Origin of the sequence: Pseudomonas sp. PDM27 (assembly GCF_019219205.1) — a bacterium.
GTDB classification, from domain to species: Bacteria; Pseudomonadota; Gammaproteobacteria; order Pseudomonadales; family Pseudomonadaceae; genus Aquipseudomonas; species Aquipseudomonas laurylsulfatiphila.
In genome coordinates this window covers 56,854-172,196 of sequence record NZ_JAHUWF010000006.1, presented here as the reverse complement: position 1 = coordinate 172,196, position 115,343 = coordinate 56,854, and the positions used below count along the sequence as shown (strand labels likewise).

Genomic DNA, 115,343 nt, shown 5'->3' with positions numbered 1-115,343 from the left:
CAATCAGCTTGTTCATTCACGTCCTTTTGCCAGAAAGCCCAATGGGCGATCATTAGTCTCAGGCTAAGACTAGCCGCAAATAAGCACTTGATCCGACTAAACAATCAGACATTTTTTCGGCGCCTTTGGTTCACGACTCGAGCAGCCAAAGCTAGGCACGACCCACCAAATTCCAGACAAAAAAAAGGGCGACCGAAGTCGCCCTTTTTTACAGAAAGTCAGAACTTAGTTCTGCTTTTCCATTTGTGCACGCAGCAGGTCACCCAGAGTGGTGGCCACAGGAGCATCAGTAGCTACTGGCTTGTCGCGCAGGCTCTGGATTGCTTCTTTCTCGTCTTCAACGTCTTTCGACTTGATCGAGAGCTGGATTACACGGCTCTTGCGGTCAACGCTGATGATCTTGGCTTCTACTTCTTCGCCTTCTTTCAGAACGTTGCGCGCGTCTTCAACGCGGTCACGGCTGATTTCGGAGGCTTTCAGAGTCGCTTCGATATCGTCGGCCAGAGTGATGATGGCGCCTTTAGCGTCAACTTCCTTCACGATGCCTTTAACGATGGCGCCTTTGTCGTTCTCTTGAACGTACTCGGAGAACGGATCGCTTTCCAGTTGCTTGATACCCAGGGAGATGCGCTCGCGCTCTGGGTCAACCGACAGGATAACGGTGTCCAGCTCGTCGCCCTTCTTGAAGCGGCGTACGGCTTCTTCGCCCACTTCGTTCCAGGAGATGTCGGACAGGTGAACCAGACCGTCGATGCCGCCGTCCAGACCAATGAAGATACCGAAATCGGTGATCGACTTGATGGTGCCGGAGATTTTATCGCCCTTGTTGAACTGGCCAGAGAAATCTTCCCACGGGTTAGATTTGCACTGCTTGATGCCCAGGGAGATACGACGACGCTCTTCGTCGATGTCCAGAACCATGACTTCCACTTCGTCGCCGACTTGTACGACTTTCGAAGGGTGGATGTTCTTGTTGGTCCAGTCCATTTCGGAAACGTGTACCAGACCTTCAACGCCTTCTTCCAGCTCAGCGAAGCAGCCGTAGTCGGTCAGGTTGGTTACACGCGCGGTAACGCGAGTGCTTTCTGGGTAACGGGCTTTGATAGCAACCCATGGATCTTCGCCCAGTTGCTTCAGGCCCAGGGAAACACGATTGCGCTCGCGATCGTACTTCAGAACCTTGACATCGATCTCGTCGCCAACGTTGACGATTTCGGAAGGATGCTTGATACGCTTCCAAGCCATGTCGGTAATGTGCAGCAGGCCATCGACGCCACCCAGATCGACGAATGCGCCGTAATCGGTGAGGTTCTTGACGATACCTTTGACTTGTTGGCCTTCCTGCAGGGATTCCAGCAGAGCTTCGCGCTCGGCGGAGTTCTCGGCTTCCAGGACGCTGCGACGGGAAACGACAACGTTGTTGCGCTTCTGGTCCAGCTTGATGACCTTGAATTCCAGCTCTTTGCCTTCCAGGTGCGTGGTGTCGCGCACTGGACGGACGTCAACCAGAGAACCTGGCAGGAACGCACGGATGCCGTTAACGTCGACAGTGAAGCCGCCTTTAACCTTACCGTTGATAACGCCCTTGACCACTTCTTCGGCTGCGAAGGCTGCTTCCAGAACAATCCAGCATTCAGCGCGCTTGGCTTTTTCACGGGACAGCTTGGTTTCGCCAAAGCCGTCTTCAACCGAGTCCAGAGCAACGTGAACTTCGTCACCGACGTTGATGTTCAGTTCGCCAGCGTCGTTGTAGAACTGCTCAAGCGGGATGAGTGCTTCAGACTTCAGGCCAGCGTGAACGGTTACCCAGCGAGCCTGGTAATCGATATCAACGATAACACCGGTGATGATGGAGCCTGCCTGAAGGTTCAGGGTTTTTAGGCTTTCTTCAAAGAGTTCCGCAAAGCTTTCGCTCATTTTAATTCCTGTTGATGAGGGCGAAGAAAACGCCCATCTCCACACCCCAGACGGTGTGGGTTAGTTTCATTTAAAAGAAGCCACCGCAGGACTATGACTGGTCCCCTGCGGCCCTCTTGGTCACCCGGCGATATCGCGAATGGCGATCTCGCTCATGATGCGTTCCAGCACCTGGTCGATGGACAATTCCGTGGAATCCAGCTGTATGGCGTCAGCCGCCGGTTTGAGCGGGGCTACCGCTCGCTGGGTGTCACGCTCATCGCGTGCACGTATCTCATCTAGCAGACTCGACAGACTAACACCCTCGACTTTGCCCTTCAACTGCAAATATCGACGGCGCGCCCTCTCCTCGGCACTGGCGGTCAGAAAAATCTTCAGCGGCGCATCAGGAAAAACCACCGTTCCCATGTCGCGACCATCCGCCACCAGGCCCGGCGCTTCCTGAAAAGCACGCTGGCGCTGCAGCAGCGCCTCGCGCACAGCGGGCAACGCAGCCACCTGGGACGCGCCGGAACCGACGCTTTCGGTGCGAATGACATCGCTGACTTCATCACCTTCCAGAATGATGCGTTGCAGCTGACCGTCCGTCGCCGCGATGAACTGCACGTCCAGATGAGCAGCAAGTTTCTTCAGCAGCTCTTCGTTGGTCAGGTCGACACCATGGTTATGCGCGGCGAAAGCCAGCAGGCGGTACAACGCACCGGAATCCAGCAGGTTCCAGCCCAGGCGCTTGGCGAGAATCCCGGCTACCGTGCCCTTGCCCGAACCGCTTGGCCCATCGATGGTGATGACCGGTGCAATGTTGTTCACGACTGCGCCTCTTGTGCCACACGAATGCCGACCTGCGCGCACAGCGCCAGGAAGTTCGGGAACGACGTCGCAACGTTGGCGCAATCATGAATGCGGATCGGCGCACTGGCGCGCAGCGAAGCAACGCTGAACGCCATGGCGATACGGTGATCACCATGACCGTGCACTTCACCGCCGCCGATCTGGCCGCCGTCGATGATGATGCCGTCCGGGGTCGGTTCGCATTTGACGCCCAGCGCCAGCAGACCGTCCGCCATGACCTGGATACGATCCGATTCCTTGACCCGCAGCTCTTCGGCGCCGGTCAGCACGGTGCGCCCTTCGGCACAGGCAGCGGCCACGAACAGTACCGGGAATTCGTCGATGGCCAATGGAACCAGCTCTTCAGGAATCTCGATACCTTTGAGTTTAGCTGCCCGTACACGCAGGTCAGCCACGGGCTCGCCGCCGACTTCACGCTGGTTTTCCAGGGTGATGTCCGCACCCATCAGGCGCAGGATGTCGATCACGCCGGTACGGGTCGGATTGATGCCGACATGCTCGAGCACCAGGTCCGAACCTTCGGCGATCGATGCCGCCACCAGGAAGAACGCCGACGACGAAATGTCGCCCGGCACTTCGATATGGGTCGCGGCCAGCTTGCCACCGGACTCAACCGATGCCGTGGCACCGTCAACGCTCACCGGGTAGCCGAAACCGCGCAGCATGCGTTCGGTATGGTCGCGGGTCGGAGCCGGCTCGGTCACGGTGGTCTTGCCCTCGGCATACAGACCGGCCAGCAGCAGGCAGGATTTAACCTGGGCGCTGGCCATCGGCATGGTGTAGGTCAGGCCCTTGAGCTTGTTGCCACCACGGATGGTCATCGGTGGACGACCTTCGGCGGCAGTCTCGATCACCGCGCCCATTTCACGCAGCGGATTGGCCACGCGATTCATCGGGCGCTTGGACAGCGAGGCGTCGCCGGTCAGGGTGCTGTCGAAGTTTTGCGCGGCCAGCAGGCCGGACAGCAGACGCATCGACGTACCGGAGTTGCCCAGGTAGATCGGGCCCGGCGCCGGCTTCAGGCCATGCAGGCCAACGCCGTGAATGGTCACGCGACCGTGGTGCGGGCCTTCGATGACCACGCCCATGTCACGGAACGCCTGCAAGGTCGCCAGGGCATCTTCACCCTCGAGGAAGCCTTCGACTTCGGTGACGCCTTCAGCGAGGGAACCGAGCATGATCGAACGGTGGGAAATCGATTTGTCACCCGGTACGCGAATCCGACCGGACAGGCGGCCACCAGGTTGAGCCAGGAAAATCAGATCGTTGGAATTCATAGCGTCCACATAGGCCCTGCGGGCCAGGATTTTACTGAAATGCTCGCGGGCAACCCGGGCGCGAGTGAAAACGCCCAACAATTGGTGCCCATCCCCTGCATCGACCGCGTCGCGCAAGGCGTCGAGATCGCTGCGAAATGTATCGAGTGTGCGCAGGACAGCTTCGCGGTTGGCGAGGAAGATGTCGTGCCACATGACCGGGTCGCTACCGGCGATTCTTGTGAAATCGCGGAAACCGCCCGCAGCGTAACGGAAGATCTCAAGATTTTCATTGCGCTTGGCCAACGAATCGACCAGGCCGAACGCCAGCAAGTGCGGCAGATGACTGGTCGCAGCCAGTACTTCGTCGTGACGTTCGACCTGCATGTGCTCGACATCGGCACCCAGCGCGCGCCACAAACGGTCGACCACTGCCAAGGCAGCCGGATCGGTCTGATCCAGCGGCGTCAGGATCACCTTGTGCCGACGGAACAGCTCGGCGTTGGAGGCCTCGACCCCACTCTGCTCGGAACCGGCAATCGGATGCCCCGGCACGAAGCATGGCGGCATCTTGCCAAATGCTTCGGTGGCAGCGCGTACAACGTTGCCCTTGGCGCTACCGACATCGGTCAGGATCGCCTGCCCCAGGTCCATGCCAGCCAGACGCGCGAGCACTTTCTCCATGGCCAGGATCGGTACCGCCAACTGAATGACGTCGGCGCCCTGACAAGCAACGCCCAAGTCTTCTTCGCAACGATCCACCACCCCCAACTCGACCGCGAGCTTGCGCGATTGTGGATCGAGATCGACCCCGACCACTTCGCGACACATCCCGCTTTCGCGCAAACCCTTGGCAAACGAACCGCCGATCAACCCCAGACCGACCACCACCAGGCGACCGATCATAGGTTCAGCAGATTGCAGTGCAGTGACATCAACCACGAGCCAGAACCTTGGTCAGCGCTTCCAGGAAGCGGCTGTTCTCTGCCGGCAGACCAATGGTGACGCGCAGGTGGTTCGGCATGCCGTAGTTGGCCACCGGGCGCACGATCACGCCTTCACGCAGCAAGCCCTGGAACACCGGGGCCGCCACCTGACCGAGATCGACACAAATGAAATTGCCCTTGGATGGAATCCAGCTCAGCCCCAGCTCACGGAAACCGGCTTCCAGCTGCTGCATGCCGGACTCGTTCAACTGACGGCTTTGCGCCAGATACTCGTCATCCTTCAACGCCGCGCAGGCCGCGGCCAGGGCCAGGCTGTTGACGTTGAACGGTTGGCGAACACGGTTCAGCACGTCTGCAACTACTGCCGTGGACAAGCCATAACCCACGCGCAACGCCGCCAGGCCATAGGCCTTGGAGAAAGTGCGGGAAACCAGCAGGTTCGGATAGGCCGCGAGGAAGTCCAGGCCATCCGGCAGATCGCTGCCTTCAGCGTATTCGATGTAAGCCTCGTCCAGCACGACCAGCACATGTTCCGGCACATCCTGCAGGAATTCGTCCAGCGCCTCGGCGTCGAACCAGGTCCCGGTCGGGTTGTTCGGGTTGGCGATGAAGACCACGCGGGTATTGGCGTCGATGGCTGCCAGCATTGCCGGCAGGTCATGCCCCCAATCCCTGGCCGGAACCACCTTGGCCTGCGCACCGACCGCCTGAGTGGCAATCGGATAGACAGCGAACGCATGCTCGCTGAACACGGCATTCAGACCCGGTGCCAGATAGGCACGCGCGACCAGTTCCAGGATGTCGTTGGAACCATTGCCCAGCGTAACCTGATCAAGTTCGACCCGGCACTGCTCGGCCAACAGGCTCTTGAGGGCAAACCCGTTGCCGTCCGGATAACGGGTCAGCTCGGCCAGCGCATCGCGGATCGCCGCCAACGCCTTGGGGCCCGCGCCCAGCGGGTTTTCGTTGCTCGCCAGCTTGATGATGCTGGCTGGATCGAGGTCCAGCTCGCGAGCCAGTTCGTCCACGGGTTTGCCCGGAACGTAAGGCGAAAGTTGTTGCACGCCCGGCTGTGCCAGAGCGAGGAAATTGCCACTCATTTGCTACCGCCCTTAGAGAACTGCTTTCGGGTAGGAACCCAGCACTTTGAGTGCCACTGCTTCCTGACTGATTTTTTCCAGCACACCTTTTACCAGCGGATCGCGGTGGTGGCCGACAAAATCGATGAAGAACACGTAGGTCCATTTACCGCTGCGCGACGGACGGGTCTCGATTCGCGTCAGGTCGATGCCGTTGTCGTGGAACGGCACCAGCAACTCATGAAGCGCACCTGGCTTGTTACTCATCGAGACAATGATCGACGTCTTGTCGTCGCCGGTCGGCGGCACTTCCTGGTTGCCGATCATGAGGAAGCGCGTGGAGTTATCCGGGCGGTCCTCGATTTTTTCGGCCAGACGGGTCAAGCCGTAGAGGCCGGCCGCCATGTCACCGGCAATCGCCGCCGAGTTCCACTCACCCTTGACCCGCTTGGCCGCTTCAGCGTTGCTGGACACCGCCACGCGCTCGACATTCGGGTAATGGGCGTCCAGCCACTTGCGGCACTGGGCCAGGGACTGGGCGTGGGAGTAGATGCGGCTGATGCTGTCGGTCTTGGTGTTTTCACCGACCAGCAGGTGATGGTGGATACGCAGCTCGACTTCGCCGCAGATCACCATGTCATGTTCGAGGAAGCTGTCGAGGGTGTGGTTGACCGCGCCTTCGGTGGAGTTTTCCACCGGCACCACGCCAAAGTTCACCGCCCCGGCCGCCACTTCACGGAACACTTCGTCGATTGCCGCCATCGGCTTGCTGATCACCGCGTGACCGAAGTGCTTCATGGCCGCTGCCTGGGTGAAGGTACCCTCAGGGCCGAGATAAGCCACTTTCAACGGCTGCTCGAGTGCCAGGCAGGAAGACATGATTTCGCGGAACAGCCGCGCCATCTCTTCGTTGCCCAGCGGCCCCTGGTTACGCTGCATGACACGCTTGAGCACCTGAGCCTCACGCTCAGGACGATAGAACACCGGCACTTCGCCTTCGGCCAGCGAGGCCATCTTTACTCGCGCGACTTCCTGGGCGCAGCGCGCACGCTCACTGATCAGCTCCAGGACCTTTTCGTCCAGGGCATCAATGCGCAGGCGCAGTGCCTTGAGTTCTTGCTCAGACATTAGCCGTGTTCCTTCTCGAACTCTGCCATGTACGAAACCAGCGCATTGACGGCGTTGATGTCGACGGCGTTATAGATGGAGGCGCGCATGCCGCCCACGGAGCGGTGCCCCTTGAGGTTCAACAGGCCGCGCTCGTCGGCACCGGCCAGGAACGGCTTGTCCAGACGATCGTCAGCCAGGCGGAACGGCACGTTCATCCACGAGCGGTCCGACTTGTTGATCGGGTTGCTGTACAGGCCGCTGGCATCAATGAAGCTGTACAGCGTGCGCTGCTTGACTTCGTTGAGCTTGCCGATGGCCTCGACGCCGCCCTGCTCTTTCAGCCACTCGAACACTAGGCCGGACAAGTACCAGGCCAGGGTCGGCGGGGTGTTGTACATCGAGCCGTTGTCGGCCGCGACCTTGTAGTTGAGCATGGTTGGGCAAATGGAGCGGGCGTTGCCCAGCAGGTCTTCGCGAACGATGTTGACGACGATACCGCTCGGGCCGATGTTTTTCTGGGCACCGGCGTAGATCATGCCGAAACGCGAAACATCCACCGGGCGCGACAGGATGTCAGAGGACATGTCAGCCACCAGCGGAACATCACCGGTTTCCGGAATCCACTGGAACTCCAGGCCACCGATGGTTTCGTTCGGCGCGTAGTGAACGTAGGCCGCGTCTTTCGACAGTTTCCACTCGTTCTGACCGGGAATGGCGAAATAGTCATAGGGCTTGGCGGTGCCGGCAACGTTGACGTGGCCGTAGCGCGAAGCTTCTTCGATGGCTTTCTGCGACCAGATACCGGTGTCGATATAGTCGGCCGAGCCGTTTTCCGGCAGCAGGTTCAGAGGAATCTGCGCGAATTGCTGGCTGGCGCCGCCTTGCAGGAACAGCACTTTATAGTTCGAGGGGATATTCAGCAGATCACGCAGATCCTGCTCGGCCTTGGTGGCGATGGACACGAACTCATCACTGCGATGGCTCATTTCCATGACCGACAGACCCTTGCCGTGCCAGTCGAGGAGTTCACCCTGGGCGCGCTGCAGGACAGCTTCGGGAAGCGCCGCAGGACCGGCACAGAAGTTATAGGCTCTCTTGCTCACATCCAATCTCGCTCTGATTTGGTGGTATCACGCAATAAATCACAACATCAATCCACACTCTGTAGGAGCGAGCTTGCTCGCGAAAAACCTGAGAACGCCGCGGGTTGCCAGGCTTCCCGCGTTATCGTTAACGTCCATCGCGAGCAAGCTCGCTCCTACAGAAGGGACATAATTATTCAAAGGGACAAACAACAAGGGGGCGAATTTTCATCCGCCCCCTGCTTACCCGCTTATTCCTGTGGTTCTTCGTCAGCAGCGGCGTCGAGTTGCTGGTCTTCAACGGCATCGTCGATCACGACTTCACCATCGAACACCGCCCCCTCTTCACCTTCCAGTTCTTCACCTTCGATTTCCGAAGGTTCCTGAACCCGCTCAAGGCCGACCAGGGTTTCATCCTTGGCCAGTTTGATCAGGGTCACGCCCTGGGTGTTACGACCCAGGCTGGACACTTCGTCGACACGGGTACGCACCAGGGTGCCCTGGTCGGAAATCAGCATGATTTCCTCGCCGTCGAGCACCTGGACGGCGCCGACCAGGCGGCCGTTACGCTCGTTGCTGACCATGGCGATAACGCCCTGACCGCCACGCTTGTACTCAGGGAACTCGGTGATCGCGGTGCGCTTGCCAAAACCACGCTCGGAAGCGGTGAGGATCTGGCTGCCTTCTTCCGGGATCAGCATGGAAATCAGCTTCTGGCCTTCCGGCAGACGCATGCCGCGCACACCGCGGGCGGTACGACCCATGGCGCGAACGTCGGACTCCTTGAAGCGGGTAACCTTGCCGCCGTCGGAGAACAACATCACTTCACGCTCGCCATCGGTAATGGCGGCCGAGATCAGCACGTCGCCTTCGTCCAGCTCCAGCGCGATCAGGCCGACGCTGCGCTGACGGCTGAAGGATTCCAGCGGGGTCTTCTTCACGGTGCCGTTGGCGGTGGCCATGAAGATGTAGTGACCTTCGGTGTATTCCTCGACCGGCAGCATGGTGGTGATGTATTCACCGTCATCCAGCGGCAGCAGGTTGACCAGCGGACGACCACGGGCAGCGCGGGATGCTTCAGGGATTTCGTAGGTCTTCAGCCAGTACACCTTGCCCTTGCTCGAGAACAGCAGCAGCGTGGTGTGGCTGTTGGCAACCAGCAGGTGGGCAATGTAGTCCTCATCCTTGACGCCGGTCGCCGACTTGCCTTTACCGCCACGACGCTGGGCCTGGTACGCAGCCAATGGCTGGGTCTTGGCATAGCCACCGTGGGAGATGGTCACGACGCGCTCTTCTTCCGGGATCATGTCACCCAGGGTCAGGTCGAGACGGGCATCGAGAATCTCGGTGCGACGCACGTCGCCGTATTCGGCACGGATCACTTCCAGCTCTTCGCGAATCACTTCCATCAGGCGCGTGGCGCTGTTGAGAATGCGGATCAGCTCGCCGATCTGGTTGAGGATCTCTTGATACTCGGCCAGCAGTTTTTCGTGTTCCAGGCCGGTCAGGCGGTGCAGACGCAGTTCCAGAATGGCTTGCGCCTGTTCCGGCGACAGGAAGTACTTGCCATCGCGCAGACCGTATTGCGGATCGAGGTTTTCCGGACGGCACGAATCGGCGCCGGCACGCTCGACCATCGCTACCACGGCCGAGGACTCCCAAGGGGTGCTGACCAGCGCTTCCTTGGCTTCCGACGGCGTTGGCGACGCCTTGATCAGGGCGATGACCGGGTCGATGTTCGACAGGGCAACAGCTTGACCTTCAAGGATGTGACCACGCTCTCGCGCCTTGCGCAGTTCGAACACGGTACGGCGGGTAACGACTTCGCGACGGTGACGAACGAAGGCTTCCAGCAGGTCCTTGAGGTTCAGGATCCGCGGACGGCCGTCGATCAGCGCGACGATGTTGATGCCGAACACCGCTTGCAGCTGAGTCTGGGCGTAGAGGTTGTTGAGGATCACCTCAGGCACTTCGCCACGACGCAGCTCGATCACAACGCGCATACCGTCCTTGTCGGACTCGTCGCGCAGCTCGGTGATGCCTTCGAGCTTCTTCTCTTTTACCAGCTCGGCGATCTTCTCGATCAGACGCGCCTTGTTCAACTGGTAAGGGAGTTCGGTGATGACGATCTGCTGGCGGCCACCGACCTTGTCGATGTCTTCGATCATCGAGCGGGCGCGCATGTAAATGCGGCCACGGCCAGTGCGGTAGGCTTCGATGATACCGGCGCGACCGTTGATGATCGCCGCGGTCGGGAAGTCCGGACCCGGGATGTATTGCATCAGCTCATCGACAGTCAGCTCGGGATTGTCGATGAGCGCCAGGCAACCGTCGATGACTTCACCGAGGTTGTGTGGCGGAATGTTGGTCGCCATGCCCACGGCGATACCGCTGGAGCCGTTGACCAGCAGGTTGGGAATACGGGTCGGCATGACCGCCGGGATCATTTCGGTGCCGTCGTAGTTCGGCACCCAGTCCACGGTTTCCTTATGCAGGTCGGCCAGCAGCTCGTGCGCCAGCTTGGTCATGCGCACTTCGGTGTATCGCATGGCCGCGGCGTTGTCGCCGTCCACCGAACCGAAGTTGCCCTGGCCGTCTACCAGCAGGTAGCGCAGGGAGAATGGCTGTGCCATCCGAACGATGGTGTCGTACACCGCGGTATCACCGTGCGGGTGATACTTACCGATCACGTCACCGACAACACGGGCAGATTTCTTGTACGGCTTGTTGAAGTCGTTGCCCAGCTCGCTCATCGCGAACAGCACGCGCCGGTGCACGGGCTTCAAGCCATCGCGCGCATCCGGCAGTGCCCGCCCGACAATTACGCTCATCGCGTAGTCGAGGTAGGACTGCTTCAGCTCGTCTTCGATATTGACCGGGAGGATTTCTTTGGCCAGTTCGCCCATGAGAAGCCTGATTCCTTTTTCTGGTGAAACTTCGTCAGGACCAACGAAGCTCGCCGCTGCAGGCTCGGTGCCATGCATTGGCTTACGACAAATCAACGAGTTATGCCATGGATCTGCGCAGTAAAGGTCACCCCGAAGGGTAACCATGGAAACCGCCGGATGTTATCACAAGAGCCGCCACGCACCTATCCCCCAGATGCGCATGGAGAGTAGTTAGTTGACCGGTGACAGGCTTGAAGGGGACGAGAGAGGCTTAGAGCTTCGATCAGCAGGCAATCAAGCGCATTTTTCACTTGCAAACACGGACCTGTAGGAGCTGCCGCAGGCTGCGATCTTTTGATTTTGTTTTTTTAAAATCAAAGTCAATAGATCGCAGCCTTCGGCAGCGCCTACAGGGATTTGCCTTGACCTAGTGAAGTCGCTTGCGGCACATCAACTGCGCCATCTTCGCCGTGTCCGGGCGTTCGACGATGCCTTTTTCGGTGACGATCGCATCGATCAGATCCGCCGGCGTCACGTCGAACACCGGATTGAAGGCATGGACATCGGCCCCGACGCGCTTGCCACCGACTTCCAGCAGCTCGCGACCGTCACGTTCTTCAATCGGAATGTCGTCGCCGCTGGCCAGGTTCATGTCGATGGTCGAACTCGGCGCCACCACCATGAAGCGCACGCCGTGGTGCATGGCGTTGACGGCCAGTTGATAGGTGCCGATCTTGTTGGCCACATCGCCATTGGCGGTGATCCGGTCAGCGCCGACGATGACCCAGGTAGGGCCTTTGGTCTTCATGATATGCGCAGCGGCGGAGTCGACATTGAGGGTCACGGGAATGCCTTCATTGGCCAGTTCCCACGCGGTCAGTCGCGAACCCTGCAGCCATGGGCGGGTTTCGTCGACATAGACCTGCTCGACCATCCCCTCGATGAATGCAGCGCGAATCACGCCCAGCGCCGTGCCAAAGCCGCCCGTGGCCAGTGCACCAGTGTTGCAGTGGGTCAGGATCGCCTGGGCGTTGCCCTGATGCTTGCGGATCAGGTCGACACCCAGTTGCGCCATGGTCAGGTTGGCTTCGCGATCACTTTCGTGAATGGCAATGGCCTCGGCCTCCAGCGCCTCCAGCGGATCGGCATTGCCTTTCAGGCGATCAAGCCGGTCGTGCATGCGACCCAGCGCCCAGAACAGGTTGACCGCGGTAGGACGGGAATCGGCCAGCAGCATGAAATCCTCTTCCAACGCCGCATACCAGTCGCCACCTTCGGCAATCCGGGCACGGGCCGCGAGCACGATGCCATAAGCGGCGCTAATGCCGATGGCCGGCGCGCCACGCACCACCATCGAGCGAATGGCCTCGGCCACACCGGCTGCACTGGTGTAGGCGATCCAGTTTTCCTCGAACGGCAAAATACGCTGATCCAGCAGATGAAGAGCGCCATCACGCCAATCGATGGCCTTTACCTTTTCCGCAGCCAACAGTCGATCGCGCATCCCTCACCCCGCACTCATGAACAAAAGCCGCCGATTATAGCGATCCCCCCGTGAAGACGCTCGGGTATACTTCGCCATCCTTTACAAAAGCACTGGAACCGACCCTCGATGCCGAACACTGCCGCTGCGCTCGACCTGTTATTGCTGCCGACCTGGCTGGTACCCGTCGAACCTGCTGGTGTCGTCCTCAAGGAACATGGTGTGGGCATCCAAGATGGACGCATCGTGTTTATCGGCCCACGTTCCGCCGCACTGAAGCTTAACGCAACCGAAATCCGCGAATTGCCCGACATGCTGCTCAGCCCCGGCCTGATCAATGCCCACGGGCACGCAGCGATGACGCTGTTCCGCGGCCTGGCCGATGACCTGCCCTTGATGACCTGGCTGGAAAACCACATCTGGCCCGCCGAAGCCAAGTGGGTCGACGAGGACTTCGTGCGCGACGGCACCGACCTTGCCATCGCCGAGCAAATCAAAGGCGGCATCACCTGTTTCTCTGACATGTACTTCTTCCCGAAGGTTGCCAGCGAGCGCGTGCACAACAGCGGCATTCGCGCACAGATCGCGATTCCGATCCTCGATTTCCCGATTCCGGGCGCCGCTACGGCGGATGAAGCCATTCGTCAGGGCGTTGAACTGTTTGGCGATCTCAAGCACCACGAGCGCATCAAAATCACCTTCGGCCCCCACGCACCCTACACCGTGGGCGACGAAAACCTGGAAAAAATCCGGGTGATCGCCGAAGAACTTGACGCATCGATCCACATGCACGTGCATGAAACCGCCTTCGAAGTGCAGCAATCGGTCGAACAGCGCGGTGAACGCCCACTGGCCCGCCTGGCGCGCCTGGGCTTGCTCGGGCCGCGTTTCCAGGCGGTTCACATGACCCAGATCAGCGATGAAGACCTGGCACTGCTGGTAGAAAGCAACACCAATGTGATTCATTGCCCGGAGTCCAACCTGAAGCTGGCCAGCGGGTTCTGCCCGGTCGAGCGCTTGTGGGAAGCCGGGGTCAATGTCGCGGTCGGCACCGATGGCGCCGCGAGCAACAATGACCTGGACCTGCTCGGCGAAACCCGCACCGCTGCCCTGCTGGCCAAGGCTGTCGCCGGCTCGGCCACCGCGCTCGATGCCCATCGCGCCTTGCGCATGGCCACCCTCAACGGTGCCCGTGCGCTGGGCATCGAAGCCGAAACCGGCTCGCTGGAAATCGGCAAGGCCGCGGACATGGTGGCTTTCGACCTCTCCGGCCTGGCCCAGCAACCGGTCTACGACCCGGTTTCGCAGCTTATATACGCCACCGGCCGGGACTGCGTGAAACACCTTTGGGTGGCCGGCAAACAACTGCTCGACGACCGTCGCCTGACGCGCCTGGATGAACAACAGCTTGGCGCTGTCGCGAAGGCCTGGGGCCAGCGCATCAGCGGCCGTACCGAATCGTAAGCACCCCGGAACGCAATCCGGGGCAACAGGATTTTTCAAGTTTTAGAGGACTTAAACCATGAGCAACGTCGACTACGCCGAAATCGCCAAATTCGAGGCCCTGGCCCATCGCTGGTGGGACCGCGAAAGCGAATTCAAACCGCTGCACGACATCAACCCGCTGCGGGTCAACTGGATTGACGAGCGGGTCAATCTGGCCGGCAAGAAAGTCCTCGACGTCGGTTGCGGCGGTGGCATCCTCAGCGAAGCCATGGCCCAGCGCGGCGCGACCGTGATGGGTATCGACATGGGCGAAGCGCCGCTGGCGGTTGCCCAGTTGCACCAGCTGGAATCGGGGGTCAACGTCGAATACCGGCAGATCACCGCCGAAGCCCTGGCCGAGGAAATGCCGGAGCAGTTCGACGTGGTCACCTGCCTGGAAATGCTTGAGCACGTGCCGGACCCGTCGTCGGTCATCCGCGCCTGCTTCCGCATGGTCAAGCCCGGCGGCCAGGTGTTCTTCTCCACCATCAACCGCAACCCGAAGGCGTACCTGTTCGCCATCGTCGGCGCCGAATACATCATGAAGCTGCTGCCGCGCGGCACCCACGACTTCAAGAAATTCATCCGCCCTTCCGAACTCGGCGCCTGGAGCCGCATGGCCGGCCTGACCGTCAAGGACATCATCGGCCTGACCTACAATCCGCTGACCAAGCACTACAAGCTGGCCGCCGACGTGGACGTCAACTACATGATCCAGACCCTGCGCGAGGAGTAAGCCGATGCCAATCAGAGCAGTTCTTTTCGACATGGACGGCACCCTGCTCGACACCGCGCCAGACTTCATTGCGATCTGTCAGGCGATGCGTGCCGACCGCGGCTTGCCACCGATGAACGACAAGCACATCCGCGACGAGATTTCCGGTGGCGCCAGGGCGATGGTCGCCGTGACCTTCGCCATGGATCCGGAATCGCCGGGTTTCGAAGCGTTGCGCCTGGAGTTCCTGGAGCGCTACCTCGTCGGTTGTGCGGTGCACAGCAAGCTGTTCGACGGCATGGCCGAGTTGCTCGCCGATATCGAGAAAGCCAACCTGATCTGGGGCGTGGTCACCAACAAGCCACTGCGCTTCGCCGAACCGATCATGCAACAACTGGGGCTGTCCGAGCGTTCGGCGCTGCTGATCTGCCCGGATCACGTGAAGAACAGCAAGCCGGATCCGGAGCCGCTGATCCTGGCCTGCAAGATGCTCGACCTGGACCCGGCCAGCGTGCTGTTCGTCGGCGACGACCTGCGCGACATCGAGTCGGGCCGTGATGCCGGCACCAGGACGGCTGCGGTGACCTTCGGCTACATCCACCCTGACGATAACCCGCGTCACTGGGGTGCGGACGTGGTGGTCGATCATCCGCTGGAGTTGCGCAAGGTTTTGGATAGCGCCCTCTGCGGCTGCTGATTAACGTCAAGAGATCGCAGCCTTCGGCAGCTCCTACAGGATGCACGTCGATCCCCTGTAGGAACTGCCGCAGGCTGCGATCTTTTCAGCTCTATTGATGGATTATGTAGAGGTTTTTTATGTTTGATTATTCCGCCCGCCCCGAACTGCTCAAGGATCGGGTCATCCTGGTCACCGGCGCAGGACGCGGCATCGGCGCCGCAGCGGCAAAGACCTACGCCGCCCACGGCGCAACCGTGTTGCTGCTGGGCAAGACCGAAGCCAACCTGACCCAGGTCTACGACGAAATCGAAGCCGCCGGCCATCCACAACCGGCGGTGATCCCGTTCAACCTCGAAACCGCCCTGCCCCATCAGTACGATGAGCTGGCGGCGATGATCGAAAACGAATTCGGGCATCTCGACGGCCTGCTGCACAATGCCTCGATCATCGGCTCGCGCACGCCGATCGAACAACTTTCCGGCGAAAACTTCATGCGGGTCATGCAAGTCAACGTCAATGCCATGTTCATGCTCACCAGCACATTGCTGCCGCTGCTCAAGCTGTCGCAGGACGCTTCGGTGGTGTTCACTTCCAGCAGCGTCGGCCGCAAGGGACGCGCGTACTGGGGCGCTTACGGCGTCTCCAAATTCGCCACCGAAGGCCTGATGCAAACCCTGGCTGACGAAGTCGATACCGTGGCCCCGGTACGCTCCAACAGCATCAACCCGGGCGCTACCCGCACCAGCATGCGCGCCCAGGCTTATCCGGGTGAAAACCCGCTGAACAACCCGACGCCCGAGGAGATCATGCCGGTCTACCTGTACCTGATGGGTCCGGACAGCACCGGCATCAATGGCCAGGCGTTCAACGCCCAATAACGACCGTACGTCGCTTTTTCGGTGCCGCGCCGGCTTCCCGCCGCGGCACTCGAAGACACCCCAGGCACCTGTCAAACAACCGTCACACGCCACGCCATACCGGTAGTAGATGAAGCACAACCATTTGATTTACTACGAATTTTATTCTGATGAACCGAATGGCACGACTTTCGCTCTAAGTTTGCTCAGACACGCAACGTGAAAGCAGACGGGGTGAAGCGTGAGTGCAGTCGTTACTCATCTTCCAGAAAGCAGATTAAACTTGTACGAAATGTCCTACGGGACTGATGGACCAGTACGACGCGCAGCCCTAAGCCGCTCTCACCCTGCTTGTAAGACAGCCTTACTGCTTAGGGGCGCACGCCTAATGAAACCACCTTCCCAGACCAACGCAATTGACTTCGATAGCGCCAAATTGCAGCGCCTGGGCTTTGGTCAGCAGCCGCCTCTCCTGGAACGGCCCGTCAGCCTTGCGCAAATGCGCCAGCAACTGGGCCTGCAACTGCAAACCAGTCTGGAGCCGCAGCGCATTCTTGGGACTTTCTATCGCGAGATTCAGCGCTTGGTGCCGTTAGACGCCTTGTGTTACCTGCACAAGAGCAGTGATCTGCGCCTGGAGTTCGGCCAGCGTGGCCACCATTCCATCAGTTACAGCCTCAGTCACGATGGCGAACACCTGGGCGAACTGATTTTCCGCCGCAATCAGCGTTTCAGCGAACAGGAACAGGGCAATCTCGAATCACTGCTGGCCGCACTGCTGTTTCCGATGCGCAACGCGCTGCTTTACCGTACCGCCACCCAAAGCGCACTGCGCGACCCGCTGACGGGCACCGGTAACCGCATCGCCATGGACCAGACGTTGCAAAGGGAAATCGAGCTGTCCCGGCGCCATCTGCAACCGTTATCGGTGTTGATGCTGGACATCGATCACTTCAAGCAAGTCAATGACACCCATGGCCACAGCACTGGCGATGACGTGCTCAAGGCGGTCGCCGCCTCGATCAAAAACCAGTTGCGCAACGTCGACATGGTGTTCCGCTATGGCGGTGAAGAGTTCCTGATACTGCTGTCCAATACCAGCCGCGAACCCGCGGCCATGGTGGGTGAACGGCTGCGGTTTGCAGTGCAGACTGAAGAGTACCTGGCCGACGGCCATACGATCGTGCTGACAGTCAGCCTCGGCTGTTCGACCCTGTTGCCCGGCGAGTCCGCCGACAGCCTGTTGCGACGGGCAGACAGTGCACTGTATGTGGCCAAGCGCGAAGGGCGTAACCGGCTGGAGATGGCGGGCTGATATTCAGCCACGACACAAACCAATGTGGGAGCGAGCCTGCTCGCGAATGGGATCTGACCTTCAACAATGATGTTGACTGACAGTCCGCATTCGCGAGCAGGCTCGCTCCCACAGTTTTTTCAAGCAGACTTTGAATCAGCCTTCGGCCAATGCCATTCGCTCACGAACGACCGGCGCCCGCTCTGCGTGCTCCAATTGCATGCAACGCTCGAGAAACAGGTACATATAGTCGTAGCTCTTGCAAACAGCCTGGCGCAATTCCACCTGCAGGGATTTGCTCGGGTTGGTGCCCGCCAATGTGCAGATGATTTCCAGGGCTTCCCACGGATGGGCATCGTCGTACTGGGCATGCATCTTCAGCCACTTCATCGCCCGCTTGCGATCCTCCTCGGGGAACGAGGCGGCGTAGATACCGTTGGAACACACGACCGCCGACCATTCCCCGGTCGCTCCTTCGATGGCGTAGTTGGTGGCGGCAATCCCGACGATCAGCGAGTCGGCTGAACTGGTGTGCCAGCACCAATGGCTCAACGCGTGAAGCTCCGGTGCAACCTGCTGTGCCTGCAGGTCCTCCAGGCTGACACCGTGCGCGCGACTCCAGTGCACCCAGTAATCGGCGTGGTTCAATTCGACGCGGATGTTGCGCATCAGCCAACGACGGGCCATGTCTTCGCCGGGATGACGGGCAAAACGGGTCTTGGTCAGGTTTTGTGCCATATACAACGCGAACTGTTCGACCACCGGCCAGCCACCGATCAGGTATTGGCGCATGGTCTTCGCACTGAGTTTGTTGTCTCGCATGCGTTGGTACAGTTCGTGTTCGACAACCCGGCGCTTGCTCTCGCTGCAATCCTGAATCAGGCGCTGGGCCCAGGCAGGGTAACTTGCAGCTTCCATGAGCGGTCCGGTTCGGTTGAATGTGTCGATCACTGTCGAGCTCCTTTTGATTGTGATTGTAAGACCGGCAGGAATTTCAACGGAACGTGCCCGGGGCCTTGAACAACATCGGTTGGGGCCTGGCAGGACGACTCAACAAGCTATCGCTGGTAAACAGATGCGGGCGTTCAATCACATACCCTTGAGCGTAATCCACCCCGATCTCCAGCAATGCCTGCTCGATCTGGGGTGTTTCGACAAACTCGGCAATCGTGCGCTTACCCATGACATGGCCGATGTGATTGATCACTTCGACCATGGCGCGGTTAATCGGGTCGTCCAGCATATCCTTTACGAAACTCCCGTCGATCTTCAGGAAGTCTACAGGCAAATGTTTCAGGTACGCGAATGAGGACATTCCGGCACAAAAATCGTCCAGTGAAAAATGGCATCCTAAGCCTTTGAGTTCATTAATGAATCTGATAGCGCTGCCAAGATTCGAAATGGCACTGGTCTCAGTAATTTCAAAACAAATCATTTCAGGCGGAATCGAATGCGTCACAAACTGTTCGCGCAAGAAGTCCAGGAACGCCTCATCCCCGATCGTCGTGCCTGACAGATTTATCGCACACATGGCCAGCGGACCGGGGCCTTGCTCGGCCCGGCATTGGGCAATGATCTTGAACACGTTCTGCACCACCCAACGATCAAGCGAGCTCATCAGGCCATAACGCTCGGCAGCCGGAATGAAGCTGTCGGGCAAGATCATCCGCCCCGCTTCATCATGCAATCGCAGCAGAATTTCAATATGCCCGCCATCCTGCTCGACATGGCCCAAGGGGACGATTTCCTGGGCGTACAGGCAGAAGCGGTCTTCCTCCAGCGCCATGTGCAAACGTTGCACCCAGGCCATTTCACCGAAACGCAGGGACAGTTCCGAGTCATCCGGATGATAGACCTGGACGCGGTTGCGACCCTTTTCCTTGGCCATATAGCACGCCATGTCAGCAGCCCGCAGCGAGACTTCGAGCGTGGTCGGATTCTGCGCGACATGCACCAGCCCGATACTGACAGTGGTGACGAAAGGTCGGCCCTTCCAGACAAAATGCAGATTCTGCACAGTCTGGCGCAGGCTCTCGGCAATTTTCTCCGCCGCTTCCGGCGCGCAGTTTTCCAGCAGGATGCCAAACTCGTCGCCGCCAAGGCGCGCCAGGGTATCGCCTTCGCGCAACCCCGATTGCAGCAAGGCGCAGATATGCCGCAACAGTTCGTCGCCCGCCGCATGGCCGCAGGTGTCGTTGACCAGTTTGAACTGATCCAGGTCGAGGAACATCAGGGCGTGGCGCCCCGAGTAGCGGGTCAGGTTGTGCAGCGCCTGTTCCAGGCGATATTCGAATTCACGGCGGTTGGCGAGTCCGGTCAAGGCATCGTGGGTCGCCTGCCATGACAGATTGGCAATGTATTGCCGCTCCTGGGTCATGTCATGCAGCACCAGCACCGTCCCGCTGACTTTGCCGGCATTGCGGATGGGCGCGCCCACCAGTGTGACCGACACCGTGCTGCCGTCCAGGCGTTGAATCAGCCTGGAGTGCTCGCTGCCGCCACTGAGCTGGCCGCTGAGTATATGCTCGATAAGGGTGAAGCCATCGGTCTGGGCCTCTTCGTCCAGCAGGTTGAACAGCGCTGCCAGCGGCAAGCCTGTCGCCTGCTCGGCCTTCCAGTGGGTCAACGCCTCGGCCGCCGGATTCATGTAGGCAATCGCACCGGAAACATCCGTGGTGATCACGCCGTCGCCAATCGATTGCAGGGTGATCTGCGCCCGTTCTTTCTCCAGTTGCAGCGCATCGGCGAAGGCATGACGCTGCTTGAGCAGCTTGCGGGTGCGCATCAGCGCCAGTGCAATCAATCCAAGCGCGGTGGCGAGGTTAGTCAGCAGCAGCAGACGAAGAATGACCCGCGACCCTTCCCCCAGTGCATCACTGAAGGCTTTCGCCGCCGGAGTCACTTCATCATTGATCGCGAAGATCTGCGCCTTCCAGCGCTGGATATCCGCAACAGAGGCAGGGCTGGTATTGATGTGCTGATGCATGTCCCTGGCAACGTCATCGAGCTTGGCCAGATAGGCATCACCCACGGTCCACAGGTCGATGGCTTTTTCGAGGTAACTGAAGTGACGAAAGTTGAGGTACAGCCAGATCAGGCTGGAAACGTCGTCCGGGTGGTTGCCCCCCTTGAGAATCGCCACACGCGCCGCTTCGATGTTCGGCGGATGCTGATCCAGCGCCACACGCAATTCATGCCCGCCCTGAGGCACGGAAATGGCGTTCTGGTACTTTTCAAATATCCCTTCGTCGCCGCTGTCGGCGTAAAGGTTGAGGTAATAGATGGCATCTTTCTGGCCCTTGGACCAAAGGCTTTCGCCGGCAACATAGCCGCGAACGGCCGACAGCACATAAAGGCTAACGCCGCCCAGCAAGGCTTGAAACAACACAACGGCGATAAATGGCCAGACAATGCCCAACAACCGTGGCGTTCCGAGAGTCCGCGTTTGATTCATGAGGTCCCTTGCATTAGCACTGCTTGCTCGTCTTCCGGACGTAATCGCTTTAGCCAGACTAGGGGGCATTCGTGATCCCGGCAAGTAAGAACTGCCGCCCACCGTGAGCAGCGCTCTTGCAGTAACGCCAGCACCGTACCAGCGCTGCCATAGACCTCGAACAGAAATCGACTTCTTCAGAAACGCTGCATTATCTATGTACCGCACAGCCCTTGCCATGAACCGTTGTAATCGGTGGCGAAACGCCAATGCTCGTTCAATCGAGCGCCCACCAACCGACGCAACGAAAAGAGAAGCAGGCTTATGCAAACTCCCACTTCGACTAGCACATCAGCTGAAACTTCAAATTCAGCCCCGACCACTTCGCAGATCTATCAGGGCCAACTGGATGACTATGAATTATTGCTGTCTTTCCTGCGCGCAGAAGTCAGCTCTATGTCTCATTTCGCGCAAACACTGCTCAGACCCTGCACGCGCTCTCCCCTGGATCAAGTAAATGAAGCCGGTCAAACCGCTTTGCAAGACTTGATGAAAGACAGCAAGTACCAAGCACTGTGTAAAAGTAAAAACGTGTCCCCTCATTATTTGATTGTCACTGCAAAAGACAGAACCTACGTCTACGAGACGTCGAATCGCGATGACCAGAACAAGGTAGTTCTGAAATTAACCGGATCTGAAAAATGGTCAGAACCTAAAGCACGGATCGAAAAGGCGACCGAGTTGCTGGGTGGACAGATCCGTTACGACCGCCATATCAGTCTGCCAAGAATGGCCACTTTTTACGGCCTTGCCCCCTGGGATCCGACCAATTCGGCTGAACACCAAGCTGCCATCAATGCCCTTGAGGAAAAAATCGCAAGCTATCGTCTGAAACTGGAAGACGACTTCAACATTGTCGACTTGAAGCGCCCTCCCAGTGAAAAGGATCGCAAATTTTTCAAAGTTGTCAGGGCAGCTTCATCCGATCCCTCCAGTGTCACTATGCAAAAAGTACAAGAGCAGATCATCGGTGCGGAAACGATCGAAACGATAAGAACGTTTGTGCCCGAGGCCGGCATTTCTCCATTCACCCATCTGGCCAATGACATTCTTATGTCGGCTACCGTTGAACAAATCCGCGCCACTCCTACCGTTTTTCTTGAAAAGATCCTGCAAAACCCTAAAGCCGAGAAACTGGCAACCGGCTTGCTGTCGACTTTGAATTGGTATGGAGGAGCACCTGGTGAAGAAACGTCGCCGCACATCCGCATCAAAGTCATAGCCAACGCATTGCAATTCTGGTTTGAGTCACCGAGCCGAAACCCGGAAGAAATTGCCGGTTTCGATTGGCTGGCGCGTTCACACTGGGGCAAAAGTTATCAGGCCATCAGAAGCGAATTCGAGACCCATCTACTCTCGTCAAAACGGGCCGCATCGGAAAAAGAAGCGATTGTTATGGCCCGATTGTTTCTGCACCGGTTTCCGGTCGAGTTCCGTGTCCCCGATATTCCGACCGCGCTTCCATACCGGAGCTCCCTTGTTTGGGTGAATTTCCTGAATGGCGTGAACCTGATAAACGCTACCGACCCCGGAGCGTTGTGCAGAATGACCTTTCAGCAATTGGTTAACCTGGCCCTCGATCGGGCCGAGGGAGCGACAGACGAGCAACTGAAAGAAATCAGTCTGGCAAGGCTGCTGCCGACACTGGACTGGGCAGTGACCCAAGGCATCATCCTGCCTAAGCGTCATGAGGATTACACAGAGCCCGAAATCGAACTGGCGCTATCGGAGCTGGATAAACACACCAATGCGCTCGGCACTGCCATCACCCGAATCAACGAAACCCCGCCAAACCGACTATCAATGGCGAAAACCGTAGCGGAAAAGTTCTTTGGAAAACGCTTTGTCGCGCAGAACAGGAAGCTGGCGAGGAAAGAACGCGAAACCATCCGATGGAATAGCGTTCCGACCCTCCGTGGCAAGGAGTACGATCACTATTCGCTCATCGACATCCTCGCCTCAAATGAATTCGATGAGCAGACACGATGGTATTACACGCAGGCTGATGGCGCCGTCAGTCAATACTATTTCAGGATCGACAGTAACCGAAAGGTAGCGTCGCCCTTTTACTGGGAAGCATCAGGGATACCGGCGGTAATTGGCATCCTGCCAGAAGTCAAATCGATGTTCTATCACGGCTTCCTGGATTATCTTGAACGACAGACAACGGCTTACCAAACGCTGATTCGCAGTCAACTGGCTTCACTCCCATTCGACGATCGTCAGGCCATTGAATGGGGTGAACTCAAAATCCATAGCCTGAGAAAGGAAACCAGCGGTGTAGAAGCCCAAAACGAAACACCTGAAATAATCCTGCCACTACGAGCCCGTAACGGCCTGATTTTGCAGACGACCTACGCCAAGGAAACAAGAACTTACGAACTGCTACCCCGAGCAGGGCTGATACGCCGCGTCGAAAACCCCGAGTCGAAGCAATTCGGGGGTGCCCAAAAAACCGAGACGTGGCGAATGAACAGAGGGACCGTTTCAGTTTCGGTGTTGCGCAACCAGACATTACCCTTTGACTGGGATGCTCATTCGATCGGGCGCGCACCCAACGCGGGAGCGGTCTGTGAGGCAATCATCGAACAGCTAGGTGATACGTTCACCGCACCTTCCAACGATGTGCAAACCGTAAACAGTGCGCCACTGACACTTTCCTCACCCCGTTGCCTGGAAATCAGTCATTTCATTGCCAGCCTGCTACCGTTTGTAGACCCCAAACAGCTCTACAAGGACTGTGCCGGGCAGACTGCGTTTGAGCGCGAAAAAGCCGAGAAAGATGAAGTCCTCGAAGTTATCAAAATCTTCGTGCCATTCTGGAAAAGTATCGAAGATCTGGCCTCAGGCGAAAAGACACGCCTTATCAATGGAGTGTTCGGAGTATTCATCGACCTGTTGTCATTCGCACAACCGATCGGCAAGTTTGCTTCGGGCTCGACAAAACTAGTCAGCAATGCCGGCCAACTGACCTTACGCGCCAGACTTCCAGCATTTAAATTGCTGACCAAGGAGTTTTTGATTTTGAGCTTGCAGGCACTGAACCCGCTTGACGGCATCGGAGCGCTGCTCAAGGCATTGGGATCAAAAGGACTGAAAATCGGCAGATCCGGTATTTTCAGCATCAAGGAATTGGCGGGCAGAGCGGGTCACTATAATTTCTCCCGCAGCCTGCCGCAGGTCACTGGTGCGGGCCGCTGGAAGCCTTTGGTCAACGGCGACCAGTTAGCGTCCCTGAGAGGTCTGGACGATGTACCCGTACGTAATCTGTCGTCCTCAGGCAAGGCGCAGTATTACCTGGTCGATCCATTGTCGTCCAAGCCCTATGGCCCCTTGCTACGCAGCCGTTCGAGTGAGTTCTCATTGGGGCGATCCCACTACAGCCCCCTGGAAAAAACCAAAGACAATGTCATTGTCGAGCTGGCTGACAAAAGCAGCGTGCGCGAAGTGCTTGAAGTCGATGGCCGGACGACGCTCTTCATTGACGACCAACCTTACCGACTGAAGGACGATGTGTTACGCCGCGCCGACTTGATGGACCTGAAGGACAGCTACAAGGCGGCTCCTTGCAGGATCCGTCGCATACCCGGTTCCGCGCCGTGTAAAACCAGCTATGTCCTTCGCTCCCCTGCCCCCACACCCGACATCGGCAGTTTTGATACTGCCAAGGGTTGGGCGCCCTGGTTCGGGGATATGACTTACATCCCCGCGACCAACAGAGCTGCAATGCAAGTGAGCGCGATCCGCACCCACTCAACCCTTCAGGGCACAATGGAATTTCAAAAGGGTATTTATGGGCGGGTCATGGTCAGTGTCCCCGTTCCGGGAGAAGAACTCGCCGATAACTTCCACGTCGGCAGTATCATTGTCGAAGCGGCGGACGGTTCAAAACACTACGTATTCACGCGGTTGAACGCCGGGGACTTTTACTTCGCCGAGCGCGCGCCTGGACATGGCGTGCATGACCTCCTGACGTTCAAGAAAGCCGACACCCTATCCGATGAACTGAAAAACGAGTTATTGGTGGTGTACACCGGCTCTCTGAATGCCAACAACATGGTCAGAATCCATGGCCAGGCGTTGGTAGAGCGAGCACTGAAAGCGATGGATGAGATTGCCATCCCGATCGGTGGCCATACCAATCCGCCTGAAACACTCAAATGGCTCAAGGTTGATACCAGCCCGGGCGAAGCGGCTTTATTCGATCATTCCACACGAATGATCATTCGGTTTTCCACCGACGGTGCCGCAACCTGGTCGCTGTCCAAGGCTGCCCCCGACAGCGCACGTGAAACGACTGCGGAAATTTTCAACAACCTGTTCGAAAGAAACGTCATCACCGTCGCATCGTCGGCGCAGGCGGGGCCCAAGGCATTAAAAATCGATGACACGATGATGCGCCTGCAACGCCTCATCCGCCAGAAAACACGACGCCCCCTGCACACACCCCGGAACATCGCGTTCGCCGAAATCAAGACAAAAGCCGGGGTGCGCGAGGTGTATGTCAGCGTTTCCGGTAACCAGGGTGATACGGGCTTCCTGCCATTGTTTGCCAAAAACAGACAGACGAATGAGGTCAAAGTCGGCAGCACCAGCTACTTCAATATCGATCATGAAGTCCGCTTCCCGAAGACCGCACTTGATGTAACGCCCCAAGGCAAACTGCAGGCGATCCCGCGCACCATCAATGACATTGAAACCTACACGCCTGCGCTCACCTCTCGCCCCACCTCACTGGACACCGAAAGCAAACTAATCAGTGTCATCCGCGGCAAATACCCGAATCCCAAGGATCTGGACTCCATCACGATCGCCACCACGCTGAAGCCATGCGAATCGTGCTCGGTCGTGATCAAGCAGTTCGGCTATGACGGCAGCGCCAATGCACTGGACGTGATCTGGAAGTAATTGCTTGCCGGTCAGTGCCGCTGCAGATGCCCATACAGCTTGGCATACAGGCCACCATCGGCAATCAGCTGCTGGTGGTCGCCGTCTTCGGCAACTTGCCCGCCGTCGAACACCAGCACTCGATCAGCCTGTTTCACCGCCGAAAGGCGGTGGGCAATGATCAACGTGGTGCGGTTGCTCAGAAACCGCGCCAGGGCCTGGTGCAGGTTGTATTCGGTGGCAGCATCCAGTGCAGAGGTGGCTTCGTCGAGGATCACCACCTTGGGCTCGGCCAGCACCATCCGGGCGATGGCCAGGCGTTGGCGCTGTCCGCCGGACAGACGCACGCCGGAGCGCCCGACGACGCTGTCCAGGCCATTGGGCAAATCCCGCACCGTGCCGTGCAATTGGGCGATTTCCAGTGCATGCCAGCAAGCCTCGTCACTGCGCTCACGGCCCATGGTCAGGTTGGCCCGGATGGTGTCGTTGAACAGCGCCGGATGCTGCAGGACCACGGCAACATTTTCCCGCACGGTTTCCAGGCCGATCTCCTGCTGGGTCGAACCGCCGAAGCGAATGGTTCCGGCCAACGGCGTGTACAAGCCCAGCAGCAGTTGCACCAGCGTACTCTTGCCCCCACCACTGGCGCCGACGATCGCGACCTTCTCGCCGGGGGCGATGGACAGGTTCATCTGGTTCAGGACCAGTTCATCGCCGTAGCCGAAGCTCAACCCTTGTACTTCCAGCCCGACCGTCTCGCGCCCGATGAACGGGTCGACGCCGCCCGGGTATTCAGGCTCATCAGCGCGCGACAGCAGCTCGTTGATCCGCGACAGCGCACCGCCGGCAGCGTAGTAGGCATATTGCAGGTTCAGCAGCTGTTCGACCGGACCGATCATGAACCACAGGTAGCTGAACACCGCGAGCATCTGGCCGATGGACAGGTCGGAGAACAACACCGTGAGCATGGCCGCGGCGCGGAAAATATCGATGCCGAACTGGAACAACAAACCGCTGGCCCGGTTCGAAGCATCGGTTTTCCATTGCGAATTCACCGCATAGTCGCGCACGTCACGGGCGCGTTGCCCCAAGCGACCGAGGAAGAACCCCTGACGGTTGCCGGCGCGAACTTCCTGGATGGCATCCAGGGTTTCGGTCAGCGCCTGGGTAAAGCGCGAAGTGCTGTCGTTCTCGAGTTTCTTCAGGTGCTTGACCCGTTTGCCCAACTGCACCGTGGCGTAGATCACCAGCGGGTTGAACAGCAGGATCAGCAAAGCCAGTTTCCAGTGCATCCACATCAGAATGCCCGCCGTACCGACCAGGGTCAGCATGGCCACGAGGAAACGGCTGAGGGTTTCACCGACGAATTTGTCCAGCGTGTCCAGGTCGGTGACCAGATGCGTGGTCACCGTGCCGCTGCCCAGGCTTTCGTATTCACCCAGCGAGATACGCTTGAGCCGTTCGATCAGGCGTATGCGAATGCGGTAGACGATGTCCTTGGCCAACCCGGCGAACAATTTCGCCTGCACCACGTTGAACAGCAACGCCGTACACCTCAGGGTCAAGGTCACCAGCAGCATCAGGCCGATGTAGCCCGCCGCTTTTTGCCAGCCTTCGGGCAGCGCGTGGTTCATGATCTTGAGCGCGGCGTCACCGTGCCCCAGCAACACCTCGTCCACCAGCAACGGCAGGAGCAAGGGAATCGGCACGCTGCACAAGGTCGCCAGCACGGCCACGCCGTTGGCGATCCACAGGGATTTCTTGTGATGCAGGGCCAGGCGACGGATTTCCGCCCAGCTCAGACGGTCGACACGTTTGGCGGTGGCGACGTCATCGGGCAGGTCATGCACAGGCAGCGCGCTCCAGCCAGCGGCCGAGCAGCGGGGACAGCACACTCAGAGGCTGATAGCCGTTGGTCAGCAATGCCAATTGACCATTGCGTTCAGCGAGCAATGTAGGAAAACCGGCGATGCCCAGGTCCTGGACCCAGGTGAAATCGGCGGCGGTGGCGGCGTGCATGTCAGCCCGATCGAAAGCGCCGGCGAACTCGATGCGCGGCAGACCGGCCTGTTCCGCCAACTCGACCAACACGCTGGCCTGGGTGACATCACGGCCTTCGGCATAAAATGCGTGCTGAATCAGCCCGAGCAGTTTCAACGCGCAATCCGGTGCCAGGCTGCGCGCCGTCACCAAGGCCCGGCAGGCAGGCTCGGTATCGTAGACAAAACCGTCGGGCAGCGCGCCTTCAAGCTTGAACGGCTGGCCGGTGGCCTCGGTGACCGCCTGCCAATGCTCAAAAATATAGCGTCGGGTGGTCGGCTCCAGCGCCGCACCGCTACCGGTGCGCAAACCACCCACGATCAGATGCACATCCACACCCGCGGCTTGCGCCTGCTCGACCAGTGCCTTGGCCACCGGGGCAAACCCCCAGCACCAGGAACACATCGGGTCCATCACATAGAGCAGGCGCGCAGACATGGTTCAGGCCTCGGTGGATGCTTGCTTGTAGTTGTAGCCGATCGGGTGAGGCTGGTTACGAGCCTTGGCCAGTTCGATCTGCTTCTGCCGGTCGATGGCGCTGCGACGGGTCTTCTCACTCAGCTTATCCCAGCAATGCGGGCAACTGATGCCGGCCACGTAATGCTCGGACGTGCGGTCTTCGATGCTGACCGGTGTGCGGCAGGCATGACATTGATCGTAGTCACCTTCGCTCAGGTCGTGACGCACGGTCACGCGGTTGTCGAACACGAAGCAGTCGCCCTGCCACTTGGTTTCTTCCTGCGGCACCTCTTCGAGGTACTTCAGGATGCCGCCCTTGAGGTGGTAGACCTCACCGAAGCCCTCGCTGAGCATGTAGCTCGACGCCTTCTCGCAGCGAATGCCACCGGTGCAGAACATCGCGACCTTCTTGTGCACGGCCGGGTCGAAGTTGGCTTTGATGTAGTCTGGAAATTCGCGAAAACTGGTGGTTTTCGGGTCGATGGCGCCTTCGAAGGTGCCAATCGAGACTTCGTAATCGTTACGGGTGTCGATCAACAGCACTTCCGGGTCGCTGATCAGCGCGTTCCAGTCCTGCGGGTCGACGTAGGTACCGACCTTTTTGTTCGGGTCCACGCCTTCCACGCCAAGGGTGACGATTTCTTTCTTGAGTTTGACTTTGGTGCGGTAGAACGGCTGCTCGTCGCAGTACGACTCTTTATGGTCGATGTCGTCCATGCGCGGGTCGTTCTTGAGCCAGGCCATCAACCCGTCGATGCCTTCGCGGCTGCCGGACACGGTGCCGTTGATCCCTTCTTCGGCAATCAGCAGGGTGCCTTTGATGCCGTTATCGACCATCGCTTGCAGCAGGGGCTCGCGCAGGGCGACGTAATCTTCCAGGGTGACGAACTTATACAGTGCCGCCACGACAATCTGTTGTGTCATGGGTAAATCTCCAGGTGGCTACCCTCGTAAGGGGTGAACCGGATGCGAAAAAAAACGCGCCGGGTGAGCGGCGCGTTGGGCATTCTAACAAAAAGACAGCTTCAAGCGGTAAGCTTCAAGCCGCAAGATAAAATCAGATCGTGTCAATCTTGCGGCTTGCAGCTTGCCGCTGTTTTTACTGCTTTTCTCCGCCCGCACAGGTCGGCGAGGCCGGAGCCGCGTCGATCTGCGCCCATTCCTCTGGCGTGTAGGTATGCAGCGCCAACGCATGGAACTCGCCCATCAGTTCGCCGAGCGTGCCGTAGACTTTCTGGTGACGCTTGACCCGGTTCAGGCCTTCGAACTGCGTACTGACCACCACGGCCTTGAAATGGGTTTGCAGCCCACGGCTGTGCATGTGGCTCTCATCCAGCACTTGCAGATGCTCGGGCTGAAGCAGGGCCAGCGTCGATTCGATGCGTTGTTGCATGGTCATACCGAACTCCGCTTAAGGCTTTTTCTTGGCGGGTGCAGCCGCGTCTTTCGGGGTCAGCTCGGCGGTCATGTCGGCCAGCAGCTTGTTGACCACCGGCACCGCGCTTTCCAGCTTGGCCTGGGTCATCTGGGCCGATTGCTGGGTCAGCTGGGGCATTTTTTCCAGGACTTTCTTGCCCAGTGGCGACTGGTAGAACGCAACCAGGTCCTTGAGTTCGGATTCGCTGAAGTTGCTGGTGTACAGCTTGACCATGTCCGGCTTCAGCTTGTTCCAGCCGATGGCCTGGTCCAGAGCGGCGTTAGCCTTGGCCTGGTAGGTTTCCAATACGGCTTTTTTCGATTCAGGGGCTTTGGTCTGTTCGAAACGCTGGGCAAACATCTGCTGTACTTGCATGTACACCGGAGTGCCCAGTTTGTCAGCGTGCGCCATGGTCAGGAAAGCCTCGGCACTGGCGTTATGGCTGGCGGTGTCGGCGAGAACCTGGCCGCTGGCGCAGACCAAAGCAACGGCGGTACAGATGGCACGAAGACGAGTCATCGAGTTTCCTTTTCTAGCTGGCGAGGTAAAACCCCAAGGGCGTCCATTCTGCGCCTAAAAAAGTGTGTCGCTCAACCCCAAGCCTTGTCGCACCTGATTTAGAGGGGTTGAATGGTCAAATTCAGACTGATGGAACCACGGCCGGCGATCACGGCCTAAACTGCGCAATCGGACCTACAGGAGTGAGCAAGATGAGCCGTATCGAAACCGACAGCCTCGGCCAGGTTGAAGTCCCGGATGAAGCCTATTGGGGCGCTCAGACGCAACGCTCGCTGATCAACTTCGCCATCGGCAACGAACGCATGCCGCTGGCGGTGTTGCATGCCCTGGCGCTGATCAAGAAAGCCGCGGCGCGGGTCAATGATCGCAACGGCGACCTGCCCGCCGATATCGCCCGTCTGATCGAACAGGCCGCCGACGAGGTGCTCGCCGGCGACCACGACGACCAGTTTCCGCTGGTGGTCTGGCAAACCGGCAGTGGCACCCAGAGCAACATGAACGTCAACGAAGTGATCGCCGGTCGCGCCAACGAACTGGCCGGCAACCCCCGTGGCGGCAAGTCCCCGGTGCACCCCAACGATCACGTCAATCGCTCCCAGAGCTCCAACGACTGCTTCCCCACCGCCATGCACATCGCGGCCGTCCAGGCGGTGCAACAGCACTTGCTGCCGGCGATCAGCGAGCTGTCCGGCGGCCTGGCCGAGCTGGCTGCTCGCCATATGAAGCTGGTCAAGACCGGTCGTACCCACATGATGGATGCGACACCGATCAGCTTCGGTCAGGAAATCTCGGCCTTCATCGCGCAACTCGATTACGCCGAGCGGGCGATCCGCAGCGCACTGCCCGCCGTCTGCGAGCTGGCCCAGGGCGGCACAGCGGTCGGCACCGGGCTGAATTCGCCCCACGGATTCGGTGAAGCCATCGCCGCCGAGCTGGCCGCCCTCTCCGGTTTGCCGTTCATCACCGCGCCGAACAAATTCGCTGCACTGGCCGGTCATGAGCCCCTGACCACGCTGTCCGGCGCGCTGAAAACCCTCGCCGTGACCCTGATGAAAATCGCCAACGACCTGCGCCTGCTGGGCTCCGGCCCGCGCGCCGGCTTCGCCGAAGTCAGGCTGCCGGCCAATGAACCGGGCAGTTCGATCATGCCGGGCAAGGTCAACCCGACCCAGTGCGAAGCGTTATCGATGCTGGCCTGCCAGGTGCTGGGCAACGACGTCGCCATCGGCTTTGCGGCCAGTCAGGGCCACTTGCAGTTGAACGTGTTCAAACCGGTGATCATCCATAACCTGCTGCAATCGATTCGATTGCTCGGTGATGGCTGCAGTAACTTCCAGCAGCATTGCGTGGCCGGCCTGGAGCCGGATGCGGAAAAAATGGCTGAACACCTGGAACGTGGCCTGATGCTGGTGACGGCGCTGAACCCGCACATTGGCTACGACAAATCGGCGGAGATCGCCAAAAAGGCGTACAGCGAAGGGCTGACCTTGCGTGAGGCGGCGCTGCAGCTGGGGTACCTGACCGATGAGGAGTTCGATGCCTGGGTAAGGCCGGAGAATATGCTGGAGGCTGGGGCCAAGGGCTGAATTCTGTAGCGCCTGATAGTCCGTCATCGCGGGCAAGCCACGCTCCCACAGGTTTCGATTCGTCCATGAACATTGTGGACGACGCAAAACCTGTGGGAGCGTGGCTTGCCTGCGATGAACGATGACGCGGTCTAACTGGCCGCCATCCGCACCTTCCGCGCCTTGAGCCCGGCAATCAACGACGGCCCCAACGCCACCAGCGCCGACCCCAGCACCACCAGCACCGCACCGCCATAACCCAACCCATTGATCGTCTCGGCATGCACATAGTCGGGCCACAGCCATGCCGCCACGGCAACCGCCGCAAAAGTCACCAACGGCGTGATGGCCAGCGTCGCGCTGACCCGGGAAGCTTCCCAGTGGGCCAGGGCCTCGGCAAACGCGCCATAGGCAATCAGGGTGTTGAGGCAGCACGCCAGCAGCAACCACCCCTGCAAGGGGTTCAATTGCAGCGCTTCGAGCGGATGCACCCAGGGCGTCAGCAGCGCCGCGCAAAACAGGTAGATCACCATCATCACCTGCAGCGAGTTCCACACCGTCAGTAGTTGTTTCTGCCCCAGGGCATAGAAGGTCCAGACCGTGGACGCCAGCAGTACCAGCAGCACGCCGGCGGTGTAGTCGGTCAGCGACGTGAGCAATTCACTCAAGCGCTGGTTGAAGAACAGTGCAAAGCCGATCAGCAGCACCAGCAGGCCAATCCCCTGACCCAGGCTGAAGCGTTCCTTGAACACAAACAGACTGGCGATCAGCAGCATGATCGGCCCCATCTGCACCACCAGTTGCGCGGTGCCGGGGCTGAGCAGGTTCAGGCCCATCAAATACAAGACATAGTTGCCCACCAGGCCGAGCACGGCCATCAGCACCAGCCAGCCACCGCGAGGACCGAGCACTTTGCGGCTGGGCAGGCGCCTGGTGGCCGCCAGGTAAATGAACAGGCAACCGCCAGACACCAGCAGGCGAAACCAGGTCACCGTCACCGGGTCCATCACCAGCAACACTTGCTTGAGCTTGATCGGCAGGATTCCCCACAACAACGCGGTCAGCAAGGCCAGGAACAGACCGTAAACCCAGCGACCCGATGAAATGTGCATGTGAACCCCGAAGCCAACTGACAGGAGCCGTCATTCTAGGCGCAGAGCCGTGGCGTACACAGGGACAGTTTCGGTCTGGCCGCGAATGAAACTGTGCGGGTCGTAATCTTCGGGGATGTTTTTTGACCGAGGTGCGCCTATCGCGAGCAAGCTCGCTCCCACAGGTTCTTTGGGCGCCACAAAACCTGTGGGAGCGAGCTTGCTCGCGATGGCTATCTAACTGACGACGAGAATATCGGGGTTTACCTCACCGCCTCAAACAACCCCGTAGCCCCCATCCCGCCACCCACGCACATGGTGACGATGCCGTACCGCAGATTGCGCCGCTGTAACTCACGCACAAGGTGCCCGACCTGACGCGAACCGGTCATGCCGAACGGGTGGCCGATGGAAATCGAGCCGCCGTTGACGTTGTACCGGGCGTTGTCGATTTCCAGGCGATTACGGCTATAGAGGCATTGCGAAGCGAACGCTTCGTTGAGTTCCCACAGATCGATGTCGGCAACTTGCAAGCCCTTGGCCTTGAGCAGTTTCGGTACCGAAAACACCGGGCCGATGCCCATCTCGTCCGGTGCGCAACCGGCCACGGTAAAACCGCGGAAGAACGCTTTCGGCTTGAGCCCCAGTTCCAGTGCCTTTTCCAGGCTCATCACCAGGGTCATGGACGCGCCGTCCGACAGTTGCGAAGAGTTGCCGGCCGTGACCGAGCCATCTTCGGCGAACACCGGTTTCAAGCCGGCCAGGCTTTCCAGGGTGGTGTCGGGGCGGTTGCAGTCATCGCGGTCGACGATGCCGTCGAGGATCTGTGCCTGGCCGGTCGCCTTGTCTTCGACGCGGTACTTCACCGCCATCGGCACGATTTCATCAGTGAACAGCCCGGCGGCCTGAGCCTCGGCGGTACGCTGCTGGCTTTGCAGCGCGTACAGGTCCTGCTCTTCGCGGCTGACGTTGTACCGACGCGCAACGATTTCAGCGGTCTGGCCCATCGGAAAGTAGATGCCCGGCACCTGCTCCTTGAGCAGCGGGTTGATCAGGTTGTCGGTGTTGACGCTTTTCATGGTCAGGCTGATGGACTCGACGCCACCGGCGACGATGATGTCGCTGCAACCCGAAGCGATCTGGTTGGCGGCGATAGCGATCGCCTGCAAGCCCGAGGAACAGAAGCGGTTGAGGGTCATGCCGGCCGTGCCGATGCCCAGGCGCGACAGCACCGCGACATTGCGCCCGATATTGAAACCCTGGGCGCCTTCGTTGGAACCGGCGCCAACGATGCAGTCCTCGACGCTTGCCGGATCGATACCGGTGCGCGCCAACAGGGCATCGACACAGTGTGCCGCCATGTCGTCCGGGCGGGTCATGTTGAATTTGCCGCGAAAGGATTTGGCCAGGCCGGTCCGCACGCTGTCGACGATCACCACTTCACGCATGGCATACCTCATTGTTGTTGTCGGTTGAGAGTGGACCGAGCATAAGTCCAGCCCTTCACCGACCGCGACAATCATTCACCCCGCGTATGCGCAACCATCGCCTCAATCCTTGTCCTTCTGCTTCTTGCGCTCATGCCGGTCGGATTTTTCAAAAGCCTCCTCCAGTGCCCGATTGATGGTGCGCAAGACTTTGACTCGCGCCCAGCGCTTGTCGTTGGCTTCCACCAGGGTCCATGGCGCAATCTCGGTGCTGGTACGGTCGACCATGTCGCCGACCGCTGCGCGATAGTCATCCCATTTTTCACGGTTGCGCCAGTCATCTTCAGTGATCTTGAAGCGCTTGAAGGAAATCTTTTCGCGCTCCTCAAAGCGCTCCAGTTGCGTCTGTTTGTCGATGGACAGCCAGAACTTGACCACGATCACACCGGCGTCGGTGAGTTGTTCTTCGAAGTCGTTGATTTCACCGTAGGCACGCAGCCAGTCTGCCGGGCTGCAAAACCCTTCGATGCGTTCCACCAACACCCGTCCATACCAGGAGCGGTCGAACACGGTGAACTTGCCCCGGGCCGGGAGGTGCCGCCAGAAGCGCCACAGATAGGGTTGCGCCCGCTCCTCTTCGGTGGGCGCGGCAATCGGCACGATGCTGTATTGGCGTGGATCAAGCGCCGCCGCCACCCGGCGAATCGCCCCGCCCTTGCCTGCCGCGTCGTTGCCCTCGAACACCGTCACCAGCGCATGGCGACGCATGCGTTTGTCACGCATCAACCCGGAAAAGCGCGCCTGCTCGGTGATCAGCTGTTCTTCGTAATCCTCCTTGTCCAGGTGCAGGCTCAGGTCCAGGCTGTCGAGCAGGTTCACTTGATCGACACTGGGGAACACTGGCGCGGCGCTGACCTTTTCCGGGTGGATCGTCGGCCGCTGCAATGCGCCCTGCAGGCCCGCCAGCAGAATCCGCCCCACGGCCAGACTGCGATAATGGGCATCCGCCCCGGCGATCACATGCCAGGGTGCATAGTCGCGACTGGTGCGGCGCAGCACCCGCTCGCCATACTTCACGAACCTGTCGTAGGTTTCCGATTGCTGCCAGTCCAGCGGGCTGATGCGCCAGCTGTGCAACGGGTCGTCGGCCAGCGCCTTGAGGCGTGCCTTCATTTGCTTCTTGGAAAGGTGAAACCAGAACTTGAAGATCAGCGCACCTTCATCGCAGAGCATCTTTTCCAGGCGCTCGGCGCCATTGATCGCCTGGTCCAGCCGCGGATCCTTGAACTCGCCATGGACCCGCCCCTGCAACATCTGGCTGTACCAGTTGCCGAAGAAAATCCCCATGCGGCCCTTGGCCGGGAGCATCCGCCAGTACCGCCAGGCCGGTGGCCGCGCCAGTTCTTCGTCGGTTTGCTGATCGAAGGTGCGGACCTCGATCAGACGCGGGTCCATCCACTCGTTGAGCAACTTGATCGTCTCGCCCTTGCCGGCACCTTCGATGCCATTGATCAAAATGATCACCGGAAAGCGGCGTTGCTGCTGCAACTCGAACTGCGCTTCGAGCAACGCTTCGCGCAGGGCCGGTTCTTCGGCGTCGTAGGTTTCTTTGTCGATGGCGTGATCGATTTCCGCAGATTCGAACATGGATGGCTCCCTTCCAGATGTGAGCAAGACTAGCGGAAGTTAATGTCGAGCGATGCGGCCTGGATCAAAAGATCGCAGCCTTCGGCAGCTCCTACAGGATTACGCAGCCCCATGTAGGAGCTGCCGAAGGCTGCGATCCTTTAGCGATCGGCTAGAATGGCGACCTTGCCGTTGCCGAGCCTGCCATGAAACCTGTATTGCCTCACGCCCAACTCGACTGGGACGACCAAGGTCGCCCGTATTCGCGAGTGTTCGATGATGTGTATTTCTCCGACAAATCGGGGCTGGACGAAACCCGCTACGTGTTCATCGAACAGAACCGCTTGGCGGAACGCTTTGCGGCCTTGCCCGAGGGCGGTCGGCTGGTCATCGGTGAAACGGGGTTCGGCACCGGGTTGAATTTCCTGTGCGCCTGGCAGGTGTTCGAGCAACACGCCGTGGCCGGTGCGCGACTGCATTTTGTCAGCGTCGAAAAGTACCCGTTGAGCCCGGCCGACTTGCAACGTGCCCTGGCGCTGTGGCCGGAACTCAAGGTGTTTGCCGATCAACTGCTTGAGCAGTACGTAGCCATCCATCAGGGCTTTCAACGCCTGACGCTGGACCACGGCCGCGTCACCCTGACCCTGCTGATCGGCGACGCGCTGGAACAACTGCCCCAACTCGACGCCCGGATCGACGCCTGGTTCCTCGACGGTTTCGCTCCGGCGAAAAACCCTGACATGTGGACCGCCGAACTGTTTGCCGAACTGGCGCGCCTGGCCGCGCCCGGTGCCTCCATCAGCACTTTCACCAGCACCGGTTGGGTGCGACGCCTGCTCAACGCCGCCGGTTTCAAGATGAAACGCACCCCGGGCATCGGCCACAAATGGGAAATCCTGCGCGGCGAGTTCCTCGGCTGGCCCCACGACGTACCCGCCCCGGCGCCCGACAAGCCCTGGTTTGCCCGACCTGCACCAACGAGCGGCGAGCGCCGGGCACTGGTGATCGGTGCCGGGCTGGCCGGTTGTGCCAGCGCCGCCAGCCTGGCCGCACGGGGCTGGCACGTGACGTTGCTGGAGCGTCACGACGACGTCGCCCGGGAAGCGTCGGGCAATCCGCAGGGCGTGCTCTACCTGAAGTTATCGGCGCATGGCACGGCGCTGTCGCAAATGATCGTCAGCGGATTCGGTTACACCCGGCGACTGCTCGAACACTTGCAACGGGGCCGCGACTGGGACGATTGCGGCGTGTTGCAACTGGCCTTCGATGCCAAGGAAGCCGAACGCCAGGCGCAATTGGCGGCGGCGTTTGCGCCGGACCTGTTGCACCTGCTGGATCAATCCGGGGCCCAGGCCGTGGCCGGGATCGGATTGGCACAGGGTGGCCTGTTCTATCCGCAAGGCGGCTGGGTCCACCCACCGGCGCTGTGCCAGTGGCAGGCCGGCCACCCGCAGGTTCAACTGCTCACGCATTGTGATGCGCTGGAACTGCGCAAGGTCGGGGATCAGTGGCAAGCCTGGAACGGCGAGCAATTGCTGGCCTGCGCACCCGTGGTGGTCCTCGCCGGTGCCGCGGACATCCAGCGTTTCCCCGAGAGTGCCGGGTTGCCGCTCAAACGCATTCGCGGGCAAATCACCCGCCTGGCGCAAACGCCGCAAAGCCAGGTCCTGAGTACGGTGGTGTGCGCCGAAGGCTATGTCGCTCCCGCACGCTTGGGCGAACACACCCTGGGGGCCAGTTTCGATTTCAACAGCGATGACCTGACGCCGACCACGGCTGAACACCTGGGCAACCTGGCCATGCTCAACGAGATTTCCCACGATCTGGTCGAACGCCTGGAAATCGACCGCCTCGACCCCGAGAGCCTCCAGGGGCGCGCCGCGTTTCGCTGTACCAGCCCCGACTACCTGCCAATCGTCGGCCCACTGGCCGACACCCAGGCCTTCGCTCAGGCCTATGCCGCGCTGGGCAAGGACGCCCGGCAGGTGCCGGACGTCGAATGCCCGTGGCTCGACGGTTTGTACGTCAACAGCGGCCACGGCTCGCGCGGCCTGATCACCGCGCCGCTGTCCGGAGAACTGCTGGCCGCCTGGCTGGACAACGAGCCCCTGCCGTTGCCCAGGAGCGTGGCCGAAGCCTGTCATCCCAACCGGTTTGCGTTACGGCGCCTGATCCGGGGCAAATAGCCGATACCGCCGTCGGGAGCGCCCGCACAGCGGCTCTCGGCCCCGGCTTCGCCCGCTTATAACTCATCGATATAAAACTCCCCTTGCCGAGGCGGGTCAGTTTCTGAGTACCCGCCATTTTGGCGCGGTATCGATTGACCCTCCCCAACGGAAAAACCGGTAAGGAATTTATGTGCGGATTAGCTGGCGAGTTACGTTTTGATCATCAACCTGCAGACCTTGCAGCCGTTGAACGAATCACCCATCACCTGGCCCCTCGCGGCCCCGACGCCTGGGGATTTCATAGCCAGGGGCCGGTTGCCCTGGGCCATCGGCGCCTGAAAATCATGGACCTGTCGGACGGCTCGGCGCAGCCGATGATCGACCCGCAATTGGGCCTGTCCCTGGCCTTCAACGGCGCTATCTACAATTTCCCGGAACTGCGCGCCGAGCTTGAAAGCCTGGGTTACACCTTCTATTCCGGTGGCGACACTGAAGTCTTGCTCAAGGGCTATCACGCCTGGGGCGAAGCCTTGCTGCCGAAACTCAACGGCATGTTTGCCTTTGCCGTCTGGGAGCGCGATGCCCAACGCCTGTTCATCGCCCGCGACCGTCTTGGCGTAAAACCCTTGTACCTGTCGCGCACCCGCCAGCGCTTGCGCTTTGCCTCAGCACTGCCGGCCTTGCTCAAGGGCGGCGACATCAATCCGGTCCTCGATCCGGTGGCGCTCAATCACTACCTGAATTTCCACGCCGTGGTCCCGGCACCGCGCACGTTGCTGGCAGGCATCGAAAAACTGCCGCCAGCCACCTGGATGCGAATCGAAGCCGATGGTCGCACCGAGCAAAAAACCTGGTGGACCCTGGCCTACGGCCCCCACGACGACGAGAAAAACCTGACCCTCGAAGACTGGCGCGACCGGGTGCTCGACAGCACCCGCGAAGCCGTCGCGATTCGTCAGCGTGCGGCGGTCGATGTTGGCGTGCTGCTGTCCGGCGGTGTCGACTCGAGTCTGCTGGTGGGCCTGTTGCGGGAAGTCGGCGTGGACAATCTGTCGACCTTCTCCATCGGCTTCCAGGATGCCGGCGGCGAACGCGGTGACGAGTTCCAGTACTCCGACCTCATCGCCCGGCACTACGGCACGCAGCATCACCAATTGCGCATCGATGAAAAAGAGATCATCGAACAACTGCCCGCCGCGTTCCGCGCCATGAGCGAACCGATGGTCAGTCATGACTGCATCGCCTTCTACCTGTTGTCTCGCGAAGTGGCCAAACACTGCAAGGTCGTCCAGAGCGGCCAGGGTGCCGACGAACTGTTCGCCGGCTACCACTGGTATCCGCAAGTGGACGGTGCGAGCGATCCCTATGCCGCGTACCGCGACGCATTTTTCGACCGCAGCTACGACGACTACGCGGCGACCGTGCAGCCAAAATGGCTGACCGCCAATGACGCCGCCGGTGACTTCGTCAAAGCCCATTTCGCCCAACCCGGTGCCGATGCGGCGGTGGACAAGGCCTTGCGCCTGGACAGCACGGTGATGCTGGTGGACGACCCGGTCAAACGCGTCGACAACATGACCATGGCCTGGGGCCTGGAAGCGCGCACGCCGTTTCTCGACTACCGCCTGGTGGAGCTGTCGGCCCGGATTCCGGGGCGTTTCAAACTGCCGGACGGCGGCAAGCAAGTCTTGAAAGAAGCTGCGCGCCAAGTGATTCCCAGTGAAGTGATCGACCGCAAGAAAGGTTACTTCCCGGTGCCGGGCCTCAAGCATTTGCAGGGCGATACGCTGGAGTGGGTGCGTGAGTTGCTGCTCGATCCGAGCCAGGATCGCGGCCTGTTCAACCCGGCAATGCTCGACCGTCTGCTGACCGATCCGCAGGGACAATTGACGCCGTTGCGCGGCTCGAAGCTGTGGCAACTGGCGGCCCTCAACCTGTGGCTCAGCGAACAAGGAATCTGACCGATGAAACCTCACGCCACGGCTTTCAGCCAACGCCTGTTGCGCGGCCAGTCGCCTTCCTACGAACGTTTGCAGGCACGCCTGGCCGAGGATGGCAGTGAACTCGGCGCCGCGCCGATTGCCGTGCATTGCGGTTGGGGCCGCTTGTTGATCGGCCACACCTTTGCCGATGCGGCGAGCCTCGCCGCGGAGTTGCTCAACGAGCAGCCCGGCGAGCGGGACATCGCGCTGTACGTCGCCGCGCCCCAGCAGGTGTTGGGGCTGGAGCCGGCGCAGCTGTTCCTCGACCCGTCCGATACCTTGCGCCTGTGGTTCAGCGACTACCGCCAGGCGACCCGGGTGTTTCGTGGATTTCGCATTCGACGCGCGCAGAGCGACGCCGACTGGCAGGCCATCAACCAGCTGTATCAGGCGCGCGGCATGCTGCCGATCGATGCCACCCTGCTCACTGCGCGCCACCTGGGCGGCCCGGTGTACTGGCTGGCGGAAGACGATGACAGCGGCGCGGTCATCGGCAGCGTCATGGGCCTCAATCATGCAAAGGCCTTCAATGATCCGGAACACGGCAGCAGTCTCTGGTGCCTGGCGGTCGACCCGCATTGTGCGCGGCCGGGTGTCGGCGAGGTGCTGGTGCGGCATCTGATCGAACACTTCATGAGTCGCGGTCTCGCTTACCTCGACCTGTCCGTGCTGCACGACAACCGCCAGGCGAAAAGCCTGTACGCCAAGCTCGGTTTTCGCAACCTGTCGACCTTCGCCATCAAGCGCAAGAACGGCATCAACCAGTCGCTGTTTCTCGGGCCGGGCCCCGAAGCCGCCTTTAATCCGTACGCCCGGATCATCGTCGAGGAAGCACACCGTCGCGGCATCGATGTACAAGTCGATGACGCCGATGCCGGAATGTTCACCCTCAGCCATGGCGGGCGCCGGGTACGCTGCCGGGAATCCCTGAGTGACCTGACCAGCGCCATCAGCATGACCCTGTGCCAGGACAAGAGCCTGACCCACAAGGTGCTCAAGGCTGCCGGGTTGAACCTGCCCGTGCAGCAACTGGCGGGCAACGCCGATGACAATCTGGCGTTCCTTGATGAGCACCGGCGCGTGGTGGTCAAACCGCTGGACGGCGAACAGGGCCAAGGCGTGGCGGTCGACTTGCAGACCATCGAAGAGGTACAGCACGCCATCGAGGCGGCCCGCCAGTTTGATAGCCGCGTACTGCTGGAAAGCTTCCACCAAGGCCTCGACCTGCGAATCCTGGTGATCGGTTTTGAAGTGGTCGCGGCCGCGATTCGCCGGCCGGCCGAAGTGGTCGGCGATGGTCAGCACTCCATCGGCGCGTTGATCGAAGCCCAGAGCCGGCGCCGTCAAGCGGCCACGGGTGGCGAAAGCAAGATCCCGATGGACGCGGAAACCCTTCGCACCTTGCAGGCGGCCGGATACGACTACGGCAGCATTCTGCCGGCCGGCGAGCATCTGTTCGTACGACGTACGGCGAATCTGCATACCGGCGGCATTCTCGAGGACGTCACGGCGATCCTGCATCCGACGCTGCTGGATGCGGCTGTACGGGCCGCCCGGGCGCTGGACATTCCCGTGGTCGGCCTCGACCTGATGGTGTCCGCCGCTGACCAGCCGGACTACGTGTTTATCGAAGCCAACGAACGGGCCGGGCTGGCCAACCACGAACCGCAGCCGACGGCGGAGCGGTTTGTCGATTTGTTGTTTCCCCACAGCCAGCCGGCGGTCTCTTAGCGATGCGTTGCCTGGACTGGCCCCTTCGCGGGCAAGCCCGCTCCCACATTCGACCGCATTTGCATGGAGTAACTCGGTCAACTGTGGGAGCGGGCTTGCTCGCGAAGACGGACTGACAAACAACACAAATCCCTCATCGAAACCATCGATGCGCTCAACTCATCAGGAGTTTCCATGACCAGCAAAATCCCCGAACCGGACCTCGGTTACCTGCAAAAAGTCCTGCTGGAAATGCTCGCCATTCCCAGCCCCACCGGGTTCACCGACACCATCGTGCGCTACGTCGCCGAACGCCTTGAAGAACTCGGCATTCCCTTCGAGCTGACCCGTCGCGGCACCATCCGCGCCACGCTCAAAGGCAAGAAGAACAGCCCCGACCGCGCCGTTTCCGCCCACCTGGACACCATCGGCGCGGCGGTTCGTGCAGTGAAGGATAACGGCCGCCTGACCCTCGCGCCGGTTGGCTGCTGGTCCAGCCGCTTTGCCGAAGGCAGCCGCGTCAGCCTGTTTACCGACAACGGCGTGATCCGTGGCAGCGTCCTGCCGTTGATGGCGTCCGGGCACGCGTTCAATACCGCCGTGGATGAGATGCCGATCAGTTGGGATCACATTGAGTTGCGCCTGGATGCCTATTGCGCCACCCGCGCCGACTGCGAGTCGCTGGGCATCAGCGTCGGCGATTTCGTCGCCTTCGACCCGTTGCCGGAGTTCACCGAAAGCGGCCATATCAGCGCCCGCCACCTCGATGACAAGGCTGGAGTGGCCGCACTGCTGGCGGCCCTCAAAGCCATCGTCGACAGTGGCGAAGAACTGATGATCGACTGCCATCCGCTGTTCACCATCACCGAGGAAACCGGCAGCGGTGCCGCGGCGGCGTTGCCCTGGGATGTCAGTGAATTCGTCGGCATCGACATCGCACCGGTCGCGCCCGGCCAACACTCCAGCGAACATGCAGTAAGCATCGCGATGCAGGACTCCGGCGGACCGTATGACTATCATTTGTCGCGCCACCTCTTGCGCCTGGCCAGTGACAACGAGCTGCCGGCACGCCGCGACCTGTTCCGCTACTACTTCAGCGACGCGCATTCGGCGGTCACCGCCGGCCACGACATACGCACGGCCCTGCTGGCCTTCGGCTGCGACGCCACCCACGGTTACGAACGCACCCACATTGACAGCCTCGCCGCCCTGAGCCGCCTGCTCGGTGCCTACATCCTCAGCCCGCCGGTGTTTGCCAGCGATGCGCAACCGGCCAAGGGCTCACTGGACCGGTTCAGCCATCAGCTCGAACATGACACCCAGATGGAAAGCGATACGCGGGTGCCGTCGGTGGACAGCCTGGTGGGGCAGCGGTCGGAGAGCTGAGGCAGACTCTTCATTGCCTGACAGATCGCCTTCGCGAGCAAGCCCGCTCCCACAGTTGACCGAGTTACTCCAGGAGAATGCGGTCGAATGTGGGAGCGGGCTTGCTCGCGAAGACGCCGGACCAGACAACACATCAGCCCAAGGCTAGCCGCAACAGCCCAATCGCCGTAGCATCGCGCCATTGATCCAACCGAGGTGCCTATGCTGATCCCCCACGACCAACTTGAAGTCGACACCCTCACCCGCCTGATCGAGGATTTCGTGACCCGCGACGGCACCGATAATGGTGACGACACGCCGCTGGAAACCCGCGTACTGCGCGTGCGCCAGGCGCTGACCAAGGGCCAGGCACTGATTGTCTTCGACCCGGAAAGCGAGCAATGCCAACTGATGCTCAAGCATGACGTGCCCAAGCACCTGTTTGACTGAAGCTTCAGCGTTCTTTGGTTTTCGCCAGTTTGTTCTGGATGCGTTCATAGATTTCGGCGCGGTGCACATTGACGTCCTGGGGAGCCTCGACGCCAAAGCGAACGTGGTTTCCGTTGACCGCGAGAACGCGCACGCAAATGTTGTCACCGATGGAAATGGTTTCGCCCACAACGCGACTGAGTACGAGCATAAGGAGTGTCCTTCAGGGGTTATTGGCCCCTGAAGATGCCCGGCCCGCCGTGCGCCTACAATGCTCCGACAGCAAACCGGACCGGACTGACAGCCCCTGAGCCACCCCGCTGACGGAAAAGTCTGACAAGCAGGTTGATTGTAGGGACGAGCTGTCAGGACGCGGAGAATCGCGGACCGAACAGGATGATACTCGCGCCCATCACACACAGCGCCACGCCGAGCCAGTCCGAACCCAGCGGACGAATCCGCTCGACCACGGCCAGCCAACAAATCGAGGCAATGATGTAGATGCCACCGTAGGCAGCGTAGGCGCGGCCGGCGTAGGTGGCCTCGATACGGGTCAGCAGCAGCGCGAACAGGGTCAGGCTGAGGAGCGCCGGCACCACCCACCACATGCTTTTACCCTGGCGCAGCCACATCCAGAAGGCGAAGCAACCGGCAATTTCGAACAGCGCGGCGAGGAAAAACCACAGGTAATTGAGCATGCAAGCGTCTCGCAAGGATGGCCGATGGCGGCCACCCTAACCACAGCGTTGCCTGCGGGCAAGATCAGCTTGCGGATTGCCTGGCCTTGGCGCGCATTTTATCGGCCATGACGGTCATTTCGTTGTAGAGCAATTGCGGGTCCTTCTGCTTGATCGCCCAGGCCATGCGGCCCTGTTCGTGGGGCAGGATCATGAACTCGCCGGCTGCGACCTGTTGGTAGATGTAGTCGGCAATGTCGGCGGCACTGATCGGCGAGCTTTCCAGCAACTTGCCGACCTGGGCTTTCATGGCCGGGGTCGGGCCGCGGAAGGAGTCCAGCAGGTTGGTCTGGAAGAACGACGGGCACACCACATGGACGCCGACTTCCTGATGCGCCAGCTCGATCAGCAGGCTTTCGGACAACGCCACCACGCCGGCCTTGGCAACGTTGTAGTTGCTCATCGCCGGGCCTTGCATCAGCGCGGCCATGGAGGCGATGTTGATGATCTTGCCTTTGCTTTGTTCCAGCAGCGGCAGGAAAGCCTTGCAGCCCTTGACCACACCCATCAGGTTGATCGCGATCTGCCAGTCCCAGTCCTCCAGGGACAGCTCACTGAAGAAGCCGCCAGAGGCTACACCCGCGTTATTGACGATGACATCGATGCCGCCGAGCTTGACCTCACAGGCCTGGGCGAACGCCGTCAGCTGGCTGTAGTCGCGCACGTCGCAGCGCTGGATAAAACCATCGCCACCGGCTTCACGGACCAGCTTCAGGGTTTCCTGCAAACCGGGCTCGCTGACGTCCGACAAGGCCAGTTGCCAACCTTCACGCGCCCAGCGCAGCGCGATTTCGCGACCCAGGCCAGAGCCTGCACCAGTGATCATCATGCGATTTTGCATAGCAAACAGCCTTGTTGTTCTCGGAAGATGCATCGAGTGTAGCGAAGGAAGTTGCCCGACCCACGCTCCATCAGATTGCTGAATGGCCCGAGCAAACCGCGGACGCGTGACAAGCAACTAAGGCAATCACAAAAGAAATAAGGACCTGTCCGAAATACTTCAAAAAAACTTGGAATTTTCCGGCAGGCGCGAGAGTCGGAATTTTTAAGCAGCTCGAATTTACTTCATTCCCGCTGACCTGATTGGCATGGTCATTCCACTGCATTTCGACAAGGAAATAGACATGGGCACAATACTGATCATCATTCTGATCCTGTTACTGATCGGTGGTTTACCGGTCTTCCCACACTCCAGAAGTTGGGGTTACGGCCCGTCCGGAATCATCGGCGTCGTATTGGTGGTGCTGTTGATCCTGCTCTTGCTTGGCCGAATATAAAAACCGCCAGGCAAAAAAAAGAGGCCCTCGAAGGGCCTCTTTTCTATTGCGTCACAACTTAGTCCGGCGTGCCGTCAACGACACCTGCGGTGTTGTCCAGCAGGCTCTTGGTCGCTGTTTGCAGGAACGCTTCGAGCTTGAGTTTCAACTCGGCGGTACGCGGCGCATCGGCAATGACTTTGGCGCCAGGCTTGGCACCCAATTCATACTGATACAACTTCGGCGCCATGTCCTTGTCCTTCGGCAGGACCAGAATCTGGTCGGCGGTGAGGATGGCCGTGGTCTGCTCGCTGCCCGACGGCTTGATCACACCAATACCGGCATCGCCCTCCGGCAGGTCGAGGAGGTCGCGTCCCCAGCACTGATGGCGCACTTCGCCACCGATGCGGCCCATGATGGTCGGCACGATGTCGATCTGGGTGCCCACGGTGTGGTCACGCTGGCCGAATTTTTCCTGGATGCCCGGCGCGATCATCAGCATTGGCACGTTGAAGCGGCCCAGGTCCATCTCGGTGATCTGCTGTTCGTTACCAAAACCGTGGTCACCGACGATGACAAACAGGGTTTCCTTGAAGTACGGCTCCTTGCGGGCCTTTTCAAAGAACTGGCCCAGTGCCCAGTCCGAGTAACGCATGGCGGTCAGGTGTTCGTTCAGGCTGCCACGATCGGTGACGCGCTCGACCGGCAATGGCGTCGGCAAGGCGTAAGGCGTGTGGTTGGACAGGGTTTGCAGCAAGGCATAGAACGGCTTGCCGTTTTCTCGCGCCTTGAGCTCGACCAGGCCACGGTCGAACATGTCCTGGTCGGACACGCCCCAGGTCGGATCAGAGAACACCGGGTTCACAAAATCGTTACGACCGATGAAGTTGGTCATGCCCTGGTTGCTGAAGAAACCCGACTGGTTGTCCCAGGCGAAATCGCCGTTGTAGACATACACGTCGTCGAAGTCACGGGCACTGAGCAACTGCGGCAGACCAGACAGCTTGTGGCTGCCTTCCGGGGTCTGCATCAGGTATTCGAAGCCCGGCAGGTTCGGGAAGCAGGCCATGGTGGCGAACATACCCTGGTGGGTATGGGTGCCGTTGGAGAAGAAGCGGTCGAACAGCAAGCCTTCCTTTGACAGTTTGTCGAGGTATGGCGTGATGTTGCCCGGCCCGCCCAGCGCTCCCACCGAGTGACCGGCCATGCTTTCCATCAGGATCACAACGACGTTCTTGATCGGCAGGGTCTTGTCGGCCGGCGGGGTGTAATCGCGACGTACCGCTGCGGTGTCGGTATCCACCAGTTTGTCGGCCAGTACCACCAGCATGTCACGCACCACTTGCTGGGCTTGAGGCTGAGGCAGGGTCGCCTTCCAGATATTGTCGCGATCCTCGGACATCCGGCTCTTGGCTGCGGCGACCAGAGAAAGCGTACCGTTGAGACCCAACTGGTTGGCGAAGTTGGAATCTGTGGTGTAGACATCACCCCAGCGCATCGGTGGGCCTTGACGCAAGGTGCCACGGGCCGCGACGACGCAGATCAGCAGGCAAACCACGAACACACCAATGCGTGCATACCACGGCGCAACCTGGCGAGTGCCGATGCTGCCGCCACTGAACGGGCCACGAGGGCGGGTCGCACGGTCCGCGCCCTTGAATGCCAGGCTCAGGACCCAGGTGCCCACGGCCCATGCCAGCAGGTAGCGGACCACGGGGAAACCGTACCAGAGCATGCTCATCACGGTTTTCGGATCTTCCTTGACGTACTGGAAGACCAGGCCGTTGAGGCGCTGGTGGAACTCACGATAGAAATCCATCTCCATCAGGCCCAGGAACAGCGCAATGCTGGAGACGACTGTCAGCCAGAGACGGAACAGCCCGCGTGCGGCCATGGCCCGGACACTGAACAATGCCAGGAGCAACGGAATACTGAGATAGACCACCAGACGCAGGTCGAAACGCAGACCGTTGGCGAAGGCCTCGAGGAAGGTCGAAGCCGGTGTATCGAGGATCATCGAGCGGTTGTAGACCAGCAGCGCGACGCGCAGCAGGCTGAACATGACCATCATGACCAGGGCACACAACAGCGTGTAGGCCAGATGCGATTTGACGGTCGGTTGCAGCAGGCGACTAGAAGCTCGCTGCTGATTCAGGGCGTCCGGGATTGCCATGTCGTTTTAGGACCCATTGGAAGTTGAAGTTTCAAAAATACAGCTGCGCCTTGCCCTCTTTTTGGCCAGTACCAGGCCCGGGGGATTGCGCGGTGCGCAAATGTTGCACGATCAACGGCTGTATTGCCATTGATAACTACCCTCATCCCGACTGTTTCATCCTGCATTCAGGAATACGCTGCGGGTTGCGGGAGAGCCGGCGAATTGTCTTGGAGACGTGGTGAAAATTTCGTGCAACGCATATCTGGAAACAAATTAAAGCGCCCTGCCCTGTCAAAAACGCAAACGCCCCGAAACGGTCGGGGCGCTGCGAAGTCACCTTAAATGAACCACACCGTCACTTCTCGGCGCGTTCCTTGAGGGCTTTCAAGGTATTGAACGGGGCATCCACCACGAACTTGTTGGCCACCATCGACGGCACGCTGCCGCCCGGTTCGGTGTGCACCTGATAGGTCACTTCGATCTGGTCGCCCTTGGGTACGAACTTCCAGAAACCGTCGACCTTGGTGACGCGGACGAAGCCTTTTTCTTCAGGAAGGTATTTCGGTACGCCTTCGAGCTTGCGGGTCAGGCTGCCATCGGCACCTTCGGTGGTGGTGATGTGCAGCACCGAATCACGCGGAGTAACCGGCCATGGGGTGTTGAACTGAGTGTAGGTCCAGCTCTGGTCACCTTCGTGCTTGAGCAGCTTCTGGGTTTTGCATTCGTGAATCCAGGCGCAGGCTCCGGACACGTCATCCTGCAACGCACGCAGCTTGGCCATGGTGGTTTTCATCAGCGTGACGCCCTGGTAGGCCTTGTAGTCGGACCCGGCCACTTCACTCAGGGAGATCTTGATGCCGTCTTCGTCTTTTTTGACTTTCCAGTCTTCGGCCTGGGCCGTCGAGGTAGCCAGCACAACCGTCAAACCACACAGCACAGCCATACGATGCAGCGAACCCATAGTCTTATTCCTTATTGTTGAAGTTCCGTTCGTTGGAACACATCACGCCGCCGTCATTTGCTCCCACCAGCCAATCAGCCGGATGGCTTCTTCGCTGCTGCTTCCGCACACCTCGGGGTCGGCCTCGAAGGCAGAACACACCGCCGGCCGTTCCGGCTGGCCGAAAATATTGCACAGGTTATCGGCGGAAAGTTGCAGGCAACGCTGCCCCGCGGCCTTGCCGTCAGGCATACCGGGTATCGGTGAACTGATGGAAGGGGCAATGCAACAAGCGCCACAACCCTCACGGCATTTCATGACGACAAGCTCCTCGCGACGAGTGATGTGTAAAAGGACGGGGCACAGAGTACCCGCTAAAACAGTTGTTTTAAATTACCTGCGAGCGGGTTTTTCCACGCAAACGGGCATGACCGAGCAGTCTCCGACAAAGCGTCTGTTCTGCGGCTCGCGGATCTTGTTGGCGTTACTGCTTGAACTCGAAATCCAGTGCCGCGCCTTCAACCTCGCGGCGCTCTTCATTGCGCAGTTGCAGCTGCATTTCATTGCTGAGCAGGCGGCCGTTGAGCTGGAACGGGCTGCTGCCGCTTTTGTCACCGAACATCTGGGGTAACAGCGGTTCGCGCTTGGACAACGGCACTGTTCCGACCGGTTTGAGTTCCTGAACCATATCCTTGGGCAAGCTCAGGTCCAGCTTGGCGGATGGAAGCTCGGTCCTTACCACTTCGCTGGCCGGTTTCGATTTGGAAGCAATGGGTGGGCGTTTTTTCGCGGGCGTCGCCGGTTTCTTGGCCGGCGAGGCTTTTTTTGCGGGTGCGGTTTCTATCGGTGCTACGTGGAAACTGCCGGTGGTCTGCTGGTCCTGCTCGGTGGCGGCAACGACGGATACCGGCTGAATACTCGCAATCAGGCAGAGCAAAAGCCAGGCAGCAGGAAAAATCGGTTTCATGTATCCAACGGTGGGTGCAAACGGCAGAGGTACATATGCTCGCCTGTTGCAGCCCACAAGACAAGCGCAGTAGCAGACTATTACAAACCGCCAGCCATCTCCTGGCAGAGTTGGGTGGCCAGCATGCCCAGGGTCATCAACGCGCGCTCGGCTTCACGATTCCAGGGCGTGCCGCAATTGAGGCGAATGCAGTGATTGAATTGCTCGGTATTACTGAATATCAGCCCGGGCGCAATACTGATGCCCTGCTGCAATGCCCGCACGTGCAACTCCTGGGTGTTGACCCGCCCCGGCAGACTGACCCACAGAATGAAGCCACCGGTAGGCCGGGTCATCTGCGTGCCTTCCGGGAAATACTGCTGCACGGCCAGCTGGAAGGCACTGAGGTTCTTGCGGTACTCCTGACGGATGAAGCGCAAATGCCGGTCGTACCCGCCGTTTTCAAGGTAAGCGGCAATGCCCATCTGGGTCACGCTGCACGCTGAATGCGTGCTGAAGGTCTGCAAGCGCTGGATTTCCTGCTGAAACTTGCCGGCAATCATCCAGCCGATCCGCACCCCGGGCGACAGGGTTTTCGAGAAGCTCGAGCAATAGATCACCCGGTCCAGCCGATCATAGGCCTTGAGGGATTTGGTGCGTCCCTGCTCGAACATCAGCTCACCGTAGATATCGTCTTCGACAATCTGGATATCGAAGTCCGACGCCAGGCGCAGCAGTTGTTTCTGTCGTTCTTCAGGCATGGTGCCGCCCAACGGGTTACTCAGCCGGGTGGTCAGCACCAACGCCTTGATCGACCATTGGTTGGCTGCCAGTTGCAGGGCTTCCAGGCTCATGCCCGTGGCCGGATCGCTAGGGATCTCGATGACCTTGAGGCCCAACAGATCGGCCAGTTGCAGCAACCCGTAATAGGTCGGCGACTCGGCTGCAATCAGATCGCCCGGGCGGGTCAGCACGCGCAAGGACATCTGCAGCGCATCGACGCAGCCGTGGGTGATCACCACTTCCGACGGATCGACCACAACGCCGGCATCGCGCATGCGGATCGCCACCTGCCGGCGCAACGGCTCGAAACCGGGACTGAACATGTAACTGAAGGCGCGCGGGCTATGGAAACGAGTGACTTTGGCCAATTGCTGATGCAGCGCCCGCACCGGCAAATAGTCGACACTCGGCACCGCAGCGCCCAGCGGGAAGACACCTTCACGACGGGATTCGACCAACACTTGTTGAATGATGCTGCTACGGGTGACCAGGCCGGGGCGCTCGACCCGGGCGATGTCCGGCGTCGGCGCCGTGAGTGCCGGTGTCTGGTGCACGTAGTAACCCGACTGCGGCCGGGCGCGGATCAGCCCCTGATCTTCGAGATTGGCATACGCCTGCAACACCGTCGCATGACTGACATTGAGCTGCGAACTCATCTTGCGCACCGAAGGCACGCGCTCTCCCGGCTGATAGACCCCACGGCGGATGTCTTCGGCCAGTTGTTGAGCAATACGTTGATAGAGCAAAAGATTGGTCATGACGCAGCACTCGATTTCACGGGCATTTTATTCTTGTGTAAAACAATACCGGAACAGTTTAGAAGTGTACGGGGACAGTTACCACAATAGTCGACCGTACAGTGCAGTGTCAGCAAAATCTGTACTGTTTTGTGCGGTAATCGGCAGGCATAAAAAAACCCGGCGCCGCATGGCAGACCGGGTCGTAAGGCTGTAGGAGCTTGTAGGAGCTGTCGAGTGAAACGAGGCTGCGATCTTTTCAGCCCCACTTGAGCATCAAGAGCAAGATCAACAGATCGCAGCCTCGTTTCACTCGACAGCTCCTACAGGGTGCATAGCGTCACCCTGGAGCAGATTTAGCGGGCGGCGCCGAGCTGGCCGTTTTCGTCGGAAAACACGATTTCCACCCGACGGTTCTGCGCACGGCCCCGTTCCGACGCATTCGCGTCCACGGGATACTCGTCGCCATAACCTTCGACCTGGATGCGCTTGTCGTCGATGCCCAGGTCTATCAGCACGTCAGCCACCGACTGTGCGCGGTCGCGAGACAGCTTGAGGTTTTCCTGCTTGCCCCCGGTACTGTCCGTGTAACCTTCGATGCGCACCACACGCTTGGGGTTGAGTTGCAGGAACTGCACGATCTTCAACACCACGCGGTTGGCCGAAGGTTTCAATTCCGCTTCGCCGGTGTCGAACAGCATGTCGCCCAACGTCATCACCAGACCGCGGTCGGTCTGGGAGGTGGTCAATGCCAGGATCTGCTCTTCGAGCCATTTGCCTTGCTGCTGCACACTGAACAGTTTGGACTCACGCAATGCCAGTTGCAGACGCTGGCGTTCCAGTTCGAGTTTTGCCGCTTGCTCTTCGTTGAGCGCCTGATTGGTGTGTTCCCGGGCAATGGCGCTATAGCGCTGGCTCAGGTAGGCGTAATGCACCACGTCCGAACCACTGCCCCAATAGCTGGACAGGCGGTCGGCACGGGCCAGGGACTCACCGGCGCGGATCACGTCCTTGGGGGCGATTCGCAGCACATTGGAGTCTTCCTTGACCTTCTGAAAGTCGGTTCCGGCCTGCTGCAACGCGTTCTCACTGTGCTGGCTGACGCAACCGGTCAGGCTGGCGGCCAGGATCAAACCGCCAAGGGTTTTGCGCTTGAGGCTCATTGAGCATCTCCCAGTTGCTTTTGCAGACGGGCGATGCGGGTGTTAAGCACGTTCAACTGTTCCTCGCTCTTGGCCGTCAACACCTTGGCCTCAGCCAGGCGCGCATCCAGCTCGGCCTGTTCGGCCCGCATGCGCGCGTTCTTGAACGATTGATCAGTCATGTTGCCCTTGGCACGGTTGTACTTGTCCTCGGCCAGTTTCATTTCCGGCACATCGTCGGCGGTGGCACCCACGGCCTTGGCCTGTTCGAGTGCCTGTTCGGTCAGGCGCATTTGTTCATTCGGCGCCGGATCGGTTGCACAACCCGCCAGGGCGACAATGGCCACGGCAGCGAAAAGAGGTCGAATACTCACTAAATATCCCTACTGTTTTGGGGTACTGACGGGTTGTTGCGAGGGTTGCTGCGGTTGTGAGCGCTGTGCCTTCCAGCGCTCGATATTGCGCATCAGCACGGCTTCCGTCAGTCCGGACGCGGGCAATTCTGTCATCTTTTTGGCCAACTGTCCGCGCAACCACGGATCGTTGCAGGCCGAGTTGTGGGAAATCGCCAGGAACAGGCCAGGCTTGTCGACCGGTTGCGAACGCGCGCTCAGATCACTGGCCATGCCCAGTGCCTGTGCAGTCGCCATGCCCGAGTAACGTCCGGCCAGGACAAATTCGACTTCACCCAACAACAGTTTCTGAAAGGCCAGGGTCAGGTTGGACGTGCGCGCAAGGGTTAATTGCTGTGCGGCAAAGGTGCCGAATTCCGGGGTCAATCGAGCCTTTTCCGACACGGCACCCGGATGGCCGTGCAGATCTGGCGCTTCGTTGTAGACCAGCGTCGAGTCCTTGCGCGTCCAGACCAGGTAGTCGTTTTCCAGCAAGGGTGGATGGATGTAATCCAGGGTTTCCAACTCACTGACGGTCAACGTCGCGTCCGCCAGCATGTCCATGCGTCCGCTACGCACTTCGTCCAGGGCCTGGGCGCGTTTGCCGGCATACAGCAGTTCGACCTTGAGCCCCAACTCCCCCGCCACTTGCTGCAGCAAATCGGCACTGGCACCGATCAGGTGTTTGGGATTCTGCGGGTCTTGCCACAGGTACGGCGGCGCGTCGGGGCTGCCGGTAACCACCAGGCGTTCGCATTTGCTTGCGGCGAAAGACAGCGCCGGCAACAGCGTCAATCCCAGCAAGCTCCACACACAGCGCAGATCCATGGCTTCACACTCCACTCAAACCCGGTTATGCCTCCCCTGTAGGAGCGAGCTTGCTCGCGATGGACGTTAACGATGACGCGTTCATTCTGGAAAAACGCGGCGCATTGAAGTCCATCGCGAGCAGGCTCGCTCCTACAGAGAGCAAAAAAAAGCCCGACCAAAAGGCCGGGCTCTTTATAAGTGAAGCAGCCGGTTTAGACCAGCTTCTCCAGCTCAGGGATGGCTTCGAACAGGTCCGCCACCAGGCCGTAATCGGCCACCTGGAAGATCGGCGCTTCTTCGTCCTTGTTGATCGCAACGATCACTTTGGAGTCTTTCATGCCGGCCAGGTGCTGGATCGCGCCGGAGATACCGACGGCGATGTACAGCTGTGGAGCAACGATCTTGCCGGTCTGACCGACCTGCATGTCGTTCGGAACAAAACCTGCGTCGACCGCGGCGCGCGAAGCACCCACGGCAGCGCCCAGCTTGTCGGCCAGGGCGTACAGGTGTTTGAAGTTGTCGCCGTTCTGCATGCCGCGCCCGCCGGAAACGACGATCTTGGCAGCGGTCAGTTCCGGACGATCGGACTTGGCCAGTTCTTCGCCGACGAAGCTGGAGATGCCAGCGTCGTGGGCAGCAGCAACCGCTTCAACAGCAGCCGAACCACCTTCAGCGGCAACCGGGTCGAAACCGGTGGCACGCACGGTGATCACTTTCACTGCAGCGTTCGATTGAACGGTAGCGATGGCGTTACCGGCGTAGATCGGGCGCTTGAAGGTGTCAGCGCTTTCTACCGAGATGATCTCGGAGATCTGGTCAACGTCCAGTGCAGCGGCAACGCGCGGCAGGATGTTTTTACCGTTGGAAGTAGCGGCAGCCAGGATGTGGCTGTAGCCCTTGCCGAGTTCGGCAACCAGCGGCGCAACGTTTTCCGGCAGTTGGTGAGCGTAGGCAGCGTTATCAGCTACCAGCACTTTAGCCACGCCAGCGACTTTCGCAGCGGCTTCAGCCACGGCGCCAGCGCCCTGGCCTGCAACCAGAACGTGGATGTCACCACCGATTTTGGCGGCGGCAGCAACGGTGTTCAGCGTGGCCGGGGCCAGCACTTTGTTGTCGTGTTCAGCAATAACCAAGATAGTCATTTAGATTACCTTCGCTTCGTTTTTCAGTTTCTCGACCAGTTCAGCCACCGACTTGACCTTGATACCCGCGCTGCGTGCAGCCGGCGCTTCGACTTTCAGGGTCTTGTTGGTGGAGGCGGTGGAAACGCCCAAAGCGTCCGGAGTCAGCACTTCGAGAGGCTTCTTCTTGGCTTTCATGATGTTTGGCAGAGACGCGTAGCGCGGCTCGTTCAAACGCAGGTCGGTGGTGACGATGGCCGGCAGTTTCAGGGAAACTGTCTGCGCGCCGCCGTCGATTTCGCGAGTCACGGCAACGCTGTCGCCGCTGATTTCGACTTTCGAAGCGAACGTGCCCTGACCGTAGCCGCTCAATGCAGCGAGCATCTGGCCAGTCTGGTTGTTGTCGCTGTCGATGGCTTGTTTGCCAAGGATCACCAGCTGAGGCTGTTCCTTGTCGACAACGGCCTTCAGCAGCTTGGCAACGGCCAGGGAAGTCAGGTCTTCGGCGGACTCGACGAGGATGGCGCGGTCGGCACCCAGAGCCAGCGCGGTGCGCAGTTGCTCTTGAGCGGTGGACGGGCCGACGGAGACGACGACGATTTCAGTCGCAACACCTTTTTCTTTCAGGCGTACGGCTTCTTCCACGGCGATCTCGCAGAACGGGTTCATCGACATCTTGACGTTGGCAAGATCGACGCCGGAATTGTCCGCCTTGACGCGAACCTTGACGTTGTAATCCACAACGCGTTTGACAGCTACAAGAACCTTCATGGATTCCTCGTTACTCTCCGGTGAAAAGAAAGTCGCCTAGGCGAACCTGGCGGTTGATGCTCATCGGGCGCAAGGGCACCTCCAAAAACGCCGGCAAAGGTGTCAAGTGACCAGCGCTCATGATCTGCATGACCGTTCGTCAGTGGTGACTGACGAGTCATTCAACATCGCGGCGTGTAAACTGCGCATCAAACCCGCGCAGCGCATCACTCTCTACTGCCATCGCCCTGTCTTTAGAGGTGCTCTTGAAACCAACTGCCAGCCTACGGCGAGCGCAAAACCGCCCGTATCTTGACCGGAACGCCTATTCCGGTCAATACGCCAAAATGGCCGTTCATAAGGCGCGTGACTTTGATTTCTCTGGCTTTGAGCCAATTCAAACAAACGTTTGTATTGGACGCTGAGAGTGGTGTAGATATAATGCGCCACCCAAAGAGAAAGGTGGTCAATCGATTGTCCGCTTTCGGCGTTGCGCCGGAATTCATGGATGCGACACCCAACCTCCAAATTAGAAAAAAAACTGTTGAGCCTTGAGTAGGAGATAACCTGTGGAACGCGAATACATGGAATTCGACGTCGTCATCGTCGGTGCCGGCCCCGCTGGTCTTTCCGCCGCCTGCCGCTTGAAGCAGAAGGCCGCCGAAGCCGGTAAGGAAATCAGCGTCTGCGTGGTCGAAAAAGGCTCCGAAGTCGGTGCTCACATTCTGTCCGGTGCCGTGTTCGAACCACGCGCCCTGAACGAACTGTTCCCGGACTGGAAAGAACTCGGCGCGCCGCTGAACACCCCCGTCACCCGTGACGACATCTTCGTGCTGAAGAACGCTGAAAGCGCGCAGAAAGTTCCAGACTTCTTTGTGCCCAAGACCATGCACAACGAAGGCAACTACATCATCTCCCTGGGCAACCTGTGCCGCTGGCTGGCCCAGCAGGCCGAGAACCTGGGCGTGGAAATCTACCCGGGCTTCGCCGCTCAGGAAGCGCTGATCGACGAGAACGGCGTAGTTCGCGGGATCATCACCGGCGACCTGGGCGTTGACCGCGAAGGCAACCCGAAAGAAGGCCTGTACACCCCGGGCATGGAACTGCGTGGCAAGTACACGCTGTTCGCCGAAGGTTGCCGTGGCCACATCGGCAAGCAGCTGATCAAGCGCTTCAACCTCGACAGCGATGCCGATGCCCAGCACTACGGCATCGGCCTGAAGGAAATCTGGGAAGTCGACCCGGCCAAACACCAGCCAGGCCTGGTGGTGCACACCGCCGGTTGGCCGATGGACATCATGGGCACCGAGAACACCGGTGGCTCGTTCCTCTATCACCTGGAAAACAACCAGGTCGTCGTCGGCCTGATCGTCGACCTGTCCTACAGCAACACCTACCTGTCGCCATTCGACGAGTTCCAGCGCCTCAAGCATCACCCGGTGCTCAAGCAATACCTGGAAGGCGGCAAGCGTATCAGCTACGGCGCTCGCGCCATCTGCAAAGGCGGCCTGAACTCGCTGCCGAAGATGGTCTTCAAGGGCGGCGCGCTGATCGGTTGCGACCTCGGCACCCTGAACTTCGCCAAGATCAAGGGCAGCCACACCGCGATGAAGTCCGGCATGCTCGCCGCTGAATCCGTGGCCGAAGCACTGTTCGCTGAAAAGGACGGCAGCGAAGAGCTGACCACTTACGTCGACGCGTTCAAGAAGAGCTGGCTCTACGACGAACTGTTCGCCAGCCGCAACTTCGGCCCGGCGATCCACAAGTTCGGCGCCATTGTCGGTGGCGGTTTCAACTGGCTGGACCAGAACATCTTCGGCGGCAAACTGCCTTTCACCCTGCACGACACCAAGCCGGACTACGCTTGCCTGAAACTGGCGGCCGACTGCAAGAAGATCGACTACCCGAAACCGGACGGCAAGATCAGCTTCGATAAACTGAGCTCGGTGTTCATCTCCGGTACCAACCACGAAGAAGAGCAGCCGTGCCACCTGAAGCTGGCCGATCCGAGCATCCCGATCAGCAAGAACCTGCCGCTGTACGATGAGCCGGCACAGCGTTACTGCCCGGCCGGCGTGTATGAAGTGATCACCAAGGAAGACGGCGAGAAGCGCTTCCAGATCAACGCCCAGAACTGCGTTCACTGCAAGACCTGCGACATCAAGGACCCTGCACAGAACATCACCTGGGTAACGCCGGAAGGCGCTGGTGGCCCGACTTACCCGAACATGTAAGCCGACCGCTGAACATCAAGGCTCCCGGATGGGGGCCTTTTTGTTGCCTGGCATTTATGCAACAACACAAACCCCTTGTGGGAGCGGGCTTGCTCGCGAAAGCGGTCATTCATTCAACATTGATGTCGACTGATACACCGCTTTCGCGAGCAAGCCCGCTCCCACAAAGGGGTCGAATCAGACCTTGAGACCCAGCTCCGCCGAGAGCCGCGCCGTAACACCCTTGATCAGTGGAATCAGCTCGGCCATTTTCTCCAGCGGCATATACGGCACGGTGCTCGCAATGCTGATACCGGCGACGATGCGCTTGCTGGCATCGCGCACCGGCGCCGCCACGCAACGGATCGACGGCTCGTTATCTTCCAGATCGAAGGCGTAGCCGCCGGCCACGTACTCGACCATGCGCTGCTGAAACTGCTCCCAGGACTGCTCCGGGTGCTGCGGCCAGAACTGGTTTTTCCCACCCACCGGCAGGCTGACTTCGTACAGGCGCTGCCACTCTTGCGGCGAATCATCGAGCATCAGCGCCTTGCCGATCCCCGTGCGCGCCAGCGGCATGCGATGGCCGACCCGCGAACGCATTTCCGGGCCATTGCGTCCCGGGTTCTTGTGCAGGTACAGCACTTCGTCGCCTTCACGGATCGCCAGATGAACGGTGTCGCCGGTCAACGCCGACAACTCATCCAGATACGGCCCGGCCAGGGTCACCAACGGCAACTCTTCACGGGCCTGAAAGCCCAACTCGATCAACTTCGGCCCCAGCAAATAACCGACTTGCGGCACCACCCGCAGGTAACGCTCGTCCACCAGGCAACTGGCCAGGCGATGGGTGGTGCTACGCGTGGTACCGATCAGCCGGGCGATTTCCTTGAGATCGCGGGCGCCGCTGGCCACGGCATGAACAACACCCAAACCGCGAAGCAGGGTCTGGGTGCCGGTCGGTGCGGCGTCCTTGGCGATTTTTGGGGCGTCTTCCTGCATATCCAGCCTTTACCGTTGAGCGAGTGAACGGGCGGCATTATGGTCGCCCGCGTGCCACGACTACAACTTGATACGCTCGACCTTGCCCACCAGCAAGATGTAGGACAGTGCACCGATCAATGCCAGCACCGAGATGTAGGTGATCGCCGGGGCAAAGGAATCACCCGTCGCGAGAAAGCCGATCACGATAGGCGTGGCAATCGCCGACAGGTTGCCGATGAAGTTGAACACCCCGCCGGTCAGCCCGAGCAAACGCGCCGGGGCGAGCGTCGACACCAATGACCAGGTGATCGAAGCCAGGCCGTTGCCGAAAAATGCCAGCGCGAGGAAGGCAATCACCAGCGGCGTCGACTCAACGAAGTTGGCGCCGATGATCGAGGTGGAAATCAGCAAGCCGCTGATGATCGGCAACTTGCGGGCGAAACCCACCGTGTAACCGCGACGGATCAAAAAGTCCGAGAAAAAACCGGAACACAGTACGCCGACAAAGGCCGCGAGAAACGGCAGCGACGCCAGCAGGCCGGACTTGATGAAGTCCATGCCGCGGTATTTCACCAGGTAGGTCGGGAACCACGTCAGGAAAAACCACAGGGTCGAGTTGAGGCAGAACTGCCCGAGGTAGATACCCCAGAGCTTGCGTTTGGTCAGGACAATCCCCAGGTCAGTCCAGCTGAATTTGGTTTTGACCTTGGCCTGTTCGGCCTGGATATCCACCAGCCCACCGCCCTCGCGGATCAAGTCGATCTCCGCCTGATTGGCGCCTTTGAAATCCCGTGGCTCGCGATACACCGCGTACCAGATCACGGCCCACAGAATGCCTACCGCGCCGGTGGTGACGAACACCATGTGCCAGCCGAATTCGTGCTGCAGCCAGGCCAGCACCGGTGTCAGGAAGGCCAGGCCGACGAATTGTCCGGAGGTGTAGAAACCGATGGCCGTGGCACGCTCCCGCTCGGGGAACCAGGTGGTGACCACGCGGCTGTTGATCGGATAGGCCGGCGCTTCCAGGGCCCCGACCGCCATGCGCAGCACGAACAGCGCGATGAAGCTGCCGGCGAAGCCGAGCATCACGGTGGCAATCGACCACAGCAACAGCGCTGCCGTGTAAAGAATGCGTGGCGGGACCCGGTCTACCAGCCAGCCGCCGGGGATCTGCATGGCCGCGTAGGTCCAGCCGAAGGCAGAGAAGATCAGGCCGACGTGGATCGGGTCGATGCCCAGGTCACTGGTCAATGCCGGGGCGGCAATCGACAGGTTGCTGCGGTCCAGGTAGTTGATCACCACGGTGATGAACAACAGCACCATTATGAAAAAACGCTTGCGGCTGGGCGCCACCAACGACGCCTGGCCGGTGAGGGTTTGCGGTTGCATGGGGGGGTGCCTCTTCTTATGGTTATTGAGGTCGAGAACCGGGTTAACGCAGATCTCACTGTGCAAGGAGATCAAACTGTGGGAGCGAGCCTGCTCGCGAATGCGGTGTGTCAGGCAACATCCATGTTGAATGCACCATCGTCTTCGCGAGCAGGCTCGCTCCCACAGGGTTCAGTGGTGTGTCAGTGACTCACCACTCGGCAAAACTGCCATCGGCATGACGCCAGATCGGGTTGCGCCAGCGGTGGCCGATGGCGGCGCGTTCGATCACGTATTCCTCGTTGATCTCGATGCCCAGGCCCGGGCCGTTCGGGATCTTCACGAAGCCCTGGTCGTAATCGAACACCCGTGGGTCTTTCACGTAGTCGAGCAGGTCGTTGCTCTCGTTGTAGTGGATGCCCAGGCTCTGCTCCTGGATGAATGCGTTGTAGCAAGCCGCGTCCAGTTGCAGGCAAGCCGCCAGGGCAATCGGGCCCAGCGGGCAATGCAGCGCCAGCGCCACGTCGTAGGCTTCGGCCATGTTGGCGATCTTGCGGGTTTCGGTGATGCCTCCGGCATGGGACGCATCCGGCTGGATGATGTCGACATAGCCTTCGCTGAGCACGCGTTTGAAATCCCAGCGCGAGAACAGGCGCTCACCGAGGGCAATCGGTGTGCTGGTCAGTGGTGCCAGTTCTTTCAGCGCTTCGTAGTTTTCGCTCAGCACCGGCTCTTCGATGAACATCAGCTTGTACGGATCAAGCTCCTTCATCAGCACCTTGGCCATGGGCTTGTGCACCCGGCCATGGAAGTCCACGCCGATGCCGACGTTCGGGCCGACCGCATCGCGCACGGCAGCGACGTTGGCCAGGGCCTGGTCGACTTTGTCGAAGGTGTCGAGGAATTGCAGTTCTTCGGTGCCGTTCATTTTCACCGCGGTGAAACCGCGTTCGACCGCTTCTTTGGCCGCACGCGCCGTGTCCGCCGGGCGGTCACCGCCGATCCACGAATACACGCGAATCTTGTCCCGCACCTGACCACCCAGCAGGTCGCTGACCGACACCCCCAGCGCCTTGCCCTTGATGTCCCACAACGCCTGGTCGATACCGGCCAGGGCGCTCATGTGGATCGCGCCGCCACGGTAGAAGCCACCGCGATAGAGCACGGTCCAGATGTCTTCGATGTTGCGTGGGTCCTTGCCGATCAGGTAGTCGGACAATTCCTCAACGGCAGCGGCGACGGTATGGGCGCGACCTTCGACCACGGGCTCGCCCCAACCGGTGACGCCCTCGTCGGTTTCGACCTTGAGGAAACACCAGCGTGGCGGAACGATGAAGGTGGTCAGTTTGGTGATTTTCATCTGTTGTCTCTCTTATGGATGCAGCGCTCGCAGCGCCAAAAAGTCTTAGCGAAGGGCTTTCCAGGCAGCGACATAGGCCTTGGCATTGGCCGCCACCTGCGCAGGCGTCATGCCCGGTTTGAACAGACCGGAGCCGAGGCCGAAACCTTTGACGCCCGCGTCGATAAACTCCTGCATGTTGTCCGGGGTGATGCCACCGACCGGCGCCAGGATCGTCCCGGCCGGCAGTACCGCCAGCCAGGCCTTGACGACTGCCGGCCCCATTTGCTCGGCCGGGAACAGCTTGAGGATGTCCGCGCCTTCGGCCAGCGCCGCGAAGGCTTCGGTCGGTGTGGCGACACCGGGCGACAGGTACAGCCCCGCCGCTTTCGCCGCACGCAGGACCTTCGGATCGCTATGGGGCATGACGATCACCTGCCCCCCCGCCGCTTTCACCCGTTCGACCTGTTCCGGGGTCAGCACCGTGCCGGCACCGATCAGGCAATCGGCAGGCAAGGTCCTGCGCAGGATGCGGATACTGTCGTATGGTTCAGGGGAATTGAGCGGCACTTCGATGACGCGAAATCCGGCGGCGTACAGGACTTCGCCGATAGCGGCAGCTTCCTGTGGACGCAGGCCGCGCAGGATCGCGATCAGGCCGTTTTGCGCCAGCGCTTGTTTGAGCATGTCAGACCTCCAGGCAGGTTTAACGGGATGCGGTGGACGTGACCAGACCGGCGGCGAGCGCCAGTTGCCACAAGCCGCGTTCGGTGGCCTGTTCGGCCAGGGTCACCCGGGTAAAACCGCAGGCGTCGAGCGCACGGCGGTAGCGGGCACAGAGTTGGGTATTGCCGATAAGGATGATCGACGGCAGGTGCACGCTGTTGCGCCGACGCCGCTGGACATTGGCCAGGGCCGACAACTCGTGGCCGATCAGCAGGCCGGACAGATAATCGGCCTGGGCGCAGGCACTCAATTCACCCGTCAGGCCCAGGCTGCGGGCACTGAACAGGGTCGACAGCGGACCGGTTTCACCGTCTGCCGATAACGCGACCTGCACGCCACGATCAAACGCGTCGCCATCGAAAGACCCGCCACGCTGCTGGGTGCGTCCGAGAATGCTGTGCTCGCTGAGCACGGCGAAGACTTCGCCGGTCATGAAGGTATCGAAATGCACGATGCAGCCGTCGGCCACTTCCACCCATTTCGAATGACTGCCCGGCAGGCCGATCAGCAGGTCCGCGCTCGCCTCGCCCGACAGGTTTTGCAGCACACCAAGCACCTGGGTTTCTTCGCCGCGCATCACGTTCGGCAGACGTGAACGCTCGATGACGCCGGGCACGATGTGCACATCGACGCCGCGCAGGCTGTGCACGGTTTGCAAGGAAGTGCCGAGCGTGGCGACGTTCGCCGGCGTGTCGCGGTAGGCCGCTTCGCACCAGCCCTGGGCGCTGCCGACCATGCCACAGGCAATTACCGGCAATTGCGGCTGGGCATCGAGCCAGTCACCGCATGCCTCATCGAAAGCCAGTTCAAAACCGTCGGTGCATTCCCGGCCGCCAATGATTCTCGGCGTCTTGGGCAACTGCATGATCCCCGACGCCAGCGAGCGCTGTTCGAGCACCTGCCCGTCTTCAGCCAGTTTGTAAGCACGTAATGAGGTTGTCCCCCAGTCGAGCGCGATCAATTGCGCCTGCATCGCTTCACCTGTTTTGGTTTTTGGCAGTGAGTGAGCGGGACTATAAACCCGGATGCCGGGAAATCTCAATATATAAATATCAATCCCATATTGTGAGACTAAGACAAAAAAAGATCGCAGCCTTCGGCAGCTCCTACAAGGTGAACGTTCGTCCCGGTGTAGGAGCTGCCGAAGGCTGCGATCTTTTAAGGGCGATTAATTACCCGCAGCAAAATCCCTCAAAACGGCCCCATCCATCCGATACCGAACCCACTCCTCCTGCGGCTGCGCACCCAGGGATTTGTAGAAATCGATGGCCGGCGTATTCCACTCCAGCACGCTCCACTCGAAACGGCCGCAGTCGTTGGCGCAGGCGATTTTCGCCAGATGCCGCAGCAGGGTCTTGCCCGCGCCACCGCCGCGTTGTTCCGGCGTGATGTAAAGGTCTTCGAGGTACAGGCAATTGCTGCCCAACCAGGTGGAATAGCTGAAGAAGAACACCGCGAAACCGATGGCAGCACCGTCGCGCAGGCAGATCAGGCCGTGGGCGGTGGCGCCTTCGCTGAACAGGCTGCGCTCGATATCGGCAACGCTGGCGATGACTTCATGGCGGGCACGTTCGTAGTCGGCCAGTTCAGTGATGAACGCGAGGATTTGCGGTGCATCACTGGGGGTCGCCGGGCGGATTTCGATCGTCATGGACGTGCCTTGTCTAAAGTTGAAAACGCCATACTAAGGCGACGCGTGGCCTGTGGCGAGGGAGCTTGCTCCCGCCGGGTTGCGCAGCAGCCCCAAAAAGAACACTTGAGTCTTACAGGTGGAACGCAGTCTTTGAGAAAGGGCCTGCTTCGCAGGCCAGCGGGAGCAAGCTCCCTCGCCACAAAAGCTGGATCGCCACAACAACGCAGAGGTTTCACTCCGGTCACCACTAACCCTGGCATCGATAACCTTGGACCTGACATTCGGGCACTGCGTGGTTAGATAGCGGCGCTGCTCACTTATCCGGTCAAGGAACCGCGTCATGTCTACCGCAACACCCCCAGTCTCAAGCAAGTTGTTCGGCCTGTTTTGCCTCGCCAGTTATCTATTGTCGTTGTCCTACGGCTCGACCTTCCTGCTGTCGCTGTTGATCAGCGCGCGTGGCGGCAACGAACACGATGCCGGCAGTGTGATTTCGGCGGCGATGCTCAGCACCTTTGCGGCGGTGATCGTTTCCGGCCATCTGTCCGACCTGCTCGGTGCCGCCCGGTCAGTGGCACTGTTCGGTGTGTTGCTGGTAGCGGCCAGCCTGGGCTTCGCCCTGACCCCGGGCTTCGGCCCTCTGCTGTTGTTTTTCGGCCTGTTGCTGGGCTTGGGTTGGGGCGTGTTCTACACCCTGGGGCCGATCATCGTGGCAAGCCTGGTAACACCCGCACAGCGCGCCAGATACTTCGCCCTGCTGTCGGGCAGCATGATGACCGGGATCGGCAGTGGCCCGCTGCTCGGCCGCGCGGCGAGTGCCCTCGGTTATCCGGTGAGCGCTGCGTTTTATCTGGCGGCACTGGCCAGCCTGATCGGTGTGCTGCTGTTCTGGCGCCTGCAGCGGACATTGAATCAGGCCTCCCTGCCATCGGGCAGCGTGTCGCGGATTTCGTGGCGTGCCGCAGGCCAGGTGCTGTCGTCCAGGGCTGTCTTCCCGATCATCATGGTCGGTCTTGGCGGCTGCGTGTTCGGCGGGCTGTCGAGCTTTCAAACCAGTTATGCCGCAGCGCGCTCGCTCGACTACTCGCTGTTCTTCCTAGGCTTCATGAGCGCGGCGATCAGTGGCCGAATGCTGGTGGCCGGGTTCGTGGTCAAGCGCGACCCATTGCGTGCCTCGTGCCTGCTTTCGGGGCTGATGCTGGCATCGATCGTCCTGTTCGGTTTTGTCGTCGACAGCAGCTTCAGCTACGTGCTCGCGGCGGTGATGCTCGGGATCGGTTACGGCCTGACCTACTCGGTGATCAACGGCCTGGCCGCCAATGAAGCGCCGACTGGCACCACCGCGCAATCCCTGCTGCTGTTCAGCCTGTCGTACTTCATCGGAGTGTTCGGCTTCCCCTTGCTGGCCGGGAAAATCATCGTCGAGCAAGGGATGGCCACCCTGCTGCTCACCGTGTTGGCGGTTGCTGCGCTCAACTGGTTGATCACCGCAGGCCGATTGATATGGCGAAGGGCAGCAGCGGTCAGGGCATTGACGCAGGCCTGAGCCGTCCGTCGCTGACAACGCACCTATCCCGGTCGAGGACGGACTAATCAGGTAAGGACTCTACCCGTTGGAGACAACACCATGATCCTGTCCAGGTTGACCGCCCTCGCCCTCACCGCCCTGCTGTCTTGTGCCTCGTTCGCCGGGACCCTCGGCTCAAGCACCGGCCCGACCAATCCGGTGGAAAAACCCAGGGCGCCAGCCATCCAGAGTGCCCCCGGCATGAACACCGATGGCACCACGATCGACCACAACCTGCCTCCGTCCACCGGCACCGACCCACGCATCCAGGGCAATGACATGGGGCGTCAGGGCGGGGCGGATTTGCCGGACAAAAAAACGCCCGGCAGCGGTGGTCTCGGCTCAAGCACCACCGAGGACGAGGACAGCAATATGAGGCAATAGTGAAGCCAGGATAAATGTACTGAAGCTGATGGCCCCTTCACGGGCAAACCCGCACACAGAGGAAATGAGTCTCAGCGTTGCTTGAGGCGGTCAATAACCACCGCCAGCAGCAAGATCGAACCGCGAATCACATACTGATAAAACGTATCGATGTTCTTCAGGTTCATCGCATTCTCGATGATCGCCAGAATCAACACCCCGGCAATCACGTGCCGGATCATGCCGATACCGCCACTCAACGATACCCCGCCCAGTACACAGGCCGAGATCACGGTCAGCTCGAAACCCTGGCCGATCATCGGTTGGCCGGAGGTCATGCGCGACGCCAGGATCACCCCGGCCAACGCGCCAATCACGCCATGCACGGCAAAGATGATGATCTTGGTCCGGTCGACATTGACCCCGGCCAGCAACGCCGCCTCCTGATTGCCGCCGATGGCCATGGTGTTGCGCCCATAGGTCGTGTAGTTCAGCAGCCAGCCGAAGAACAGGAAGCAGACGATGGTGATCAGGATCGGTACCGGCACGCCGAACATCTGGCCGTTACCGAACACGAAGAACGACTCCTGGGATACCCCCACCGCTTTGCCGTTGGCGAAGATGTAAGCCAGGCCGCGCACTATCTGCATGGTCGCCAGCGTGGTGATCAGCGCGTTGACCCGCAGCTTGGCGATGACGATGCCGTTGATCAGCCCGACGATCAGGCCCATCACCAGCGCTGCACAGACACCGAGAAACACACTGTTGGTGTCGCGCATCACCACCGCCGCAACCACCCCGGCACAGGCAATCACCGAGCCCACCGACAAGTCGAAATGCCCGGACGCCAGGCAATACAACATGGTGCACGCGGCAATGCCGGTGGTGGAAATCGCCAGGCCCAGGCCACGCATGTTCAGCGGCGACAGGAAGTTGTCGATCATCAGGGTACAGAGCACGAAGATTCCGACGGCCGCCAGCAGCATTACCCAGTCATCTAGAAAGCGCCGCATATCCAGCGGTTTGCGTGTAGTCGGCAGGGTGTTGTTTTGGGTTGTCATCATAGTCACCTCTCAGTTCGCCACGCCGTCGGCGCGTTGGCGCGGCAAAGCCAGTTGCAGCAGGTTGGATTCGTTGGCCTGGTCGCGGCTCAGTTCGCCACGCAGCGCGCCTTCGCACAGCACCAGGATGCGGTCGGAAATGCCCATGACTTCCATCAAGTCGCTGGACACCACAATCACCGCGATCCCTTCGGCCGCCAGGTTATGGATGATCTGGTAGATCTCGGCCTTGGCGCCGATATCGATGCCGCGGGTCGGTTCGTCGAGCAGCAGCACTTTCATCGGCATCGACAGCCAGCGGCCGAGAATGGCCTTCTGTTGATTGCCGCCGGATAGAAACTTGATCGGCTGCCCGGCATGTGGTGTTTTCACCTTGAGCGCTTTGATCTGCTGGTCGGCGTTGCCTTTCTCCCACAAGCCACGCAACAGGCAGCCGAAGGTGGAGTGGGCGCCGCGGGCGCTGATGTTGATGTTCTCGGCGACACTGGCCAGCGGCAGGATGCCTTCCTTCTTGCGGTCCTCGGGGCACAACAGGATCCCGGCGGCAATCGCGTCCCGGGGTGAACGCAGCTTCAGTGCATGGCCACGCAGTTTCAGCTGTCCGGCGCTGTTGCGTGTCAGGCCGCTGAGCAGGCGCAACAGTTCGGTGCGACCGGCGCCCACCAACCCGAACAACCCGAGGATCTCGCCTTTGTGCACCTCGAAACTCACGGGCTCGCGTAACCCCGGCCCGAGCAGACCGTCGACCTTGAGTGCCACCGCGCCGCGCTGGCGCGGGCGGTAATCGTAGATGTCCTGGATGTCGCGCCCGACCATGCAGGTGACCAATTGATCATGGGTCAGCTCGCTCATGTCATCGAACGTGCGCACGTATCGCCCGTCCTTGAACACCGTCACCGCATTGCAGATGCGGAACACTTCTTCCATGCGGTGGGAGACGTAGAGCACCACTTTGCCCTCGTCCCGCAGCCGGCCGATGATCGCCATCAGGCGGTCGATCTCCCGCGCCGAAAGGCTGCTGGTGGGTTCGTCGAAGGCAATCACATGGGCGCCACGGGACAGCGCCTTGGCGATTTCCACCAGTTGCCGTTGCCCCAGGGACAGGCGCCCGACTTTCTCCTGCGGGTCAATCTCATCGGCCAGGCCTTTGAGACAGGCCAGCGCCTGCTGGCGCAGGGTGCCGCGATTGATCAGGCCAAAACTGGCCGGCAGATGCCCGAGAAACAGGTTCTCCGCCACGGTCATTTCCGGCACCAGATGCAGTTCCTGGTGGATCACCGCGACGCCACTGCCGATGCTGTCGGCGGTGGACTTGAAGTCCATCGTCCGCTCGCCGATCTGCAAGGCTCCGCTGCTGGGTATGTAGGCCCCGCCGAGGATTTTCAGCAGCGTCGATTTGCCGGCGCCGTTCTCGCCCATCAAGGCATGAACCTGCCCCGGATGGGCGACGAAGCTGATGTTGTCCAGCGCCTTCACCCCGGGAAAGGTCTTGCCGATCCCGTTGAAGCGCAAGCTGCCGCTGTGTTGTTGTGTATGTGTTTGCGCGTGCATAACCCACCTCTTCAAACCGGACAGGCAGCCCCGTCGCCGCAGCCGCCGCTGAAATCAATGGCCATCAGTTCCACAGGCCGATCTTTTCCAGTTCCTGCTTGAAGTTGTCGCGGGTGATCAGCGTCACGTCATCCATGGCGGTGTACTTCGCCGGTTCCTTGCCGGTGGTGACCCACTCATACATCATGCTTGCGGTGTTGTAGCCCTCGATGTGCGGGCTCGGCAGCATCGAACCATAAAAGCCGCTGTCGGGCTTCTTCAGCTCGCCGATGGCGTCGGTACCATTGATGCCGATGCCGATCACGTTGGCCGCAGCGAACCCGGCACTCTCGGTGGCGCGCACACCGCCGAGTACGGTGTTGTCGTTCATGCCGCCGATGATCAGGTTCTTCGCTGCACTCGGCAGTTTCACCAATGCCGAGTTGGTGGCGTCCATGCTGCCCGGCACGTCGAGGGTCTTGAGGGCCGAGAACAGGATGTGGTCCTTCGGCATGCCGGCGTCTTCCAGGGCTTTCACCGAACCGTCGGTGCGCTTCTTGCCGGTGTCGAGTTCGTTGTAGGTGTTGATTACCGCGTACGTATCTTTCCAGTCCCAGCCGCGTTTCTTCGCCTCGGTGGCCATGGCATGGCCTTGCTTCTGGCCGACTTCGAACGCGGCCATGCCGAGGTACGGCACGTCTTCCATGAACTTGCCGCTGGCATCGACGAAACGGTCATCGACGGCGATCACCTTCAACCCGTTGAGCTTGGCCTTGGCCATGATTGCCGGGCCGAGGGACACGTCCGGCGGGCAGATCACGAAGCCTTTGGCGCCATTGGCCGCGAGGCTGTCGATGGCCGACAGGGTTTTCTCACCGTCCGGCACGGCGATCTTGATCAGGGTGAAGCCCTTCTCTTTCCCGGCCTTTTCGGCAAACGCCCATTCAGTCTGGAACCAGGGTTCTTCCGCCTGCTTGACCAGGAAACCGATTTTCACTTCCTCGGCCGCCAGCAGCGTGCTGCTCAGGCTGACCGCCGAGACCGCCAACGCGGCACAGCACAGGGAACGGATAGCATGACGACGATTCATAAGCTGACTCCTTGTTATTTTTGTTGAGCGTTCTTTGAAAGCGTTCTGTAAAGCCAAGGCGGTAAACCGAACCGCCAATAGTCATATCGTATGATGATTGGATTTCAGACGTACCAGGACGCCTGAAAGCCCGGTCACTCAGTCGTGATACATCACCGAACGCCCACCATCGATGGTGATGCACGAGGCATTGATGAACGGTGCTTCATCACTGGCCAGGAACACCGCGGTCATCGCCACTTCAATCGGCTGGCCGATGCGTTTGGGTGGATGCAGGTCAAACGCACGTTGGCGCTCAGCGTGAGGGTCGGTGAAACCGTTCCAGTAATCGATATTGATCTGAGTTTCGATATAGCCCGGTGCGATGGCGTTGACGCGGATGCCCCTGGACGCATATTCGATGCCCAGCGCGCGGGTCAGGCCGAGCAAGCCGTGCTTGGCCACCGGGTAGGGAAAGCAGCCCGGAATGATGTGGGAGGAATGGGTCGAGGCAATATTGATGATGCTGCCGATGCCCTGCTCGATCATCTGCGGCAGCACCGCCTTGCAGCCATACCACGCGCCATCGAGGTCAATGGCAAAGCAGCGACGCCAGTCTTCCTCGGTCATTTCCAGCGGATCACGGAACACGTTGACCCCGGCGCAGTTGACCAGCACATCGATCCGGCCGTGTCGCTCGACCGCCAGCCTGGCCATCGCCTGCAGGTCCTGCGGCTGTGAAACGTCAGCCTTGATCGCCACCACGTCGGCGCCCTGTCCGCGCCAGTGCGCCGCGACCTTCTCGACCTTCTCGGCCTGGATGTCGCTGATGATCAGCCTGGCCTGCTGGGACGCAAAGGTTGCCACAATGGCCTCGCCAATGCCCTGGGCGGCACCGGTCAGCAGCACGACTTTGTCTTTGAGGCGCTCACCCTTGGGCGGTTCGGGCACCGGGGGCAATGACAGCGGTTCAGCCATGGTTCAAGACTCCTGTTCGAAAACACGACGAAAACCGGACATCAGTCGATGGCCGGTCAAAAGGCGTTGTGGAAGAAAACAGGTAAGCGCGAAAACGTTTCAGCTTGAAAACGCTTTGCGGCATTGTCTCCGCAAGGGAGCACGGGGGAGTTTCGCTGCATCACTTCACCTGTTTTGTTTTTTTGAGTGTGAGTGCATGTAACTGGTGAGGCCGACTATAAACCTGGCCTGCGACAAATCTCAATATATATATTTACATCCCATATTATGGGACTTAATCCGCAAAGCGCGTGCAACGCTTCCCGGGCACCTCCACCGGAATCGACAACACGCCCCCATCCAGGGGATGTCCCAGCGGACTCGCCGCGCTGGTGATGTACAGGGTTTTCAGGTCTGCACCACCGAACACGCAACTGGTGGGACGACTGATCGGCAGTTCGATGGTCCGGTCGATTTTGCCGTCAGGGCTCAACCTGAGCAGACAGTGTCCATCCCAACGGGCATTCCAGATAAAACCTTCGGCATCCATCGCCGAACCGTCCGGGCCGCCGCGCCCATGCGGGCCAAACCAGGCCTGCGGCGCATCGAGGACGCCGTCGCTGCGGATGAAGTGTCGATACAAGGTGCCATCGAGGCTGTCGCCGAAATAAACGCGGGTGCCGTCATCGCTCCACAACAGCGTGTTGGGAATGCCCAGGTTGCGCAGTAACGGCACAACCCGCCCGGTACGATCGATGCGAAACAGTCCACCCGAACGGCGCACGATGGGCAGGTCTTCACCCTGTTCTCCGATATTGTTTTGCATGGTACCCAGCCAGAGCCGGCCCTGGGCGTCGCAGCGGGCTTCGTTGGGGCGGTTGCCCGGTTGCGGATCGGCCACGCAGAACAATGTCAGGCGCGGCGCCAGGCCCGGTGAATCGAGATCGAGCCGATACACGCCACTGCTCAATGTCACCAGCGCGTCGCCGCTTTCACAGGGGATAAAGGCGGACACATGTTCCGGCATCTGCCAGATCTGCACGTTGGCGCCGATCAACCGCAACGCCTGTTTACCCGCGATATCCACCCAATACAGGGCCTGGGTCGGCGCATCCCAGAACGGACCTTCGCCCAGTTTCGCCCGATGCCCGGTAACCGCCGTCAACGTCATGAAACCTCCTGCAGGGTTCTTGTTTTTATGATGGAGCGAGCTTGCTGGCGATGGTGTGTCAGTCGGCCTCGTGGTGCTGATACACCATCGCGAGCAAGCTCGCTCCTACAGCGGTTCGAGTTCTCAGCTGGCCTTTTTGTCGGCCATGACTTGCGGGTAGTAACGCTTGATCGCCAGGGCGGCGTTATCGATCAGGGTCATGCAAGCCCAGACACCCCGAGCGGTATCACGGGCCGCGATAGCCTCGGCCAGGTCCCGGTGAATCGGCAAGGTGCGACGCAGTTCATCCGGATCGGCAGCGGACACTTCAAAGGCCACCGCCAGCAACGCGCCGAGGGCGGGAACCATTTGTTCGATGAATTGATTGTGGCTGGCGGCGAGGATGCACTCGTGGAAGAGCTGGTCGGCACGGTTGTAATCGATGCCGTTGTCCACTGCCCGTTCCAGTGCGTTGCAGGCCAACAGGATCGCGTCCACCTGTTCGCCGGTCGCGCGCTCGCAAGCCCAGCGCACGGCCATCGGTTCGATGGTGCGACGCAAATCGAGCAGATCGTCGACGAAGTTTTCCGGCAAGCCGCTGCGCGACAGCCAGCCGACGACTTGTGGATCGAAGAGGTTCCAGCGCCGCACCGGCAACACCCGCGTGCCGACTTTCGGGCCGACCTCGAGCATGCCTTTGGCAACCAGGGTTTTGATCGCTTCGCGGATGACCGTGCGGCTCACGCCAAGTTGCTCGCCGAGGTCGGCTTCGACCTTGAGTGACTCACCCGGCCTGACCTGCCCCGTGGCCAGCCAGCATCCCAGCCAGTCGACCGTCGTAGCATGAAAGCTGTTGGACATGGGCACCTCGAAGCCGTATGCGATGGAGGACCACGCTAATCATCATACGATTGGGTGTCAATTTGATTTTTTGAAGAAATCAGAAATCTAATGTGGGAGCGGGCTTGCTCGCGAAGACGGAGTCACATCCAACAAAGATGTCGGCTGACCCAGCGCTTTCGCGAGCAAGCCCGCTCCCACAGGGTTTTGCGTCAGGGTTCGAGGCCGATGGGGAAAAACTCGCCGCCACTCCAGACACCGAGCCAGCGCTGGCCGTCGATCTCTCGGCTCACTGCCAGCTCTACCAGCTGATAGAACACATTGCGATGGATCAACGCCTCTAGATTGCTGCGCACATGGACGTAAGGGGCTGGCTCCTGCGTGTCGGGATCGATCACTACGCGCAGCGGATGCTCCGCACCGGCCTCGGTGGTTTCATCGACGTTGGTGGTGAAGCGCAACACCTGCGCCTCACCCTCGCCTTCCACGTCCACCGCAATCGCCACGAACGGCGCATCGTCGACTTTGATGCCGACCTTTTCCACCGGGGTAATCAGGAAATAATCATCGCCGTCGCGGCGAATGATGGTGGAGAACAGCTTGACCATCGGCTTACGCCCGATCGGCGTGCCCAGGTAATACCAGGTGCCGTCCCGGGCGATGCGCATGTCGATGTCGCCGCAGAAATCGGGGTTCCACAGGTGCACCGGCGGCAAGCCTTTGGTCTTGGGGATCTGCCCCAGCAAGTCGTTGGCTTTTTGCGGGCCACTCATGGCGTTCTCCTTGAAGTTACTGGTCGCTGAGCCCCAACAGGCCGCGCGCATATTGCTCCAGCGGCGGGCCCATCAGGTCTTCGGGTTTTTTATCGTGGAACGTCAGTAAACCGCCACGACTCTTGATGGTCGCAGTATCAATCAAATACTGGGTGCTGGTCTCGATCAACATGATCTGAATCATACCGCTGTCGATGCCGAGGCGATCCAGGGCTTCCTGATCCAGCCATTCGTCCGAGTTGCCGATACGGTCGTCCGACTTGGCGAATCGGGTGTAGAGCAGATAGTGCGCACCGGCGGCACGGGCTTCGCCCATGGCCTGGTCGAGGCCTTCCGGCGTGCGGGCACGGCGGACCATCGGGAAGTATTCGACGAAGCCATCGAAGGCGACTTCGGCAATCACGTTGGGCCGCGGGTAAATGGCGCTGCCCGGCGGCATGAAAGCGCCCTGGGCGATGTAGACGAACGAATCCGGTTGAATGCGCAGGTTGTTTACGCGCCGGCTGTCGCTGTGATCGAGCAGCCCCGCATCGCTCATATGGTAACGAGTCCCTTCGGCCATATCGCTGACGTTCATGCAGCCACCAAGCGCCAAAACGGCCAGCAGCAAAACCAGGCTACGCATCCTATCCTCCAGAGGCCGGTGTCGGAAAACCGGCGAATGGCCGTAGGATGCAGCTTTTGCGCCAGCTCATGGGCATTGTTGGCTTATCCATAGCCATCGCGAGCAAGCTCGCTCCCACAAGGGTTTACGCAAACCTGTGGGAGCGTGGCTTGCCCGCGATGAGGCCGGTTCAGCCGCCGATAATCTTCATGACAGTCGCGCCGCCAGAGAACGCCACTTCCTGCTTGTCCCCCAAGGCTTTCACCAGGAGTCTCTGCAAGGCCGGCAGCGCCTGGTGGCGCGGTTTGTCCAGCAGGTCGCCGACGTAATGGCGATTGCTCGACGACAGGCAGCCATGCAGCCACCCGGTGGAAGACAAGCGCAGTCGCGAGCAGGTCCGGCAGAACGGCACACTTTCGTTGGCGATCACGCCGAAGTAACCCTGGCCGGGAATTTCATAACGAACCGCCGTTGCATCGACCGGGGCATCGGCCTGCAGATATTCATAGCGCTCACCGATCAGACTCAGCAATTGCTGGAGGCTGACAAACTGCTGCAAAAACGCATTGGAGTCGTTGGCCAGGTGGCCCATGCGCATCAGCTCGATGAAGCGCAGTTCATAACCGCGCTCCAGGCAGTAGTCGAGCAGCGGCATCACTTGATCAAGGTTCTGTCCGCGCAGCGGCACCATGTTGACCTTGATCTTCATGCCGGCTGCACTGGCCTCGTTCATGCCGTTTAGCACGGTGGCCAAGTCGCCGCCCCGGGCAATGCCGCGGAACGCACTGGCGTCGAGGGTGTCGAGGGAAACGTTGAGGCGCCGAATGCCGGCGCTCACCAGCAGCGGCAGTTTCTTCGCCAGCAGCTGGCCATTGGTGGTCAGGCTGATGTCTTCCAGGCCCATCTGCCCGACCGCCGTCATGAACGCTTCGAGTTTCGGGCTGACCAGCGGCTCGCCGCCAGTAATGCGCAGACGCTCGATCCCTGCCGCCTCAATCAGATAAGCCACACCGCGTGCCATCGCTTCGGCCGACAATTCATCCTGCGCAGCCACCAGCCGCTTGCCGTTGGGCACGCAGTAGGTACAGGCGTAATTGCAGGCAGAGGTCAGACTGATTCGCAAGTTGCGAAAACGCCTGCCTTGACGGTCAACGATCATGGTCACTCCGGCGGAAGAATATCGGGCTGCTAAAACTTGACTCAGAAATCAAGTTTTAGCAAGTCCTCTACCTGAGTATATTCCTGCGCTACTGCGCCAAGTAGCGAAATCATGGCGCAATAAGGCAACTGAATGAATCAGCTGCCGGAAGTGTCGGTGTCGCGCTTGCGTTTGTTGCCCATGCGCACGCCGATGTCCATCAGGAACTGGAAGAAACCTTCCTGATCTTCCAGCACATTGCTCCAGAACGGCGAGTGATACAGCGCGACGGCGCCGTGCACCAGCGCCCAGGACGCGCAGTAGTGGAAGTAAGGTGGCACGTCTTCCAGCTTGCCTTCGCTGATCCGGCCCTTGATCAGCAGGGTCAGGCGTTCGAAGTTCGAGGCACGGATCTTGTGCAGCTCCTCGATCATCTCCGGTACCTGGTTGCCCTTGACCACTTTCTCTTCGAGGCGGTCGAAAAGGCGATAGCGTTGTGGATCGCGCATGCGGAATTCGAAGTAGGCCCGGGACAGGGCTTCCTTGTCCTTGTCGACATCGGCCGAATGCAGCAGTGCGTTCAAATCGCGCTCGTAGTCGAGCATCAGGCGCAGATAGATTTCCGCCTTGGATTTGAAATGCTTGTAGATCGTGCCTTTGCCGATACCGACGGCATCAGCAATCATCTCGACGGTGACACTGTCTTCACCTTGTTCGAGGAACAGCTTTAGCGCGGTATCGAGAATTTCCTGCTCGCGGCGACGAAACTCACGGACCTTACGAGGTTCTTTATGCATAAGAAAAGGTCTGTCGGGGTCAAAATTCGAAGCCGCGTATTATGCCTAACTTACGCAAAAATGCACGGATCATCCGACCATATCTGCACTTTCCGGTCATTCCGCGCACGATTACCGGTTGATGAGAACTCTTCCGAAGCGCACGTATTCCAAATTTGTTTAAAAACCCTGACCAGCAAACTGGACGAGGCGCAATCCTGATCAATACTTGAACTGTCGGCGGGGCATCTCCCCCAAGTGTCACGCCGATATTGGTACCAACGGACCGCGTGCCATTGTTTTACTCCTAATGGTCTTAACCCGGATTCACCCCCCAGAACCCGGGTTTTTTTTGCCTGCGATTTAACCTTTTACATGCGCCAGCGGGAACAGCCGCTTGAAATTGGCCGTGGTCTGCTCGGCAAACCGCTCATAGGGTTCACCACGCAACATTGCCAGAAATTCCGCTACTTCACGCACGTACTGCGGCAGGTTTGGCTTGCCGCGATGGGGAATCGGCGCCAGGTAGGGCGAATCGGTTTCCACCAGCAAGCGGTCGGCCGGCACCTTGCTGGCCACATCGCGCAACGCATCGGCATTGCGAAAAGTGACAATCCCGGACAAGGAAATGTAATAGCCCATGTCCAGTGCAGCCTTCGCCATGTCCCAGTCTTCGGTAAAGCAGTGCAATACGCCCGCCTGGGGCAATGCCGCTTCGCGCAGCAAGTCCAGGGTATCGGTGCGGGCCCCGCGGGTGTGGATGATCACCGGTTTGCCGGTCTGCTGCGCCGCTTGCAGGTGCAGGCGAAAGGATTCCTGCTGCAACTGCGCCGCTTCCGGCTCGTAGTGGTAATCGAGGCCGGTTTCGCCGATGGCGACCACACGCGGGTGATTGAGCTCCTGCAACAGCCAGTCCAGCGCCGGCGCGGCACCCGGTTGTACATCCAGAGGGTGCACGCCCACCGAGCAGTCGACGTCGTCATAACGTTCGGCCAGGGCCTTGACGTCGGCCGCGTTGTCCGCGCTGACACCGATACACAGAAAGTGCCCAACCCCGCGCTGCCGGGCGGCATCCAGGGCAGCATCCAGGGAGCCGTCGTGGGCGGCCAGGTCGAGGCGATCGAGGTGACAATGGGAATCTACGAGCATAAAGGGCTGCAACTTACATCGAATGGGTGGGACGGTCGGGTGTACTGATAGAGTCTAGGCGCAGGCAGTCATCTTTGGGCAGGCAACGACGCCCATTGCACCAGCAAGGCCTCCAGCAGCAAGGCCGGATTGAGGTTGGCCTTGCTCAAGACTTTCTGTCGTTGGGCGAGAATCCAGTCCTGGATATCGAGGACTTTGCCCTGGGCGCTTTTCTGCGCCAGGTATTGCACCACCTTGCGCATGTCGGCCAGGCCAAGGCCGGCTTCGTCCTGGGTCAACTGATAGCGCAGGATCAGGCTCGACCAGTCGCAGAACCAATCGAACAGGCGCAACATCGGAATGTTTTTCCATTCTTCGGCCAGTTGCGTCGGCGACTGCTGTTGCTTGAGGAGTTTCTTCACCCCTTCCACGACTTGCATGCGCTGTTCACGCACGCCCTGGGCCTGGAGATTGACCGCCGCCAGTGGCGAACCGGCGGCCAGCGTCAGCAACTCGACGCGCTCCTCTTCGGAACATTCCGGCAATGCCTGGGCCAGCCACTTCAAGCTCATGGCCTCGCCCGGCAGCGGGCAGGCCTGCTGCACGCAGCGACTCTTGATGGTGGGCAACAAGCGGCTCGGCTGGTGGCTGACCAGCAATAAAACCGTATCGCCGGACGGCTCTTCGAGGCTCTTGAGCAAGGCGTTGGCGGCGTTGATGTTCATCGACTCGACCGGCTCGATCAGCACCACTTTGCGCCCGCCCAACTGCGCGGTCTGCACCACGAAACCGACCAGATCGCGAACCTGATCGACCTTGATCGCCTTGTCGGCTTCCTCCGGTTCCAGGATGTAGTTATCCGGGTGACTGCCAGCCTTGAGCAGCAGGCAGGATTTGCATTCGCCGCAGGCCTCCAGCGCCTTCGGGCGCTGGCATAGCAAGCTGGCCATCAGGCGCTCGGCCAGTGCGCGCTTGCCGATCCCGGCCGGGCCATGCAGCAGGTAGGCGTGCGCATGCTGCGCACGACCCGCCAGGTGCTGCCAGAGGCTTTCCTGCCACGGATAGGCCTCAGCCACGGTTCAACTCCAGCAGGCGCGGCAACAAGGCATCCAGCGATTGCTGAACCTGTGCCAACGGTTGGGCCGCATCGACCAGCACATAACGCGCCGGATCCGCCTTGGCCCGCTTGAGGAACGCATGGCGTACGGCATCGAAAAAGGTCCGGCCTTCGAGTTCGAAGCGATCCAGGCGGCCGCGTGCGCTGGCGCGGGCCAGACCCACCTCGACAGGCAGATCGAAAATCAGTGTCAGGTCCGGGCGCAGATCGCCTTGAACGAAGGTTTCCAGAGCCGCGATGCGCTCAAGCGACAAGCCACGGCCACCGCCCTGGTAGGCGTAAGTCGAATCGGTAAAACGATCACACAAGACCACGGCACCGCGGGCCAGCGCCGGGCGAATCACTTCAGCCAGGTGCTGGGCACGCGCCGCGAACACCAACAGCAACTCGGTATCCGGGTTCATGACTTCGTCGACGGGAGCCAACAACACCTCACGGATGCGCTCGGCCAACGGCGTGCCCCCCGGCTCGCGGGTCAGCACCACCTCGATGCCGGCGGCGCGCAAGCGCTCGGCCAGGTATTCGCGATTGGTGCTCTTGCCGGCGCCTTCCGGGCCTTCCAGAGTAATAAACAAGCCAGTCACAGGCAGTCCTTAGTCAGAGTCATTGCGGGCTTTTCGGTGCGCTTGCATCGGGTTCCGGTGTTTCCGGAGCTGGCGCAGGATCTTGCGCCGGCACTTGCGGCAGTGCCTCGGGAGCCGTGTTCGGTGAAGCGGCCGGGATCGGAGCCAGCTCCTGCGAAGCCTTGGCTTCCTGCGTGCCGTTCTGCTCAGTCTGGGTCGGCGCCGTCTCTGGCGTGGCAGTGGGCGCCGGGCTGGAGCGGTAATCGGTGCGACGCTTGAGCTGGAACTCCTTCACGGCATTGTTGTGGGCATCCAGGTCGTCGGAGAACACGTGAGTGCCATCACCGCGGGCCACGAAGTAAAGGCTGCTGCCCTCCACCGGATTGAGTGCCGCATGAATGGCTTCGCGACCGACCATCGAAATCGGCGTCGGTGGCAGGCCCGCATTCATGTAGGTGTTGTAGGGCGTCGATTCCCTTAGGTGAGCCCGGGTCAGTTTACCGCTGTAGCGGTCGCCGAGGCCGTAGATCACCGTCGGATCGGTCTGCAGCAGCATGCCCATCGCCATGCGTCGCACAAACACACCGGCAATCTGCCCGCGCTCCTGCGGCACGCCGGTTTCCTTTTCCACCAGCGAAGCCATGATCAGCGCCTGGTAGGGCTCGGTGTACGGCACATCGGAAGAGCGCTGCTGCCACTCCTTGGCGAGCACTTCGTCGAGGCGGTCGTAGGCGGTTTTCAGCAGCTCGATATCGGACATGCCGCGCACGTAACGATAGGTGTCAGGGAAGAAGCGCCCTTCCGGAAAAATCCCGGTGTGGCCGAGCTTGTCCATGACCTGGCTGTCGCTCAAACCGTCGAGGCTATGATCGAGCTTCTCTTCCTTGGCCAGCGCTGCGCGAACCTGGCGGAAATTCCAGCCTTCTACCAGGGTCAGGCTGTACTGAACCATTTCCCCGCGTTTCCACAGGTCGATCAGTCTTTCGACGGTCATGCCCGGTTGCATGCGGTATTCACCGCTGTGCAGCGGTTGTTTGCCGAGATTGAAGCGCCAATACACGCGCAGCCAGAAGGCGTCCTTGATGACACAATTGGCTTCGAGTCGGTAGAAGGTGCGGGTCGGTGTGGTGCCCTTGGGCACATCCAGCAATTGTTCCTGGGCAATGTTCAGCGGCTGTACCAGCGCCGAATGAATTTTCCAGGCTGAAGCACCCATCAGCAGCCCTGCCAGAACCACTCCGGTTTCCAGCAGCAGCAAGAGTTTACGTCTCACGTATCAAGCATCCAGTAGCACACGGGCAATGGTTTGGAGTTTACGGGTGAGCGGCCCAACCGGCCAGTGAAGAGCAGCATAGGCACGCACCGGCCAGATACCATACACGCTGTTGCAGACAAAGACTTCGTCAGCCCATTGCAGCTGTTCGAGGGGAATGTCGGTGATTTGCGTGGGGATTCCCAGCGATCTGGCCTGGAACAATAGTTCGGCACGCATCACCCCGGACACGCCGCAGCGCTTGAGGTCAGCCGTGATGAGCACGCCGTCACGCACCAGGAACAGATTGCTGAACACGCCTTCGATCACGCGCCCGGCCTGATCGAGCATCAAGCCTTCGGCATGCTCGGTGTCCTGCCATTCGGCACGGGCGAGGACTTGTTCAAGTCGGTTGAGGTGCTTGAGGCCGGCCAGTAATGGCTGCCTGGACAATCGAGTGGCGCAAGGAAACAGACGAACACCCTGCTCGCCATGCGCGGCAGGGTAAGCCGCAGGTGGATTGCCTTGCAGAATGCGTCGGGCCTGGGCCGAAGGATCGGGCGCGTAACCGCGCAGGCCGTCGCCGCGGGTGAGAATGAGCTTGAGCACCCCGTCACCCAATGCCGCGGCGTAGGCCAGCAGTTCGCTGCGGATCAATTCCTGATCGGCAGCAAGCGCCAGACGCGAACAGCCATCCGCCAGACGCGACAGATGCCGCTCCAGTAACACGGGCTTGCCGTTGCGCACGGCGACGGTCTCGAACAGACCATCGCCGTAAGCCAGGCCGCGATCCTTCAGCGACAAAGCGTCAGCCGGCTGACCGTCGACCCAGCTGTCCATCAGCCTGCGAACCGGCGGAACACCAGCGAGCCGTTGGTGCCGCCAAAACCGAAGGAGTTGGAGACGACCACATCGATATCCATGTTGCGCGCGGTGTGCGGCACGAAATCGAGGTCGCAGCCTTCATCCGGCTCATCGAGGTTGATGGTCGGCGGCGCCACCTGGCTGTTGATGGCCAGCACGCTGAAGATCGCCTCGACCGCGCCCGCCGCACCCAGCAGGTGGCCGGTCATGGATTTGGTCGAACTGACGGCCAGCTTGTAGGCATGCTCACCGAACACCGACTTGATCGCATTGACTTCAGCAAGATCGCCTGCGGGAGTCGACGTGCCGTGGGCGTTGATGTACTGCACTTGATCGCCATTGATCTTCGCATCGCGCAGCGCATTGGTGATGCAACGGGCAGCACCCGCGCCATCGGCAGGTGGCGAAGTCATGTGGTAGGCATCGCCGCTGGTGCCGAAGCCAATGAGTTCGGCGTAGATGGTCGCACCACGGGCCCTGGCGTGTTCCAGCTCTTCCAGAACCAGTGCACCGGCACCATTGGACAGCACGAAGCCGTCACGGCCCTTGTCCCATGGACGGCTGGCGCGGGTCGGCTCATCGTTGCGGGTCGACAGCGCGCGGGAGGCACCGAAGCCGCCCATGCCCAGACCGCAGGCCGCCATCTCGGCGCCGCCGGCAATCATCACGTCGGCTTCGTCGTACATGATGTTGCGGGCTGCCATGCCAATGCAGTGGGTACCGGTGGTACAGGCCGTGGCGATGGCGTAGTTAGGCCCCTGTGCCCCCAGATGGATGGACAGGAAACCGGAAATCATATTGATGATCGAGCCTGGCACGAAGAACGGGGAAATCCGTCGTGGGCCGGTCTCGTGCAGCGTGCGGGCGGTCTCTTCGATATTGGTCAGACCGCCAATACCCGAGCCCATGGCCACGCCGATGCGCTCACGGTTGGCGTCGGTGACTTCCAGACCGGCGTTGCGCACCGCCTGAAAACCTGCGGCCAGACCGTATTGAATGAACAGGTCGAGCTTGCGGGCTTCCTTGACCGACAGGTATTCCTCGACATTGAAGTCCTTTACCGAGCCGCCAAAACGGGTGGAATAGGCAGAAAGGTCGGCGTGTTCGATCAGACCAATGCCACTGCGGCCAGCCAGAATGCCCTGCCAGCTGCTCGGCACATCCGTGCCCAGTGGCGACAACATACCCATACCGGTGACTACGACGCGTCTACGCGACACAGCACTCTCCTTTTTTCAAATGACGACTTTGCATCAGGCCTAAAGAAAAAACCGCACGCCATGATGGCAGTGCGGTTTTTCCATGACAGCGAGCAACGATTACAAACTATTACGCCTGGTGGCTAGTAACGTAGTCGATTGCAGCTTGTACAGTAGTGATCTTCTCGGCTTCTTCGTCAGGGATTTCGGTCTCGAATTCCTCTTCCAGAGCCATCACCAGCTCAACGGTGTCAAGGGAGTCGGCACCCAGGTCTTCAACGAAGGAAGCAGTGTTGACCACTTCTTCTTCTTTAACGCCCAGTTGCTCAGCAACGATTTTCTTGACGCGCTCTTCGATGGTGCTCATACCTTGTTTTCACTCCTAATGGACAAATTCAGGCAGCTGGCCAGTGGGTAAGTGTATAGAAAGGCTTTTCAGCTTTTCAACTGAAAGCTTCACTCCTCGAACCCGGTGACCCTCTGCCTATAAATAGATTGCAGCTTTATAACGGATTTTAGACAGCTCGTATGACATTTTTTTGAAGCAATCCGTCACATTTGAATTACATGTACATCCCGCCGTTCACCGGGATTGTAGCTCCGGTAACGTAAGCCGCACCGTCCGACGCAAGAAAAGCGACCACGGACGCGATCTCTTGAGCCTGCCCCAGACGACCCAGCGGAATCTGCGACTGCAAGGCTTCACGCTGCGCCTCGGGCAGTTCACGGGTCATATCGGTATCGATGAACCCTGGGGCCACCGAGTTTACCGTAATCGCACGGGAACCGACTTCACGCGCCAATGCACGACTGAAACCTTCCAGACCGGCCTTGGCGGCAGCGTAGTTTACTTGGCCTGCGTTGCCCATGGCACCCACAACCGAACCAATACTGATAATTCGGCCCCAACGGGCTTTGGTCATGCCACGCAAAACGCCCTTGGACAGGCGGAACAGACTGTTCAGATTGGTATCGACAACGTCGTGCCACTCGTCGTCTTTCATGCGCATCATCAGGTTATCGCGGGTGATACCGGCATTGTTGACCAGGATCGCCGGCGCACCGAACTGCTCCTGGATGCTCGCCAGGACCGCCGCCACGGACTCGTCACTGGTGACATTGAGTTCCAGGCCGGTGCCTTGAATACCGTTTTCCTTCAGGGTCGCGGCAATACGCTCGGCACCCGACGCGGAAGTCGCGGTACCTACAACGATGGCGCCCTGACGACCCAGTTCCAGGGCGATAGCCTGGCCGATGCCACGGCTTGCACCGGTGACCAGTGCAACTTTACCTTGCAGACTCATGCAAGCTTCTCCTGATTCAGGCCAACGCTGCACGGGCGGCAGCGAAGGCATCTGGGGTATTGAGGTTGGATGTCGATACGCCTTCGGCGCAACGCTTGTTCAGGCCGGCCAGCACTTTGCCCGGGCCGCACTCGACCAGATTGGTCGCGCCCCTGGCAGCCAGCGCCTGTACGGATTCGACCCAGCGTACGGGCTTGTACAGCTGTTCGAGCAGATCACGCTTGAGGGTTTCCAGATCGGCCGGCACTTCAGCGCTGACGTTCTGGACCACCGGAATCTGTGGCGCCTGCCAATTGATCGCGGCGATCGATTCGGCGAAACGCTCAGCAGCCGGACGCATCAGCTCGCAGTGGGACGGCACGCTGACCGGCAGTGGCATGGCGCGCTTGGCACCACGCGCCTTGCAGCCTTCGATGGCGCGTTCGACCGCAGCCTTGGCACCGGCGATGACCACCTGGCCTGGCGAGTTGAAATTGACCGCGCTGACCACTTCGCCTTGCGCCGCTTCGGCACAGGCTGCCAGTACGTCGGCATCGTCCAGACCCAGGATGGCAGCCATGCCGCCCTGCCCGGCCGGAACGGCTTCCTGCATCAGTTGGCCACGACGCTCGACGAGTTTCACCGCGTCGCCCAGGCTCAGGCTGCCCGCTGCCACCAGCGCGCTGTATTCACCCAGGCTGTGCCCGGCGACGTAGGCCGGACGCGCACCACCTTCGGCCAGCCACAGACGCCACAGGGCGATCGAGGCGGTCAGAATGGCCGGTTGGGTTTTATCGGTTTGATTGAGTTGCTCTTCCGGCCCTTGTTGGGTCAGTGCCCACAGGTCGTAACCCAGTGCATCGGAAGCTTCTTTGAATGTTTCAAGGACAACCGGATGTTGTGCGCCCAACTCGGCCAGCATGCCGAGGGACTGCGAACCCTGTCCCGGGAAGACGAATGCGAGGGAAGCAGACATGTAACAAGCCCCTAATGATCTTGTCGTCGGAGAAATGGCGCCCCGCTTTGGGGACGCAAGAAACTGACAGTTGGATGGCCCATCGAACCAAGCGGTCACATTTAAGCATTGTCCGACGAAAACGCCTAAAGCAACAAATCCTCCAGACGACCGTGCAGGCGCTCGGGAAGATTCTCCTGAATCTCGATCATGGCGCGCGAAATGGCGCTCTGGAAACCCTGGACCCCGGCAGAGCCGTGGCTCTTCACCACAATCCCCTGCAAGCCGAGAAAGCTCGCACCGTTATGCCGGGCAGGCGCCAGGTCGGCCTGCAGGCGCTTCATCAACGGCAGCGCCAGTGCACCGACCGCACGTGAGGCCAGGCTCTTCTTGAACAAGGCCTCGATGCGCCCGGCAATCATGGTCGCCAGGCCTTCGCTGGATTTGAGCAGGATGTTGCCGACAAAACCGTCACACACCACCACATCCGCTTCGCCACGGTACAAACCGTCGCCCTCGATAAAGCCGATGTAATTGATGCCCCGGGCGCCTTGCAACAAAGTCGCCGCCAGCTTGACCTGCTGATTGCCCTTGATGTCTTCGGTGCCAATGTTCAGCAATGCCACCCGTGGACGGCTGATGCCCAGCGTCTCCGCCGCCACCGAGCCCATGACCGCAAACTGCAACAGATGCTCGGCACTGCAATCGACGTTGGCACCCAGGTCGAGCAATTGGCAGTAGCCCTTTTGTGTCGGGATCGCCGCCACCATGGCCGGACGGTCAATGCCCGGCAGGGTCTTGAGCACGAAGCGCGACAACGCCATCAGCGCACCGGTATTGCCGGCACTGACGCAGGCCTGGACTTTACCGTCGCGCAGCAACTCAAGGGCCACGCGCATCGATGAGTCGGGCTTGCCTCGCAAGGCCTGGGCGGGTTTTTCGTCCATGCCGATGACTTCGCTCGCCGGAGCAATCGACAGGCGCGCGCGATCCACAGCCGAATGGCCAGCGATCAATTCTTCAAGTAGGGAGGGTTGACCGACGAGGGTCAGGTGCAGCGAGGGTGTAGCGGACAGGCAAGCAAGACTGGCCTGGACAATGCTGCGGGGACCGAAGTCCCCGCCCATTGCGTCAATCGCGATGACTTGAGCGGACAAGTGATTACTCGTCAGCGCCCTTGTCGATCACTTTACGGCCACGGTATACGCCTTCTGGCGATACGTGGTGACGCAGGTGAACTTCACCGGTGGTTTTTTCTACAGACAGGGTGCTAGCCTCGAGAGCGTCGTGCGAACGGCGCATGTCACGGGCAGAGCGGGATTTTTTGTTCTGCTGAACAGCCATAATTGATTAACTCCTAAACGTTTGGGTCACGCTTTAACTGCGCCAATACACTGAACGGGTTGGACCGCGTTACCTCGTCCTCGCTCGGTTCGGGCTCATCTGCTCCCGCCGGCTGCTGGCATTCTTCCGGATGATGAGCAGGCACAATGGGCAAGGCGAGCAGAAGCTCCTCCTCGATCAGTGACTGCAGATCCAATGGATCTTCGCCCAGTTCCAGCACGTCATAACCTTTCGGCAACGACTGGGTATTCGCACCCTCCTTCACCACAGCGTAACTGCATTCGCTATGGATCGGCAGGGTGACCAGCTCAAGACAACGCTGGCAAACCATTTTGACTTCAGTGTCGATAAAGCTGTGGATGACCACAGATTTACGTTCATCTCGTTCAAAAACGAATTTAGCCTGCACCGTACCGACATTGTCGGAAAGCGGGTCGCAGAGTCTCTCCAAATCGGCCAGCAGCATTTCACCTTGAAGGGTGGTGCCACGATCAGCCAATTTGCGCGGGTCAACGTGAGGTGGAATCGGGTCATTCAACATAGGCGCAGCATTATAGGGATGCACCCGCCCATGTCAAAGGAAATTCAGCCCTGTCCGTCACTTGGAAGCCTCGCTAGAATTCGCACCTGCCTTATGGAGATGCGCATGCTGCCTTTATTACTCGCTTCCGGCTCGGTCTATCGCCGGGAATTGCTGGCCCGTCTGCAACTGCCATTCACCTGCAGTTCGCCGGATATCGACGAAAGCCATCGCCCCGGCGAATCCGCCATCGCACTGGTCAAGCGCCTCGCCGAAGAGAAAGCGCGCGCCCTGGCCGCCAGCCATGCCGCTCATCTGATAATCGGCTCTGACCAGGTCGCCGTGCTCGGAGAACGGATAATCGGCAAGCCCCACACCTTCGAAAAAGCCCGCGAACAACTGCTGGCCGCCAGCGGCGCCAGCGTGACATTCCTGACCGGCCTGGCCTTGCTCAACAGCCGGACAGGGCACTGCCAGGTCGATTGCGTGCCGTTCACCGTACACATGCGCTCACTCGACGCCACCCGCATCGAGCGCTACCTGCACGCCGAGCAGCCCTACGATTGCGCAGGCAGCTTCAAGGCAGAAGGCCTGGGGGTCAGCCTGTTTCGCAGCACCGAGGGGCCTGATGCGACCAGCCTGATTGGTCTGCCGCTGATTCGCTTGATCGATATGTTGTTGGTCGAAGGGGTGCAAATACCCTGAAAGCAAAAGATCGCAGCCTTCGGCAGCTCCTACAGAGATCACCTGTAGGAGCTGCCGAAGGCTGCGATCTTTTGACCTTAAAGCCGGCTTAACGCAACGACGGACCGTTAAACCCCATCCACATCGCCAAATGCTCAGCCACGCTGGCACCGAGCTTTTTCGAGAAGCGATCGAATGGCGACTCCTGAACGGTAAAGTCCACCAACTCTTTCTCGCCGATCACATCCCGCGCAACCGAACTGGCATTGCCCAGTCCATCGATCAACCCCAGCGGCAGCGCCTGCTCGCCAGACCAGACCAGACCGGAGAACAACTCCGGATGCTCCTTGTCCTTCAGGCGATCGCCCCGCCCTTGCTTGACGCTGTTGATGAACTGCTTGTGGGTCGTATCGAGCACACCCTGCCAGAAAGCGGTTTCTTCCGGCTTCTGCGGCTGGAACGGATCGAGGAACGACTTGTGCTCGCCCGAGGTGTAGGTGCGACGCTCGACGCCCAGCTTCTCCATGGTGCCGACAAAGCCGTAACCGGCTGCCGTCACACCGATGGAGCCGACCAGGCTCGCCTTGTCGGCGTAGATCTGATCCGCCGCGCTGGCGATGTAGTAAGCACCGGAAGCCCCCAGGTCGGAAATGACCGCATACAGCTTGGTGTCCGGATGCAGGCCGCGCAGGCGACGGATCTCGTCATAGACATAACCCGACTGCACCGGACTACCGCCCGGGCTGTTGATGCGCAGGATGACACCCTTGACCTTTTTGTCCTCGAAAGCCGCACGCAGGCTGCCAACGATATTGTCTGCGCTGGCCGGCTCCTTGTCGGCAATCACGCCTGTCACATCGATCAACGCCGTGTAATTGGCACTAAGGGTAGCGGCCTTTTCCATATCCATCAGCGGCGAAAACAGTGCAATAACGCCGAAAAGATACACAAAGGTCAGCAACTTGAAGAATATGCCCCAGCGACGGGAGCGACGCTGCTCCTGCACGCTGGCCAGCAGCGTCTTCTCCAGCAGCTTCCAGCTCTTGTCGTCACCGCTCTCTGCGCTCGCCTTGGCGGGCGCCTTCCATTCGTCGGTCATGCCATCCACCCAAAAAACAACCGGTTAAGCCTGCTGACTCAGCCAGGCGTGCAATTCTGAAAAACGGTCGATGGCCAGTCGCGGCTCATAAAGCTTCAACACATCGATCGATTGAGCGCCATAGCTTACCGCCACCGACTCCATGCCGGCGTTGCGCGCCATCTGCAAATCAAAGGACGAATCACCGACCATCAATGCCTGCTCCGGGCGCACTTCGCAATGCGCGAGGATCTGCTCGAGCATCAGCGGATGGGGCTTGCTGGCGGTCTCGTCGGCGGCACGGGTGATATCGAAGTAATCCTCCCAGCCATGGGCCTTCAACACCCGATCCAGCCCGCGACGGGCCTTGCCGGTCGCCACAGCCAGATGATAACCCTCGGCACGAAATGCCTCGAGCGACTCGACCACGCCCTCGAACAACGGCGAAGGCACGGCCTCCGACGCAATGTAATGTTCAGCATAGTGCTCGCGGAACCCGATCAACTCTGCGTCGCCGATTTCGGGATACAGGGTGCGGATCGCTTCCGGCAAGCCCAGGCCGATGATGCCCTTGACGGCAAAATCGTCGCGCTGTTCAAAACCGGAGCGCCGGGAGGCAACATGCATCGCCTCGACAATCCGGCCAATGGAATCGGCCAGCGTGCCGTCCCAATCGAAGATCAGCAGCTTGTAATCAGATGGGCGCACTCAATCGCTCCACAGTCTTGGCCCACATCTCGTCGACCGGCGCCTGCAACTTCAGCTCGCCGCCATCCGGCAACGGCACGGTCAGCATGTAGGCATGCAGGAACAGGCGCTTGCCGCCCAGATCGCGGATTTCCTTGCTGAAACCTTCTTCGCCGTACTTGGTGTCGCCAGCGATGCAGTGCCCGGCGTGCAAGGTATGCACGCGGATCTGGTGAGTGCGGCCGGTAATCGGCTTGGCTTCGATCAGGGTGGCAAAGTCGCCGAAGCGGCGCAGGACCTTGAACACGGTCACGGACTCCTTGCCCTCCTCCTCGTCGACCTCGACCATGCGCTCGCCGGAGCGCAGATTGCTCTTGCCCAGCGACGCACGGACCTGCTTGATCGAGCTCGCCCAGTTGCCGCGGACCAGCGCCATGTAGCGCTTGTCGACGCCATCACCGCGCAACGCAGTGTGCAAGTGGCGCAACATGCTGCGCTTCTTGGCGATCATCAACAGGCCGGACGTGTCACGGTCGAGACGGTGAACCAGTTCGAGCTCCTTGCAATCGGGGCGCAACTGACGAAAGGCTTCGATCACCCCGAACGTCAGGCCGCTACCGCCGTGAACCGCAATGCCGGCGGGCTTGTTGATCACGATCAGGGCCTTGTCTTCGAAGACAATCGAGGCTTCGAGCCGCTGCAGCAGGCCTTGTGCCAGTGGCACCGGTTCGTCGCGCTCAGGCACGCGAACCGGCGGCACGCGCACGATATCGCCCGCCTGCAGCTTGTACTCGGGCTTGATCCGACCTTTGTTCACGCGCACTTCGCCCTTGCGCAAAATGCGGTAAATCAAGGTCTTGGGCACGCCTTTGAGTCGGGCGAGAAGGAAATTATCAATACGCTGGCCGGCATATTCCGGCGAGACCTCAAGCAGTTGTACGCCTGGAGTCGGGGGGGTAGTCGTCGTCATGCCGCAGATGATAACAATTTTTTATGGAATTGAAGCACTTAATCATTGCTGCTATAGTCGCGAACGCCGCCAAAAGCGGCCTGGACAGCGGACCAACGGTCAAAAACCGGCCCTGACCAACGCAATTCACCAGGACGCGAGGCCGTCCTACGGGGCTTTCGCTACGTAACGGTGGAGTTTGCAGGTGTAACGAGCGCAGGTGACATGAGGCCTGAATCACGCCACAAAGCAGAGTTTTCCACTCGTTTTGCGAGCCATATTCACGGCCAGTTCACAAAGTGCAGTCAGCTGCGAATGACCCCGAGCGAAGGCATCGGAAACAACGCCTAAATTAGCCATGATGCGTGACCTCCCCTTTCGGAGCTCACGGTAAATGCCAACCCGCTGCGGATTCTGCGCGCGGCAGCACCCGAATTATCAGGGATACGTGTAGGGTGGAGATGCACAACCGCCGGACTGTGTAGCAACAGGCTTTCTCAAGACGCTTCATCTCGTCCACAGCCGCTGGTTGATTCCTCCTCCTGACTGAGTGCTTAAGTAGCCACAGCAAGCAGGACGCGTACGTCGCGATGAAGGCCCACATTGGCCGGACTTCGCTGGACACGGGAAATGGCCAACCACTCCCGACGCACCTGACACCGACCGTGAGAAGTCGTGTGTGCCGAACGCCGTTTCCGGCAGCCCGGAAACCGACGGTACTACATGAAAAGAATGCTGATTAACGCAACTCAACCCGAAGAGTTGCGTGTTGCACTGGTAGATGGCCAGCGCCTCTACGACCTGGACATCGAATCCGGTGCACGCGAGCAGAAGAAGGCCAACATCTATAAAGGCCGGATTACTCGCATCGAACCAAGCCTCGAGGCTGCCTTTGTCGATTTCGGCTCTGAGCGCCACGGCTTCCTGCCCCTCAAAGAAATCTCCCGCGAATACTTCAAGAAAGCCCCGGAAGGTCGCGTCAACATCAAGGACGTCCTGAGCGAAGGCCAGGAAGTCATCGTTCAGGTCGAAAAAGAAGAACGTGGCAACAAGGGCGCCGCCCTGACCACCTTCATCAGCCTGGCCGGTCGTTACCTGGTGCTGATGCCGAACAACCCGCGTGCCGGCGGTATCTCCCGTCGCATCGAAGGCGAAGAGCGCAACGAACTGCGTGAAGCCCTGAACGGCCTGGTTGCCCCGGCCGACATGGGCCTGATCGTGCGCACTGCCGGCCTTGGCCGCAGCAGCGAAGAAATGCAGTGGGACCTCGACTACCTGCTGCAACTGTGGACCGCCATCAAGGAAGCCTCGCTGGACCGCGCCGCGCCGTTCCTGATCTACCAGGAAAGTAACGTGATCATCCGCGCGATCCGCGACTACCTGCGCCAGGACATCGGCGAAGTGCTGATCGACAGCGTTGAAGCCCAGGACGAAGCCCTGACCTTCATCCGCCAGGTGATGCCGCAGTACGCCAGCAAGATCAAGCTCTACGAAGACAGCGTTCCGCTGTTCAACCGCTTCCAGATCGAAAGCCAGATCGAAACCGCTTTCCAGCGCGTCGTCGAACTGCCTTCCGGCGGTTCCATCGTGATCGATCCGACCGAAGCCCTGGTGTCCATCGACATCAACTCGGCGCGCGCCACCAAAGGCAGCGACATCGAAGAAACCGCGCTGCAGACCAACCTTGAAGCGGCCGAAGAAATCGCCCGTCAGTTGCGCCTGCGCGACATCGGCGGCCTGATCGTCATCGACTTCATCGACATGACCCCTGCCAAGAACCAGCGCGCCGTGGAAGAGAAAGTCCGCGAATGCCTGGAAGCCGACCGCGCTCGCGTGCAAGTCGGTCGCATCTCGCGCTTCGGCCTGCTGGAAATGTCCCGTCAGCGCCTGCGTCCATCCCTGGGCGAAAGCAGCGGCATCGTCTGCCCGCGTTGCAACGGCACCGGCATCATCCGTGACGTTGAATCGCTGTCCCTGGCGATCCTGCGCCTGATCGAAGAAGAAGCCCTGAAAGACCGTACCGCCGAAGTTCGTGCACAAGTGCCGATCCCGGTGGCTGCGTTCCTGCTCAACGAAAAACGCAACTCGATCACCAAGATCGAACTGCGCACCCGCGCCCGCATCGTCATCCTGCCGAACGATCACCTCGAGACGCCGCACTTCGAAGTGCAACGCCTGCGTGATGACAGCCCGGAAGCGGCGACCAACCAGTCCAGCTACGAAATCGCCGCTGCCGCTGCCGAAGTCGAAGAAGTCCAGCCAGCCGCTGCGACCCGCACCCTGGTTCGCCAGGAAGCCGCGGTCAAGACCGCGCCGGCCCGCGCCAACGCTCCGGTTCCGACCGAAGTTGCCGCTCCGGCCCCGGCTCCGGCCGTCGTGCCTGAGCCAAGCCTGTTCAAAGGCCTGGTGAAGTCGCTGGTGAGCCTGTTCGCCACCAAGGAAGAGCCTGTCGCACCGGTTGTGGTTGAAAAGCCAGCCGCCGAGCGTCCGGCCCGCAACGAAGAGCGTCGCAACGGTCGCCAGCAGAGCCGCAACCGTAACGGTCGCCGCGATGAAGAGCGCAAGCCTCGCGAAGAACGTGCACCGCGTGAAGAGCGCGCTCCGCGTGAAGAGCGTCAGCCACGCGAAGTGCGCGAGCCTCGCGAGAGCCGTGAAGAAACGCCGGCAGTAGCTCGCGAAGAACGCGCACCACGCGCGCCTCGTGAAGAACGTGCACCGCGCGCTCCGCGTGAAGATCGCAAGCCACGTGGCGAGCGTGAAGAGCGCGTGCGTGAATTGCGCGAGCCTCTGGATGCCGCTCCGGCTGCTCCGGCCGCCGCTGCTACCGCAGAAGAGCGTCCGGCTCGCCAGCCACGTGAAGAGCGTGCTCCACGCCCACCGCGTGAAGAGCGTCAGCCTCGTGCCGAACAAGCTGCCGCCGCCGCTGCCGAAGAAGAACTGACCACCAACGAAGAGCAACTGCAGGAAGAGGGTCAGGAAAACGCCGAAGGCGATCGTCCACGCCGCCGTTCCCGTGGCCAGCGTCGTCGCAGCAACCGTCGCGAGCGTCAGCGTGACGCCAACGGCAACGTGATCGAAGGTTCGGAAGAGTCCGAGTCCGGCGAAAACGCCGAAGCGCCAAGCACTGCCGATCTGGCCGCCGGCCTGGCTGTCACCGCAGCCGTTGCCAGCAGCGTGATCAGCGCTCCAGCCGAAGCTGAAGCCAATGTGCAAGCCGAACGCGCCACTGCCGCGACCCTGGAAGCGGCTCAGGTTGAAGCGCCAGCCGTTGAAGCGACCACACCGGTCGAAGTCACCGCCTCGCCGGAAATCGAAGTGGCGCCGGCACCTGAAGCACAGCCAGCCGTTGAAGCGGCTGTCGAGCCGGCTCCAGTGGTTGAAGCTCCTGCCGTAGCTGCAGAAGCTGTCGTCGAGACCGTGACTGAAACCGTTCGCGAAGTGCGTGAAGAGCAAACGGCGTTCAACTGGGTGGCCGAGCCAGCCGTCGCTGAAACACCAGCGCCTGCTGCCGAGACCCAAGTGGCCGAAGCCATGGTTTCCGAGCCGGTGGTTGCCGCCGCGGAACCGGCTCCAGCAGCGGTGGTTGAAGCGCCTGTCGTTGAAGCTGAGGTCGTTGCCCAAGCGCCTGCGCCGGTCGTCGAAGCCGCGCCTGTCAGCGCCCTGACGCCAAGTGGCCGTGCGCCTAACGACCCGCGTGAAGTGCGTCGTCGCAAGCGTGAAGCCGAGCGTCTGCAGAAGGAAGCTGAGCTGGCTGCCGCTGCGGCTCCGGCTGAAGCGGTTGAGGCAGCGCCTGCCCCGGCCGCCGAAGTGGTTGCCGAGCCGGCCGAGTCGGTGATCCACGAAGCGCCGCGTTCCGTTCAGGAAGCGGTAGAGCAACACGAGCAAGCCCTGGAAAAAGAGCACGAGACCAAACCTCTCGCCTGATTCCATCGGCCACTAAAAAGCCCCGCCTGGTGAACCCAGGCGGGGCTTTTTTTATATCCCTGAATATCCCCCAATCCCCTGTGGGAGCGAGCTTGCTCGCGATAGCGGAATGATATTCAACATTGGTGCTAGCTGATCCACCGCTATCGCGAGCAAGCTCGCTCCCACAAGGACCTATGCTGGCCTGAAGGTTAGTGCCTCAGGCACATCCACATCCCACAACACACCTGGATCATCCACGGCCACCTCAAGCACCCGTCCCTGGGCAAACAGCGGTTTCGCGCCACGATCCCCCGATAGCGCCATCAACCCCGCTGCGAAGTCCCGCCCAAACCCGACCGGATGCCCATACTTACCACCCTGTACCGGCACACTGATGCTGTCATTGCCAATACCCGCCACCACTTGCTCGATACTGGACGGCAGGATGAACGGCATATCCCCCAATACCATCAGCCAGCCATCGAGTTGTTTGCAGGCGGCGACCCCGGCGGCAATGCTGTCGCCCATGCCGGTCGATTCGATCAGCACAATCTCGCAGCCATAGGCCTGAGCCATGCGAATCACTTGCGGGCGGTCAGCAGTGGTGACCAATACGCGTTTGCCCAGCGTCGCCGGCAGGTTGACCAATGTGTGCTCGATGACGGACCGCACCACGCCGTCACGCCCGGTGCAATCGGCCACCAACTTATCCTTTTCAGTACCCGCCACCTGGCGAAACCGACTGCCCTGCCCCGCCGCCAGTACGACGACGCCAATGGACTCGCTCATACCTTCTCCCGCCAGACTTTCTTCTGTTTCAGTTCGACGCCATTTTTGACCGCCACGATTTCCGCCATGAGCGACAAGGCAATTTCCGCTGGATTATGACTGCCGATGTGCAAGCCGATCGGACCATGCAAACGGTCAATCGCTGCTTGCGACAATCCCAGTTGAGCCAGGTTCTCCCGGCGCTTCTGGCTGTTGACCCGCGATCCCAGCGCTCCAACGTAAAAGGCTTTGGAATCCAGGGCCGTTAGCAGCGCCATGTCGTCCAGGCGCGGATCATGGGTCAAGGCCACGATGGCCGTGCGTTCATCGGTCTGGATATTCAATACTGCCTCATCCGGCATGCCCGAGACGAATCGTCCGTGCTGCTCTTCCCAGCCATAGACGAACTCGCTGCGTGGATCGCAAATCAGCACTTCGAAATCCAGCAAACGAGCCATTTCCGCGACATAGCGCGACAGCTGCCCCGCGCCGATCAACAGCAAGCGCCAACGCGGCCCATAGATCGCCCGCAAGGTCAGACCGTCGAACGTCAAGACGTCAGCTTTAGTGGCCGGCCGCAGAAGCACTTCGCCGGTGGCCAGGTTCAGTTCACGGGCAACGATTTCATGGGCCTCGCATCGGGACAGCAGTTGCTCGACCCAATCCCCATCGTCGATGCGCTCCTCGGTCAAGCGCAAGGTGCCGCCGCAGGGCAAGCCGAAACGTGCGGCTTCCTCGCGGGTCACACCGTACGTGATCAGCTGCACCGGCGGCCCGTCCAGTGCGAGACGGCCGTCGTGCAGCCGGGCGATCAAGTCATCCTCGACACACCCGCCCGAGACCGAACCAATCACCACGCCGTCTTCACGCAGGGCCAGCATGGCGCCGGGTGCCCGGGGCGCCGTGCCCCAGGTCTCGACCACGCTGTACAACACCACCCGCTGACCGGCGCGCTGCCATTGCAGCACACTGCGCAGGACGTTCAGGTCGGCGCTGTCCATCAGGCTCCGGCCTGCTGCCAGCCCGACAACTGATAACGAACCGGCAGGTTGCGGATGCGTTTGCCGGTGGCTGCAAAGATCGCATTGCACAGGGCCGGCGCAATCGGTGGCACGCCCGGTTCACCGACTCCGCCCAATGGCACATCACCCGGTGGCGTCACCAGATGCACAGCCACTTCTTTCGGTGCCAGGGACATGCGCGCCACTTCGTACATATGGAAGTTATCCTGCTGGACCTTGCCGTCCTTGAAGCTGATTTCCCCGAGCACCGCATTACCCAGGCCCATGACGCAGGCGCCCTCGAACTGCGCGCGAATCCGCTCGGGATTGATCTGCGGTCCGCAATCGACGGCGATGTCGGCCTTGTGCACCACCAGCGTGCCGTCGTCTTTAACCTCCACCTCGATCACCGCCGCCACATAGGTCACGAAGCTGTAATGCACCGCCAGGCCTAGGCCGCGGCCCTTGGGCAGCTCGCGCCCCCATCCGGCGGCTTTGGCGGCGGTCTCCAGTACCGTGCGCAGGCGCGCGGTGTCGATCGGATAGCGCTCGGGGGATTCACCGTAGTTCCACTCTTCGCTCAAGGTGCGCGGATCGATCTGACGGTCCGGGCCGAGCAATCTGATCTGGTACTTCAGAGGATCTTCCCCGGCCTTGTGCGCCAGCTCATCGATAAAACTCTGGATCGCGAAGCCATGGGGAATGTTCGACACCGAGCGATACCAGCCGACGCGGGTATGCACCGTGGCCTCGGGGTTTTCCAGGCGAATGTTGGGGATCGCATAGGCCATGTTGGTGAAGCCCATGCCCAGTTCGAACGCCGCCTCATGGTTCATACCCGGCGCAAACAACGCCGTGATGCTCGGCGCGACCGTACGGTGCAACCAGCCGGACGGCAGGCCGTCCTTGTTCAGGCTGGCCTTGAGGTATTCCGCCGATACGGTGTGGAAGTAGGAACAATGAATGTCGTCTTCGCGGGTCCATTGCACCCGCACCGCTTTGCCGGGGAATTCCTTGGCGAGGACGGCGGCCTCGAGGATGAAGTCAGGCTTGGACTTGCGCCCGAATCCACCGCCCAGCAAGGTCACGTTGAACGTGACCTTTTCGAATGGCAGCCCCAGGCGTTCACCGATCCGTTCCCGGGTGACCTGTGGCGCCTGGCTTGGGCCCCAGGCCTCGCACGCACCGTCCTTGAACCGCGCAATGGCGACCATCGGTTCCATCGGCGACTGTGACAAATGCGGCAAGTAGTAAGAGGCTTCCAGCGTACTGTCGGCGCTGCTCATGGCTTCGTCTATGTTGCCGGTATTGCGCACCACCTTGCCAGGCTTGAGCGAAGCCGCTTCGAGTTCCTTGCGATAGGCGATCGAGTCGTAGCTGGCGTTGGGACCGTCATCCCACTCGATTTTCAGCGCCTCGCGGCCCTTGATCGCCGCCCAGGTATTGCTCGCCACCACGGCGATGCCACCCAGGGGCTGGAATTCCGAAGGCAACGGACGGCTTTCGATCTGCAGCACCTTGACCACGCCGGGGACTTTCATCGCCGCGCTGCCATCGAAACTTTTGACTTTGCCGCCATACACCGCAGGCCGGGCAATGGTCGCGTACAGCATGCCGTCGAAATGCACGTCGGCTCCGTATACCGCACGGCCATTGACGATGTCCTCACCATCGATGGCCTTGGTGCCTTCCTTGCCGATGTAACGGAATTCCGAAGGCTGCTTGAGCCTCAGGCTGTCACGCGCCGGTACGGCCAAAGCGCTGGCAGCGGCGGCGAGCGCACCATAATCCAGTTCGCGGCCCGAGGGTTTATGGATGACTTTATGCAGTTGCGCATGGCACTCGCCGACCGACACTTTCCACTGGTCAGCAGCGGCCTGCTCCAGCATGGCACGTGCAGCAGCCCCGCATCGACGCATCGGTTCGTACCAGTGGCGCATGCTGCGTGAGCCATCGGTGTCCTGGTTGCCGAAGCGGGCTTCGTCGCCCGGGGCCTGTTGTACTTTGACCCGCGCCCAATCGGCTTCCAGCTCATCAGCCACCACCATGGTCAGGCTGGTACGCACGCCCTGCCCCATTTCCGAGCGGTTGCAGATCACGGTTACCGTGCCATCGGCGGCGATGCTCACATAGACTTTCGGATCGTCGACCCAGCCGTGGGGCATGCCGTCGGCACCGAACTTCTTGTCTTTTTCTTCGGCAAAGGCGTCTTGCCAGCCCCAGCTCGCCGCCAATACCAGCGCACTGGTGGCGCCCACGCCTTTGAGAAAGCCACGGCGACTGAGCTGGCTCAGATTGCTCAGGGTGAAATCATTCGGTAACCGGCTCATGCCTTGGCCTCCTTCAGGTGAGTGGAGGCCTGGCGAATGGCGGTCTTGATGCGGTTGTAGGTGCCGCAGCGGCAGATGTTGCCGACCATCGCTTCTTCAATCTGCTCGTCGCTGGGGTTAGGGGTGGTCTTGAGCAGCGCCGTCGCCGACATGATTTGCCCACCCTGGCAGAAACCGCATTGGGCGACCGCCGTGTCGAGCCAGGCTTGCTGGACGACTTTGCCGATCGGGTCGGCGTGCAGGTTGTCGATGGTGCTGACATTCTGACCGACGACGGAACCGATGGGCGTGATGCAACTGCGTGCCGGAGCCCCTTCGATATGAATGGTGCAGGCCCCGCACAGGCCCATGCCGCAGCCGAATTTGGTGCCGTTGTAACCGGCCACGTCGCGGATCGCCCAGAGCAGCGGCATGTCCTCGGTGACGTCGAGTTGATGATCTTGACCATTGAGCTTCAGGGTAATCATGGGCACGCCCGCACGGATCTTGAGTGATGGGGTCGAGCAATCTGCCGCTGGATCTCGGTGGGTCGCACGCAGATCGACTCAGGCTAATCGGCTCTCTTATGCAGACACAAACGGTCTGCACCGGGCCTTTGGTGGAGCAAGAGAGTGCATCGTTAGCTGACTAAGTTAACCGAGCATTAACAAAAAAGCCCTGCACAATAAACATTGTGCAGGGCTTTTTGATCTGTCCTGAAAGCTTAGCTCAATACCGGTTCGGTTCCATTTCCAGGTCGACATGGAATCGTTCTGCAATGTCTTTCTGGATGCGCTGCGCCAGGTTCAGCAATTGCAGGCCCGTTGCGCCGCCATAGTTGACCAGCACCAGCGCCTGCAGCTTGTGAACACCTGCGTCGGCATCGCGAAAACCTTTCCAGCCCGCCCGCTCGATCAACCAGCCAGCGGCCAGTTTCATCTGCCCGTCAGGTTGCGCATAGGCCACCAGGTCCGGGTATTCGCCCTTGAGCCGTGCAGCCAGCGCCGCTGACACCAAAGGGTTCTTGAAGAAACTGCCGGCATTGCCGAGTACGGCCGGGTCCGGGAGTTTCTCGTTGCGGATGCTGCAAATGGCCCGGCTGACATCGCTGGCGGTCGGATGGTCGATACCCTGTTCGGTCAAGCGCTGACGCACCGGGCCGTACTCCAGATGCAAATGCGCGGCACGGTCGAGGGCGAAACGCACACGCAGGATCAACCAGCGCCCCGGTTCCTGCTTGAACAGGCTGTCGCGGTAAGCAAAGTTGCACTCCCCCAGGCTGAAGTCGCGCAGTTCGCCGGTCTGGCGATCGAGGGCGGTCAGGCCGGCGAACACGTCCTTGATCTCGACCCCGTAGGCGCCGATGTTCTGCATCGGTGCAGCACCCACGGTGCCGGGAATCAGGCTGAGGTTTTCCAGGCCGGACAACCCAAGCGCCAGGGTGTGTTGCACAAAGGGATGCCAGGGCTCCCCCGCCTCGGCCTCGATCACCACTTTGCTACCGTCATCGCTCAGCACGCGAATCCCGCGAGTGGCCATGCGCAGCACCAGTGAATCGATATCCGCCGTCAGCAGCAGATTGCTACCACCGCCGATCACCAGTACCGGGACTTTGTGCTCCAGCCCGTAGGCCAGGGCTTCCCGCACATCGGCGTCGCTATGGGCCTCGGCAAACAGCCGGGCCTGGACATCCACGCCAAAGCTGTTGAACGGCTTGAGCGAAACCTGCGATCGAACCTGCAAACTCATAACCGTCCCTTCAATTCAATCACCAGCAAATCACTGGCGCGCTCGATCAAGTCCAACACCTGCTCGAAGCCTTGCTCGCCGTCGTAGTACGGGTCCGGCACTTCATCGACCGGCGACTGGTAACGGCGCAGGAACAGATCCAGCTCGGCCTTGCCCTTGGCGGGCTGCAAGGCCTTGAGGTTGCGCAGGTTGCTGTTGTCCATCGCGAGGATCAGGTCGTAGGTGGCGAAATCGGCGCGGCTGACTTGCCGGGCGCGCTGGGCCGACAAGTCGTAACCGCGCAGCTTCGCCGCGGCCTGACTGCGCTTGTCCGGCGCCTTGCCGACATGCCAGTCACCGGTGCCGGCAGACGCGACCTCAACCTGATCGGCCAGCCCCGCTTCGCGCAGTTTGTGCCGCAGCACGCCTTCGGCCGTGGGAGAACGGCAGATGTTGCCCAGGCACACGAACAAAACGCGCATCACGCCTCCAGCAGGCGACGAACGCGCTCAAGGTCTTCCGCGGTATCGACGCCGGCTGGCGGCGCGATCAATGCGTCGGCCACGTGGATCCGCACGCCGTGCCACAGGGCTCGCAGCTGTTCCAGGCACTCGGTGTTTTCCAGCCAGCATGGACCCCAGTTGACGAAATCCTGCAGGAAACCGGCGCGGTAGGCATAGATGCCGATATGGCGGCGATACGGCACACCTTCCGGCAACTGCCCAGGGTTCACGGCAAACGCATCCCGCGCCCAGGGCAAGGTGGAGCGACTGAACGTCAGCGCCAGGCCATTGAGGTCGCTGACGACCTTGACCACGTTGGGATTGAACAGGGTGTCCGCGTCTTCGATCGGCTCGGCCAGGGTGGCCATGCGCGCTTCAGCGTGGGCCGCCAGATTGGCGGCCACCTGATCGATCACGCTCGGCGGGATCAGCGGCTCGTCGCCCTGGACGTTGACGACGATGGCATCGGGCGCCAGGCCCAGCTTCATCGCGACTTCGGCCAGGCGATCGGTACCGGAATTGTGATCCTCACGGGTCAGCACCACTTCGGCACCGAAGCCATTGCAGGCCTCGACGATGCGCGCGTCGTCAGTGGCAACCACCACCCGCCCGGCGCTGCTTTTGCGCGCCTGTTCCCAGACGTGCTGGATCATCGGCTTGCCGGCGATCAGCAGCAGCGGTTTGCCTGGCAGGCGGGTGGAGGCATAACGCGATGGAATGACGACGGTAAAGGCTGTGGTCATTTATCCAGACGCTCATCGGTGGTCAGGGTGCGCGCTTCCGACTCGAGCATCACCGGGATGCCATCGCGAATCGGGTAGGCCAGGCCGGCGCCCTTGCTGATCAGCTCGGTCTTGTCGGCGCTGAGCTTGAGCGGGCCTTTGCAGACCGGGCAAGCGAGGATGTCGAGCAATTTGGTGTCCATGAGCATTCCCTGGAAAAAACGGAGTTAAGGCAACAAACGATCCGGCAGCAGGCGCATCAACTGTGTGTCGAACCAGGCCACGAAGGCCGGCGACGGCACGGCATCGACCGCCAGGTACCACCAATCGGCGGCGGCAAAGGCACGGCATTTCACCGCGTCTTTTTCCGTCATCACCAACGGCAATGACGGTGTGAAATTCAACGCCTGCACGCTGTATTCGGCGTGGTCGGCAAACGCATGTGGAACAGGCCGCCAGTGTAGCGTTTCGAGGGTCTTGAAGAAACGTTGCGGATTGCCGATACCGGCCACCGCGTGCAGGGCCTGACCAGCAGGAAAATGATCGAGGGGACGGCGTTCGCCACTGCGCAGATTGACCAGCGCGGTGGGTTGCAATTGAAAGGCAAAACCATCGTCGCGGTCGGATGCGGCACCGTTGTAGAGGACCGCGTCGACGCTTTGCAGGCGCTCGACCGGCTCACGCAATGGCCCGGCGGGCAGGCAACGGCGGTTGCCCAGGCCGCGGGCAGCGTCGATCAGCACCAGTTCGAGGTCGCGGGCCAGGCGGTAGTGCTGCATGCCGTCGTCGGACAGGATCAGGTCCAGCGGTTCACTGGCCAGCAAGGCTCTGACGGCGTTGCTGCGATTGGGGTCGATCATCAGCGGCACGCCCGTGCGCTGGACGATCAGCAGCGGCTCGTCACCGGCAACGTCGGCGCTCTGCTCGGCCTCGACCCGCCACGGCGACTGCGGCGGTTTGGCGCCGTAGCCGCGGCTGACCACGCCGACCCGCAGGCCGCTGCGCTGGCAGTGCTCGATCATCCATAGGATCAGCGGCGTCTTGCCGGTGCCTCCCACGGTGATATTGCCGACCACGATCAGCGGCACCGGCGGCTGGTAGATCTCGCCCTCACCCGCCAGAAAGCGCTTGCGCTTGTTCATGACCACGCGCCGGTACAGCCATTCCAGTGGCTGCAACAGTTTCAGGGCCGGATGACCTGCGTACCACGCGGCGAGCAATCGATCGGACATGGCCATCAGGGCGCCGGGGGCGCCGCCTCGATGGTGGTCATGCGCAAGTGACTGAAGCCGAGTTTGCCGGCGGCATCCATGGCCGTCACTACGGACTGATGCTGAGTCTTGCCGTCAGCACTGATGGACAGCGGCCGGTTGGTGTCGCCGTTGGCTTCTTTTTGCAGCGCGTCCATCAGCGAGGCCAGGTCGCTTTTCGGCAGGATCTGGTTGTTCACCGAAAACACGCCGTCGGCGCTGATGGCGATGTCCAGCGGCTTGCTCTGATCGTCGGCCGGCGTACCGCTGACGGCTTCCGGCAGATCGACGCGCAACTGGGTTTCACGGGTGAAGGTGGTGGTCACGACAAAAAACAGCAACAGGATGAACACCACGTCGATCAGCGATGCGAGGTTGATGTCCACCGTTTCCCGTGGTTTGCGGCGGAATTTCACGCTTTGCTCCCGGTCAGGTCCACGTCGCGATCGCCCTGTACCACTTCGACCAGCTTGATCGCTTCCTGCTCCATGCCCACCACCAGCTCATCGATCCGGCGTTGCAGGAAACGGTGGAAAAACACTGCAGGGATACCCACCATCAGGCCCGCGGCGGTGGTGATCAGGGCCTTGGAAATACCACCGGCCAATACCGAAGCGTTGGTGGTCATGCCTGAGCCTGTGAACGCACTGAAAATATCGATCATGCCCAGCACCGTACCCAGCAGGCCCAGCAACGGCGCCATGGCGGCGATGGTGCCGAGGGCGGCGACGTAGCGCTCGAGCTCATGGATGACCCGTTGTGCGGCCTCTTCGATACACTCCTTCATGATCTCGCGACCATGCTTGGAGTTGGCCAGGCCGGCCGCCAGGATTTCGCCCAACGGGGAGTTGGCGCGCAGTTCCTTGAGTTTTTCTTTATTGAGCTGTTTGTCCTTGATCCAGACCCAGACCTGCCCGAGCAAGTGCTCCGGGGTCACGCGGCTGGCCCGCAGGGTCCACAGACGCTCGGCAACGATCGCCATGGCCGCGATGGAGCTCAAAATGATCGGCAGCATCATCCAGCCGCCGGATTTGACCAATTCCCACACAGTGACAGCCCCCTCGAAAAAGTGCGCCACTCTAACATAGGGGGTGCAAGCACCGAAGACCGTGATGTCGCATCCGGTCGGGCTTTGGAAATGCCAGGTTATGGGTGCAAGGGCGGCGGATCGCGCCAGAAACGCCGTTCCTGGCGCATTGACCATGGCGGCTCGAAGCGTCCCAATTGCAGACGAATGGCACCCTGCTCGACGCTGTCGTAGATCGCCATTCCACGTTTTTGATAACGCGCGATGACCGTGGGATGCGGATGACCAAACGAATTGCCCTGGCCGCGGGAGATCAGCACCCCTTTTGGTTGCAGGACATCCAGCAGGGCATTGGACGATGAACTGCGACTGCCGTGGTGTGGCGCCTGCAGCCAATCGGTGGGCACGGCCAACGGACTGTCCAGCAGGGCTCTCTCGGCGGCGGCATCAATGTCGCCACTCAACAGCAACCGCTCGCCATTGGCCTCGATCAACAAGACACAAGAGTTCTGGTTGCTGTCGCCGGCCAATGGCCAGTGCCAAAGCTGGAAATCGACTTCATCCCAAGTCCATTGCCGGCCGCTCTCACAACGCCCGGCCTGCAACTCCACAGGCAAGTCTGACGGTTCACCACTGACTACCTGTTTCACAGGCAAGCCCTTGGCAATTGCCCGGGCACCGCCGGCATGGTCGGCGTGGGCGTGGCTGATCAGCATCAGGTCGAGGCCCTTCACCCCCAGTTTGCGCAATGTCGGCAGTACGACCCGCTCCCCCTGGTCGAGCTCACCGAATCGTGGGCCGGCGTCATACAGCAGAGTGTGATGCCGGGTGCGCACCAGAACAGCCAGCCCCTGCCCCACGTCCAACTGCCAGACTTCAGCGATGCCTTCCGGCAGCAATGACCGGGGTGGGGACACCAGCAACAGCAGCAGAGGCCAACCCAACGGGCGCAGCGGAACGCCACCCGGCAACAGCAGTAGAAAAGCGCCCAGCGCGCCGAGGCTCCATACCCCCAAAGGAATCGCTTCCGGCACCCACGCCGGTAGCACCTCGGCCAACAACGCCAGGACCCTGAACAACCCACCGATCAAACCGCCCGCCAGCCACAACAGGCCCTCACCCACGTAGGGCACCGGCAACAGCAATGTCCCGAGCAACGCCGGTGGCAACACCAGCAGACTGATCCACGGCACCGCCAGCAAATTGGCTGCCGGACCGCTAAGGCTGATCGGCAATCCCAATATCAACAGTAACGGGCACAGTCCGACTGCAATCAGCCACTGGGCGCGGGTCCAGGTTTGCCACCATCGCCAGGGGCCCAACCGGCCGCCGAAGGTCAATATCAAGACGGCCACGGCCGCGAAAGACAGCCAGAAACCAGGCTGAAGACTCGCCAGCGGCTCCAGCAGCAAAATGCCGCAGAGCGCCAGCAACAGCGGCCACCATGCACCGAGATGACGGAACCGCAGACGCCACAACAACACCAGACCCAGCATCAGGCAGGCTCGTCGCACCGGCACCCCGAATCCGGCCAGCATCCCGTAACCGAGTGCAGCGGCGAATGCCAGGCCACACGCCCAAGGCAACCATGGCAGACGGTTCGGCCATAACCCAAGGCGGGCCAGGCCGGCGATCAGCAGATACACGACGCCCGCCAGCAAGCCGATGTGCTGCCCGGAAATCACCAACAGATGCACCGTGCCGGTGTCCTGCAATACCTGCCAGTCTTCGCGACTCAGCCCGGCACCGTCCCCGAGCACCAACGCCGTCAACGCGCCGCCTCGCCCCTGGGCATCCACAGCCTGCAAACGCTGGCGGATGCCATCGCGCCAGGCCCATTGGGCTGGCGCAAGGCGTTCGCCCTGCTTGACCGTCCCGGTCGCCCCGATGTGTTGTGCCAGCAACCAGGCCTGGTAATCGAACGCCTGCGGATTGAGGAGCCCGACCGGGCGCTTCAATTTGACTGCCAGACGCCAGCGCTCACCACTGTTCACCGGCGGCCCGCCGTACCAGGCCAGGCGCATTTGCCGCGGCAGCCGGGTGCGCCGGGACTGGATGTCGGTCAATTCGAAACGCACGACACCGTCGTCATGCCGGGGCAAGCCTGTGACTCGTCCTTCGACCCAGCGGGTTTCTCCGTCCAGCGCCGGCGGCAACCGGTCATCCAGCGCCCACTGCGCATTCGCGCAGGCCCAACTCAGACCGAACAGGTAAAACGCCACCGGATACGTCCTGAACGGCAACAACAGCAAACCCGCCACCGGCATCGCCAGCCACAACCAGACCGGCGGTAAAGCCGGTAAAAAACGCAAAGTCAGCAGACCCAGCGCCAACGCCATCATCCCTGTGCGCATAAGCCCGTCCTTGAGAGTCCCCTCCAAGGCTTAGCCCGCCCGTCGCGCGGGCGCCGTTATCAATTGTCACAAAGTCTGAATGGGCAGTTCATAGAATCCAGACATACTTGCCACCCTGACCGACCGAGAAGCCTTATGCCCCGGCGCTTATTCAAACGTTACATGCCAGACCCGATGAGCATCAGGGAACACAAGTCCTTACGCTTTCTCGGCACGCTGCTGCATGACCCGAACCTGTGGCACCTCAACCGCCACTCCGTGGCCCGTGCCATGGCGGTGGGTTTGTTCGCGGCATTCCTGCCAATCCCGCTGCAGATGCTGCTGGCGGCAACCCTCGCCATTATCGTACGCGGCAACATGCCGATCGCCGTGAGCCTGGTCTGGCTGACCAACCCGATCACCATGCCTGCCGTGTTCTTTTGCACCTACCAGACCGGCGCCTGGCTGATGGACGTCCCCACCCGGCAGTTGCCGGACTCACTGACCTGGGAATGGATCAGGGGCGAAATCTCGACCTTGTGGCAACCGTTTCTGTTGGGTTCGGTGGTGACGGGGCTGGCACTCGGCGCGCTGTCCTACTTCATGGTGATGGCGTATTGGCGCTGGTGGGTGGCCAGGCAATGGAAGCGGCGCAAGAAGAGCCGGATGTGAAAATGCAAAACGGCGCCCCAGGGCGCCGTTTTTTACATCTGCCATCCACCCCTTGTAGGAGCTGCCGCAGGCTGCGATCTTTTCGCCTTTTAACGGACCCGAATCAAGATCAAAAGATCGCAGCCTTCGGCAGCTCCTACAAGGTCAGGTGCGCATCCCGCGTCCGCTGACCAGCAACCGTGCACAACCGATATACAGCACTACGGTCGCCACCAGCATGAAAGCGATGGCCACACTGATGCGGATATCCGATACGCCGAGAATGCCGTAGCGGAATGCGTTGACCATGTGCAGCACCGGGTTGGCCAGCGAGACGGTCTGCCAGAACGGCGGCAGCAAGGTGATCGAGTAGAAGACCCCGCCCAGGTAGGTCAATGGCGTCAGCACGAAAGTCGGAATGATCGAAATATCATCGAAGTTGCGCGCAAACACGGCGTTGATGAAGCCCAGCAGCGAGAAGATGGTCGCCGTCAGCACCACCACCAGAATGGTCACGCCCAGGTGATGCACCTGCAAGTGGGTGAAGAACAGCGACAGCAGGGTCACGATGATCCCCACCATCAACCCGCGCAGCACGCCGCCCAGGGTGTAGCCGATCAGGATGGTGTGCGGCGACAGCGGCGAGACCATCAGCTCTTCGATGGAACGCTGGAATTTGCTGCCGAAGAAACTCGACACCACGTTGCCGTAGGAGTTGGTGATCACCGACATCATGATCAGCCCCGGCACGATGTACTCCATGTAGGTGAAGCCACCCATGTCGCCGATTTGCCGACCGATCAGGTTACCGAAGATCACGAAGTACAGGACCATGGTGATGGCCGGCGGCAGCAGGGTCTGCGGCCAGATCCGGGTGAAACGCCGGACTTCACGGTAAACGATGGTGTTGAGGGCAATGAGGTTGGGGCGCAACTCGGAACTCATACCGCCACCTTCGACAGATTTTTCTCCACCAGGGACACGAACAACTCCTCGAGGCGATTGGTTTTGTTACGCAGGCTCAGCACTTCGATGTTCTGCTGCGCCAGTTGGGTGAACAGCGCGGTGATGCCCATGGACTTTTCCACCTGGACTTCCAGGGTGTGGCTGTCGATCAGCCGGGACGGGTAGCCGAGCAACTGCGGCGCGGCGGGTAGGTCGCCCTTGAGGTCCAGCAGAAAGGTTTCGACATGCAGTTGGCTGAGCAACTGACGCATGCTGGTGTTCTCGACGATGGTGCCGTGGTCGATGATGCCGATGTTGCGGCACAACTGCTCAGCCTCTTCCAGGTAATGGGTGGTGAGGATGATGGTGATGCCTTTCTGGTTCAGCTCGGTGAGGAAGCTCCACATCGAGCGACGCAGTTCGATGTCCACCCCCGCCGTCGGTTCATCGAGGATCAGCAGGCGCGGTTCATGAACCAGCGCGCGGGCGATCATCAGGCGACGCTTCATGCCGCCGGACAGTGAACGCGACGGCACGTCCTTCTTGTCCCACAGGCCCAGCTGGGTCAGGTACTGTTCGGCGCGTTCCTTGGCGATTTTCGCCGGGATGCCGTAGTAGCCGGCCTGGGTCACGACGATGTCGAAGGTCTTTTCGAACTGGTTGAAGTTGAATTCCTGAGGCACCACGCCGATGCAGCGCTTGAGCTGCGCAGGATTGCGGTCCAGGTCGTGACCGAAGATATTCACCGTGCCGCTGGTCTTGTTCACCAGGGTCGAGAGAATGCCGATGGTCGTGGATTTGCCGGCGCCGTTGGGGCCGAGCAAGGCGAAAAAGTCACCTTCGGCGACGTCCAGATCGATACCACTCAGGGCCTGGAAACCGTTGCCGTAGGTTTTGGTTAGCTGCCGGATGGACAGAGCGGAACTCATATCTGATTTACGCACCAAGAAGGGAAGAAAGGGATAAGTATGGGCGGCGGCGAACAATACAACCGCAACAACCTGGCACAATGGTGCTTGTCGCCGCCACACAAGTACAGTCAAGCGTGTCGATAGTGAGTATTAAGTCAACGCGGTCATGACCGCCTTTTGATACGCCGGACGATGTTTCAACCGCGCGTACCAGGCCTGCAGATACGGTTGTGGTGCACGCTCGATCGGCATCTCGAACCAGGCATAAATGAAACTGCCCAGGGGAATATCACCCATGCCGATCTCGTCTCCGGACAGGTAAGGCTTGTTCGCCAATGCCTGGTCGGCCATCGCCAGCAGCGTCTCGCATTCCTTGATCGCCGCCTTGATGGCGGGCCAGTCCTGCTGGTCAGCCGGGGTACGCAGCACACCCCAGAATACGGTACGGAACGGGCCGGCAAAGCTTGAGGTGGTCCAGTCCATCCATTTGTCGGCGCTGGCACGGGCTTGCAGATCTGCGGGGTACCAGGCCGTGTCGGCGGCGTGGCGGGCCACCAGGTAACGCACGATGGCGTTGGATTCCCACAGCACGAAACCGTCGTCTTCAATGACAGGCACGCGACCATTGGGATTCATGGCGCGGTACTCGGGCGTATCGACGACACCAAAGGCGCCACCGGCATCGATCGCCTCGTAGGCCAGGCCCAGTTCTTCGGCGGCCCACAATGGCTTTCTCACATTCGATGAGTTTTTCCGACCCCAGATCTTCAGCATGACCGCCTCTTTTTCGCTAAGTGGGCAGGCAGCATACGCCGGATCAGGTGCGACTCAAATCACTCTGCATGTCACCCAACAGCGGTTGCAGTTGCTCACCGAACAGGTGCGGATAGCATTTTTCCAGGTGTTCGAAAAAGAACGCTTCAGGGACGTCGGCGAACTGGCCGTGATCGACGAGGTACTCCATCAGCTTCGCGCCATCGCGGTTGAAGGGATGAAAAACGCTGTCGTTGATCCCGTCGAATTCCAGCGGCGCCACATTGAACAGCTCGCAAAGTTTGCGGTTGAACGCCGGCGTCGCCTTGATCCAGCGACCCTGCAAATAAAACTCGGTGTAGCCGTGCATGGCGAACATGTCGCTCTTGAGCAATTCAAGCAGCCGAGGCGTCGACAAATGATTGCGCACATCCGCCAGGCCGATACGCGCGGGAATCCCGCAATGCCGCGCTGCACCTGCCAGCAACGTGGCCTTGGGCACGCAGTAACTTTCCCCGGTCGCCAATGCATGACTGCCGCGCAGGGTCTGCGGATCGCGACTGAAGGTATACGGGTTGTAGCGCACCGCTTCGCGCACGGCGTAATAGAGACTGATCGCCTGTTCAAGCGGATCGCGACTGGCACCACGGTGTTTTTCGGCGAACTCCACCACGGACGGATGGTCACTATCGATGAAGCGGCCGGGACTCAGGTACTCGTGCATGAGAATAATCTCCAGGGGAAGCCCCGAGTCTAGCGAGAGCTTCAGCACAGAGATAACGACGTTTCGGCCAAATATGGGCGCTTTGCCGCTCGTTCAATGAAGGTTTTTCCCACGTGTGCGGCCCATCTGGCCCACGAAAATCATCCTGGGTGACCACCCGCCTGTTTTGCGGATGCCGTCTAAGCTCTGAGGGCTGGTTCGCCCTGGTTTCACGGAGGAATAAATATGCTGCTGTTGTGGATACTGGTTCTGCTGGTCGGTATTGCTTATCTGGCCCACCGCCGCATCGCCCCGTTACCCGCCCTGGTCATCGTGGCCGTCTATGTCGTGGCCATGGGCGCTTTCAGCCGCGCACCGGGCTGGTTGCTGCTGGTTTTCTGGGTATTGATCGCTGCCGTCGCCGCGCCCTTGCTGCTGCCCGACCTGCGTCGCAAATTGTTCAGCGCACCGATGTTCAACTGGTTCCAGAAAACCCTGCCGCCGATGTCGCAAACCGAACGCGATGCCATCGACGCCGGTACGGTGTGGTGGGACGGAGAGCTGTTCAGTGGCCGTCCGGACTGGAACAAACTGCTGTCCTATCCCAAAGCGCAATTGAACGAAGAGGAACAGGCGTTCATCGACGGGCCGACCGAAACACTCTGCACCATGGTCAATGAATGGCAGCTCGGCCAAACCATGGATCTGCCGCCCGAAGCCTGGGCGTTCATCAAGGACAACGGCTTTTTCGCCCTGATCATCCCCAAGGAGTTTGGCGGCAAAGGCTTCTCTGCCTATGCCCACTCGCAAGTGGCGATGAAGCTGGCAAGCCACAGCGGCGACCTCGCCTCCACCGTGATGGTCCCCAACTCCCTCGGCCCGGCCGAATTGTTGCTGCACTACGGCACCGACGAACAACGCAATCATTACCTGCCACGCCTGGCACGCGGCGACGACATCCCGTGCTTTGCCCTGACCGGTCCGCTGGCCGGCTCCGACGCTGGCGGCATGCCAGACTCCGGGGTGATCTGCAAAGGTGAATGGGAAGGCCAGGAGGTTCTCGGCCTGCGCCTGAACTGGGAAAAGCGTTACATCACCCTCGGCCCGGTGGCTACCCTCCTCGGCCTGGCCTTCAAGGCCTATGACCCGGATCACCTGTTGGGCGACAAGGAAGACCTGGGCATCAGCCTGGCGCTGATTCCGACCGACATCGCCGGTGTCGAGATCGGCCGCCGGCATCTGCCGTTGGGCGCCGCGTTCATGAATGGCCCGAACTCGGGCAAGGACGTGTTCGTCCCGCTGGAGTTCCTCATTGGCGGCCAGGAAATGCTCGGCAAGGGCTGGATGATGCTGATGAATTGCCTGTCGGTGGGACGTTCGATTTCCCTGCCGGCGGTGGGCACCGGCATGGCCAAGTTCACCAGCCTGGTGACGGGCCAATACGCGCAGATTCGTGAGCAGTTCAATGTACCGATTGCCGCTTTCGAGGGCATCCAGGAAGCCATGGCCCGCATTGGCGGCAACGCCTGGATGATGGACGCCGCCCGCATGCTGACTGCCAATGCGGTCGACCTGGGCGAGAAACCGTCGGTGCTGTCGGCGATTCTCAAGTACCACCTGACCGAGCGCGGCCGCGACTGCATCAGCGATGCCATGGATGTGCACGGTGGCAAGGCGATCATCATGGGGCCGAACAATTACCTGGGCCGCAAATGGAACGGCGCGCCGATTTTTATCACGGTGGAAGGTGCGAACATCCTTTCGCGCAACCTGATGATCTTCGGCCAGGGCGCGATCCGCTGCCACCCCTTCGTGCTCAAGGAAATGGCCCTCGCCAGCCGTGAAGACAAGGATCAGGCGCTCAGAGAATTCGACGGCCTGCTGCTCAAGCACATCGGTTTTGCCGTGGGCAACGCCGCCAGTACGCTGGTGCTGAATCTCGGTTTCGGGCACCTCGAACACACCCCGGGCGACAAACTCAGCCAGGGTTACTTCCGCGCCCTCAATCGTCAGGCTGCGGCATTCGCCCTGCTCGCCGACCTCAGCATGATGCTGCTGGGCGGCGCACTGAAACGCCGGGAACGCCTGTCCGCTCGACTGGGTGACGTACTGAGCAACCTTTACCTGGCCTCTGCCGCACTCAAGCGCTATCACGATCTCGACACACCGGAGTACATGACGCCACTGGTGAGCTGGGCCATGGAAGAAAGCCTGGGGCAGGCGGAACGGGCCATGGATGAGCTGCTGAACAACTTCCCGAACAAAGTCGTGGGCTGCCTGTTGCGGGTGATCGTGTTCCCGCTCGGTCGCCGGCACAAAGGCCCTTCGGACAGGCTCGCGGCCGAAGTCGCTGCCTTGATTGGCCGCACCAAGGGCGACCCTGCCCTGGAGGAATTGCTCCTGGGTTGCTATCGCCCACAGGCGAGCGACGATCCGGTCGGCGCCTTGCAACACGCCTGCAACCTGTTGAGTGCCGCACAGCCGCTGCAGAAAAAGCTGCATGTGGCACTCAAGAGCGGCCAGGTCAAACCGCTGGCCGGCGAGTCGCTGATCGATGCCGCGCTCGAGGCTGGCGTATTGCAGCCGGTGGAAGCGCAAACCCTGCGTGAAGCCGAGGCGGCCCGGCGCAAGGTGATCGATGTCGATGACTTTGACCAGGAGGCTTTGGCACTGGCCGGGGGAAAAGTCCGCTGATCCCTTCAAACATGTAAAAACGGGCGCGGGCGCTTTATACTCCCGCGCCCGTTTTGCTCTTGAGGACTTATCTCGTGTCCAACATCGTTGCCGATCATCTCGTTTTACTCGACCACCTGCGCAGCATCCTGGTCGCCGTAGGTGAGGCCGAGCAGGTTCCCGACGAAAGCCATGCCTTGTTCCTTGAGCGCTTCGACGAGCTGCTGGCGTTACTGCCTGTCGACCCGATTGAAAGCCAGTACCTGGGCCAGGACATTCTGTGCCAGGTCATCACTCGCTATCCGCAAATCGCGCACCTGGTGCCGCGCGACCTGCTGTGGTATTTCGCCGGTGACTGCCTGCATTACATGCCCGATGATGAAATCGACCTGTACCAGGCCTTGGAAGAACGTCGCTTCGAAGCCGAACAGAACGACGAACCTTTCGACTGGAACCAGGAAAAGCAGCTGCTGGCGTTGTCGAACCAGGACAGCAAGCACTGATCTGCAAAAGATCGCAGCCTTCGGCAGCTCCTACAGGAATTGCCGAAGGCTGCGATCACTTGTTTCTCCCTTCAAAACAACCCGTCACTCTCCGGCAGTTCATACTCCGATGGCGACCAGCCCGGACCATTCGACCGACCCGGCTTGTCCAGCGTCGGCTCCTTCGCCAGACATTCCACCAGGTAATCGATCAACACCCGTAGCTTGGGCGGCAGGTATCGCGTTGGCGAATGCAGCAACCAGGCGCCGCCGTGGTAGGACGCCAGAAAGGTCCAGTCCGGCAGCACTTGCACCATCAAACCCTTCTCCAAGGCATGACGCGCCGTGAAATACGGCAAGCTGCCAATGCCGATGTGCTGCAGCACCGCGCCATAACGTACGCCAGTGTGATTGGCGGCATATCGCCCGCGCACTCCCACGGTTACCGTCTTGCTGCCTTTCTTGAATTTCCAGCGTGCGTCACTGGGTGTTTCGCCCAGGTAAATGCAACTGTGATTGAGCAAGTCATGGGGATGAGTCGGCGTCCCGTGCTCGGCCAGATACTGTGGAGTGGCGCAGAGCATATGATCGATGGTCAGCAACTGCCGCCCCACCAGACCCGCAGGCGGTCGATCGGTGATGCGAATCGCCAGGTCGACATGATCGTCGATCAAATCGACCTGGCGGTCCTCAAGCAACAGCTCCACATCCACTTTGGGATAACGCCGCAAGAATTCCGGCATGTGCGGGTGGATCACGATCCGGCCCACCGCTTTCGGCACGCTGATACGCACCAGCCCCTCGGGTTCATCCGTGAACTGACCACTGATTTCCATCACTGACCGCGCCGCATTGACCATTTCCTGACAGCGCTTGAACACCTCCTCGCCACCGTCGCTCAGACGCAACTTGCGTGTGGTGCGTTGCAGCAACCGGGTGGCGAGCGCCTTCTCCAGGCGCGAAATGCTGCGACTGACCGCCGAGGGCGAAGAGCCCAACTGACGGGCTGCCTCGGAAAAACTGCCCGTCTCGACAACCTTGACGAAAATCGCCATTTCACCGAGCAACGGCAGTGGAAGATTTATGCTCACAACGCAACAGTCCTTTGATGTTTGCCCGGATTATCACGTATTTACAGGCTTTCTATAATAGAAACTGATGACCAATACGAGCCCGGAATATGACGCTGCGCCTTTTTTTCCATAGTGATGAGCTCAAGGCCAACGTGGAAGTCCTGGAATGCACTCCCCACGAAAACGAGTTTGCCGTGGTCTTGCGCGCGACCCTGTTCCACCCCCAAGGCGGCGGACAGCCTTGCGACACGGGCTGGATCGGCGAAAGCCAGGTGCTGCGCGTGGTTCAGGATCCCGAGCGGATCATTCACTTTGTCGACCAGCCGGTAAAAACCGGGATGACGCCAATCCGCGTCGACGAACAACGCCGGCGGTTCAACACGCGCATGCATTCGGCTGGCCATTTGATCGGGCACTTTGTCCAAGCCATGGGCTGGATGCCGATCAAGGCCCATCACTGGCCTGGTGAAGGCCGTGTGCAATTCCAGCCGGGCAAATCAGCGCAGGACGTCGAGGCCCAGGTCATCGAGCAGGGCATCGGGCAGTGGATCGACCACGACCTGCCGCGCCTGACCTCACTGCGCGAAGGCGCCCGGGAAATCGGCTTCGGTGAACTGCCCGCCTACGGTTGTGGCGGTACCCATGTACGCAGCTTGAAGGATCTGGGCGCGATCACCATCGCCTCCCTTTCGCAGAAAAAAGGCACGCTGTCCGTCCACTATCACGTGGACTGAGCACTGGGCGTTCGTGGGGGGGCGCCTGATTTTATCGATGCCAGCATTGCCCGGAACGCAAAAGGCCCGACCAGTCAAACTGGCGGGCCTTTTTTTGCTTCAGTACACCCCGTCAACATCCGGCAACCGCACTGCGCTACGCCCCTGCCCGCCCGCCTGTCTCCAGTCTTTGCACCAATAGTTTTCCTTTATCTCATGGCACTTTGGTTTGATTGAACTAACGTCAAACCATAAGAAGTCATAACGGCTCAAATTTCCACGTTAGCTTCAGTGATCAGATAGCGGATTGGCAAAAGGAGTTACCTCACTATGATCCTGGCAGGCGATTTCCGGCGCTGTACCTTCATTGCCGACTACTTTCCGGGGGAGCCAGGTCGACGGACAGTGCAATCCATAACCGCACGCATCGCTCTGACAGGCAATCCAGATAACCGGATCACTCAAACCGTTTTTTGCAAAGGTCGCTCGCGGTCCAGCCGGATCAGCGAATTGCGCCCGCTCGTGTGTAGCACGCAAGGAATAACGCCAAGGCCACGGATAAGTGGACTGGCGCATTGGGGGGATAGCCCGATCCCCGAGAAGTAATCCGAGACAGCTCAGTCTGCCGAAGATTGGCCTATTCAGTGAGGATGTACTTGATGAGCCTTCGTCCCGTGCCCGCTTTCAAGCGAATTATCCATGGCCTGTTCTGGATGGGCCTCAGCGTGGATGCGGCTCAGGCCGCGCCGGCCAACTGTCCACAACTGGACAATTGGCCGACAACGTACGAGGTCGGTCAGGGGCTGCAGAATGAACTGCGCAGCCCCGTTCCGGTAACGCAACTGGCGGTGGGTGACCCGAAAATTGCCGACGTGCAACCCAGCGGCAGCAACGCGTTCATACTCACGGGCATTGCGCCGGGGACCACCAGCCTGATGGTCTGGACTGCCTGTTCGAAAACGCCGCGCCAAGCCATGGTGTTCGTCAAGGGCAGGGCCACGTCGGCGCTGACCAGCGTGCCGTCGGTGCCTTCCGACGACCCGTTGCTGCCGAGCCAGGTGCAGACCGATGTCCGCTTCGTTGAAGTCAGCCGGACCAAGCTCAAGGAAGCCTCCGCCTCGATTTTCGGCGTCCGGGGCAACTGGCTGTTCGGCTCGCCGAGAACCTTGCCCACCATCGGCGGCATAGTCACGCCGGCGATACCGGTGAGAAACGACCAGTTCAACCTCACGTTTGCTACCGGCAGCACCCTGGTGGCGATCAACGCGCTGGAAGGCAGCGGTTTCGCCTACACCCTGGCGCGGCCAAGCCTGGTAGCGCTCAGCGGGCAAAGTGCGAGCTTCCTGGCCGGCGGTGAAGTACCGATTCCGGTGCCCAGTTCAGGCAGCGATAACGTGTCCATCGAGTACAAGGAATTCGGTATACGCCTGACCCTGACGCCAACCATCGTCGGGAAAAACCGTATCGCACTGAAGGTGGCGCCGGAAGTCAGTGAACTGGATTTCACCAACGCAGTGAGCATCGCCGGCACGATTGTCCCGGCCCTGACCGTGCGCCGTACCGATACCAGCATCTCCCTGGCCGACG

Annotated in this window: 103 protein-coding genes (2 of these 103 only partly in view); 23 read left to right on the top strand and 80 right to left on the bottom strand. The window is 60.4% G+C overall.

Annotation, left to right across the window (positions count from 1 at the left end; all coding sequences use genetic code 11):
* From KW838_RS14825 to mtnA, 9 genes are all read right to left on the bottom strand, one after another.
* On the bottom strand, nucleotides 1-16 hold the 5' portion of the coding sequence (locus tag KW838_RS14825; protein WP_218501438.1) for a hypothetical protein. Its footprint begins 266 nt before the window's first position; only the first 16 of its 282 coding nucleotides appear in the window; it begins with the start codon at nucleotides 14-16; the stop codon falls past the left edge of the window.
* Nucleotides 17-225: 209 nt separating this feature from the next.
* Nucleotides 226-1,917, bottom strand: coding sequence for a 30S ribosomal protein S1 (gene rpsA / locus KW838_RS14820; protein WP_007973639.1), 1,692 nt, complete (start codon nucleotides 1,915-1,917; stop codon nucleotides 226-228).
* A 120-nt stretch (nucleotides 1,918-2,037) separates the two neighbouring features.
* Nucleotides 2,038-2,727, bottom strand: coding sequence for a (d)CMP kinase (gene cmk, locus KW838_RS14815; protein ID WP_007973641.1), 690 nt, complete (start codon nucleotides 2,725-2,727; stop codon nucleotides 2,038-2,040).
* Nucleotides 2,724-4,931 (bottom strand): bifunctional prephenate dehydrogenase/3-phosphoshikimate 1-carboxyvinyltransferase, encoded by a 2,208-nt coding sequence (locus KW838_RS14810; protein ID WP_240628981.1) that lies wholly within the window; start codon nucleotides 4,929-4,931, stop codon nucleotides 2,724-2,726. Before KW838_RS14810 ends, cmk begins: the two co-directional genes overlap by 4 nt.
* Nucleotides 4,932-4,959: 28 nt before the next feature.
* Nucleotides 4,960-6,072 (bottom strand): histidinol-phosphate transaminase, encoded by a 1,113-nt coding sequence (gene hisC / locus KW838_RS14805; protein WP_218501437.1) that lies wholly within the window; start codon nucleotides 6,070-6,072, stop codon nucleotides 4,960-4,962.
* 12 nt (nucleotides 6,073-6,084) lie between these two features.
* Nucleotides 6,085-7,179, bottom strand: a complete 1,095-nt coding sequence (gene pheA / locus KW838_RS14800; RefSeq protein ID WP_102700283.1) for a prephenate dehydratase — start codon at nucleotides 7,177-7,179, stop codon at nucleotides 6,085-6,087.
* The gene (serC, locus tag KW838_RS14795; RefSeq protein ID WP_218501436.1) at nucleotides 7,179-8,264 is read right to left on the bottom strand and encodes a 3-phosphoserine/phosphohydroxythreonine transaminase; all 1,086 of its coding nucleotides are present in this window, start codon (nucleotides 8,262-8,264) and stop codon (nucleotides 7,179-7,181) included. The genes pheA and serC overlap by 1 nt, the downstream gene beginning before the upstream one ends.
* Nucleotides 8,265-8,494: 230 nt before the next feature.
* Nucleotides 8,495-11,149 carry a DNA gyrase subunit A gene (gene gyrA, locus KW838_RS14790; protein ID WP_007973648.1) on the bottom strand — a complete coding sequence of 885 codons (2,655 nt, stop codon included), beginning with the start codon at nucleotides 11,147-11,149 and terminating at the stop codon, nucleotides 8,495-8,497.
* A gap of 409 nt (nucleotides 11,150-11,558) precedes the next feature.
* Complete coding sequence (gene mtnA / locus KW838_RS14785; protein ID WP_218501435.1) at nucleotides 11,559-12,635, bottom strand: S-methyl-5-thioribose-1-phosphate isomerase; 1,077 nt, start codon at nucleotides 12,633-12,635, stop codon at nucleotides 11,559-11,561.
* Between the two features lie 108 nt (nucleotides 12,636-12,743).
* Between mtnA and KW838_RS14780 the strand changes: the two genes are divergently transcribed.
* The 5 genes from KW838_RS14780 to KW838_RS14760 all read left to right on the top strand — a co-directional run bounded on the left by KW838_RS14780 (nucleotide 12,744) and on the right by KW838_RS14760 (nucleotide 17,665).
* Nucleotides 12,744-14,078, top strand: coding sequence for a TRZ/ATZ family hydrolase (locus tag KW838_RS14780; protein ID WP_218501434.1), 1,335 nt, complete (start codon nucleotides 12,744-12,746; stop codon nucleotides 14,076-14,078).
* A 58-nt stretch (nucleotides 14,079-14,136) separates the two neighbouring features.
* Nucleotides 14,137-14,835, top strand: coding sequence for a bifunctional 2-polyprenyl-6-hydroxyphenol methylase/3-demethylubiquinol 3-O-methyltransferase UbiG (gene ubiG, locus KW838_RS14775; RefSeq protein WP_007985381.1), 699 nt, complete (start codon nucleotides 14,137-14,139; stop codon nucleotides 14,833-14,835).
* Between the two features lie 4 nt (nucleotides 14,836-14,839).
* Nucleotides 14,840-15,511 carry an N-acetylmuramic acid 6-phosphate phosphatase MupP gene (gene mupP / locus KW838_RS14770; protein ID WP_102702340.1) on the top strand — a complete coding sequence of 224 codons (672 nt, stop codon included), beginning with the start codon at nucleotides 14,840-14,842 and terminating at the stop codon, nucleotides 15,509-15,511.
* Nucleotides 15,512-15,630: 119 nt separating this feature from the next.
* Nucleotides 15,631-16,371: a YciK family oxidoreductase gene (locus tag KW838_RS14765; protein ID WP_218501433.1), complete on the top strand. Its 741-nt coding sequence runs from the start codon at nucleotides 15,631-15,633 to the stop codon at nucleotides 16,369-16,371.
* Between the two features lie 367 nt (nucleotides 16,372-16,738).
* Nucleotides 16,739-17,665: a GGDEF domain-containing protein gene (locus KW838_RS14760; RefSeq protein WP_218501432.1), complete on the top strand. Its 927-nt coding sequence runs from the start codon at nucleotides 16,739-16,741 to the stop codon at nucleotides 17,663-17,665.
* Nucleotides 17,666-17,800: 135 nt separating this feature from the next.
* Here KW838_RS14760 and KW838_RS14755 read toward each other — a convergent pair whose 3' ends face one another.
* Entirely contained in the window at nucleotides 17,801-18,562 is a 762-nt protein-coding gene (locus tag KW838_RS14755; protein ID WP_256358846.1) for a TenA family transcriptional regulator, read from the bottom strand.
* Between the two features lie 76 nt (nucleotides 18,563-18,638).
* Nucleotides 18,639-21,098, bottom strand: coding sequence for an EAL domain-containing protein (locus KW838_RS14750; RefSeq protein WP_102702338.1), 2,460 nt, complete (start codon nucleotides 21,096-21,098; stop codon nucleotides 18,639-18,641).
* 303 nt (nucleotides 21,099-21,401) lie between these two features.
* On the opposite strand from KW838_RS14750, the gene KW838_RS14745 reads away from it, so the two are divergent.
* The gene (locus KW838_RS14745) at nucleotides 21,402-26,045 is read left to right on the top strand and encodes a deaminase domain-containing protein (protein WP_218501431.1); all 4,644 of its coding nucleotides are present in this window, start codon (nucleotides 21,402-21,404) and stop codon (nucleotides 26,043-26,045) included.
* 11 nt (nucleotides 26,046-26,056) lie between these two features.
* Here the strand turns inward: KW838_RS14745 and KW838_RS14740 are convergent, their stop codons facing one another.
* The 5 genes from KW838_RS14740 to KW838_RS14720 form a co-directional block, all read right to left on the bottom strand.
* Nucleotides 26,057-27,874: an ABC transporter ATP-binding protein gene (locus tag KW838_RS14740; RefSeq protein WP_102702337.1), complete on the bottom strand. Its 1,818-nt coding sequence runs from the start codon at nucleotides 27,872-27,874 to the stop codon at nucleotides 26,057-26,059.
* Nucleotides 27,867-28,502: a DsbA family protein gene (locus KW838_RS14735; protein ID WP_218501430.1), complete on the bottom strand. Its 636-nt coding sequence runs from the start codon at nucleotides 28,500-28,502 to the stop codon at nucleotides 27,867-27,869. The genes KW838_RS14740 and KW838_RS14735 overlap by 8 nt, the downstream gene beginning before the upstream one ends.
* 3 nt (nucleotides 28,503-28,505) lie before the next feature.
* Complete coding sequence (locus tag KW838_RS14730) at nucleotides 28,506-29,447, bottom strand: rhodanese-related sulfurtransferase (protein WP_102702335.1); 942 nt, start codon at nucleotides 29,445-29,447, stop codon at nucleotides 28,506-28,508.
* 175 nt (nucleotides 29,448-29,622) lie between these two features.
* Nucleotides 29,623-29,922 carry a BolA family transcriptional regulator gene (locus tag KW838_RS14725; protein WP_218501429.1) on the bottom strand — a complete coding sequence of 100 codons (300 nt, stop codon included), beginning with the start codon at nucleotides 29,920-29,922 and terminating at the stop codon, nucleotides 29,623-29,625.
* Nucleotides 29,923-29,934: 12 nt separating this feature from the next.
* Nucleotides 29,935-30,459, bottom strand: coding sequence for a DUF2059 domain-containing protein (locus KW838_RS14720; RefSeq protein WP_093216221.1), 525 nt, complete (start codon nucleotides 30,457-30,459; stop codon nucleotides 29,935-29,937).
* A gap of 191 nt (nucleotides 30,460-30,650) precedes the next feature.
* Between KW838_RS14720 and KW838_RS14715 the strand changes: the two genes are divergently transcribed.
* Entirely contained in the window at nucleotides 30,651-32,045 is a 1,395-nt protein-coding gene (locus KW838_RS14715) for a class II fumarate hydratase (RefSeq protein WP_095966336.1), read from the top strand.
* Between the two features lie 131 nt (nucleotides 32,046-32,176).
* Here KW838_RS14715 and KW838_RS14710 read toward each other — a convergent pair whose 3' ends face one another.
* The 3 genes from KW838_RS14710 to pap form a co-directional block, all read right to left on the bottom strand.
* Nucleotides 32,177-33,136, bottom strand: coding sequence for a DMT family transporter (locus KW838_RS14710; RefSeq protein WP_218479638.1), 960 nt, complete (start codon nucleotides 33,134-33,136; stop codon nucleotides 32,177-32,179).
* A gap of 242 nt (nucleotides 33,137-33,378) precedes the next feature.
* Nucleotides 33,379-34,563 carry a thiolase family protein gene (locus KW838_RS14705; RefSeq protein ID WP_116580013.1) on the bottom strand — a complete coding sequence of 395 codons (1,185 nt, stop codon included), beginning with the start codon at nucleotides 34,561-34,563 and terminating at the stop codon, nucleotides 33,379-33,381.
* A 102-nt stretch (nucleotides 34,564-34,665) separates the two neighbouring features.
* Nucleotides 34,666-36,189 (bottom strand): polyphosphate:AMP phosphotransferase, encoded by a 1,524-nt coding sequence (pap, locus tag KW838_RS14700; RefSeq protein WP_218501428.1) that lies wholly within the window; start codon nucleotides 36,187-36,189, stop codon nucleotides 34,666-34,668.
* Between the two features lie 185 nt (nucleotides 36,190-36,374).
* On the opposite strand from pap, the gene mnmC reads away from it, so the two are divergent.
* The 5 genes from mnmC to KW838_RS14675 all read left to right on the top strand — a co-directional run bounded on the left by mnmC (nucleotide 36,375) and on the right by KW838_RS14675 (nucleotide 43,843).
* A complete protein-coding gene (gene mnmC / locus KW838_RS14695) occupies nucleotides 36,375-38,354 on the top strand; it encodes a bifunctional tRNA (5-methylaminomethyl-2-thiouridine)(34)-methyltransferase MnmD/FAD-dependent 5-carboxymethylaminomethyl-2-thiouridine(34) oxidoreductase MnmC (RefSeq protein ID WP_218501427.1) in 1,980 nt (659 codons plus the stop codon).
* Between the two features lie 170 nt (nucleotides 38,355-38,524).
* Nucleotides 38,525-40,297, top strand: coding sequence for an N-acetylglutaminylglutamine amidotransferase (locus tag KW838_RS14690; protein ID WP_218501426.1), 1,773 nt, complete (start codon nucleotides 38,525-38,527; stop codon nucleotides 40,295-40,297).
* A 3-nt stretch (nucleotides 40,298-40,300) separates the two neighbouring features.
* On the top strand, nucleotides 40,301-42,049 hold the full coding sequence (gene ngg / locus KW838_RS14685) for an N-acetylglutaminylglutamine synthetase (RefSeq protein WP_218501425.1): 1,749 nt from the start codon (nucleotides 40,301-40,303) through the stop codon (nucleotides 42,047-42,049).
* Between the two features lie 174 nt (nucleotides 42,050-42,223).
* Complete coding sequence (locus tag KW838_RS14680) at nucleotides 42,224-43,414, top strand: osmoprotectant NAGGN system M42 family peptidase (RefSeq protein WP_007973683.1); 1,191 nt, start codon at nucleotides 42,224-42,226, stop codon at nucleotides 43,412-43,414.
* 201 nt (nucleotides 43,415-43,615) lie between these two features.
* On the top strand, nucleotides 43,616-43,843 hold the full coding sequence (locus KW838_RS14675; protein WP_003199186.1) for a YheU family protein: 228 nt from the start codon (nucleotides 43,616-43,618) through the stop codon (nucleotides 43,841-43,843).
* Between the two features lie 4 nt (nucleotides 43,844-43,847).
* Here KW838_RS14675 and csrA read toward each other — a convergent pair whose 3' ends face one another.
* From csrA to KW838_RS14660, 3 genes are all read right to left on the bottom strand, one after another.
* Complete coding sequence (gene csrA / locus KW838_RS14670) at nucleotides 43,848-44,033, bottom strand: carbon storage regulator CsrA (protein ID WP_102700867.1); 186 nt, start codon at nucleotides 44,031-44,033, stop codon at nucleotides 43,848-43,850.
* Between the two features lie 154 nt (nucleotides 44,034-44,187).
* Nucleotides 44,188-44,520, bottom strand: coding sequence for a YnfA family protein (locus KW838_RS14665; protein WP_218501424.1), 333 nt, complete (start codon nucleotides 44,518-44,520; stop codon nucleotides 44,188-44,190).
* Between the two features lie 64 nt (nucleotides 44,521-44,584).
* Nucleotides 44,585-45,400, bottom strand: a complete 816-nt coding sequence (locus KW838_RS14660; RefSeq protein WP_218501423.1) for an SDR family oxidoreductase — start codon at nucleotides 45,398-45,400, stop codon at nucleotides 44,585-44,587.
* A gap of 277 nt (nucleotides 45,401-45,677) precedes the next feature.
* Between KW838_RS14660 and KW838_RS14655 the strand changes: the two genes are divergently transcribed.
* Nucleotides 45,678-45,836 carry a DUF3309 family protein gene (locus tag KW838_RS14655; RefSeq protein WP_172435350.1) on the top strand — a complete coding sequence of 53 codons (159 nt, stop codon included), beginning with the start codon at nucleotides 45,678-45,680 and terminating at the stop codon, nucleotides 45,834-45,836.
* 58 nt (nucleotides 45,837-45,894) lie between these two features.
* On the opposite strand, the gene KW838_RS14650 is transcribed toward KW838_RS14655, so the two are convergent.
* The 10 genes from KW838_RS14650 to KW838_RS14605 form a co-directional block, all read right to left on the bottom strand.
* Entirely contained in the window at nucleotides 45,895-47,988 is a 2,094-nt protein-coding gene (locus KW838_RS14650) for an LTA synthase family protein (protein ID WP_218501422.1), read from the bottom strand.
* 337 nt (nucleotides 47,989-48,325) lie between these two features.
* Nucleotides 48,326-48,931 carry an START domain-containing protein gene (locus KW838_RS14645; protein ID WP_102700870.1) on the bottom strand — a complete coding sequence of 202 codons (606 nt, stop codon included), beginning with the start codon at nucleotides 48,929-48,931 and terminating at the stop codon, nucleotides 48,326-48,328.
* A 42-nt stretch (nucleotides 48,932-48,973) separates the two neighbouring features.
* On the bottom strand, nucleotides 48,974-49,228 hold the full coding sequence (locus tag KW838_RS14640; RefSeq protein ID WP_102700871.1) for a YkgJ family cysteine cluster protein: 255 nt from the start codon (nucleotides 49,226-49,228) through the stop codon (nucleotides 48,974-48,976).
* 166 nt (nucleotides 49,229-49,394) lie between these two features.
* On the bottom strand, nucleotides 49,395-49,877 hold the full coding sequence (locus tag KW838_RS14635; RefSeq protein WP_218501421.1) for a translation initiation factor 2: 483 nt from the start codon (nucleotides 49,875-49,877) through the stop codon (nucleotides 49,395-49,397).
* A gap of 80 nt (nucleotides 49,878-49,957) precedes the next feature.
* Complete coding sequence (locus KW838_RS14630; protein WP_102700873.1) at nucleotides 49,958-51,397, bottom strand: PLP-dependent aminotransferase family protein; 1,440 nt, start codon at nucleotides 51,395-51,397, stop codon at nucleotides 49,958-49,960.
* A gap of 335 nt (nucleotides 51,398-51,732) precedes the next feature.
* Nucleotides 51,733-52,539 (bottom strand): OmpA family protein, encoded by an 807-nt coding sequence (locus tag KW838_RS14625; protein ID WP_102700874.1) that lies wholly within the window; start codon nucleotides 52,537-52,539, stop codon nucleotides 51,733-51,735.
* Nucleotides 52,536-52,892, bottom strand: a complete 357-nt coding sequence (locus tag KW838_RS14620; protein ID WP_015093949.1) for a DUF4398 domain-containing protein — start codon at nucleotides 52,890-52,892, stop codon at nucleotides 52,536-52,538. Before KW838_RS14620 ends, KW838_RS14625 begins: the two co-directional genes overlap by 4 nt.
* Nucleotides 52,893-52,901: 9 nt before the next feature.
* Nucleotides 52,902-53,738 carry an ABC transporter substrate-binding protein gene (locus tag KW838_RS14615; RefSeq protein ID WP_218501420.1) on the bottom strand — a complete coding sequence of 279 codons (837 nt, stop codon included), beginning with the start codon at nucleotides 53,736-53,738 and terminating at the stop codon, nucleotides 52,902-52,904.
* A 194-nt stretch (nucleotides 53,739-53,932) separates the two neighbouring features.
* A complete protein-coding gene (locus KW838_RS14610; protein ID WP_056727194.1) occupies nucleotides 53,933-54,862 on the bottom strand; it encodes an electron transfer flavoprotein subunit alpha/FixB family protein in 930 nt (309 codons plus the stop codon).
* Nucleotides 54,863-55,612: an electron transfer flavoprotein subunit beta/FixA family protein gene (locus KW838_RS14605; protein ID WP_015093946.1), complete on the bottom strand. Its 750-nt coding sequence runs from the start codon at nucleotides 55,610-55,612 to the stop codon at nucleotides 54,863-54,865.
* Between the two features lie 548 nt (nucleotides 55,613-56,160).
* On the opposite strand from KW838_RS14605, the gene KW838_RS14600 reads away from it, so the two are divergent.
* Nucleotides 56,161-57,825, top strand: coding sequence for an electron transfer flavoprotein-ubiquinone oxidoreductase (locus tag KW838_RS14600; RefSeq protein WP_218501419.1), 1,665 nt, complete (start codon nucleotides 56,161-56,163; stop codon nucleotides 57,823-57,825).
* A gap of 177 nt (nucleotides 57,826-58,002) precedes the next feature.
* On the opposite strand, the gene KW838_RS14595 is transcribed toward KW838_RS14600, so the two are convergent.
* The 6 genes from KW838_RS14595 to KW838_RS14570 all read right to left on the bottom strand — a co-directional run bounded on the left by KW838_RS14595 (nucleotide 58,003) and on the right by KW838_RS14570 (nucleotide 63,872).
* Nucleotides 58,003-58,806, bottom strand: a complete 804-nt coding sequence (locus tag KW838_RS14595) for an IclR family transcriptional regulator (RefSeq protein WP_102700879.1) — start codon at nucleotides 58,804-58,806, stop codon at nucleotides 58,003-58,005.
* Between the two features lie 60 nt (nucleotides 58,807-58,866).
* A complete protein-coding gene (locus KW838_RS14590) occupies nucleotides 58,867-60,177 on the bottom strand; it encodes an MFS transporter (protein WP_102700880.1) in 1,311 nt (436 codons plus the stop codon).
* Between the two features lie 190 nt (nucleotides 60,178-60,367).
* Complete coding sequence (gene dgoD / locus KW838_RS14585) at nucleotides 60,368-61,516, bottom strand: galactonate dehydratase (protein WP_007977010.1); 1,149 nt, start codon at nucleotides 61,514-61,516, stop codon at nucleotides 60,368-60,370.
* Between the two features lie 45 nt (nucleotides 61,517-61,561).
* Nucleotides 61,562-62,182, bottom strand: coding sequence for a 2-dehydro-3-deoxy-6-phosphogalactonate aldolase (locus KW838_RS14580; RefSeq protein ID WP_218501418.1), 621 nt, complete (start codon nucleotides 62,180-62,182; stop codon nucleotides 61,562-61,564).
* Between the two features lie 19 nt (nucleotides 62,183-62,201).
* Nucleotides 62,202-63,194, bottom strand: a complete 993-nt coding sequence (locus KW838_RS14575) for a 2-dehydro-3-deoxygalactonokinase (RefSeq protein WP_218501417.1) — start codon at nucleotides 63,192-63,194, stop codon at nucleotides 62,202-62,204.
* 195 nt (nucleotides 63,195-63,389) lie between these two features.
* Nucleotides 63,390-63,872, bottom strand: coding sequence for a GNAT family N-acetyltransferase (locus tag KW838_RS14570; RefSeq protein WP_085724875.1), 483 nt, complete (start codon nucleotides 63,870-63,872; stop codon nucleotides 63,390-63,392).
* 322 nt (nucleotides 63,873-64,194) lie between these two features.
* Between KW838_RS14570 and KW838_RS14565 the strand changes: the two genes are divergently transcribed.
* Together KW838_RS14565 and KW838_RS14560 are read left to right on the top strand one after the other, a co-directional pair.
* Entirely contained in the window at nucleotides 64,195-65,400 is a 1,206-nt protein-coding gene (locus tag KW838_RS14565; RefSeq protein ID WP_218501416.1) for an MFS transporter, read from the top strand.
* An 81-nt stretch (nucleotides 65,401-65,481) separates the two neighbouring features.
* Nucleotides 65,482-65,805, top strand: coding sequence for a hypothetical protein (locus KW838_RS14560; protein ID WP_102700884.1), 324 nt, complete (start codon nucleotides 65,482-65,484; stop codon nucleotides 65,803-65,805).
* A gap of 71 nt (nucleotides 65,806-65,876) precedes the next feature.
* Here the strand turns inward: KW838_RS14560 and araH are convergent, their stop codons facing one another.
* From araH to KW838_RS14450, 22 genes are all read right to left on the bottom strand, one after another.
* Complete coding sequence (gene araH, locus KW838_RS14555) at nucleotides 65,877-66,845, bottom strand: L-arabinose ABC transporter permease AraH (protein ID WP_033048066.1); 969 nt, start codon at nucleotides 66,843-66,845, stop codon at nucleotides 65,877-65,879.
* A gap of 12 nt (nucleotides 66,846-66,857) precedes the next feature.
* Nucleotides 66,858-68,396 (bottom strand): L-arabinose ABC transporter ATP-binding protein AraG, encoded by a 1,539-nt coding sequence (gene araG, locus KW838_RS14550; RefSeq protein WP_218501415.1) that lies wholly within the window; start codon nucleotides 68,394-68,396, stop codon nucleotides 66,858-66,860.
* 64 nt (nucleotides 68,397-68,460) lie between these two features.
* A complete protein-coding gene (locus KW838_RS14545; RefSeq protein ID WP_102700886.1) occupies nucleotides 68,461-69,465 on the bottom strand; it encodes a substrate-binding domain-containing protein in 1,005 nt (334 codons plus the stop codon).
* Between the two features lie 138 nt (nucleotides 69,466-69,603).
* Nucleotides 69,604-70,422 carry an SDR family oxidoreductase gene (locus tag KW838_RS14540; RefSeq protein ID WP_102700887.1) on the bottom strand — a complete coding sequence of 273 codons (819 nt, stop codon included), beginning with the start codon at nucleotides 70,420-70,422 and terminating at the stop codon, nucleotides 69,604-69,606.
* Between the two features lie 274 nt (nucleotides 70,423-70,696).
* A complete protein-coding gene (locus KW838_RS14535; RefSeq protein ID WP_218501414.1) occupies nucleotides 70,697-71,572 on the bottom strand; it encodes an SMP-30/gluconolactonase/LRE family protein in 876 nt (291 codons plus the stop codon).
* A 123-nt stretch (nucleotides 71,573-71,695) separates the two neighbouring features.
* Nucleotides 71,696-72,412, bottom strand: a complete 717-nt coding sequence (locus KW838_RS14530) for a FadR/GntR family transcriptional regulator (protein ID WP_102700889.1) — start codon at nucleotides 72,410-72,412, stop codon at nucleotides 71,696-71,698.
* A gap of 191 nt (nucleotides 72,413-72,603) precedes the next feature.
* Nucleotides 72,604-73,164: a DUF1285 domain-containing protein gene (locus KW838_RS14525; protein ID WP_218482733.1), complete on the bottom strand. Its 561-nt coding sequence runs from the start codon at nucleotides 73,162-73,164 to the stop codon at nucleotides 72,604-72,606.
* A gap of 16 nt (nucleotides 73,165-73,180) precedes the next feature.
* Nucleotides 73,181-73,789 (bottom strand): DUF4823 domain-containing protein, encoded by a 609-nt coding sequence (locus tag KW838_RS14520; protein ID WP_102700891.1) that lies wholly within the window; start codon nucleotides 73,787-73,789, stop codon nucleotides 73,181-73,183.
* A gap of 169 nt (nucleotides 73,790-73,958) precedes the next feature.
* Nucleotides 73,959-74,927, bottom strand: coding sequence for a GTP 3',8-cyclase MoaA (locus tag KW838_RS14515; protein ID WP_218501413.1), 969 nt, complete (start codon nucleotides 74,925-74,927; stop codon nucleotides 73,959-73,961).
* A gap of 137 nt (nucleotides 74,928-75,064) precedes the next feature.
* Nucleotides 75,065-75,703, bottom strand: coding sequence for a TetR/AcrR family transcriptional regulator (locus KW838_RS14510; RefSeq protein WP_007977040.1), 639 nt, complete (start codon nucleotides 75,701-75,703; stop codon nucleotides 75,065-75,067).
* Between the two features lie 342 nt (nucleotides 75,704-76,045).
* On the bottom strand, nucleotides 76,046-76,831 hold the full coding sequence (locus KW838_RS14505; protein WP_102673872.1) for a TatD family hydrolase: 786 nt from the start codon (nucleotides 76,829-76,831) through the stop codon (nucleotides 76,046-76,048).
* Nucleotides 76,832-76,899: 68 nt separating this feature from the next.
* Nucleotides 76,900-77,886: a DNA polymerase III subunit delta' gene (locus KW838_RS14500; RefSeq protein WP_218501412.1), complete on the bottom strand. Its 987-nt coding sequence runs from the start codon at nucleotides 77,884-77,886 to the stop codon at nucleotides 76,900-76,902.
* Nucleotides 77,879-78,511, bottom strand: a complete 633-nt coding sequence (gene tmk / locus KW838_RS14495; protein ID WP_007977045.1) for a dTMP kinase — start codon at nucleotides 78,509-78,511, stop codon at nucleotides 77,879-77,881. Before tmk ends, KW838_RS14500 begins: the two co-directional genes overlap by 8 nt.
* Before the next feature lie 19 nt (nucleotides 78,512-78,530).
* Nucleotides 78,531-79,763 (bottom strand): endolytic transglycosylase MltG, encoded by a 1,233-nt coding sequence (gene mltG / locus KW838_RS14490; protein WP_218501411.1) that lies wholly within the window; start codon nucleotides 79,761-79,763, stop codon nucleotides 78,531-78,533.
* Between the two features lie 3 nt (nucleotides 79,764-79,766).
* Nucleotides 79,767-80,582 carry an aminodeoxychorismate lyase gene (gene pabC / locus KW838_RS14485; protein ID WP_218501410.1) on the bottom strand — a complete coding sequence of 272 codons (816 nt, stop codon included), beginning with the start codon at nucleotides 80,580-80,582 and terminating at the stop codon, nucleotides 79,767-79,769.
* On the bottom strand, nucleotides 80,582-81,826 hold the full coding sequence (gene fabF / locus KW838_RS14480; RefSeq protein WP_102700896.1) for a beta-ketoacyl-ACP synthase II: 1,245 nt from the start codon (nucleotides 81,824-81,826) through the stop codon (nucleotides 80,582-80,584). Before fabF ends, pabC begins: the two co-directional genes overlap by 1 nt.
* A gap of 109 nt (nucleotides 81,827-81,935) precedes the next feature.
* Nucleotides 81,936-82,172: an acyl carrier protein gene (acpP, locus tag KW838_RS14475; protein ID WP_003175607.1), complete on the bottom strand. Its 237-nt coding sequence runs from the start codon at nucleotides 82,170-82,172 to the stop codon at nucleotides 81,936-81,938.
* A 196-nt stretch (nucleotides 82,173-82,368) separates the two neighbouring features.
* Nucleotides 82,369-83,109 (bottom strand): 3-oxoacyl-ACP reductase FabG, encoded by a 741-nt coding sequence (fabG, locus tag KW838_RS14470; protein ID WP_102700897.1) that lies wholly within the window; start codon nucleotides 83,107-83,109, stop codon nucleotides 82,369-82,371.
* A gap of 16 nt (nucleotides 83,110-83,125) precedes the next feature.
* A complete protein-coding gene (gene fabD, locus KW838_RS14465; protein WP_007977053.1) occupies nucleotides 83,126-84,064 on the bottom strand; it encodes an ACP S-malonyltransferase in 939 nt (312 codons plus the stop codon).
* A gap of 125 nt (nucleotides 84,065-84,189) precedes the next feature.
* A complete protein-coding gene (plsX, locus tag KW838_RS14460) occupies nucleotides 84,190-85,200 on the bottom strand; it encodes a phosphate acyltransferase PlsX (RefSeq protein WP_102700898.1) in 1,011 nt (336 codons plus the stop codon).
* A gap of 4 nt (nucleotides 85,201-85,204) precedes the next feature.
* Nucleotides 85,205-85,387: a 50S ribosomal protein L32 gene (gene rpmF / locus KW838_RS14455; protein WP_003179396.1), complete on the bottom strand. Its 183-nt coding sequence runs from the start codon at nucleotides 85,385-85,387 to the stop codon at nucleotides 85,205-85,207.
* Nucleotides 85,388-85,400: 13 nt separating this feature from the next.
* A complete protein-coding gene (locus KW838_RS14450) occupies nucleotides 85,401-85,928 on the bottom strand; it encodes a YceD family protein (protein ID WP_007942001.1) in 528 nt (175 codons plus the stop codon).
* Nucleotides 85,929-86,033: 105 nt separating this feature from the next.
* On the opposite strand from KW838_RS14450, the gene KW838_RS14445 reads away from it, so the two are divergent.
* On the top strand, nucleotides 86,034-86,612 hold the full coding sequence (locus KW838_RS14445) for a nucleoside triphosphate pyrophosphatase (protein ID WP_218501409.1): 579 nt from the start codon (nucleotides 86,034-86,036) through the stop codon (nucleotides 86,610-86,612).
* An 88-nt stretch (nucleotides 86,613-86,700) separates the two neighbouring features.
* Here the strand turns inward: KW838_RS14445 and KW838_RS14440 are convergent, their stop codons facing one another.
* Genes KW838_RS14440 through rluC form a run of 3 tightly spaced genes read right to left on the bottom strand, consistent with a single transcriptional unit; the run spans nucleotide 86,701 to nucleotide 89,326 of the window.
* Nucleotides 86,701-87,690: a S49 family peptidase gene (locus tag KW838_RS14440; RefSeq protein ID WP_102700900.1), complete on the bottom strand. Its 990-nt coding sequence runs from the start codon at nucleotides 87,688-87,690 to the stop codon at nucleotides 86,701-86,703.
* Nucleotides 87,691-87,714: 24 nt separating this feature from the next.
* The gene (locus KW838_RS14435) at nucleotides 87,715-88,377 is read right to left on the bottom strand and encodes an HAD-IA family hydrolase (protein WP_218501408.1); all 663 of its coding nucleotides are present in this window, start codon (nucleotides 88,375-88,377) and stop codon (nucleotides 87,715-87,717) included.
* A complete protein-coding gene (gene rluC / locus KW838_RS14430; RefSeq protein ID WP_095963753.1) occupies nucleotides 88,364-89,326 on the bottom strand; it encodes a 23S rRNA pseudouridine(955/2504/2580) synthase RluC in 963 nt (320 codons plus the stop codon). Before rluC ends, KW838_RS14435 begins: the two co-directional genes overlap by 14 nt.
* A gap of 702 nt (nucleotides 89,327-90,028) precedes the next feature.
* Between rluC and rne the strand changes: the two genes are divergently transcribed.
* A complete protein-coding gene (gene rne / locus KW838_RS14425) occupies nucleotides 90,029-93,229 on the top strand; it encodes a ribonuclease E (protein ID WP_218501407.1) in 3,201 nt (1,066 codons plus the stop codon).
* A 174-nt stretch (nucleotides 93,230-93,403) separates the two neighbouring features.
* Here the strand turns inward: rne and KW838_RS14420 are convergent, their stop codons facing one another.
* From KW838_RS14420 to KW838_RS14365, 12 genes are all read right to left on the bottom strand, one after another.
* Complete coding sequence (locus KW838_RS14420) at nucleotides 93,404-94,000, bottom strand: nucleotidyltransferase family protein (protein WP_218501406.1); 597 nt, start codon at nucleotides 93,998-94,000, stop codon at nucleotides 93,404-93,406.
* Nucleotides 93,997-94,980: an XdhC family protein gene (locus tag KW838_RS14415; protein WP_218501405.1), complete on the bottom strand. Its 984-nt coding sequence runs from the start codon at nucleotides 94,978-94,980 to the stop codon at nucleotides 93,997-93,999. The genes KW838_RS14420 and KW838_RS14415 overlap by 4 nt, the downstream gene beginning before the upstream one ends.
* Nucleotides 94,980-97,310 carry a xanthine dehydrogenase family protein molybdopterin-binding subunit gene (locus KW838_RS14410; protein ID WP_218501404.1) on the bottom strand — a complete coding sequence of 777 codons (2,331 nt, stop codon included), beginning with the start codon at nucleotides 97,308-97,310 and terminating at the stop codon, nucleotides 94,980-94,982. Before KW838_RS14410 ends, KW838_RS14415 begins: the two co-directional genes overlap by 1 nt.
* Nucleotides 97,307-97,777, bottom strand: coding sequence for a (2Fe-2S)-binding protein (locus tag KW838_RS14405; protein WP_102700907.1), 471 nt, complete (start codon nucleotides 97,775-97,777; stop codon nucleotides 97,307-97,309). The genes KW838_RS14410 and KW838_RS14405 overlap by 4 nt, the downstream gene beginning before the upstream one ends.
* Nucleotides 97,778-98,018: 241 nt before the next feature.
* Nucleotides 98,019-99,038: a UDP-N-acetylmuramate dehydrogenase gene (gene murB / locus KW838_RS14400; RefSeq protein WP_218501403.1), complete on the bottom strand. Its 1,020-nt coding sequence runs from the start codon at nucleotides 99,036-99,038 to the stop codon at nucleotides 98,019-98,021.
* Nucleotides 99,035-99,499 (bottom strand): low molecular weight protein-tyrosine-phosphatase, encoded by a 465-nt coding sequence (locus KW838_RS14395; protein WP_056727231.1) that lies wholly within the window; start codon nucleotides 99,497-99,499, stop codon nucleotides 99,035-99,037. Before KW838_RS14395 ends, murB begins: the two co-directional genes overlap by 4 nt.
* Complete coding sequence (gene kdsB / locus KW838_RS14390) at nucleotides 99,499-100,263, bottom strand: 3-deoxy-manno-octulosonate cytidylyltransferase (RefSeq protein WP_218501402.1); 765 nt, start codon at nucleotides 100,261-100,263, stop codon at nucleotides 99,499-99,501. Before kdsB ends, KW838_RS14395 begins: the two co-directional genes overlap by 1 nt.
* Nucleotides 100,260-100,445: a Trm112 family protein gene (locus KW838_RS14385; RefSeq protein ID WP_003179363.1), complete on the bottom strand. Its 186-nt coding sequence runs from the start codon at nucleotides 100,443-100,445 to the stop codon at nucleotides 100,260-100,262. Before KW838_RS14385 ends, kdsB begins: the two co-directional genes overlap by 4 nt.
* A gap of 24 nt (nucleotides 100,446-100,469) precedes the next feature.
* Nucleotides 100,470-101,480, bottom strand: coding sequence for a tetraacyldisaccharide 4'-kinase (gene lpxK, locus KW838_RS14380; protein ID WP_218501401.1), 1,011 nt, complete (start codon nucleotides 101,478-101,480; stop codon nucleotides 100,470-100,472).
* Nucleotides 101,480-101,908 carry a biopolymer transporter ExbD gene (locus KW838_RS14375; protein WP_046037486.1) on the bottom strand — a complete coding sequence of 143 codons (429 nt, stop codon included), beginning with the start codon at nucleotides 101,906-101,908 and terminating at the stop codon, nucleotides 101,480-101,482. The genes lpxK and KW838_RS14375 overlap by 1 nt, the downstream gene beginning before the upstream one ends.
* On the bottom strand, nucleotides 101,905-102,540 hold the full coding sequence (locus KW838_RS14370; RefSeq protein ID WP_015096396.1) for a MotA/TolQ/ExbB proton channel family protein: 636 nt from the start codon (nucleotides 102,538-102,540) through the stop codon (nucleotides 101,905-101,907). The genes KW838_RS14375 and KW838_RS14370 overlap by 4 nt, the downstream gene beginning before the upstream one ends.
* A 98-nt stretch (nucleotides 102,541-102,638) precedes the next feature.
* The gene (locus tag KW838_RS14365; RefSeq protein ID WP_218501400.1) at nucleotides 102,639-104,873 is read right to left on the bottom strand and encodes a ComEC/Rec2 family competence protein; all 2,235 of its coding nucleotides are present in this window, start codon (nucleotides 104,871-104,873) and stop codon (nucleotides 102,639-102,641) included.
* Nucleotides 104,874-105,008: 135 nt separating this feature from the next.
* On the opposite strand from KW838_RS14365, the gene KW838_RS14360 reads away from it, so the two are divergent.
* Nucleotides 105,009-105,524: a DUF2062 domain-containing protein gene (locus KW838_RS14360; protein ID WP_102700912.1), complete on the top strand. Its 516-nt coding sequence runs from the start codon at nucleotides 105,009-105,011 to the stop codon at nucleotides 105,522-105,524.
* Nucleotides 105,525-105,668: 144 nt separating this feature from the next.
* Here the strand turns inward: KW838_RS14360 and KW838_RS14355 are convergent, their stop codons facing one another.
* The 4 genes from KW838_RS14355 to KW838_RS14340 form a co-directional block, all read right to left on the bottom strand.
* The gene (locus tag KW838_RS14355) at nucleotides 105,669-106,448 is read right to left on the bottom strand and encodes an ABC transporter permease (protein WP_007972352.1); all 780 of its coding nucleotides are present in this window, start codon (nucleotides 106,446-106,448) and stop codon (nucleotides 105,669-105,671) included.
* The gene (locus KW838_RS14350) at nucleotides 106,445-107,377 is read right to left on the bottom strand and encodes an ABC transporter ATP-binding protein (RefSeq protein WP_102700913.1); all 933 of its coding nucleotides are present in this window, start codon (nucleotides 107,375-107,377) and stop codon (nucleotides 106,445-106,447) included. Before KW838_RS14350 ends, KW838_RS14355 begins: the two co-directional genes overlap by 4 nt.
* Nucleotides 107,378-107,509: 132 nt before the next feature.
* Entirely contained in the window at nucleotides 107,510-108,133 is a 624-nt protein-coding gene (locus KW838_RS14345; RefSeq protein ID WP_218501399.1) for a glutathione S-transferase family protein, read from the bottom strand.
* A 43-nt stretch (nucleotides 108,134-108,176) separates the two neighbouring features.
* Nucleotides 108,177-108,836 carry a transglutaminase family protein gene (locus KW838_RS14340; protein ID WP_102700915.1) on the bottom strand — a complete coding sequence of 220 codons (660 nt, stop codon included), beginning with the start codon at nucleotides 108,834-108,836 and terminating at the stop codon, nucleotides 108,177-108,179.
* 225 nt (nucleotides 108,837-109,061) lie between these two features.
* Between KW838_RS14340 and KW838_RS14335 the strand changes: the two genes are divergently transcribed.
* On the top strand, nucleotides 109,062-111,509 hold the full coding sequence (locus KW838_RS14335) for an acyl-CoA dehydrogenase (protein ID WP_218501398.1): 2,448 nt from the start codon (nucleotides 109,062-109,064) through the stop codon (nucleotides 111,507-111,509).
* Nucleotides 111,510-111,583: 74 nt separating this feature from the next.
* Nucleotides 111,584-111,991 (top strand): PA2817 family protein, encoded by a 408-nt coding sequence (locus KW838_RS14330; RefSeq protein ID WP_007972361.1) that lies wholly within the window; start codon nucleotides 111,584-111,586, stop codon nucleotides 111,989-111,991.
* A 71-nt stretch (nucleotides 111,992-112,062) separates the two neighbouring features.
* On the opposite strand, the gene KW838_RS14325 is transcribed toward KW838_RS14330, so the two are convergent.
* Complete coding sequence (locus KW838_RS14325; protein WP_218501397.1) at nucleotides 112,063-113,061, bottom strand: LysR family transcriptional regulator; 999 nt, start codon at nucleotides 113,059-113,061, stop codon at nucleotides 112,063-112,065.
* A gap of 89 nt (nucleotides 113,062-113,150) precedes the next feature.
* On the opposite strand from KW838_RS14325, the gene KW838_RS14320 reads away from it, so the two are divergent.
* On the top strand, nucleotides 113,151-113,777 hold the full coding sequence (locus KW838_RS14320; RefSeq protein ID WP_218501396.1) for an alanyl-tRNA editing protein: 627 nt from the start codon (nucleotides 113,151-113,153) through the stop codon (nucleotides 113,775-113,777).
* A 638-nt stretch (nucleotides 113,778-114,415) separates the two neighbouring features.
* Nucleotides 114,416-115,343, top strand: partial view of a type II and III secretion system protein family protein gene (locus KW838_RS14315; protein ID WP_218501395.1) — the 5' portion only. 296 nt of this gene lie beyond the right edge of the window; only the first 928 of its 1,224 coding nucleotides appear in the window; it begins with the start codon at nucleotides 114,416-114,418; the stop codon falls past the right edge of the window.

What these genes read in the sequence shown, in the direction of transcription:
- rpsA (WP_007973639.1), bottom strand. Translation starts at nt 1,917, where the DNA reads ATGAGCGAAAGCTTTGCGGAACTCTTTGAAGAAAGCCTAAAAACCCTG.
- KW838_RS14810 (WP_240628981.1), bottom strand. Translation starts at nt 4,931, where the DNA reads ATGATCGGTCGCCTGGTGGTGGTCGGTCTGGGGTTGATCGGCGGTTCG.
- hisC (WP_218501437.1), bottom strand. Translation starts at nt 6,072, where the DNA reads ATGAGTGGCAATTTCCTCGCTCTGGCACAGCCGGGCGTGCAACAACTT.
- pheA (WP_102700283.1), bottom strand. Translation starts at nt 7,179, where the DNA reads ATGTCTGAGCAAGAACTCAAGGCACTGCGCCTGCGCATTGATGCCCTG.
- gyrA (WP_007973648.1), bottom strand. Translation starts at nt 11,149, where the DNA reads ATGGGCGAACTGGCCAAAGAAATCCTCCCGGTCAATATCGAAGACGAG.
- mtnA (WP_218501435.1), bottom strand. Translation starts at nt 12,635, where the DNA reads ATGCGCGATCGACTGTTGGCTGCGGAAAAGGTAAAGGCCATCGATTGG.
- KW838_RS14780 (WP_218501434.1), top strand. Translation starts at nt 12,744, where the DNA reads ATGCCGAACACTGCCGCTGCGCTCGACCTGTTATTGCTGCCGACCTGG.
- ubiG (WP_007985381.1), top strand. Translation starts at nt 14,137, where the DNA reads ATGAGCAACGTCGACTACGCCGAAATCGCCAAATTCGAGGCCCTGGCC.
- mupP (WP_102702340.1), top strand. Translation starts at nt 14,840, where the DNA reads ATGCCAATCAGAGCAGTTCTTTTCGACATGGACGGCACCCTGCTCGAC.
- KW838_RS14765 (WP_218501433.1), top strand. Translation starts at nt 15,631, where the DNA reads ATGTTTGATTATTCCGCCCGCCCCGAACTGCTCAAGGATCGGGTCATC.
- KW838_RS14760 (WP_218501432.1), top strand. Translation starts at nt 16,739, where the DNA reads ATGAAACCACCTTCCCAGACCAACGCAATTGACTTCGATAGCGCCAAA.
- KW838_RS14755 (WP_256358846.1), bottom strand. Translation starts at nt 18,562, where the DNA reads ATGGAAGCTGCAAGTTACCCTGCCTGGGCCCAGCGCCTGATTCAGGAT.
- KW838_RS14750 (WP_102702338.1), bottom strand. Translation starts at nt 21,098, where the DNA reads ATGAATCAAACGCGGACTCTCGGAACGCCACGGTTGTTGGGCATTGTC.
- KW838_RS14745 (WP_218501431.1), top strand. Translation starts at nt 21,402, where the DNA reads ATGCAAACTCCCACTTCGACTAGCACATCAGCTGAAACTTCAAATTCA.
- KW838_RS14735 (WP_218501430.1), bottom strand. Translation starts at nt 28,502, where the DNA reads ATGTCTGCGCGCCTGCTCTATGTGATGGACCCGATGTGTTCCTGGTGC.
- KW838_RS14730 (WP_102702335.1), bottom strand. Translation starts at nt 29,447, where the DNA reads ATGACACAACAGATTGTCGTGGCGGCACTGTATAAGTTCGTCACCCTG.
- KW838_RS14725 (WP_218501429.1), bottom strand. Translation starts at nt 29,922, where the DNA reads ATGACCATGCAACAACGCATCGAATCGACGCTGGCCCTGCTTCAGCCC.
- KW838_RS14720 (WP_093216221.1), bottom strand. Translation starts at nt 30,459, where the DNA reads ATGACTCGTCTTCGTGCCATCTGTACCGCCGTTGCTTTGGTCTGCGCC.
- KW838_RS14715 (WP_095966336.1), top strand. Translation starts at nt 30,651, where the DNA reads ATGAGCCGTATCGAAACCGACAGCCTCGGCCAGGTTGAAGTCCCGGAT.
- KW838_RS14710 (WP_218479638.1), bottom strand. Translation starts at nt 33,136, where the DNA reads ATGCACATTTCATCGGGTCGCTGGGTTTACGGTCTGTTCCTGGCCTTG.
- KW838_RS14705 (WP_116580013.1), bottom strand. Translation starts at nt 34,563, where the DNA reads ATGCGTGAAGTGGTGATCGTCGACAGCGTGCGGACCGGCCTGGCCAAA.
- pap (WP_218501428.1), bottom strand. Translation starts at nt 36,189, where the DNA reads ATGTTCGAATCTGCGGAAATCGATCACGCCATCGACAAAGAAACCTAC.
- mnmC (WP_218501427.1), top strand. Translation starts at nt 36,375, where the DNA reads ATGAAACCTGTATTGCCTCACGCCCAACTCGACTGGGACGACCAAGGT.
- KW838_RS14690 (WP_218501426.1), top strand. Translation starts at nt 38,525, where the DNA reads ATGTGCGGATTAGCTGGCGAGTTACGTTTTGATCATCAACCTGCAGAC.
- ngg (WP_218501425.1), top strand. Translation starts at nt 40,301, where the DNA reads ATGAAACCTCACGCCACGGCTTTCAGCCAACGCCTGTTGCGCGGCCAG.
- KW838_RS14680 (WP_007973683.1), top strand. Translation starts at nt 42,224, where the DNA reads ATGACCAGCAAAATCCCCGAACCGGACCTCGGTTACCTGCAAAAAGTC.
- KW838_RS14675 (WP_003199186.1), top strand. Translation starts at nt 43,616, where the DNA reads ATGCTGATCCCCCACGACCAACTTGAAGTCGACACCCTCACCCGCCTG.
- csrA (WP_102700867.1), bottom strand. Translation starts at nt 44,033, where the DNA reads ATGCTCGTACTCAGTCGCGTTGTGGGCGAAACCATTTCCATCGGTGAC.
- KW838_RS14665 (WP_218501424.1), bottom strand. Translation starts at nt 44,520, where the DNA reads ATGCTCAATTACCTGTGGTTTTTCCTCGCCGCGCTGTTCGAAATTGCC.
- KW838_RS14660 (WP_218501423.1), bottom strand. Translation starts at nt 45,400, where the DNA reads ATGCAAAATCGCATGATGATCACTGGTGCAGGCTCTGGCCTGGGTCGC.
- KW838_RS14650 (WP_218501422.1), bottom strand. Translation starts at nt 47,988, where the DNA reads ATGGCAATCCCGGACGCCCTGAATCAGCAGCGAGCTTCTAGTCGCCTG.
- KW838_RS14645 (WP_102700870.1), bottom strand. Translation starts at nt 48,931, where the DNA reads ATGGGTTCGCTGCATCGTATGGCTGTGCTGTGTGGTTTGACGGTTGTG.
- KW838_RS14640 (WP_102700871.1), bottom strand. Translation starts at nt 49,228, where the DNA reads ATGAAATGCCGTGAGGGTTGTGGCGCTTGTTGCATTGCCCCTTCCATC.
- KW838_RS14635 (WP_218501421.1), bottom strand. Translation starts at nt 49,877, where the DNA reads ATGAAACCGATTTTTCCTGCTGCCTGGCTTTTGCTCTGCCTGATTGCG.
- KW838_RS14630 (WP_102700873.1), bottom strand. Translation starts at nt 51,397, where the DNA reads ATGACCAATCTTTTGCTCTATCAACGTATTGCTCAACAACTGGCCGAA.
- KW838_RS14625 (WP_102700874.1), bottom strand. Translation starts at nt 52,539, where the DNA reads ATGAGCCTCAAGCGCAAAACCCTTGGCGGTTTGATCCTGGCCGCCAGC.
- KW838_RS14615 (WP_218501420.1), bottom strand. Translation starts at nt 53,738, where the DNA reads ATGGATCTGCGCTGTGTGTGGAGCTTGCTGGGATTGACGCTGTTGCCG.
- KW838_RS14610 (WP_056727194.1), bottom strand. Translation starts at nt 54,862, where the DNA reads ATGACTATCTTGGTTATTGCTGAACACGACAACAAAGTGCTGGCCCCG.
- KW838_RS14605 (WP_015093946.1), bottom strand. Translation starts at nt 55,612, where the DNA reads ATGAAGGTTCTTGTAGCTGTCAAACGCGTTGTGGATTACAACGTCAAG.
- KW838_RS14595 (WP_102700879.1), bottom strand. Translation starts at nt 58,806, where the DNA reads ATGCAGGAAGACGCCCCAAAAATCGCCAAGGACGCCGCACCGACCGGC.
- KW838_RS14590 (WP_102700880.1), bottom strand. Translation starts at nt 60,177, where the DNA reads ATGCAACCGCAAACCCTCACCGGCCAGGCGTCGTTGGTGGCGCCCAGC.
- dgoD (WP_007977010.1), bottom strand. Translation starts at nt 61,516, where the DNA reads ATGAAAATCACCAAACTGACCACCTTCATCGTTCCGCCACGCTGGTGT.
- KW838_RS14580 (WP_218501418.1), bottom strand. Translation starts at nt 62,182, where the DNA reads ATGCTCAAACAAGCGCTGGCGCAAAACGGCCTGATCGCGATCCTGCGC.
- KW838_RS14575 (WP_218501417.1), bottom strand. Translation starts at nt 63,194, where the DNA reads ATGCAGGCGCAATTGATCGCGCTCGACTGGGGGACAACCTCATTACGT.
- KW838_RS14570 (WP_085724875.1), bottom strand. Translation starts at nt 63,872, where the DNA reads ATGACGATCGAAATCCGCCCGGCGACCCCCAGTGATGCACCGCAAATC.
- KW838_RS14565 (WP_218501416.1), top strand. Translation starts at nt 64,195, where the DNA reads ATGTCTACCGCAACACCCCCAGTCTCAAGCAAGTTGTTCGGCCTGTTT.
- KW838_RS14560 (WP_102700884.1), top strand. Translation starts at nt 65,482, where the DNA reads ATGATCCTGTCCAGGTTGACCGCCCTCGCCCTCACCGCCCTGCTGTCT.
- araH (WP_033048066.1), bottom strand. Translation starts at nt 66,845, where the DNA reads ATGACAACCCAAAACAACACCCTGCCGACTACACGCAAACCGCTGGAT.
- araG (WP_218501415.1), bottom strand. Translation starts at nt 68,396, where the DNA reads ATGCACGCGCAAACACATACACAACAACACAGCGGCAGCTTGCGCTTC.
- KW838_RS14545 (WP_102700886.1), bottom strand. Translation starts at nt 69,465, where the DNA reads ATGAATCGTCGTCATGCTATCCGTTCCCTGTGCTGTGCCGCGTTGGCG.
- KW838_RS14540 (WP_102700887.1), bottom strand. Translation starts at nt 70,422, where the DNA reads ATGGCTGAACCGCTGTCATTGCCCCCGGTGCCCGAACCGCCCAAGGGT.
- KW838_RS14535 (WP_218501414.1), bottom strand. Translation starts at nt 71,572, where the DNA reads ATGACGTTGACGGCGGTTACCGGGCATCGGGCGAAACTGGGCGAAGGT.
- KW838_RS14530 (WP_102700889.1), bottom strand. Translation starts at nt 72,412, where the DNA reads ATGTCCAACAGCTTTCATGCTACGACGGTCGACTGGCTGGGATGCTGG.
- KW838_RS14525 (WP_218482733.1), bottom strand. Translation starts at nt 73,164, where the DNA reads ATGAGTGGCCCGCAAAAAGCCAACGACTTGCTGGGGCAGATCCCCAAG.
- KW838_RS14520 (WP_102700891.1), bottom strand. Translation starts at nt 73,789, where the DNA reads ATGCGTAGCCTGGTTTTGCTGCTGGCCGTTTTGGCGCTTGGTGGCTGC.
- KW838_RS14515 (WP_218501413.1), bottom strand. Translation starts at nt 74,927, where the DNA reads ATGATCGTTGACCGTCAAGGCAGGCGTTTTCGCAACTTGCGAATCAGT.
- KW838_RS14510 (WP_007977040.1), bottom strand. Translation starts at nt 75,703, where the DNA reads ATGCATAAAGAACCTCGTAAGGTCCGTGAGTTTCGTCGCCGCGAGCAG.
- KW838_RS14505 (WP_102673872.1), bottom strand. Translation starts at nt 76,831, where the DNA reads ATGCTCGTAGATTCCCATTGTCACCTCGATCGCCTCGACCTGGCCGCC.
- pabC (WP_218501410.1), bottom strand. Translation starts at nt 80,582, where the DNA reads ATGGACAGCTGGGTCGACGGTCAGCCGGCTGACGCTTTGTCGCTGAAG.
- acpP (WP_003175607.1), bottom strand. Translation starts at nt 82,172, where the DNA reads ATGAGCACCATCGAAGAGCGCGTCAAGAAAATCGTTGCTGAGCAACTG.
- fabG (WP_102700897.1), bottom strand. Translation starts at nt 83,109, where the DNA reads ATGAGTCTGCAAGGTAAAGTTGCACTGGTCACCGGTGCAAGCCGTGGC.
- fabD (WP_007977053.1), bottom strand. Translation starts at nt 84,064, where the DNA reads ATGTCTGCTTCCCTCGCATTCGTCTTCCCGGGACAGGGTTCGCAGTCC.
- rpmF (WP_003179396.1), bottom strand. Translation starts at nt 85,387, where the DNA reads ATGGCTGTTCAGCAGAACAAAAAATCCCGCTCTGCCCGTGACATGCGC.
- KW838_RS14450 (WP_007942001.1), bottom strand. Translation starts at nt 85,928, where the DNA reads ATGTTGAATGACCCGATTCCACCTCACGTTGACCCGCGCAAATTGGCT.
- KW838_RS14445 (WP_218501409.1), top strand. Translation starts at nt 86,034, where the DNA reads ATGCTGCCTTTATTACTCGCTTCCGGCTCGGTCTATCGCCGGGAATTG.
- KW838_RS14440 (WP_102700900.1), bottom strand. Translation starts at nt 87,690, where the DNA reads ATGACCGACGAATGGAAGGCGCCCGCCAAGGCGAGCGCAGAGAGCGGT.
- rluC (WP_095963753.1), bottom strand. Translation starts at nt 89,326, where the DNA reads ATGACGACGACTACCCCCCCGACTCCAGGCGTACAACTGCTTGAGGTC.
- rne (WP_218501407.1), top strand. Translation starts at nt 90,029, where the DNA reads ATGAAAAGAATGCTGATTAACGCAACTCAACCCGAAGAGTTGCGTGTT.
- KW838_RS14420 (WP_218501406.1), bottom strand. Translation starts at nt 94,000, where the DNA reads ATGAGCGAGTCCATTGGCGTCGTCGTACTGGCGGCGGGGCAGGGCAGT.
- KW838_RS14415 (WP_218501405.1), bottom strand. Translation starts at nt 94,980, where the DNA reads ATGGACAGCGCCGACCTGAACGTCCTGCGCAGTGTGCTGCAATGGCAG.
- KW838_RS14410 (WP_218501404.1), bottom strand. Translation starts at nt 97,310, where the DNA reads ATGAGCCGGTTACCGAATGATTTCACCCTGAGCAATCTGAGCCAGCTC.
- KW838_RS14405 (WP_102700907.1), bottom strand. Translation starts at nt 97,777, where the DNA reads ATGATTACCCTGAAGCTCAATGGTCAAGATCATCAACTCGACGTCACC.
- murB (WP_218501403.1), bottom strand. Translation starts at nt 99,038, where the DNA reads ATGAGTTTGCAGGTTCGATCGCAGGTTTCGCTCAAGCCGTTCAACAGC.
- KW838_RS14395 (WP_056727231.1), bottom strand. Translation starts at nt 99,499, where the DNA reads ATGCGCGTTTTGTTCGTGTGCCTGGGCAACATCTGCCGTTCTCCCACG.
- kdsB (WP_218501402.1), bottom strand. Translation starts at nt 100,263, where the DNA reads ATGACCACAGCCTTTACCGTCGTCATTCCATCGCGTTATGCCTCCACC.
- KW838_RS14385 (WP_003179363.1), bottom strand. Translation starts at nt 100,445, where the DNA reads ATGGACACCAAATTGCTCGACATCCTCGCTTGCCCGGTCTGCAAAGGC.
- lpxK (WP_218501401.1), bottom strand. Translation starts at nt 101,480, where the DNA reads ATGGCCATGTCCGATCGATTGCTCGCCGCGTGGTACGCAGGTCATCCG.
- KW838_RS14365 (WP_218501400.1), bottom strand. Translation starts at nt 104,873, where the DNA reads ATGCGCACAGGGATGATGGCGTTGGCGCTGGGTCTGCTGACTTTGCGT.
- KW838_RS14360 (WP_102700912.1), top strand. Translation starts at nt 105,009, where the DNA reads ATGCCCCGGCGCTTATTCAAACGTTACATGCCAGACCCGATGAGCATC.
- KW838_RS14355 (WP_007972352.1), bottom strand. Translation starts at nt 106,448, where the DNA reads ATGAGTTCCGAGTTGCGCCCCAACCTCATTGCCCTCAACACCATCGTT.
- KW838_RS14350 (WP_102700913.1), bottom strand. Translation starts at nt 107,377, where the DNA reads ATGAGTTCCGCTCTGTCCATCCGGCAGCTAACCAAAACCTACGGCAAC.
- KW838_RS14345 (WP_218501399.1), bottom strand. Translation starts at nt 108,133, where the DNA reads ATGCTGAAGATCTGGGGTCGGAAAAACTCATCGAATGTGAGAAAGCCA.
- KW838_RS14340 (WP_102700915.1), bottom strand. Translation starts at nt 108,836, where the DNA reads ATGCACGAGTACCTGAGTCCCGGCCGCTTCATCGATAGTGACCATCCG.
- KW838_RS14335 (WP_218501398.1), top strand. Translation starts at nt 109,062, where the DNA reads ATGCTGCTGTTGTGGATACTGGTTCTGCTGGTCGGTATTGCTTATCTG.
- KW838_RS14320 (WP_218501396.1), top strand. Translation starts at nt 113,151, where the DNA reads ATGACGCTGCGCCTTTTTTTCCATAGTGATGAGCTCAAGGCCAACGTG.